Here is a 103,491-nt window from a genome sequence, read left to right as displayed (position 1 = left end):
TACACAAGATATTTTACGCTCTCTTTTGTTTACAAAATTCAACTATTTGAGTTTTTCTGTTGATTAGATCTATAATAAAGTTTAGATGGGGGTAAGTATAATATAGATTCTTTAGTTTCTGTATTGTCATATCAGTTCAACAACCATTTGGATAAGGTTATTGTACCTTTATTTTTTTATTATTTAAATAATGCCATTCTTATGTATCCAACTAGCCATAAGTAAACTATTTTCTTTGTTGATAAAATGAAAGCCGGGTGAATTTTAAAATCGAGTTCTGCATTTGTTTGAAACAAAATCACATACCTTAGCTGTCTGTACTTTTGTTACAACTGCATTATTGTGTTTTAAATTTTTTATAATTAACAAATGCGGTGTAACTATTTTTAGAATTTTTAAGTTAATTAACAATTACTGACTCACTAATACAACTTATTTAAGATTACATCAGATTAATGTTGGCTTCATAAAATGAAAGGATGAATTATCGTGAAAATAACATTAATAACACAGTATTTAGAGGGACATGGCGGTACCGAAAGAGTCATTTCGAACTTGGTCAACGAAGATTTAAAAAATGAATATCAGGTTTTGATCCCTAAAAGCGGAAAACCTGAATGGCTCCAATGGATTACACGTACTACCGGCTACCAACTTAAAATTTGCCATGCACAAGATACACAAGCACAAAAAGAGTTTATTGAAAAAAATGTTTTAGCAGCAGAACCAGATATCGTTTTGGGACTCGAAGGCAGAGCTTGTGTAACTGCCTATCAGATCAGGAAAAAATATGACCTTCATTATAAAATTGTTTCTTGGGGACATACCTCCATTGCTGAATCAAACATTTTTGATCGTCAAGAACTTGCTTTCTCAGAATATCATCTTGCAATTAGTACAGGGATAAAAAAACAGTTGATCAAACTCGGGGTCCCAGCCCAAAAAATCTTTCTGATCTATAACCCTATCCGCACTGTAAATAAGAAAACAATCAGCACACCTAAAGCTAACGCTCCTTTCCATGCAATTTTTATTGGAAGAATATTGTTGGATGATCAAAAAAATGTACGTATGCTTCTTGAATCAATGGCACAGCTTAATATTCCTTGGAAACTGGACATCTTTGGCAAGGGAGCTGATCTTCCAAAAGCAAAAACATTAGCAAATGATTTGCATATTTCACAAAACATTAACTGGCAAGGTTGGATGCCTAATCCTTGGGAAGCAATTAATGAAGCTGATTGCCTGCTGCTCTGTTCAAAATATGAGGGATTCCCAATGGTTGTTATTGAAGCTGCTTCTTATGGCTTGCCAATTGTTTCAACAAACTGTCCTACTGGACCGGCAGACATCATTAATTCCCACAATGGAATTTTAACTCCAATGAACGACCAAAAAGCTTTTATAGCTGCATGCCGGCAAATCTATCGTTTGCGTGGTAAATATAATCATACAGATATCAAAAAAACAGTTTTGAAATTTGATATTTCTCGCTATATTAAGCACATAGAAAACATCTATAACTTAATTGCTGCTGATAATAAAAACACAGATAAATCAGCCATTAAACTTTCTTCTTTATAATAGGTTCTTTATCAAGTGGTACTGATGAAATGAATTATTAAAAATAATAAGCAATTGGTCTACTTGGTCAAGCTGCTTGTTCCTGAATGGAATGAGCAGCTTTTTTAATGTGACTATGAAAATTCAAACTGACATAACTATTCTTTAATTCGATGAGAAGACGTAAACGGAAGTTTTCAAAGTTCCGGAAACCGTAAGCAGTCTTTTTAATGGCTTTGATCTTGTTGTTTGTTCCTTCCACGGGTCCATTAGAAAAGGTCGTCTGAAAGCTGTTCTTGATTTCTTGTAGATGTTTACGCAAGGTACGATTAGTTTTTTTGATGGGCTCAGGCATTCCTGCAGCTGAACGTGTTAGACTTTCTAAGAGCCTTGGATCTCGCTGCTGGACAGCTTGTAAAAGTGTTTGATAATAAACGTAAGCTTGTCGCAAAGCGGAGGACATGTTTAATAAACGCTCCACAATATCCTGTTCACATAACTGCATATTACGAAAGTTTCTGCTTTTACGATAGGTTTTAAAATCAAGTTTGGTCGAGTCTTTAGTTAACAATTTCCAATAATGTTTCAAAGCACGTGCGTTGTGCGAACCCTGTCCCGCCTGTTTCATGGTTTGTGTCCGAACTAAGTTTAAGGCCCGATAAGCTTGGGTTACGACATGGAAGCGGTCGGCAATGATCAGCGCTTGCGGAAAGATCTCATGGATCAAGGATCGATAAGGCGAGTACAGATCAACTGTGACCGTTTGGACTGCCCAGCGAGCTTGACGGTCATATTGTAAAAAGTAACTTCGTAAGTATGTATTATGCCGAGAACGCACGATATCTAACGTGCGGCGTGTCGCAATGTCCATGACAATGATACTCATGCCGCTACTAGAAAAGTTGCCCGCTTTAAAGTCGTCAAAAGCGATATTTTGCGGTAAGAAATGATGATTGGGCCTTAAGTAAGTTGAGAGCTCTTGCGCAAAGCGCATCACTGTCATTCCAGAGATCCCAAAATCAGCGGCAATATCTTTTTGTGAGATATTCTGGTCTAATTTAGAAATAGCCTGATATTTAACGGCTTGTGAGATTTGGTCGTTAGCCTTGACGTCCTTGATCTCCGCAAGTTTTGTAATAGTTTTAGGGCAGGCAGCTGAAGCCGGGCAGAGATATTTTTGTTTGCGGATCGAAAAAACATTTGTGATCCCACCCGAAGGCAAACCGAGCATCTCAACGGTTTTAAAACCGTTGTAGCGCATTTTTTGACCACAAACTGGGCAAGCACAAGGATAAGATTGCCGCAAATGGATCTTGCGGACTTTTTTATGTTGGTAAAATCCTGCAGCTATCACTTTATTCTTATATTTTGGATCAAATTCCAGGTGTGAGTCTTTAATTCCCAATAGATCCAGTGTACAATTCTTCATGTAGGACATTCCTTTCAGTGTAGGGATTGTTTCTTTGAGATGAAGTGTGTCTTCATCTCTATTTTTTTATCATAAAACAAAATTGGTACTGAGAGAAGATTTTTCTATCAGTACCAAATATTATAGAACCAATTATTGTAACTTTGAGTTTTTGGATAAATAATTTATCCGCATTAAATGGGGTCCCAGAATACTTAATGGATGCATCGAACAGACCTTATCAGATTTATCCAAAAATTTTTCAAATCTTCTTCATGTGGATAATCCCTTCATTATCTGCTACAAATTTGCCAGTTCTTTTAATGAAAGGGGGAGTGAAAGCTAGTTGGATGTTGGAAAACATACTTATATTAATAGTGTTGTCGTTATTTTCATACGTAGAGTGGAATTTAGGGTTAAAACACTATGTATCAGCTAATTAGTTTTTGAAAGGAGATCTTCTATTTGGGATCATGTCAAACAGGAATTCAAAATCACAAACTCTAGATTTTGCCTGTGAGACAAGAGTAAGGAAAATTTTATTCAATCATTGTCTCAGGCTAAAGAAAGATTGCAGAAGGCGATTCTTCAATCACTAAATAACATATTGGGTAGTCTAGTTATAGAGCTGTCTGGTAACGATAAGATCCCAAATTGGAAACCATATGAATTTATAGAAAAAGTTTAGGAAGGTGGTTTTTATGGAAAAAGCTTTAAATGATTTGATAAAAATTTCAAAAAAATATAAAAAGCAAAAAGATTTAGAACATCTTGAAGTTGAATATTTGTCGGTTTTTTACGAAGGTAAGGATTTTGGGAATTATTTGTATAAACATTTATCTCCATATTTTGTTTCAAACGGTTCAAGTATGGGAGAAAAAAATAAAGTTTATTGTTTTGTTTTGGAAAGTGTGGACGACTATGAAAAATATTTTGTTCATGCAAAAAAGATAAAACACTATTCTCCAAGCAAAAATCAAGTATTTCAAAAAGCAAAATATATCATTTCTACGGATGAAGACTTTGTTTATGATTCTCAAAATCATTGTATTATTTATACTAATCGAGATGAAACAATTATTTTTTCAAATCGGTTACATTACAATCAAGCCTGTAAAAGAGTGATCCGTGATGAACTGATTTATGGACTGGTACAATCCCAAGCTACACCATCCATAATGTTACATTCATCCTGTGCGGTAGATAATACTGGGAAAGCTATTTTAATTTGTGGAGATAAGGGAGCTGGCAAAACGACTACCTTAGTAAATCTTCTTGATCTTGGTTACGATTTGCTTAGTAATGATCTTACTTTTGTTAAGCAAGTTGATGGAAAAATATGGGTTAAGGGTACTCCAGAAAGCATAAATATTGGGTTAGGTACTGCTTCCAAATTTGAACAGTTACAGGATATTATACCTGAAAACATGAGAGAGTTGAGCGATCATGATCTGTGGAGTACGCATTTAAAACCAGAATTAAATTGGCAAAGTTTTGCTAACAAGTTTAACGTAAAATTAATCTCAGAGTGGACGGAATTAAGTACCATATTGTTCCCAAAAATAGGTGAAGGTTTAGTGCCTGAATGTAATAAAATTGAAAAAATACAACTAAAAAAGAACTTACAAAATAGTTTCCGCGGAATCAATGTCGGCCATAATATACCATGGTCAACATTAATTGAAAAACGGCACAAAGAAGTGCAGAGTAGCGAAATTAGTAAATTACTGGATGGATTACTAAATAAGTCGGCATATAAAATTCGGTATTCAGGTAAAAAAGATGAATTAAGTAGTCTAATTTATGAAAGTATTACAAAAAAGCTTTCGTAGTAAACTTGTTTTTTAAGGCGTTGAAAGTGGGTGTCAAAAATGACTAAGAAGTACCATCGAGCGTTTGGGGTATACGGAATTATTTTTATCGACGGAAAGTTAGTTGTTATTAAGAAAAATGGGGGACCATACATAAATCGGTTTGATTTACCTGGCGGCAGTTTAGAGGACGGTGAATCTTTGGATAAGGCAATTGTCCGCGAAATTGCGGAGGAAACTGGCCTTCAACCGTTGAAAATTAGGCAATTGGGGATAACGAGCTTTAAATATCCTTGGCACTACAAGAAATGGGAATATAACCAACACATCTGTGTATTTTATGATATTCAGCAGTGGCAGGGCGTTGCGGTCGATCATGTTGCTCAATTTATTGGACAAGATTCGCTGGGTGCAAAATTGGTGTCATTGGCAGATTTAAACGAAAAAAACACTTCTCCTTTAGTTTTAAAGGCAAAAGCGTTTTTGAAAAATAATGACAGGTTTGACTCTGCAGATCAAACATTTACAACTTGGAATGTTTTAAAAAAGCCAGTTTATTAGGAGATGTCTTGCCAATATTCTGGCTTTTTTGGCAACTCGTCATAAGTTTGAAATATATTTGGTTTGACATTTGTGTGTTTTAACTCAGAAAGAGATCGCCAAACTAGTGACCGTCCTTTATTTGTTTGTCAGTGACATTTAAGTAAATTCCTAACCCAACAATTCCTACCACGGCAATCCACAAAATCACCCACCAAAAAGTTAAAAATAGTGACATGACGGTGGCTAACAGTATCAACGGGGCCAGAAATTTTGTGAGGCCATATAATAGTTTTAACATGAAGAAAAACATCAGCATTGTTAGTAATACCAGCATATTCTACCACGACCTTTCTTACTGGATATTATAGTACACGAAATCGGATTGAGGTACTCTAGATATAAGAAACGAGTGATTAATCATGAGTAACTAAAAGAGCCTACCGTGTATCATTTTGCGGCAGGCTCTGTATTTAAACTTATTTGTGGTCTAATTTTTCACTAAGATAGTCTCCATCTTCATGAACACTATCTTGTGACTCATCATAAAGTAAGTGATCCAAATGGTTTTCTTCTAAGTCGTTGTTTTCATTGGGATTAGGGATAGAATCCGGCGTTTGCTTTGGTGATTTTTCACCAGGTTCCATAGGATTATCGTTTTGTTCATCATAACTCATATTACTGTCAGGGGCGCCATTGCGCTTCTTATCCTGTTTAAAAGTTTCTTTAATATGTTCATCATCCATATTGGCCACTTCCTTAGCTAATTTTTGGGGACAACTTCGCTATATAAGTTTGAAAATAATGTGAGCGAGTTGTACTAAACGACTTGTTTTTGTCGTTTTAACTCGCTATACGGAATAATAAAGCTGGTTTCAGCAACATCTGTCAGGAAAACTTGCCAAGTACTTTCTTCATCTAGTAAACGAGTATCTACTTTTTTGACATAAGCGATTTGATTCTCATTTACATACAGAACTTCATCATCGGTGGTTTGAACTCTGAGTAACATTAAATATCTCCTCTCAAATAACCTTGACTGTCAACTATACGCAAAGTTTAACATGTCTTGAGGGAGTTTATAATTTTCGTGCTTATTGAAAAACTTTTATTTACGATTAATCTAAAAATGGTATGCTAGTTTGAAAATTAGGCAAAACACTTCTATATTTAAATGAACGTTTGAATTATACTAGGATCATGGAGAAATTTGTAAAGAGGGGTACGTATGAAAATTTTAATGATTGAAGACAACAAATCGGTGTCCGAAATGATGGGCATGTTTTTTAAAAAAGAACAGTGGGATGCATCTTTTGCATATGATGGTAACGAAGCGGTTGAGATGTTTAAGAGTGCACCAAATGATTGGGACATGATTACACTTGATTTAAACTTACCTGGAAAAGACGGCATGGAAGTTAGTTCGGAGATTCGACAAATTTCAAAAACTGTGCCGATCATTATGCTGACGGCAAGGGATTCGGAAAGTGATCAAGTTCTTGGCCTTGAGATGGGCGCTGACGATTATGTCACTAAGCCGTTCAGTCCAATTACCTTAATTGCCAGAATCAAAGCTTTGCATCGGCGTGCACAAATGGGCACAACGAGCAGCACAGAAGAAACGGACAATCAACAAACCAATTACGATGTTGAGACAGGAAGCTTTAAGTTAAGTTCTTCAACTAGAGAGGCTTATTTAGATGATAAATTAATTCCTGATTTAACACCCAAAGAATTTGATTTGTTGAAAACCTTAGCGCAAAAGCCAAAACAAGTTTTTTCCCGGGAACAATTACTCCAATTAGTTTGGAATTATGAGTTTTATGGGGATGAAAGAACTGTTGATGCGCATATTAAAAAGTTACGGCAGAAAATTGAAAAAGTAGGACCACAGGTGATCCAAACAGTTTGGGGAGTCGGATATAAGTTCGATGATAGCAAAGCGGGGGATTAAACATGCGTTTGAAACTGCTATATCAACAGATGTTAGCTTTTTTTGCGGTAATTTTTACAACCGTAATTATATTTGGGTTGGCATTTATTCAGTTTTCCAATCGAATGGTTTATCAAGATACTTGGAAGCAGCTTGAAAGTTATGCCGATAGTGTTTTTCAACAATCAGTTGTGGTGAATTCTAGTGGCGAATTTGAAGGAATCCAACTGGGCGGCTTACAAAATAGTGAACGGTTGCTGGCAAACCAAGCAATTCATTTTTCAATTTATATCAAGAAAAATACGATTGCTTATCCGAAAAATGGTTTTTCCCCAGTTATCAATAAAAGCCAGTGGAAAAAGCTGAAAAGTGGTGAAACACTGACAACAAAATCTGCCCGGCGCTTTAATCGTACTGGAAAAAGCAAAACGCAATCGATGACGGACATCATCAAACCGTACAGAAATGAAAACGGTGAATTGATTGCGGTCGTTTTAGTGGGTTCGCCGGTTGCTAATATTCAGTCCAATATGCGAAAAATCCAACATAATTTATTAATAGCTTTTCTTATTTCTGGACTGGCAGCAATTTTTATTGCCTACGGGCTGGCCAAATATTCGGTTTCGCGGATTGACCGTATCCGAAAGGCGGCTCACAAAATTGGCGAAGGTAATTTTGATATTACGGTGCCAACAAAAGGTAATGATGAAATCGATGGTTTAGCATCAGACTTTAATCATATGACGAAATCACTTAAGGCGTCGAACGAAGAAATCAAGCGTCAGGAACAGCGACGGCGAGAATTTCTTGCGGACGCTGCGCATGAAATGCGAACCCCTCTGACGACAATTAATGGTCTTTTGGAAGGGTTAACCTATGATGCCATTCCAGAAGAAAGTCGTGAAGAGAGTCTACAATTGATGAGCAATGAAACCAAGCGCTTAATTCGATTGGTCAACGATAATTTGGATTACGAAAAAATTCGGACAAATCAAATCATTTTAAACCGTCATGAGATTCGGGTCCATGAGGTTGTGAATAATTTAGTTGAACAGTTACAAAAAAAGGCCCATGAGGCAAAAGATCAGTTTGTCACCCAGGTTGCTGACAATGTCACGGTTTATGCGGACTATGATAGATTTGTGCAAATAATGTTCAACATCATGCAAAACTCGATTCAGTTTACGAATGGCGGTATAATAACGATTACGGCTCATAATGATAAAGATAAAAATTGTGTCATTTCGATTAGCGATACGGGCATTGGCATGTCGGATGATCAAATGAAGAACATTTGGGAACGATATTACAAGGCTGATGCCTCTAGGAAAAACACCAAGTATGGGGAATCTGGTTTGGGCATGGCAATTGTGCATCAACTTGTTAAGGCTCATAAAGGGACAATCAATGTTTCTAGTGAATTAGGCAAAGGGACCACATTTACGCTTCAATTACCTTGTGAAGATAAAAAAACAGAAAGCTAAGAGGCTTAACTTTCTGTGACAAGCAATAAAAAAAGCAGGAATTCAATTGAATTCCTGCTTTTATATTAGCTAGATTATTTAGCAGCTGGAGTACCGAACCATTCGATACGGCTCTCAACTGTGTCTTTAATAGCTTTTGTACCAGGTGCAAGTAACTTACGAGGGTCATAACCTTTAATATCATTTTGGTCATGTCCTTCTTCAATATACTTACGAGTTGCAGCTGCGAAAGCCATCTGGCATTCAGTGTTAACGTTAACCTTTGCAACACCCATTGAAATAGCTTTTTGGATTTGTTCCTTAGGAATTCCTGAACCACCATGTAAAACAAGTGGAGTAGAAATTACGTCAGCTAATTCTTGGAGACGTTCGAATTTCAAGCCCTTCCAGTTTTCTGGATATTGGCCATGAATATTACCAATTCCACAAGCAAGGTAGTCAACACCAGTTGCGGCGATTTGTTTAGCTTCTTCAACATCAGCTAATTCACCTTCACCAATGATACCGTCTTCTTCTCCACCGATTGAACCAACTTCAGCTTCAACGGACATACCTTTAGCATGTGCCAACTTAACGATTTCCTTAGTTTTTTCTAAGTTTTCTGCAAATGGTAAATCATGGCCATCAAACATAACTGAGTTGTAACCAACTTCGATACATTCTTTAGCAGCTTCGTAGTTACCATGGTCTAAATGCATGATAACTGGAACTGTGATGTTCATTGATTTAATGGTTTGTTGAACTAAGTTTAAACAAAGTTCGTAACCACCCATGTACTTTGCAGCTCCCATAGAAGTTTGGATCAAAACTGGAGTGCCTTTTTCTTGAGCAGCGCCAAGAATTGCACGTGTCCATTCCAAGTTGTTAGTGTTAAAAGCACCAACAGCGTAGTGACCTTTGCGAGCTTCAGCAAAGATTTCGTTACCATTAACTAATGACATAAATAAAATCCTCCCAAAATATATTACAACGATGTGTAAAAAGGTTGCATTAAACGTACACATTTATTTTAACACATTTGATTATTAAAATGCAGACCAATTTTCAAGCGTTATTTATGGGAGAAACAGAAATGAAATAACGGTGATAATTACGAATAAAAGATAAACGAATAGACAAAATTGGCTAAATTGGGAGCATTTTTGGCCTATGCCAATATTTTAATGAACAAAAAATAAGTGCGTTGAAACCTGGTCGTATCAGCTGTTTATATATATCTAAACTGGTATACCAATTAAATTTAATAATTTATCACTTGTAAAAACGGTTACTTTCCTGTTAAAATGTTTCTTTGTCTTGGTATAGGCTTTAATTTAAAGAGAATAAGGAGAATTTATAATGGGTATCATAATTGCACTGATCCCAGCAATAGCTTGGGGTAGTATTGGACTAGTGTCAGGTCGTCTTGGCGGATCGGCACCTCAACAAACTTTAGGAATGACAATGGGTGCTGTGGTTTTTGCGGTATTTACTTGGTTTTTATACCAACCAACATTATCAGCTAAAGTTTGGATTGCAGGAATTATTTCTGGTTTATTCTGGGCAGTTGGACAAGGGATGCAGTTTACCTCAATGAAAAAAATTGGGGTTTCTAAAACTGTGCCTCTTTCAACTGGGTTGCAATTGGCCGGTAATGCTTTAGCAGGAGTGTTAATTTGGCACGAGTGGACTACTGGAAAAATGATTACCATGGGAACCGTTGCTGTGATCGCATTGATTGCAGGTGCCACGTTTACTTCTTTACGAGATAAAAGCGATCCAGAACATAATAAGGATGAAGATATGGCTGCTGGTATTCGGGCATTGGTGATTTCCACAATTGGTTACATTGGCTATACTGTGGTTGTACGCTTTGCTGATGTGAATGCCAAAGCAGTTATTTTGCCACAAGCGATCGGAATGCTTGCCGGAGCCGTTGTTTTTGTATTTGTTTCAAAAGCAGCCGTTACGGCATTCAAAGATAGTCATACTTGGAAAAATGTCATCACTGGTTTAGTTTGGGGAATTGGGAACATTTTCATGTTCTTAGCAATTCCAAGTGTCGGTTTGGCAATTAGTTATTCACTTGCTCAAGCCGGAATCGTTATTTCAACATTCGGTAGCATCTGGTTCTTAGGTGAACACAAAACGCATCGTGAAATGCAGTATGTTATTTTTGGATCAGTTTTGATTATTGTGGGGTCAACCTTGTTGGCAATTATGAAGTAAATTGATTAATGGTAAAAACAGTAGAAATACTGCTTTTTTTATACATTTTTTAGAAAGTAGCAATTTTGAGTTGAACAATTTTGGTCACGCTTCAAATTTTAGTAATCGGGTGTATAATAAATTGATGGAACATTAAAAATACAAAGTGAGGTAAGTAAACAATGGCACATATTTCGTTTGACGGTTCAGCTGTTTCAAAGTTTGTTCATTATAATGAACTTGCTGAAATGCAACCCCTAGTTACTGCAGCAGATAAAGAATTACGTGAAGGTACTGGTGCTGGAAATGATTTCCGTGGATTCATTGATTTACCAGTTGATTATGATAAAAATGAATTTGCACGTATCAAGGCAGCAGCAAAAAAAATTCAGAATAATTCTGAGGTTTTTGTTGCTATCGGTATTGGTGGCTCATATTTAGGTGCACGTGCAGCAATTGATTTTCTTGGAAATACTTTCTACAACTTGCTCCCTAAGGAACAACGTAACGGCATTCCCCAAGTATTCTTTGCTGGAAACTCAATTAGTTCAACTTACTTAACAGATTTAGTAAACTTGATTGGCGATCGTGACTTTTCGATCAATGTTATTTCAAAATCAGGTACAACTACTGAACCTTCAATTGCTTTCCGTGTACTGAAGGACAAGTTAATTGCTAAATACGGTAAAGATGGTGCTAAGGAACGAATCTTTGCGACAACTGATAAAGCTAAGGGTGCTTTGAAGACGGAATCTGATGCAGAAGGTTATGAAGAGTACGTTGTACCTGATGATATTGGTGGACGGTTCTCAGTTCTTTCTGCTGTCGGTTTATTACCAATTGCTGTTGCTGGTGGTGACATTGATCAATTAATGAAGGGTGCTGCTGACGCTCGCGACGCATATAAAGATCCCGACGTTACAAAGAATGACGCTTACAAGTATGCTGCATTACGTAACATCTTGTATCGTAAGGGTTACACAACTGAATTGTTAGAAAACTTCGAACCAACATTGCAATACTTTGGCGAGTGGTGGAAACAATTGATGGGTGAGTCAGAGGGAAAAGACCAAAAGGGTATCTATCCTTCATCAGCTAACTTCTCAACTGATTTACATTCACTTGGTCAGTATATTCAAGAAGGCCGTCGTAACCTTATGGAAACCGTTGTGAATGTTGACAAGCCTAACCATGATTTAAACATTCCTAAGGAAGATAAGAATCTTGACGGGCTTAAGTATCTTGAAGGTCGAACAATGGATGAAGTTAATAAGAAGGCTCATCAAGGTGTTACCTTAGCTCATAATGATGGTGGCGTTCCTGTTATGAATGTTAATATTCCTCAACAGGATGCTTACACATTGGGCTACTTGATCTACTTCTTTGAAGCAGCTGTTGGTATTTCTGGGTACTTGAATGGAATTAATCCATTCAACCAACCCGGTGTTGAAGCCTATAAAAATAATATGTTTGCTTTACTTGGCCGTCCCGGCTATGAAGCACAAACAAAAGAACTCAACGAACGCCTTGGTAAATAAGACTTTCTAGTAGTTTAACAAAATAAGTTCTGCAGAATTGATATGAGTTTCATGACTTGTCATTTTGCAGAGCTTTTTTATGATTTCAAACTAAAACTATTTTTGGTAATTTTTAATTGACTTTCGGAAGAAAAATCTTTACTATTATGGTGATATCAAGCTGATATTAAGTGAGGTGACCGGGATTGGCGAATGACCAAAAAGATAAGCGGTTTTTATTACGTTTGGATCAGTCTCTTTATGATCGGTTAGCAGAAGAAGCCAATCGAGCTAATCAAAGTGTGAATATGTATATTGTAAGTTTGTTGTCAGAAAATCACGGTACAAAAAGTTTTGAAAATTGCCAGATAATTGGCAAGACTGTTTCTGGTTCGGATGTCAATATGGAAAACGGTCTGGTTCTGGTAACGGGAATTTATTATCGTTATTTAATTAACGATAATTCTGATGTTGATGATAAGGCTAAATATGCTGTGATTGAGGCAAATGGAAATATCTTAACGTTACAAAAAATTTAGCCATTTGGGGGAGATAAGGAATGGCAAATCAACAAAAAAAGCCGTTTGGTGCACTGGGAGAAATTATGACCACTGCGATGAACGGTGATTACTCAGCGCAATACAATAAGGTACAACAGGCTGCTATAAAACGTAGACAACGTTCGACACAAAAACTCGCTAAGGAAGATGAACGTCATACGCAAAATAAGCCTGAGAGAACAGTTCATGCACGAATACCAAAAAATCGGAGGAGCTTTACTATGCCATTTGGACTTAGAATTGTACCACAAAATAATCGAGGATTAGTTGAAACATTAGGGAAATACAAACGCAGTGTTGATCCAGGATTCCATTTTTACTTTCCATTTTTCCAAAAGATCAGAAATGTGAGTTTGGCAATGGAACCCCTCGCACTGCCTAACTATTCTATTATCACAAAAGATAATGCAGACGTTTCAGCAAGCTTGACGCTAAATTTCCATATCACAGATCCGGTGAAATATCAGTATGAAAATACGGATTCTGTTGAATCAATGGCGCAATTAGTTCGGGGACATTTACGAGATATTATTGGCCGAATGGATTTGAATGAAGCATTAGGGTCAACTGCTAAAATCAACCAGGAGTTGACATTGGCAATTGGCGATTTGACCAATACGTACGGAATTAATGTGGATCGAATTAATATTGACGAATTGACACCTTCACGTGCAATCCAAGAAGCGATGGACAAACAATTGACGGCTGATCGTGAACGGGTTGCCACAATTGCAAAGGCCGAAGGAGAAGCCAAATCAATTGAGTTAACTACCAAGGCTAAGAATGATGCGTTGATGGCAACTGCTAAAGCCGAAGCGGATGCAACAAAAACGCGAGCTAATGCGGAGCGTTATCGAATTGATACAGTTCAGGCTGGATTGGCAGAGGCGACAGACAAGTATTTCCAAAACCAGTCAATCAATGCCTTTTCTGATTTGGCGAAATCAAATACCAATATGGTTGTGGTGCCTTCGGATAGTTCTGATGAATTTGGTAAAATTCCAGTTATTGGTAAACTATTAGGAACTAAAGATGACCAACCACATAATTTATAAATTTAAATATTAATTCATAAAGCTACTACGAGTTTGTTCGGGTGGCTTTTTGTACATATGAAAAAACGAATAGGGTGTGAGAATGTGCGAACACAAACAAAGATCAATTTTGTAGAAGGCCTGACCGGCGCTGTTTTATTAATTTTACTGTATATGCGAATTAATAATTATTATCAACTCACACATAGATGGGTTACGACGTATACCTCGCAGCTGCGTTTTTACATTCTTTCTTTGTGGATTCTGGTTGGATTGATGGTTATTTTTATGGTAATTTTCTTCGTCTATTCTGACCGTTCACAGCCTCAAAAAAATTGGGGATTAGCAGTGGCGCTGCTAATTGTGGGTGCCGGGGTTGTGTTTCAATTCTTGAATCAGCCAGATTATACGAAGCAGCATGTGACACCAATTCCACTTTCAGTTAATCAGGTTATGAAAAAGGTATATGCAAAAAAATATAGTTCCTATGAAGATGGGTTTTACTTTTATAATCCGGATAGCAAATATTATAAGCAAACTAGAAAAGAAGTTCGAAGATACTCTTTAAGTAGTCAGACAGATTTATATTGTGCGAATTTAAAATCTTTACGGCGCAAGCTTGGTTCAAAACGTTATCAAGCGTTAATCACCAAATTAAAGATTAAGAGTGGTAATGCGATTGTCTTTACCTATCGAGAGGACGGCAAGAATAAGGTCAAAGTATTTAACAGATTACAGGACCGACAAGTTTTATTGCGTTTTGTCCACTACTTAAATGGTGATGAAACCGTAAATTTCTTCGGATAAAAAAAGGCCTCAAGGCATTGAAAAACAACGCTTTGAGGTCTATTAATATTGGGCATACTGGGATCGAACCAGTAAATTACGGATTCAGAGTCCGTGGCCTTACCATTTGGCGAATGCCCACTAAATTTACCTATATAAGTTTACCGTTTTTCTGTAAAACTGTCAACATATGTTTACAACCATTCTTTATAAACTGACAAGCACTCAGCTTTTTGCTACAATAAGACTGTTATGAGGTGAAAATATGGCTACAAATTCTGATTCGATTTATAATGTTTTATCACAAATTCGTGAGTATCCAGAACGTGCTGAAGTGAATACCTTAGGATATACAAATGTTGTGCAATTAAAAATCAGTGATAGCATCCCAGTTGCTAATCCAGAAATATACTTTCCTGACGAAACTTTGCTAGTTGACCGACTTTCGGATGAGTTTGTTGATAAATATAACGTTTTGATGGACTACTTTAATGGTTTAACGAAGAAGCCAATGAAAAGCTATCATGAGGTTTGGGTAACGACTGCACACGTTGTTGGAAAGAAAGCATATATGCTTGAGCTGACCTATGAGTAACCGTGAGCTTAAGATTACTTTGGCAGATACAAAAGAAAAGTTAGTTATCTGGGCAGTCATTGCAATTTTGTGTGTGGTCAGTGAAAATCTGCTGAACTTTGCTTTTATCCCGTATATTCTGATCGCGATATTTATATACTGGATCTATCTTTTTGTTACTTTTGTTTATTTGACCATTTTAAAAATGAAAGGAAGCTAAGGTATTGACTTTGTGGCTCAAATAAGATAAATTAGAACAGTACTATTTTTGCCCGCTGGTCAAATTGGTTTAAGACGTCGCCCTCTCAAGGCGGAGCTACGGGTTCGAACCCCGTGCGGGCTATTATAAAACTGGAAAAGGGCTTCAAACCATTGCAATATCAGTGGTTTGAAGCCCTTTTTTATAGCTCTGTGTACTTTTTTTTGAAATGCAGGTCTAACTAATTTTTAAGAAGTTACCATATCTTGTCACTATTCAAAGGAGATCGTACATAACCAGAAAGAATACCCAAATTCCGTCTTGTTTGAAGATCTAATTTAGTTGCATCAGCATCGTCTGCGACAAAATCATAGATAGTTTTAAGAATTGTCGCGACTTTGTGCTGTGTTAAATAGAGATTTGTAATGCCCAGCGAAAGCTCAACTGCAATTTTTGTGTAATCTTCATGATTATGAAGTTGAGTTGCGGCGGTTGTGATAGTATTTTGAATTTTTGGATCAGATTTAAATTCTGGTTCAAAAAATGCTTTACCAATTAGTTCGGAAAGTTGCTGATATTTTTCGTTCATTGTAAATTCCCCCATAAGTGTATTTTGTCTTTTACAAATACATCTCTATGGTACACCATTTAGTGTGGCTATGCCAAAACTAAAATGATAACATGGCATTGTATCGCGGATTATGAAAGTTGTTATGTTGGTTACCACACCAATTGGCAGTATAGTATTTGTTAAATACACAAAATATATAATGCGAGGAATGAACGCCCATGTTAAAAAAGCCTCAAGTCTTAACCCCGAATAGTAAAATTGCGATTGTCAGTTTGTCTAGTGGAACGCTTGGCGAAAGCTTTGCCACCCATCAATTGCAATTAGGAATTAAACGGTTAAAAGAAATGCAATTGCAGCCAGTTTTTATGCCCAACGCACTGAAAGGAATCCAGTATTTAGCTGATCATCCGCAGGCGCGCGCTGATGATTTAAAAACTGCTTTTGCCGATCCAGAAATTAAGGGCATCGTTTGTGCAATTGGTGGCGACGATACTTATCGGCTATTACCTTATCTCTTAGAGGATGAAACATTTGTTCATAATGTCCATTCCCATCCTAAGTTGTTTACTGGCTTTTCAGATACAACAATTAATCATTTGATGTTCTATCAATTAGGAATGCAGAGCTTTTACGGTCCAAATTTTCTGAATGATTTGTCAGAGTTGGATCAAGAAATGCTCCCATACACCAAACACACCTTTATGAATTATTTTAGAAATGAGGCGACAACCTCAATTACATCCAGTGCTATTTGGTATGAGGAACGCGAGGATTTTTCATCTGCAGCTGTCGGAATGCATCGGAAACAGCATATGGAACAAAAAGGGTATGAGGTGTTGAGAGGATCAGGCCAAATTACGGGCCGACTATTGGGTGGTTGTCTCGATAGTTTGTATGATATTTTGTCAGGAACTCGCTATCCTGATGAAAAAGAAGTTACAGAAAAGTATCACTTATTTCCTAGCTTAAACGAGTGGCAAGACAAAATTATGTTTATTGAAACTAGTGAGGAAAAACCCAATCCAGAACTCTATCGCAAAATGTTACTTGCATTAGATGCTGAGGGCATTTTTTCAGCTATTTCAGCAATCCTTGTCGGCAAACCACAGGCAGAAGCCTTTTATGACGAATATAAGCAGATTTTACTGGAAATTACCGATTCATATCAGTTACCTATTTTAACAAATGTCAATTTTGGCCATGCTTATCCAAGGACGGCGCTCCCCTATGGTGGTGAGACACAAGTTGATTTTGACCGGAAAGCCATCACGCTTTTGGAGCCGATGTTTGCATAAAAGGATACTGAACAGTTAAATATTTGATGACAAAAAGTTGCTAGCTAACGATAAAATGTTACTAGCAGCTTTTTATTTAGTTAGTCAAATTTTGTTGCAACTTTTTGGCCCGAACTAACCACTAATAAGTGAAAGGGGGTAAGTCACGTGAATAAAGTAAAAATCAGAACAGTCAAACGGGCTATTCGGGGGGATCAGCAAGCATTTTCCCAACTTGTTTTAGGCCAGGCCGATTATTTAACGCGAACTGGACATCTTTATCTGTCACGCGATGTTGATGTTCAAGATGCTATTAGCGAGACGACACTGATCGCATTGCATTCAATCAGTCAACTGCAGAAACCCGCGCTATTTCGAACTTGGTTAACGCGAATCTTGATTCGTCAGTGTTACCGCAGATATTCAGAACAAGCCCATGAAGTTTGTGATTTGGCAGACCTTCCCGAAATGCCAACGAATTTAGCAAACGTTTCGGTTGATGAAAAATTAGATCTCTTGGGGGGATTAAAACGTTTAAATGACGGCTATCGGTAAGTATTATTAATGTTTTATTATAATGGATTATCCATTCACGAAATTAGCGATCTTATTGGGATGCCAGAAAACACTGTTAAATCGCATTTGAAGCGTGGTAAATCTCAACTGAAGACGTGGTTAGGAGGGGACTATTTTGAAAAATGAAAAATTTTCGCAATTGGTTGAGCAACTTAGTCAGGCACAAACTGTGAACCCAAAAGAAACCAAGACAACGATTACGCAAGCGTTATTAAAATCAGGTGTTAGACTAAAACGGCGCCATCACCATGTATTATGGGGATTTGTGACCCTTGCAGTCGCAATTTGCCTGCTAACGCTTAGCGGAATGTACGTAACACCGGTTAATCATGTGATGCCACAAACACCAATTATTGGGAATTTCTTTGCGAAATTTGATGATGATCTGGGAACGATTGTTGAAACTAATGGAAAAACGCAGAATTTGAATCAGACACGAACTTCCAACGGTATGAAGATGACACTAAAAACTGCATATGTACAGGGAAAGACAGTTGCAATTACTGGAACCATCAGTGGAGTTAACGGTGCATGGGATGATTGGTTTGACTTTTACATTGGCCGCGGTGGGGTGAAATTTTCTCAAAGTAGCGCGGATCTTCGGAAGATATCAACAGGACATTATCGTTTTTGGCTAGACGGGACCATTAAAGGCAAAATTTCAAAAAGTACGATTAAGTTTCCAATTGTTTTCACCAGGTTCAAGGGTCATGCTGGGCGTTGGGCATTTAATTTACGGTTAGCACCAAGTAAGGTAAGCACACAAAAGCTTACTGGAAACATTACTTTGGCAAACGGGGACGTCAAATTGAAATTACTTGGAATTGATGAGTATTCTGGAGGAACTGGTTTGTTAAAGGTACAGGAAACACAACGAGTTTCTAAAGATGACTTTCAGTTATTTAAAATTTTCGTTAATGGAAGTCACAAAGATTATATGCTCGCCAATCAAGATCCCATGGTTCTGAGCAAGAAAGGAAAACAACGCATAGTAGGTTATCGAGTAAAAGAGTTGCCAAAACGAATTACAAAAATAACTGTAGAACCAACATTATCCACATGGGAGGTTTCCGCACGAACGGCATTAAGTTCGTTACCAACGACGATCAAAGCAAAACGAACGACGGAAGTTTTCAGATTTAAAAAGCCAACGTTAAGAAATGGTAAATTGACTTTGCGTTATTATTTAACAGGATCCGGATTATCGTCTGATAGAGAACTTATGTGGGACAAAGGAAATCAGCTTAATGGTGCGCTTGCTATCATGGCCAAAACATATCACGATGATGGGAACGCTAGTGTTTATGGAAAAGATTACTTGTATGAAGGCCGTCAAAAATTGATTAATGGCAAAACCAATGAATTTGAAGCCACCTATAATTTAACAAAGAAATCAGGTTTGAAAAATCTCAATCTTAACCAGTTACAATTACAGATTGATTATGATGGTTTGCACAGTACACCAAGGATGAAAGAACAGACAATTTCGGTTAAACAAAATTAAAAGGTTCTGATTTTAAAAATTTGTGCGTTTGATTTAAATAAAAAATGATTTAAAGAATTTAAGTCAAATCAAACTTTAACTGCTGGATTTTGAAAGGAAGCACACGACAACTAAATTAGACAAAAAAGATATAAGAATTACGCAGTGATTATATTTTTAATCGTCTTTTAAAAAAATTTGAGTTAAGGGTTCGTTTTTATATTTATCGATAATTTCTATAAAATTATGGAAAAATAAGTTGTTTTTTAATGAAAGCGCTTTACAATTAAAACGTGATAGTAACCTTTCTCAATAAATAGGGAGTGCTGCCTATGAAAGAAAATAAAGACTATTTTTGAAGTGGCGTAGTAAAATTGCAGTTGCATACGAGGAATCTAAGGAGAGATGTATTATGAAAACGAAAAAATTACGTCTGCCTTGTTTGTTGCATGTTTAAGTTTTGGTTTTATTACTACTTCGGCTTTGGCTGGTAATGATGAACATGGTTATAGTATGCGTGTTTATGGTTTCAAGCAAAAGAGTCACTCGGCTGGTTGGTACAGACAAACAACTAATTATAAAAATAATTGGAAGGTTAAACTAACAAAATCCGGTGAAGGCCCGCATACCATTTCGATTTTTTGGTTGGAAAAAGCAGGCGGTGCAAATGTTAGCCCGATTATCAAAAAGATAGCGGGGAATCCTGAAGCGTACCAAAGGGTCAATCCTTCTTTCCATGGGAAGAAAACCGTGATGCTGACGGCTCAGAATAATAATATTTCAGGCTATTGGGATGAAGAGACTGGGAAAATTCAATAATTAAGTTTTATGGTGGTCATCTAATGCAAATTATGTAGATGACCATTATTCTTATTGGTAGGAGGGGTTCTGATGTTTAACTTTGAAATTAGTAAACTTTTAAAAAATTGGCGATTTATTTTCTTTGCTACCTTAATCATACTTGTTCCAGAAATAGATTTGTTAATTCAGCTCAAAAGTCAGATTGAGGCTGGATTTGACACAGCAAAGTTTATATTAAATCCAGCAGAAGTTAGTTTTTTGGCTTCTAATTCTATTGGCCATTATGGGCAAATGGTCCTTATTTGGTTGCTGCCTCTAATTTTATTGAATTTATATACGGATCACCAAGTGTCGGAAGTGAAAAATGGTTATCTTAATGCTACCCTGATTAGGAACAGCAGAAAAAAATTTTATCAAACTAAACTGGCTTTATCGGCCATCATTCCGGCTTTTTTAGTGCTGCTTTCATTAGTGATTAATTTTCTTATAGCGCTGCTTATTTGGCATGGAGGAAAAGATTTTTCTGGCATGGAGGATGAATTGCAACAACTTAAGGTTATTAAACCTTTCCAATTATTAGTATTACAAATGGAACATCCGTACAGTACTGTGGTGATCTATATTTTTATTTTTACGTTATCGGTTGCCATTTTTGGTATGGTTACGCAGGCCATTGTGTTTATGTTCCCCAATTATTACATTGCATATCCCTTTGCATTTCTGTTATGGATTATACAAGTTATGTCACCGTACAGCTCCACTTATTTTATGCAACCCTTCATTGAATACGGATTGAGGTCCATTATTCCGGCTGCAATTGTTTACTTATCTTCTAGTTTGATAGTAATTGGTATTGGGTACTTCAGGCAGGTGAGAGCTGATGTTCTTTGAGAGCAAGAAAAGACTTGGCGTAATTTATTTTTTCCTAATAGGGTTTCTTGGAATTTATTGGTTATCACTAAATAGATATGCACCGAGAATAATAACAAATTTTCGAGATTTTTACACAATTGAAGATACTGTTGCAAATTATCATTATGACGTAGGACAAGCTACCATTTTTTCGCTTATTTTTGCTACAATCATTTTAAAAAGTTATTTGAACATTTATATGAGTGAATTAATACGATCCGATACGCAAAAGTATTATTGGGCTTTTTTTAAATCTGTTTGTATCCAAGCAATTATCTTCACGATTGTTTTTGAAGGTGTGGATTTGATTATGCTATTCATTAGAGTGCAGCATACGTTTTTATTTGAACCCATAATACTGTTAGCATTAGGGGTCCGTTATCTTATTTTTCTGGGTTACTATATAATTCAAGGCTCATTATTATTTTTGGTCATGCAATATACAAAAAATGCTTTAGTAACGATCTTTATTGTTCCGTTTATTAATGTTATTACCCTTGAGTTTTGTCGAACCTTTGAGTTTACCCATCCTATTTCCAGTATGAATACAATTGATTGGCTATGGAAAGGACAATTTGGCTGGCTTACGATTCTAACAGCTTTGTTACAGGTCGTGATTATTATCACCTTGCTAGTTATTTGGAATATTCAAAAATTGAGGAGGGAGGATTTACTTGAAATCACAAAATAAATTAGCATTTTTAACTGTTGGCTTGTTAATTTTCTATTTAATACTGGCTAAAAATTATTTATTTGGTAAATTCACTATCCAAAATATCCTTCGTGGTGTTGATTTTAGTGCCACTACTATGCAAACTTTGGTGTTTATCTTCTTCTTTTTTACTATTGCGACACTGAATTTTGCACTTCTTCAATCTTGGTTTTCTGATTGGTTAGTTTTACAACTTATTCGTTACCAAAAAATGAGCTATGTCTTTAAAAACTTGAATATAACTATCTGTAAACTTAATATTTTGTTTCACATTATGTTTGTAGTTGTATTTTTTGTTTTTTCGGGATTATTCCATATTTTTTCGTCGGTTTCTTTTTCACTTTTATCAATGTTACTGACCAGCTTTTTAATCTGTAACTTATATATGTTAACTCAATTCTTATTAAATCTATATTTTTCAGATCGAGTGGGATATTTTCTTATACTTGTTTATGCAGGTCTTTCTTTAATGGTTGGCAAGAGTCTGTTTGTGAATGGCGGCTCAATAATTTTTCAGATACTGGTCTGGCCACAATTTATATGTCAACAACGATTAAGTATACTTCATGTGGATTTACTAATGTGGTATGTAATATTACTGATTTTTTTTGTGTTGATTGAAGGATTAATTTATTGGCGGCTAAGGCAAATTGATTGGTTACGGAGGGATTAAAATGAAAATTGAATTACGTCATTTTTCTAAAACTTTAAAAAAACGTTCTGTATTAACTGACGTTAACTATACTTTTAACGGGGGATCAATATACGGACTATACGGAATTAATGGGTCAGGTAAAACAATGTTATTAAGAGCGATGGCTGGTTTCATTCATGCAACTAGTGGTGAGGTATTGGTGAATGATAAAATTCTGCATAAAGACGTTGACTTTTCACCAGAAACGGGTATTCTTATCGAAAATATGAGTTTATTACCTCAATATTCAGCCTTTGAAAATTTGAAAATTTTAGGTAAAATTCAGCATGTCGCAAACGATGAAGATATTGAGAATGCTTTAAAGGCAGTTGGTTTAGAAGAGAACATTCACAAACCAATTGTGAAAGATTTTTCACTAGGAATGAGGCAAAAATTAAATATTGCACAAGCAGTTTTTGAAGATCAAAAAATTATTCTTTTAGATGAACCAACAAACGGCCTAGATACGGAGAGTGTTAGTAAATGTATTAAGTTGTTACGCAAACTGAGAGATGAAGGAAAACTTATTGTGGTTGCAACGCACGTGGCTGAAGATATGAAAAAACTTGCGGACACGCAGTTACACATTGTTGAAGGAAGGATTGAGTCAACTGAGCAAGTAACCGTTAAGTAAATTTATTTATAGAATTTTGTTTTTTATACAGAAAGACGCTACTAAGTATTTTTTAGTGGTGTTTTTTAATTTTGTGATTGAAAAGGTTAGGTTTTTGACAAAGAAATGACAAAAAAGTGAAAAATCGAGTCAATAAATTCGTCTTGCAAATGCATAGATTAAGCGTATAATCATCAATTATGACAGTGTGTCATTTTGAGGAGGAAGAAATGCCAAAAGCCACATTTTTTAATTTAAATGAAGCCAAAAGGGCTCGATTGATGCGGGCCGCGCAACATGAATTTTCACGTGCACCGTTACCTGAAGTATCGGTCAGTGCCATTGTTGCCGATGCCCAAATTCCACGCGGTAGCTTCTATCAGTACTTTGAAGATAAGGAAGATTTGTATTTCTATTATCTGGGTACATTAGTGAATAATATGGAACAGCATTTATTGAGCTTAATCAAAGAAACTAAGGGTGATCTGTTTGTTTCAATGACTCATTTCTTTGATTATGCGGTTGAAGAGGTTGTTGAAGGACCTAACGCTGATATTTTTAAAAACGATGTGGCAACCAATTTTCAACATGCACAGAACTCTAACCGATTTGGTAAAGATCGGGCCAATTATCCATTTTTCAAAGCAATGCGGGATACGGAGGATGAAATTAGCCGCTCCGTTGATCGAACCAGTTTGAAGGTTACTAGTGATGCAGATTTAAAGGCATTACAAAGGCTTATTTTTATGGTGTTGGTACATACAATTGGGCATTACTTTCACTCTCAAAAGACAAATTCACCAGAAAGTCTTGAGGATATCAAAGCAGAATTTTCAATGACATTGAACTGGATTGCAAACGGCGCACTAAAATCAAAAAAGGAGCTTGGTTAAATGTTTAAATTATCACGACGATACTTAGCCTGGTGGGCAGTTGGTATTGGTACCTTATTCTTAATCGTACAGGTGATGTGTGATTTATGGTTACCAAATATTACATCAGACATCATTAATAACGGAGTTGCCAAAAGTGATATTTCGTATATCTGGAATTCAGGATACAAAATGTTGGCAATTTCTTTACTTGGCGTGCTGGCGTCAGGCGTAAATGTGTATTTTGCTGCTACGCAATCTCAACGCATGGGGAGTAAAATCCGTGATGCACTTTTCAAAAAGGTTTCTTTTTTGTCTAATCATGAATTTGAACAGTTCGGGGATGCATCATTAATTACTCGAACTACTAATGACGTGATCCAAATCCAAAATGTGATGGTTATGATTTTACGGATGATGCTGCAATCACCAATTATGTTGATTGGCGCTGGTTTTATGGCTTATAGCAAACAACCAGAATTAACGGTTGTCTTTTTGGTTTCCTTGCCAGTTTTGGCAGTTTTTGTTGGGATCATTATGTTTTTTGCAGTCCCACTCTTTCAAGGAATGCAGAAAAAAATTGACCGAATTAACCTGGTTTTCCGAGAAGGATTAACCGGTGTGCGGGTTATTCGGGCGTTTAATCGGGATAAATTTGAACAGGATCGTTTTAGAGGGGCCAACAAAGATTACACGCAAACAGCGATTAAAGTTTTCACGATTGTTTCTTTTATGTTTCCAATTATGACTTTAATCATGAGTGGAACCAACATGGGAATCATCTGGTATGGTGCAAAATTGATTGCCAACCAAACGATGCAAGTTGGTAATTTGGTTGCCTTTATGACGTATGCTGCTCAGATCTTGATGAGTTTTATGATGCTTTCAATGGTTTTTGTTTTCATTCCTCGGGCTTCTGCTTCTGCAAAACGAATCAATGAAGTTATTGAAATGAAAAACAGCGTTAAAGATCCTGCTGAACCAGTTTCAGTTGATGCGACTGAAAAAACAGCTTCTTTAAAATTTGATCATGTCGATTTCCGTTATAAAGGGGCTGAAAAACTGGCTATTGATGGTGCAAATTTTGAAGCCCACGCTGGCCAGACAGTTGCCATTATTGGGGGAACTGGTTCAGGAAAGTCAACGTTGATTAGCTTAATTCCCCGGTTCTTTGATCCTGAAAAAGGAAAAGTTTTGATAAACGGAATTGATGTAAAAACCATGAGCCAAAAAGACGTGCATGCGCAGGTTTCACTTGCACAACAAAAATCAGTTTTGTTCCGGGGCACAATTCGTGAGAATATGAAATTTGGCAATCCGGACGCAACTGATGATCAAATTTGGCGTGCAATGGAAATTGCGCAAGCAACTGAATTTATTCATAAAGATGAAGATGGGTTAGACGCTTGGGTAGAACAAGGCGGGGACAACTTTTCAGGTGGTCAAAAACAACGATTAACCATTGCCCGAACTTTGGTCAAACAAGCACCAGTTTACGTTTTTGATGATTCATTTTCTGCACTAGATTTCAAAACGGATGCTGAATTACGGCATGCCTTACGTGAAGATGAACAAGTTCAAAAGAGTGTGGTTGTCATTGTGGCGCAACGAATTGCCACTGTTGCTGATGCCGATCTAATTTTAGTTATCGATGATGGCAAGCTTGTTGGTCAAGGTACGCATCAAGAATTAAAGGCCAATAATGAGACTTATCGGGAAATTATTGACTCACAAATCAAGAAGGGAGATCAAGTAAATGGCTAAAAATAGTGAAAAGCGACCACAACGAACTGGCGGTCATAGTGGTCATGGCATGGGTATGGGAATGCCTACTGAAAAGCCACAACATTTTTGGAAAACAACTTGGCGGTTATTACGATATCTCTCTCCTTGGATGGTGCTGGTTGTCCTGGTACTGATTTTAGCGGCGGCTTCGGTGATCTTACAAATCAGAGCACCTAAAATCTTAGGTGAAGCGACAACCCAAATTTTCGCTGGGGTAATGAAGGGTTCTGCGCAAATGAAAGCCGGTATCGGCCTTCATACGTTACCAATTAACTTCACAAAAATTGTGCATATTTTAACGACCGTCGGAATTTTGTATGGTTTGTCAGCTCTATTTAGTTTCGCGCAACAAGCCATCATGACTCAGGTTTCACAACGAGCCGTGTTCCAGATGCGAAAAGATTTCAAAGAAAAAATGCAACGGGTACCAGTTTCCTATTATGATACGCACTCAAACGGTGATGTTATGAGTCGGATGTCCAATGATATGGATAATATTTCTGGAACCTTACAACAAAGTTTGACGCAATTAGTGACTAGTGTCTTGCAGTTTGTTGGTGTTTTATACATGATGCTTACTATTAGTTGGAAACTAACTTTGATTGCTGTGTTGACCGTTCCTTTGAGCTTGATTGTGGTGGCGTTTGTTTCCCCAAAATCACAGAAGTTTTTTGCCGGTCAACAAAAACATTTAGGTTTATTGAATGATCAGATTGAAGAAACGTATTCGGGACATACAGTCATTAAGAGTTTTAATCATGAAGATAAAGCCATTCAAGATTTTAAAAAGGAAAATGACAAGTATTTAGGTTATGCATGGAAAGCCCAATTTGTATCAGGCTTGATTATGCCATTGATGAACTTTATCAAAAACTTGGGTTATGTCTTTGTGGCTGTTGTGGGTGGAATTGAAGTTGCCCATGGTCAAATTACTTTAGGTAACGTTCAGGCATTCCTTCAATATACTCAGCAATTTTCACAACCGATTACCCAAATTGCCAACTTGACGAACACAATTCAAATGACGATTGCCTCTGCCGAGCGGGTTTTCGCTGTTTTAGATGAACCTGAAATGGGAGAAACACATGTAGAAATTCCAGATGTGAAGAATCCAGCAGCAGAAGTTATGTTTGATCATTTGGACTTCCGTTATGTTGAAGACACACCATTAATTCAAGACTTCAATTTGAATGTTAATTCTGGTGAAATGGTCGCAATTGTTGGTCCTACTGGTGCCGGGAAAACCACGATCATTAACTTACTTGAACGTTTTTATGATATTAAAGATGGTTCCATTAAATTAGATGGGGTTGATACCCGTAATTTAAGTCGAGCAGAGTTACGTTCACAGTTTGCAATGGTGCTTCAGGATACTTGGCTGTTTACCGGAACCATCCGCGAGAACATCAAGTATGGTCGTGAAGATGCCACAGATGAAGATATGGTTGAAGCCGCTAAGGCAGCCCATGCAGATACCTTTGTTCGTCAGCTTCCTCAAGGTTATGACACAATTTTGAATGAATCTGCAAGTAATATTTCGCAAGGTCAACGACAGTTGTTAACCATTGCCCGGGCCTTCTTGGCAGATCCCAAAGTATTGATTTTGGATGAAGCGACAAGTTCTGTTGATACCCGGACCGAAGTTCTGATTCAACATGCGATGAATAAATTGTTGAAGAACCGAACTAGTTTTGTGGTTGCTCATCGACTTTCTACGATTCGCAATGCACAAAATATTGTGGTGGTCAACCACGGTCAAATCGTTGAAACTGGGAACCATGATAGCTTGATGGAACAAAATGGGTTTTACGCTGATTTGTATAATAGCCAATTCTCTGGCAATGAAGTTATTTAAACCTTAAATTTAAAGATAAAAATACCATTATTCGTAGTTCGTCTCAGTCTAAAAGTGAGACAATTATTGAATGATGGTATTTTTAGATTAATGACTGGAGATTTCAAAAATGAGCGAACCCTACCAAAATACAGAAAAACAAATTAAAAAATTAGTTTCACAAAGGATCGTGCCTGGGATTTCCTATGCCATTATTGATCATGAACAAGTTATCAAAAAGGTAATGGGGGATTCAGAAGTTAAACCGAAACATTTTCAGCTGCAAGATGGGATGACCTACGATGTGGCATCGTTAACTAAGATTGTTGGCACAGAAATTTTGATTAGTCAACTAGTTGAAGAAGGGCAACTTTCATATGATCAGCAAGTGGTCAAAATTCTGCCCAATTTCTTTGACGCCCACGTTACCATTCGGCACTTATTGACACACACTTCTGGGATCACGGGTTATATTCCACATCGCAATGAATTAAGCACAAGAGAGCTATTACAAGCGTTATTTACACTTGAAATTGGGCCGGATTTTAATCAGAAGGTGGTTTATTCTGACTTAAATTATATTTTTCTCGGGTTGATTATTGAACATGTTTTGCATACGCCTGTCCAAGTGGCGATTACTGAGCGGGTATTGACGCCGTTGAAATTAACGCATTCTACATTTGCGCCGGATCCGTTAATTTGTGTGCCCACAGAATGGACAGCCAAAACGGGTTTGATTCGAGGCACAGTTCATGATCCTAAAGCGCAAATTTTAGGTGCTCATTGTGGATCGGCAGGTCTTTTTTCAACGCTGGGTGATTTAACAAAGTATGTTATCTGGCTCCTTCATCCGGAAACTAACCCTTCAGTTTTGAAGAAGCAAACGGTAAACCAGTTATTTGAAAATCAAACCGCTAATCCTGATTTAATCCGTTCTTTTGGCTGGGGATTAATTAAGCAAACTGATAACGGTGAGGATCATTGGGTGTTAAAGCATAGTGGTTTTACAGGAACCATGTTATTAGTTGATACGACTCGGCAACAAGCGCTAGTTTTTCTCTCTAATCGGGTCCATCCTACCGCTGACAATCAAATTTACTTTACTTACCGACAGGCTGTGATTGAGGCGTTTTTGAAGGATGGTCAGGGTAGTGTAAAAGGTTAGTTAAACCGTGAGCTTGATTGGAAATGGACACAATTGAAAATTTGTATATACATTTCCAAAACATTACTGAAAGCGCTTCGGTTTTATGGTAAACTATTCTCTGTAGTAGCGAAAGGAGAGATCGTTTTGAGTGAACCATTATTTTTGGCTCCAGTATTTCATGAAAAAATCTGGGGTGGCAATAAATTAGCAACTGAATTTGGATATAAAATTTCTAGTGATCAAACTGGTGAGTGTTGGGCAATTTCGGCTCATCCACATGGTCCGGCAGAAGTGATTAATGGACCATACAAAGGCTTAACTTTGGATCAGGTTTGGGCACAACATCGTGAAGCGTTTGGCAATGCAAAGGGTGACGTTTTTCCTTTACTGACTAAAATCTTGGATGCTAACGATAATCTGTCCGTCCAAGTTCATCCAAATGATGCCTATGCAGCAGAACATGAACATGAATTGGGCAAAACAGAATGCTGGTACGTCATTTCTGCAGAACCTGGTGCCGAATTGTATTATGGGCATAATGCGAAGAATCATGAAGAATTAGTAGACTGGATTAATCATGGCGAATGGGATAAATTATTCCGCCGGGTTCCAGTTAAAGCAGGCGATTTCTATTATGTTCCAAGTGGCATGATTCATGCGTTAGGCAAGGGCATTATGGTACTTGAAACCCAACAGAGTAGTGATACCACTTATCGTTTGTACGATTTTGATCGTGTGGATAAAAAGACTGGCAAAAAGCGTGAACTACATTTGAAACAGTCAATTGACGTGATAACGGTCCCTCATGAAGATCCAAAACTCAACGTTGAAAAAACAACGGTTGGTGATGCAGAAGTTACAACTTATGTAAAGCCACCTGTTTCACCACATTTTTCTGTTTATCAATGGTTGCTAAAGAATGGTACCGCAACGTTTAAACGAGGAGCCGCTCCTTACACATTGGTTTCTGTTTTAAAAGGTGAAGGTCACATTGAAGTTGACGGAAAGAGTTATGATATCAAGAAGGGTGTTCATTTTATCTTGCCATATCAGGTTAAAGAGTGGACTTTAACTGGTGACTTACAGATCATTGCAAGCGAACCGGGCGAAGCATAAAACTAACTAAATAACGGCCAGCCATGAATTGTAAGAATTCGTGGTTGACCGTTATTTTGTTTAAAAAGTTTCTGGAATTTTTAAGGCTTTTTGTTGGCTTAAATCGGCATCTGGATATTTTCGTTCAAGGGCAGTGATTAACAGGTGTTTTGCTAAAGATCCGTTTCGCGTCAAGATTGGGCCATGGAAATAAGAACCATAGACGTTTTTGTAAATGACGCCTTCAGTTTTGTCTTTCCCATTATTTCCGTGACCACTTTCAACAACACCTAGTGGTTTTTCACCTTTTCCCAAGAAGGTCATGCCATTATGGTTTTCAAAACCATGATATTCTTCTTGCGTCTGTTTGTTTTTAATTAAAATGTTGCCAATGAAGCGGTTGTGATCCTGACTAAGGGTGTAATGATCTAAAGCCCCAATACCCGGAATCTTTTCGCCGTCCGCACCAATATAGTAATGGCCAAGGAGCTGATAACCGCCACAGATAGCTAACATTGGTCCACCATCGTTGATATATTTGGTTAGTTCTTCTTTTTTTGAAGGAATGTCTTTTGAAACGATTAATTGTTCGTAATCTTGACCGCCACCGAAAAAGACTAAATCAAAATTGGCTGCCTTAAAGTCGTCATCTAAACTGATGACTTTAACGGTTAGATCCGTGTCCATTTGTTTGGCGTAATATTTGAGTGCTAGTAAATTGCCATTATCACCATAGGTATTGAGGAGATTACCGTATAAGTGAGCAACGTTTAAGGAATATTTCAATTAAATTCCCTCCTTAATATAGCCATCGTCAGCTAGCTGTTTGCGTAATTGAAGCATAGCAGTGTAGGTTGCAAAAACATAAACCCGTTTTGTTGGCAAATCTTTTAATTGGTCGACCGCATCATGAAGATTAGGTTCAATCCATAAGTTATCGTCCGTTACACCGGCCACTTTCAAACGGAAGGTGATATCTTTGTACCGCTCGCCACCTGTCATGAATTGTTTAATATTCATCTTAGGAAGCTTTTCAAACTCGCCATCCCAAATCCAACTTGTGTCAATTCCGTCCGCATAATTGGCATTTAGTAACCCAACTAACGAAAAAGGTTGTGTTTCAGTGCCTACCATGTCGATCACTTGGTTTAACCCAACTGGATTTTTGACCAAGACGATGGTAATTTCTTTGTCGCCAACCTGAATTTGTTCTTGACGCCCAAAAACGCGTTCGTCTGGATCGTTTAATGCGGTGGCAATTTCATCATCTGTGACGCCCATGAATTTACCAACAGAATACGCAGCTAGTGCGTTATACACGTTGTAAAGGCCACCAATGTGTAAATTAAACGAAGTGCCATCGATAGTAAATGCTGAAGTTGCAGGGGTCAATTGATCAACACTAGTTAATTCGTATTTCAATGCGGGGCGTTTAAAGCCACAATTAGGACAGAAATATTTTCCTAAATTACTGTAAACGATAAAGTTATAGTGCAAGACATGCTGGCACACAGGGCACAAAATGCCGTCCGTATTTACATCAGCAGTAACGTCGTGGTCACTTTGATTGTTGAATCCATAATACTGAATGGGATTGGGCAGTTCTTTTGAATTAAAAATAGAAGCGTCGCCATTAGCAATGATCGTTGCTTCAGGTACCAGAGCAATGCCATCTAGAATTTTTTTATAAGTCGTGTAAATTTCACCGTAGCGATCCATCTGGTCACGGAAAATATTGGTCAACACAAACGCTACGGGCTTGATATACTTGGTCACCATAATGACGTTGGCTTCGTCAACCTCCAAAACGGCAATTTGACGGCCGTTTTTAGATCTTTTAGCGGTTAAAAATGTGGTCACAATGCCTTGTTCCATGTTGGAGCCACTTGGATTCGTTAAAACATGATCAAATTTTTGATTTAAAACTTTTACAGTAAGTGCCGTTGTTAAAGTTTTACCGTTAGTTCCGGTAATCACAATGACGTCGTAATTTTGTCCCAACACTTTTAAAATATCGGGATCAATTTTAGTTGTTAGTTTTCCGGGAAGCGAGCTTCCTCCGTTTCGAAATTTATGCAAAAACCAATAGGCTGATTTTCCAGTCGTAATGGCAAGTGAGCTTTTGAGTGACATAAGACTCCTCCATCAAATTGTTAAAAGGGTGTATTACCCTAAATCCTAAATGTTAATTTTAAGCCCTAGCGCGCAAAAAAGAAAGTTATCCGGAAAAAGAACCTTTCAAAGTGATTCTGGCTTATGATCAAAGATGAAATTTTTCTGGTTATCGGCTATACTAAATAGGAAGTAAATACAAAGGGAGAAACTACTTTGGCACAGTTATTCTTTCACTATGGCGCAATGAATAGTGGTAAATCGATTGAAATATTGAAGGTTGCTCATAATTATGAAGAGCAACATAAATCTGTTGTTTTGATGACCAGTGGAATTGATACACGAGAAAATGTTGGTGAAATTGCCAGCCGCATAGGTTTGCACCGCACTGCGGAACCAATTTTTGATGATACCGATGTTTATAAACGCGTTTTGGAGCTCAATCCAAACGCGGCTTGCGTATTAATTGACGAGGCTCAATTTTTAAAGAAGCATCACATTATTGAGCTTGCAAAAATCGTTGATGATTTAAATATCCCTGTAATGACATTTGGACTTAAAAATGATTTTCGTAATGAATTATTTGAAGGTTCAAAATACTTATTAATTTATGCGGATAAAATCGAAGAGATGAAAACCATTTGTTGGTTCTGCAAACATAAAGCAATTATGAATTTACGTTTTGCAAACGGCAAACCAGTATATGAAGGAGAACAAGTTCAGATCGGTGGCAACGAGGCCTACTATCCAGTTTGCCGACGTCACTATGTGAACCCTCCTTTGGATGAAATGAGGAAAGATAGTTAATGAATGATTTTATTGATAAACTTCAGGCAGTTGAGGATCGCTATGATGAGTTAAATGAACTTTTAGCGGATCCCGATGTAATTTCTGATTCTCAGAAATTTACTGAGTTGTCTAAGGAAGAAGCAAGTATTCGCGAAACAGTCGCAAAGTTCCGAGAGTATAAAAAAGTGATTGCTCAAATTGCTGATGATGAAGAAATGCAACGTGAAAAACTAGATCCAGAAATGGATGAGTTAGTTAAATCTGAATTAAGTAGTTTGAGAAGTCAACGCGATGATATTGAAGAACAAATTAAAGTACTGATGTTACCAACGGACCCTAATGATGACAAAAATATCATTATGGAAATTCATGGTGCTGCTGGTGGGGATGAAGCTAGTTTATTTGCGGCGGATCTTTTCAACATGTATTCACGATACGCTGAAAATCAAGGATGGAAAGTTCAAATTGTGGACGAGAACGCGACTGAAGTTGGTGGCTTTAAAGAAATTGTGTTGATGATTTCCGGTGATCGGGTCTATTCCAAACTCAAGTATGAAAATGGTGCTCATCGTGTCCAACGGGTGCCGGTGACAGAATCGGCGGGTCGAGTCCATACTTCAACTGCTACAGTGGGTGTTATGCCAGAAGCTGAAGATGTTGACATTGATATTGATCCAAAAGATATTCGAACCGATGTCTATCGGTCATCTGGTGCTGGTGGTCAGCATATTAACAAAACTTCATCAGCTGTGCGAATGACCCATTTACCAACTGGGATTGTGGTTGCCATGCAAGATGAACGTTCTCAGCAACAAAACCGAGTTAAAGCGATGCAAATTTTGAAAGCGCGGGTTTACGATTACTATCAAACGCGTGAACAAGATGCTTATGATGCTGAACGAAAGAGCGCGGTCGGAACGGGTGATCGTTCGGAACGAATTCGAACTTATAACTATCCACAAAACCGGGTCACAGATCACCGAATTGGGTTGAGTTTAAACAAACTGGATCGGATTATGAACGGTGAGTTAGATGAAATAATTGATGCTTTGATTTTAGATGATCAAGCAAAGAAGATGGAGCAACTTCGAAATGAGTAACCCCACCTATTTAGAGGCCCTTAAATGGGCTTTTTTGTATATCAAGCCCACTACTCAGGCTGGCATTGATGAAAGTGGGGCAAAGTTGCTCTTAGCCAACATGATGCATTGGAACAATACACAGTTAGTTTTACATTATCGAAATGTGATGACGCCGTCGACTTGGACTGCTTATCAAAAAAATGTGCGCCAGTATGCTGATGGAATTCCTGTTCAGTATCTGACGCAGCAAGCTACTTTTTACGGAAATAACTTATTTGTGGATTCTCGCGTCTTGATTCCCCGGTTTGAAACTGAAGAATTGGTTGAATGGGTATTAAATGACAATGATGAAACAAGGCATACGATTTTGGATATCGGCACCGGTTCAGGAGCCATTGCAATTGCACTAAAAAAACAGCGACCAAATTGGCAAGTGACGGGTTCTGATATTTCAGCGGATGCCATACAGGTGGCTCAGAAAAATGTAACCTTACAAAAGGTGGAAATCCCACTTATCCAAAGTGACTTGTTTGAAAATTTTGGTAACAAACGTTTTGACATCATTGTCTCTAATCCGCCGTATATTGCAGAGTCAGAAAAAAAGGCTATGGATCAAAGTGTGATTCAATACGAACCGCATCAAGCTTTGTTTGCAAAAGAACAGGGACTGGCCATTTACCGACAATTCAGTCAACAAGTCAGCGATCATCTAAATGAGAATGGCCGTTTATATTGCGAATTTGGATACCAACAAAAAGAAGAATTAGCGAATTTATTTACAGCGGCGGATCATAAGTATCAAGTGAATTTTAAAAAAGACGTTACAGGTCATGATCGAATGATGTGCGTAACGCTTGATGGTGAAGGGAAGTCATAATTTGGAAACGAAAATATATCATGCAGATACAATCAAGGAAGCAGCGAAAGAAATTCAGGCTGGGCAATTGGTGTCTTTTCCAACTGAAACCGTTTATGGCTTGGGGGCTGATGCGACGAATGAAGCAGCAGTCAAACAGGTGTATGTGGCAAAAGGACGACCGAGTGATAACCCGCTTATTGTTCATGTGGCGGATATTACGACCGTTGAAAAGTATGCGCAACCCTTGTCTGAAAAAACCCGTTTATTAATGAAGACATTTTGGCCAGGACCGTTGACCATTATTTTGAAACTCAAACCAGATGCGCTCTCAAAGAGTGTGACAGGCGGGTTGGAAACCGTGGCCTTCCGGAACCCACATAACGAAGCAACGCTCGACTTAATTCGTCAGGCTGGGGTGCCAATTGTGGGGCCTTCTGCAAATACTTCAGGAAAACCTAGTCCAACAGAGGCTAAACATGTGTATCATGATTTGCATGGCAAAATTGCGGGAATTCTGGATGATGGACCAACCCAAATTGGGGTGGAATCAACCGTTATTGATATGTCTGGTGAGGTGCCAAGTATTTTAAGACCTGGCGCGGTTAGTGAAGCGCAGTTAGCTAAAGTTATCGGTACTGTTCAATCTGATCATCATAAGGTCGGTAAAAATGAAGTTCCTAAAGCTCCAGGGATGAAATATAAACATTATGCGCCCAACGCACAAGTTTTGATTGTGGCTGATGACCAGTGGCCAGCCGCCATGAACTGGGCAGCCCAGCAAAATAGTCCGGTTGGGGTAATGACTACCGAACAGGTAAAAAAAGAGAATCTCATTCCAACAAATGCAGAATGGTTTTCATTAGGTGAAGATGTCCATTCAGCTAGTCACAATTTATTTGCTGGATTACGGCATTTTGATTTAGAAAGTTCGGTGACGTATATTTTGGCTCAAGAATTTGATAGAATAGGGCTAGGCGAGGCCTACATGAATCGTCTAGGAAAATCGGCAGGACAACAATACTTTCAAACACCTAATAAATAGGAGGCGTTTTAATGGATTACAAAAAAGAAGACCCTGAACTATGGGATGCAATTGCGGGTGAGCAAAATCGCCAACAGCATAATATTGAATTAATTGCATCTGAAAATATTGTATCGAAAGCAGTTCGTGAAGCACAGGGGACTGTTTTGACCAATAAGTACGCAGAAGGTTATCCGGGAAAACGTTACTATGGCGGTTGCCAATATATCAACCAAGTAGAGCAATTAGCAATTGATCGAGCCAAAAAATTATTCGGCGCTGAATATGCAAATGTGCAGCCGCACTCTGGTTCGCAGGCCAATGCGGCAGCGTATGCCGCATTTATCAAACCGGGAGACAAAATTCTGGGTATGGACTTAAACGCTGGTGGTCATTTGACTCACGGTGCGAAAGTTAGTTTTAGTGGAAAGTTTTATAAATCAGCTAGTTATGGTATTGATTTAAAAACAGAACGACTGAACTACGAAGACATTCGCAAGATTGCAATTGCCGAAAAACCACAGATTATTGTGGCGGGCGCTTCAGCGTATAGTCGTATTATTGATTGGCAAGCGTTTAGAGAAATTGCTGATGAAGTTGGTGCCTATTTAATGGTTGATATGGCACATATTGCCGGACTGGTGGCAACTGGCTTGCACCCATCACCAGTGGGCATTGCGGACGTGGTCACGACCACCACGCATAAAACGTTACGAGGCCCTCGTGGAGGAATGATTTTATCCCAAGAAAAGTATGCCAAAAAAATTAATTCTGCCGTCTTTCCAATGACGCAGGGCGGCCCATTAGAGCACGTGATCGCCGCTAAAGCAGTTGCCTTTGGCGAGGATTTACAACCAGAATTCAAAACGTACATGCAACAGGTCAAGGATAATGCCAATAAGATGGCAGAAACCTTTAACGAATCCGATTTGGTGCGCGTAGTTTCGGGTGGAACTGACAATCATTTGCTGACTCTTGATTTAACAAAAACCGAATTAAATGGTCAAGAAGTGCAAGATTTATTGGATTCCATTTTTATTACAACTAATAAGGAAGCAATTCCAAATGAAAAGCGAAGTCCGTTTAAAACGAGTGGGTTAAGAATTGGAACACCAGCAATTACGACTCGTGGATTCAGTGAAGATGATTGTGAACAAGTTGCTAAAATTATTTTATCAGCACTAGAAAATCATAATTCTGTTGAAAAATTAGCTGATTTAAAACAACAAGTCTTTGCATTAACAGCAAAACATCCAATTGATGTAAATTAATTGAATTACCCCTAGTTTTTTTGCGTCAAGTTAGCTACAATTGATAGAGATATTGAAGGGAGAGTGTGATTTATGGGTAAGTTCCAAGTTCTTGACCATCCGTTGATTCAGCACAAATTAACAATTATTAGAGATAAGAATTGTGGTACAAAGGTATTTAGAGAAGTTGTTAATGAAATCTCTGAGCTCATGGCTTACGAAGTTTCACGCGATATGCCATTAGAGGATGTTAAAGTTGAGACGCCAATTGGTTGGACAACCAAAAAAACACTTTCGGGTAAAAAAGTAGCTATCGTTCCGATTCTTCGGGCTGGATTAGGTATGGTTGATGGAATGCTTGAATTAATTCCTGCAGCTAAGGTTGGTCATATCGGTATGTACCGAGATGAAAAGACTTTAAAGCCAGTTGAATATTTTGTTAAATTACCAAGTGATATTAGCGAACGACAAATTTTTGTTGTCGATCCAATGTTAGCAACTGGTGGTTCAGCAATTATGGCAATGGATGCTTTGAAAAAGCGCGGCGCAAAAGATCTGCGATTAGTGTGTTTGGTAGCAGCTCCAGAGGGTGTAAAAGCCTTACAAGAAGCTCATCCTGATGTTGATATCTATACAGCAGCTTTGGATGAATCATTGAATGAAGATGGCTATATTGTTCCTGGACTAGGGGATGCTGGCGATCGTTTGTTTGGTACAAAGTAACTTGTAGGTTTAGCTAAATAGTTTTTCAAAAGAAGAGCAAAAAATGGGCATGTTGTTTTTATAAAACGGATGTCGATTTTTTTGCTTCTTTTTTAATATCTCCGATTATTTTTAAAAAGTGAAGGAGAACTGTTTAGGACTACCTAAACGGTAAGCGCTTTATTGAAAATGTTGATTTCACGGGCATGATGACTCCTTTTTAAAAGTGAAAAATATCCTCCTTTTTTTGTGTTTTTCCCAAATTGGTGGTATTATTTTATTTGTATTTTGAATAGGCATTACGCTCTATTTTTATATAATTGTTGACGTTTTAGGGTAGTTGACCTGCAAATCTTCAATAATTCACTAAGGCTATGAAAAGAGGTGATCTTCTGTGAGTGGAGACTCTGTTTCTACTTTCCAATTTTTGGGGCTTACTTTTAATACGACCAATATTATTTCAGGATTGCTTGCGGCAATTATCGTAGTTGTAATAGTTTTCGCGTTTTCAAGAAATCTAAAATTAAAACCAACTGGAAAACAAAATGTTTTAGAGTGGTTAATTGATTTTACGAATAATATTGTTCGAGGCTCAGTGACAAATGGTGATGCACCGAACTTTGGTTTATATGCATTTACTTTGTTCTTATTCATTTTTGTATCTAACCAACTTGGGTTATTCCTACAGATTGGTTGGAATGGTGTAACGTATGTGCGGAGTCCAACTTCAGATCCAATTGTGACGCTGACATTCTCGTTGATGACGTTGATGTTGGCACATTTTTCTGGAGTCAAAAAGCTCGGATTCAAAAAGTACTTTAAGGAATCATATTTGACGCCGTTTAAGTTCTGGCTACCAATTAGTGTTTTTACCGAATTGATTGACTTCCTTACGTTAGGTTTACGTATTTACGGGGTTATCTTTTCAGGAGAATTGTTGCTGAAAATTATCGGAGAAATGGCCTTTTCTGGTGGTGTTGGTATGACAATTGTTGCCGTACCAATTGCATTTATTTGGCAAGGATTTTCATTATTCTTAGGTAGTATTCAAGCGTATGTTTTCGTCACTTTGACTTCAGTTTACATTTCTCAACACATTCAGACTGAGGAATAATTAATATTTTAGGAGGATTTAAAACTATGGGAGCTATTGCAGCAGGAATTATTATGTCCGGAGCCGCTATCGGTGGTGGTATCGGTGATGCCCTTGTTATTGCAAAAACACTTGAAGGAATGGCACGCCAACCAGAATTATCTGGTCAATTAAGAACAACTATGTTTATTGGTGTTGGTCTTGTTGAAGCTATGCCTATTATCGCTTTCGTTGTGGCATTGTTAGTCATGAACAAGTAGTTTATTGTCACACAAGCAAACAAATAATAGGGTAGAAGGAGGTGTCAATAGATGCTCTCACATTTAATGTTGGGTGCTTCAAATTCGCTGTATCTTGGTGATATGTTGTTCTATGCCATCGTCTTTGTTATTCTCATGTGGGTAATTAAAGTTGTCGCATGGGGACCAGTTACTAAGATGATGAAGGAACGGGCAGATCGAATTTCTAACGATATCGATTCTGCAAAGAAATCACGCACAGATGCCGAAAAGTTAGCTGAACAACGAGAAGAAGCGTTGAAGAATTCTCATGCCGAAGCCTCCACGATTGTAAGCAACGCGAAGGATAATGGGACAAAACAGCGTGAACAAATCGTTGCAAGTGCCCAACAAGAAGCACAAACACTCAAGCAAAATGCTCAAAAGGACATTGAACAAGAGCGAAAAGATGCACTGAAGGGTGCTCAGAATGATGTGGCTAGTTTATCTATTGAAATTGCTTCTAAGATCATTCAAAAAGAATTGAACGCGCAGGATCAAAAACAGTTAATTGATTCTTACATTGAAGGGTTGGGGAAGCAAAATGAGTCTAGATAAGATGACAATTGCCAAACGATATTCAAAAGCCCTTTTTGATTTAGCTGTTGAAAAGAACCAACTTGAACCAGTTTATGAGGATTTACAACAGATTAAGCAAGTTTTTAGTGAAGTTTCGGATTTAGACCAAATTTTAGATGATGTTCGTTTAACTGATGAGCAAAAATCAACAATTATTGTGGATCTAAAGAAGGATGCGACTGTTTACGTCAAAAACTTGATTCAAATGGTTTATGATTATGGTCGGATAAGTAATATGGTGGACATTGTGGATCAGTTTACTGTTCTTTACAATGCTTACAACCACATTACTTATGCGGAATTGTCGACTGCGGTTGAAATCGATTCGGATCAAAAGAAACGATTAGCAGATGGATTTGCTAAAAGAATCGGAGCACAAAAAGTGATCATAAATAGCCGGCTTGATCCAAGTATTATTGGTGGGGCTGTGTTGAAATCAAATGGTTTAGTTTATGATGGCAGTATTAGTTCTAAGATGGCTAAGATCAAGCAAATGTTACTTAAATGAGATTTTGTAAAGAGGTGAAACTTTTATGAGCATTAAATCTGAGGAAATCAGTGCTCTAATTAAACAACAATTAGAAGGCTATCAAGACGAGCTTAATGTCGAAGAAACAGGTACCGTTACATATGTCGGTGATGGTATCGCCCGTGCTCATGGCTTAGATAATGCTCTTGCTGGTGAACTTCTAGAATTCTCTAACGGTGTTTACGGAATGGTTCAAAACCTTGAATCAAACGATGTCGGAATTGTTATTCTTGGTAACTATGATGATATTCGTGAAGGTGACACAGTTAAGAGAACTGGACGAATCATGGAAGTTCCAGTTGGAGAAGCCTTAATCGGACGGGTTGTCAATACACTTGGTCAACCAATCGATGGTAAAGGCGAAATTAAAACAGATCATACACGTCCAGTTGAACGTAAAGCTCCTGGCGTTATGGAACGACAATCAGTTAGCGAACCCCTTCAAACAGGGATTAAGGCGATTGATTCGTTGGTTCCAATTGGTCGTGGTCAACGTGAGTTAATCATTGGTGACCGTAAAACAGGTAAAACATCTTTAGCAATTGATACAATTTTGAATCAAAAGAATCAAAATATTATCTGTATCTATGTTGCAATTGGTCAAAAGGAATCAACTGTGCGTACCCAGGTTGATACGCTCGAAAAGTTTGGTGCAATGGACTACACAATTGTTTTGAGTGCCGGTCCATCAGAACCAGCTCCAATGCTCTACTTGGCACCATATGCTGGTGCAGCAATGGGTGAGGAATTTATGTTCAATGGTAAGCATGTTTTGATCGTGTATGATGATCTTTCAAAACAAGCTGATGCTTATCGTGAACTTTCCTTGATTTTGAGACGTCCGCCTGGTCGTGAAGCTTATCCTGGTGATATCTTCTACACACATTCACGTTTACTAGAACGAGCAGCAAAATTGAATGACAAACTGGGTGCAGGTTCAATGACGGCTTTGCCATTCGTTGAAACTAAAGCGGGCGATATTGCCGCTTATATTCCAACCAATGTTATTTCAATTACTGATGGTCAAATTTTCTTGGATAGTGACCTATTCTATTCTGGTACTCGTCCTGCAATTGATGCGGGTTCTTCTGTATCCCGTGTTGGTGGAGATGCACAGATCAAAGCTATGAAACGGGTAGCCGGGACATTGCGTTTGGACTTAGCATCTTATCGTGAATTGGAATCATTTGCGCAATTTGGTTCTGATTTGGATGATGCCACTAAGGCGAAGTTAGCACGTGGAAGTCGAACTGTTGAAGTTTTGAAACAACCATTGCACAAACCGCTTGCTGTTGAGCATCAAGTTTTAATTTTGTATGCGTTGACTCATGGTTTCTTAGATAAAATTGCTATTGATGATATTTTGCGTTTCCAAGATGAATTAATCGAATATGTCGATGGTTCACACGACGATTTGTTAGATGTTATCCGCAAAACGGGCGATTTACCAGATACCGACAAAATGGATGCTGCAATTCAAGAATTTGCAGATCAATTTCAACCAACAAAAGTAGAAGACGCAAGTGCTTCTAAATAAAACAATGCTTTAATTGACAGAAAGTGGTGAGAAAAAATGGCAGCTTCAGAACAAGACGTTCTCAGACGAATTGACTCCACTAAGAAGACCAGTCAAATTACCACTGCGATGCAAATGGTTTCGACCGCAAAACTGAATCAAATTCAAAAACATACTTTTGGGTATCGCGTTTATGCTGAAAAAGTTGAAAGTATTGTGGCTCACCTTGCAAAATCACATTTAATTAGTGAAAATGCAGCTGGAAGTGAAAAAAGCGATGACACTACGGAAAGTACCATTTCAGCAACAGATTTGCTAAAACAACGACCAGTCAAAAAAGTTGGGTTCTTGGTTATTACATCTGATCGTGGGTTAGTTGGTAGCTATAATAGCTCGGTCCTCAAACAAACTGAGGATTTCATTCAATCCACAGGTCATTCGGCCGAAGACAGTGTTATTTTGGCTGTCGGAGGAACTGGCGCAGACTTTTATAAAGCACGTGATATGAACGTGGCTTATGAATTTCGTGGTGTGAGTGATGTTCCTACTTTTAACGAAGTACGTGAAATCGTTCAAACTGCAACGTCAATGTACTCTAATCAAGTTTTTGATGAACTTTATGTTTGTTACAACCATTTTGTAAATCGCTTAACAAATAGATTTCATTCAATTAAAATGTTGCCAATTAGTGATGCTTTAGTGAAAAGTCAAGATGAGAAAAAAGAGCAGGGAAAAAAAGAATTAATGCCAGAATATGAGACAGAGCCTTCAGAAGCTGCGTTACTACAGGCTATTTTACCTCAGTATGCAGAAAGCCTTGTTTATGGTGCAATTCTGGATGCTAAGACCGCTGAGCATGCTTCAAGTTCGACAGCTATGCAAACTGCTTCTGACAATGCTAAAGATTTAATTTCATCGCTTCAATTGCAATATAACCGTGCACGACAAAGTGCGATTACCACTGAAATCACCGAAATTACCGGTGGTCAGGCTGCACAAGAATAAATTTAGATGGGAGGAATTAACTAATAATGAGTACTGGTAAAGTTGTCCAAGTTATCGGACCTGTTGTTGATGTTGAATTTCCTCTGGATGGTAATTTACCTGATATTAATAATGCTTTAAACGTCAAGAAACCAGACGGCAGTATTTTGGTTGCTGAAGTCGCTCTTGAACTTGGAGACGGCGTTGTGCGAACAATTGCTATGGATGGTACTGATGGTTTACAACGTGGATTGGAAGTTGAAGATACTGGTTCTTCAATCACAGTTCCAGTTGGTGATAAAACATTAGGTCGGGTTTTCAACGTCCTTGGAGAAACAATTGATAATGGTGAAAAATTTGGACCCGAAGTAAAACGTAATCCTATTCATCGGGATCCACCTAAGTATGATGACCTAAACCCTAGTATGGAAATTTTGGAAACAGGAATTAAAGTTATTGATTTGCTGGCTCCATATATCCGTGGTGGCAAGGTTGGACTATTCGGTGGTGCCGGTGTTGGTAAAACTGTTTTAATTCAGGAATTAATTCATAATATTGCACAAGAACACAATGGTATTTCTGTATTTACGGGTGTTGGTGAACGTACTCGTGAAGGAAATGACTTGTATTTTGAAATGAAGGCATCGGGTGTTCTTGAAAAGACTGCCATGGTGTATGGTCAGATGAACGAGCCGCCTGGTGCACGTATGCGGGTTGCTTTGACTGGTTTAACATTGGCGGAATATTTCCGTGATGTTGAAGGACAAGATGTGTTATTGTTTATCGATAACATTTTCCGATTCACACAGGCCGGTTCTGAAGTATCCGCATTGCTTGGCCGTATTCCTTCTGCCGTTGGTTATCAACCAACACTGGCCACTGAAATGGGTCAGTTGCAGGAACGAATTACTTCAACCAAGAAGGGATCAATTACTTCGATTCAGGCCGTTTATGTGCCTGCCGATGATTATACTGATCCCGCCCCTGCCGCAACCTTCGCCCATTTGGATGCCACAACTAACTTGGAACGTAGCTTAACGCAACAAGGAATCTATCCCGCTGTTGATCCGTTGGCTTCTACTTCAAGTGCGTTGGATCCATCTGTCGTTGGTGAGGAACATTACAAAGTGGCAACAGATGTTCAGCATGTGTTGCAACGCTATCGTGAGTTGCAAGATATCATTTCTATTTTAGGAATGGATGAATTATCTGACGAAGAAAAAACGATTGTCGCTCGTGCTCGTCGAATCCAATTCTTCCTATCACAAAACTTCTCAGTTGCGGAACAGTTTACTGGTCAACCAGGTTCTTATGTTCCTGTTGAAGAAACAGTAAAAGGTTTCAAAGAAATTCTTGAAGGTAAGTACGATGATTTACCTGAAGATGCTTTCCGTCAGGTCGGGAATATTGATGAAGTTGTTGAAAAGGCGAAGAAGTTAACTAGTGCTGCAAGTAAATAAGGGGGAATTCTAATTGGCTGATAAATCAGTATTAACCGTTAGTATCGTGACTCCTGATGGTCAAGTTTATGATGGAACTTCCAGCATGCTGGTAGTAAAGACACAAGCTGGCCAGCTTGGAATTATGCCTAACCATGTCCCTATTATTGCGTCACTATCGATTGATGAAGTGCGAATCAAACATGATGATTCTGGTAAAAGAGAAGATGCAGTTGCGGTCAATGGTGGCTTTGTAGAGTTTTCGGATAATACAGCCACAATCGTTGCTGATACTGCAGAAAATGAATCTGATATTGATGTAAATCGTGCTGAAAATGCGCGTCAACGAGCTCAAGAAACGATTCGAAAAGCTCATGATGCTCATGACAACTCTGAGTTACGTCGTGCACAGATTTCATTACGTCGTGCAATTAATCGAATTAATGTTGCAAAACATTAATTCACATTTAAAGAGTTTCATAACCGTTTGGTTGTGGAGCTCTTTTTTTATGATTATTAATTTATTAAAATGAGAGTTAAACGCGTATTTTTAGTATGGATATGATACTATTGTAATAAATAATAGATTGAAGAGGATTTTATGAATTTATTGGGAATTCAAGCTTTATTAACGTTAATTTGTTACTTCTTTTTTATTTTCATTTCTTTTTGGGCGATTCAAGGTATCCATCTGGAGCGTATTTTACATGTTTCTGATCCAAACCAATTTAAAACATTGATTGTTTTACTGTCAATTGGTCTAGGGTACATGGGTGGCTCATTCTTTCTCGAATTAATTAATAATATTAGAAATTTAAGTTACTTACTAAAATAGTGGAGGTTTCGTTCGTGGATAAGATTATTGTTAAGGGCGGCAATCGACTCAAAGGTGTAGTCAAGATTGAAGGCGCCAAAAATGCTGTTCTGCCGATTTTGGCAGCAGGAATTTTAGCTAGTGAAGGTCAAGTTGAGTTAAGTAATGTACCAATTTTATCTGATGTTTATACGATGAATAACGTGTTGCGTTTTTTGAATGTCGATGTTGAGTTTGATGAAGCCCAACATGAGATTCGGATGGACGCAACTAAGAAAGTCTCTACCGAAGCCCCATTTGAGTACGTGTCTAAAATGAGAGCTTCAATCGTTGTAATGGGTCCGTTACTAGCAAGAACTGGACATGCCAAGGTGGCAATGCCTGGTGGTTGTGCAATCGGTTCTCGACCAGTTGATTTACATTTAAAAGGACTGGCAGCATTGGGAGCTCATATTACGCAGCATGATGGATACATAGAAGCTAGTGCAAGAAAATTAATCGGGACTAACATCTATTTAGACTTTCCAAGTGTAGGCGCAACTCAAAATATTATGATGGCGGCAACATTGGCGCATGGAAACACAATCATTGAAAATGCCGCTTGCGAGCCAGAAATTGTTGACTTGGCCATGATCTTAAATAAAATGGGCGCCCATGTCACTGGAGCAGGAACGGAAACAATCCGAATTATTGGTGTGCATCAATTGCACGGAACAAGCCATGCTGTTGTTCAGGATCGGATTGAAGCCGGTACTTTCATGGTGGCGGCTGCTGCTACCCAGGGGGATGTCTTAATTCAAGATGCAATTTCAGAACACAACAAACCATTAATTTCTAAAATGCGTGAAATGGGTGTCCATATCTTTGAAAAAGATGAGGGGATTCGTATCGTTGGGCCTAAAAAACTATTGCCGGTTTCGATTAAAACATTACCGCATCCTGGGTTCCCAACGGATATGCAACCCCAAATGTCGGTATTGCAGTTATTGGCACAAGGCACAAGTACACTAACTGAAACTGTGTTTGAAAATCGGTTTATGCATTTAGAGGAATTACGTCGAATGAATGCCCAGTATAGAGTGGAAGGTTCTTCCGTCATTATGAATGGCCCAACTGATTTTAATGGTGCTGAAGTGGCTGCTACGGATTTGAGAGCTGGTGCGGCCTTGGTTATTGCAGGTTTAGTGGCAAAGGGGTATACACAGGTCACTAATTTGAAGTATTTAGATCGAGGTTACTATAACTTTCATGGTAAGTTGAGTGCTTTAGGTGCTCAAATTAAACGTGTCTCTGGTACGAATACAACTTTAACGGTCAAAAATTAATTTTTTGATAAAAAATAAAAAATCAATGACGGTCGATTAATAACGTGAGGTGGAAGGCGTTACTTAGTTGACCGTCGTTTCTATTCATTTTACAGGTTAATATCAGCTAGATTCGGGCTTTAGAGAGAATTTAGGGTGTGCTATAATAGGCTGTTAGATTGGATATTTTTGAGAGGTGGACACAATTGAAAAAATTCTTTTTGATGCTAGTACGTGGATATCAAAAGTTTATATCACCACTTTTTCCACCAAGTTGTCGGTATTATCCGACATGCTCTAATTATATGTTGGGAGCCCTTAAGAAGCACGGGGCATTGAAAGGTACCTTAATGGGGACTGCGCGTATTTTACGCTGTAATCCGTTTGTTAAGGGTGGTTATGATCCGGTGCCGGATTATTTTACTTTGAAACGTAATCCGCATCCTGATGAAAAAATATTAAATTAACCTGTATGGAGGAAATTATGTCTAAGAAACAGCAAAGTGTTAAGGTACAAATTGAAGAAAAAGAAGTTGATGGGCAAACGATTCAACAACTTTTTATTGCTAAAAATTTAATCGGCGAAATCACACCACAGGATAAAGAATTTGCGACTCATCTAATTGGGGGCGGAGACTTTACAGCTAAATCCACGGATAATGCTGTTGAATGGCTTTTGCAAGAATACAATCTTCATCAATAAAGCGCAGTTTAAGTTAAGGAAGGATCTTTAGTTTGAATAACGATTCACGAGTTAGAAGACGGGAAGGCGATTCTCGCATTGATTATGGAATAATTTTTTCGGTGTTAATGTTGGCCTTAATTGGACTTGCCTCGATTTATGTTGCTGCGGCACATGATACGGGCAGTGTAAGCGTGATCCATCAAGTAGCTTCGCAGTTAGTGTGGTATGTATTAGGGGTTGCTGCGGTTGTTGTCATCATGCAGTTCGATTCCGAACAACTTTGGAAGATAGCGCCGTATGCTTACTGGTTTGGTATTTTTCTACTAGTTGCAGTTTTGATATTTTACAGCAGAAGTTATGCAGCAAGTGGGGCTAAGAGTTGGTTTGCCTTTCGTGGATTCACTTTTCAGCCTTCAGAAGTTATGAAGCCGGCCTATATTTTGATGATGGCTAAAGTTTTGACGGATTTTAATGCCCAGCATAAGCGTCATACCATGCGATCTGATTGGCGTTTAATTGGCGAAATGATTTTATGGACGTTGCCAATTCCTGTTTTACTACTTTTGCAGAACGACTTCGGAACCATGTTAGTATTTATCGCTATTTTTGCTGGATTAGTCATTGTTTCAGGCGTAACTTGGCGAATTTTAGTACCTGCATTTGTCACGGCAACGGTTTTGGCTAGCAGTACATTGATGCTGGTAGTGAGTGATTGGGGACGTAGTCTTTTGTCTCACGTCGGATTTGAAAGCTATCAGTTTAGCCGAATTGATACCTGGCTACACCCATCTTCTGATACGACAAATTCAGGTTATCAATTATGGCAGAGTATTAAAGCAATTGGGTCAGGACAACTATTCGGAAAAGGTTTCAATGTTTCGAATGTCTATGTGCCAGTCCGAGAGTCAGATATGATTTTCTCTGTGATCGGTGAAAACTTTGGTTTTATCGGCAGTGTGGTTTTAGTTCTGTTATACATGCTTTTGATGTATCAAATGATTCGTGTCACTTTTGATACGAAGAACGCTTTTTATGCTTATATTGCTACAGGGACAATCATGATGATTTTATTTCATGTTCTCGAAAATATCGGAATGAACATTGGTTTGTTGCCTTTAACTGGAATTCCGCTCCCATTTGTGAGTCAAGGGGGATCAGCCCTTATTGGAAATATGATAGGAATTGGGTTGATTATGTCTATGCGGTTTCACCACGATTCATACAGTACACTTCAAAAAACAGATTTCTAATAAAAAACTCATATTTGTGGTTGACAGACACAATTTGAATGAGTATACTGCATTTAATAGCTAAACATTAAAACAAGATGAGTAAGTTGATTACTACTTTAAGAGAGTTCCTTTTGGTGAGATGGGACAGTAAGTGCAATCGAAGATGGTCTTGATAAAAGAGGTATTTGTGAGCGTTCTGCAAGCAAGTACTGGGTGCGCCCATTATAGCGTCCGAGTTGTTTGACTCGTTAAGGCTGACTTTGTGAAAAGTTAGTGAATTTGGGTGGTAACACGGAAGAGAAGTCTTTCGTCCTAGTTGATTTATTTCAACGGGATGAAAGACTTTTTTGTTTGGTTAAAAAGAAAGAGGAGGTTGATCGTTTGATAGAATTTAAGGATGTTTCGAAGACCTTCGCTACAGAAAAAGGTAACGTTACAGCAATTAAAGACGTGAACATGAAGATTGAAGACGGTGAAATATTTGGAATCGTTGGGTATTCTGGTGCTGGTAAGACGACTTTGATCAGAATGCTGAATGGTCTAGAAACTCCAACGACAGGTGTGGTTGAGGTGAATGGCACTAAGATCTCAGAGCTGGATCGCAATGCATTAAGAAAAAAGCGCCACAAAATTGGAATGATTTTTCAACATTTTAATCTATTGTGGTCTCGAACTGTTCGTAAGAATATTGAGTTTCCCCTTGAAATTGCCAAGATTTCAAAAGCCGATCGTCAAAAGAAGGCAGAAGAGTTAATCAAATTGGTTGGTTTGGAAGGTAAAGAAGATGCCTATCCCTCTGAATTATCCGGTGGTCAAAAACAACGAGTTGGTGTGGCGAGAGCCTTGGCAAACGATCCAGAAATTTTGCTTTCTGATGAGGCTACCAGTGCACTTGATCCACAAACTACCGATGAAGTATTGGACCTATTGATGGATATCAATAAGCGATTAGGAATTACGATTATTTTAATTACTCATGAAATGCATGTGATTCGAAAGATTTGCGAGCATGTTGCCGTTTTGGATGGTGGTAAGATCATTGAGTCTGGTCAAGTTTTGGACGTTTTTAAGCATCCACAACAACCAATTACAAAACGATTTGTTTACTCAGAGGCTGCTCCGTCGCCGGAAGATACCAATGTGGTTGTAGAACAGTTGCTAAAGGAATATCCAAATGGCAAAATTATTCAATTGACCTTTCATGGTAATCAAGCCAATTTACCAATTGTTTCGGAAATTATTCATAAATTTCCTAAGATCCGAATCAGCATTATTGAAGGAAATATCCATCAAACCCATGAGGGCGCAATTGGTTCACTTTTCTTACAGTTGATTGGTGATGAAGGGGATATTAACGGGGCTTTAGACTATCTGAAGACTATGCGTGTCGAAACGGAGGTGATCGAACATGGGAGGTAGTACAGGTTACTTTGAATTTAACACAGTTGACTGGAATCAAATGTGGAGCGCAACTTGGGAGACCATTTGGATGACCATCGTTTCGATTGTAGCCGTTGCGATCTTGGGATACTTTATTGGATTATTATTGTTTGAAACCAGTGGAAGTACTAATTTAGTTGTCCGCATTATTAACTGGATTGTTGCGCTTTTTGTCAATGTGTTTCGATCTATTCCATTTATCATTTTAATCGTTTTGTTGTTGCCATTTACTAAGAATGTCGTGGGAACGATCATTGGCCCAGTTGCGGCGTTACCATCCTTAATTATTTCCGCAGCTCCGTTTTATGGTCGAATGGTTGAATTAGCGTTTCATGAAATTGATCGGGGTGTGCTTGAGGCTTCAAACGCAATGGGAGCCAGTCAATGGCAGATTATTACGAAGGTTTTATTACCAGAAAGTTTGCCAGCGTTGATTTCGGGAATTACGGTTACAACGATTTCTTTGATTGGTTATACAGCTATGGCCGGTGCAATTGGTGCCGGTGGGCTGGGAAATTTGGCCTATCAAGAAGGATTTGAGAGTAGTAATAATACGGTGACTTTAGTTGCCACAGTCATTATTGTGATCATTGTTTTTGCTTTCCAATTTCTCGGGGATTTCGCAACCCGAAAAGTTGATAAACGAGTACTTTAATTTGAGGAGGAGTTTGAATATGAAGAAGAATAAAATTTTTGGCTTTTTAGCAGTCGCAGCAACAGCACTTTTATTGGTGTCTTGTGGTAAGAAATCAAGCACCAGTTCCAAAACAACAACCATTACAGTTGGGGCATCTGCAGTGCCACATGCTCAAATTTTAAAACATGTCCAACCTGAGTTGAAAAAAGAAGGGGTTAATTTAAAGATTAAAGTCTTTCAAGATTACGTTCTTCCTAATAAAGCTTTAGCTAACGGTGATATTGATGCGAACTACTTCCAACACATTCCATTTTTGAATCAATGGAATAAGAAAAACAAAGGTAATTTAATTGATGCCGGTGCCGTTCACTTGGAACCAATTTCTGTATTCTCTAAGAAGTATAAAAATCTCAAAAATTTACCAAAGAATGCGACTGTTTTGGTAAGTAATAATGCACCAGATTATGGTCGAATTTTGACGATCTTTAAGGATGCCGGTTTGATTACGATCAAAAAGGGTATGGATATCACAAGTGCAACGTTTAATGATATTGCAAGTAATCCAAAACATATTCAATTTAAACATAGTTATGAGCCGAAACTGATGCCTCAATTGTACAAAAACGGCGAAGGTGACGCGGTTGTGATTAATGCTAACTATGCGGTTCAATCTGGTTTGAATCCAATTACACAATCTGTGGCAATTGAAAAATCTAATTCACCATACAAAAATATCATTGCAATTCGTCCAAGTGAGAAGAACAACAAAGCCATCAAGAAATCGGTTAAAGCTCTTCAATCAAAGAGTACGCAATCTTGGATCAAGAAACATTACAAGGGTGCTATTTTACCTGTAAAACCAGTTAAATAATCGAATTTTGATATGTAAATGGCCGTTGAAGTTTTGAATTTCAATGGCTTTTTATGTATTGACCATCTTTCAGAAAATGGGTAGGATTAAGTTAATAACGAGAAAAGGGTGTTAAAATGAGAAAATTTGGAATTATTGGTTTAGGGAACGTTGGCCGTACAGTTGCATATACTTTGGTTACAAAGGGAATTGCTGATTCACTAGTACTTATTGATAAAGATCAGAAAAAGTCACGTGCTGAGCAGTTAGACCTGCAGGATGCCCAAGCACGATTGAATACAACTACCCAAATCACAACTCAAAATTACGACAATTTGAAGGATGTTGATATTTTATATATCTCAGCTGGAGATATCGCAGTTTCAACTAACAGTGGCGATCGTTTTGCAGAGTTCAAGATCACTTCAGCGGTTGTCAAAGAAATCGCCCCTAAAATTGTGGCATCTGGATTTAAGGGTGTGATTATCGACATTATGAATCCTTGTGATGCGGTTACCAGTTATTTGCAGAAGTTGACTGGGTTTTCAAAGCAAAGAGTGTTTGGAACGGGAACTTTCTTGGATACCGCGCGGATGCAACGTGTTGTTGGTGAAAAATTAAATGTAAATCCCCGCAGCGTAGAAGGTTATGTTTTGGGTGAGCATGGAAATAGCCAATTTGTGGCATGGTCAAGTGTTCGTGTAAAAGGTGAAGCTATTCAGGATTTACCTGAAGCTAAAGACTTCGATTTTGATCAATTAGCTGATGCCGCTAAACAAGGTGCTTGGGAAGTTGCTTCCGGTAAAGGATTTACTTCAGCTGCAATTGCGACTTGTGGTGTCAGTTTGGGACAAGCAGTTTTGTCGGATGCTCGTTTAGTTTGTCCGGTGTCTGGTTATAGTGAAAAATATAGTACTTACGTTGGTTTACCAGCGATTGTGGGCAAGAACGGAATTGAGTCTGTGGTTGACTTACCTTTGACAGACGAAGAAACTGTAAAGTTCGCTAAGTCTGCGGAAATGATTCATGATCGGGTAGCCAAGTTAAACTAATCTTTGAATTTTAAAGCTTTTAAACATTTACAGCCAAACAGGTTGAAAGTGTTTAAAAGCTTTTTTGTACTTGACAGAAAAATACTTTCCAAGTATAGTTAGTTACATAAGTAATTAACCAATTTACAGATATGGGGGAAGCAACTGTGAAAGAACAAACGGTTATTGATGTTCAAAGCGTGACAAAAGTGTATGGAAAGAAAAATGAAAAACAGTACACTGCTTTACAAAACGTCAATTTTAATGTAAAAAAAGGTGAATTCGTAGGCATTATGGGGGCTTCGGGTTCAGGAAAAACGACATTGCTGAATATTTTAGCAACGATGGATCAACCAACGGCAGGTAACGTCTTTATTGCAGGTCAAGATGTGACACAGTTGAAAGGAAATGCCGTTTCGGATTTTCGGGCTAAAAAGATTGGCTTTATTTTTCAGGATTTTAATCTCTTGGAAAGTTTATCGAATGCAGAAAATATTGGATTACCATTGACTTTGCAGGGCGTTAAAAAGCGGAAAACTAACGAACTTGTCCATCAAATTGCTAGTCAGTTGGGGATCAATCAGCTACTTGATAAATATCCGGTAGAAATATCTGGTGGTCAAAAGCAACGGATTGCGGCCGCGAGGGGATTAATCTCACGACCACAAATTTTATTTGCCGATGAACCAACCGGAGCTTTGGATTCCCAAAATGCCCGAGAACTTTTGGAAACTTTGAAACAAGTTAATGATGAAGAACAAGTTTCTATATTAATGGTAACCCATGATCCGTTTTCAGCTAGTTACTGTGAACGCATTTTGTTCATTAAGGATGGCCAAATTGGTGAACAACTTGAAGCTGGCAGTCAAACGCGAACTGAGTTTTACCAAACAATTTTGAATAAACTTGGCACCTTTAATGATCAGGGGGAAGATGTCGATGTTATTTAAATTAGCCTTTATAAGTGTTAAGGATCGTTGGCGGGACTATTTGGTGCTTTTTTCTGGATTGATTATTTCAAGCGCAATTTTTTATATGTTTGAAGCAATCGCCACTAATCAAGCCTTCATCAAGGGAAATATTTCACTTGGGTTAGCGACGTTTGTTTTTCAATTTGGTTCTGTGCTCCTTGGAATTATTACCCTCGTTTATATCGTGTATGCTAATTCATTCCTAATGAATATGAGAGAACATGATTATGGTTTGTTCATCATGTTAGGCGGGAAAAAATCACGACTTGGTTTCTTAATTTTTTTAGAAACGTTATTGATTGGGGCAATTTCCACAGTCTTGGGTGTTGTAGTCGGTGTTGGGCTTACAAAAGGATTATCTCAATTATTAATGCACGAGTTGGGCGTTGAAGTTGCCCATTTTACTGCCTGGAATACCATGGCTTTGCTTGTGACTTTTGCGTTCTTTATTGTGATCTTTTTTATGGCTTCGTTAATTAATCAGCACAAGTTGCTACATCGACCGGTGTTAAAATTGCTCCATGCTGATACGGTGGCAGATAAACCAATCAAGTTAACGGCCTGGCGTTACGCTGAAGGTGGATTAGGTTTAGTTTTAATAGCCGGTGGTTACTGGGCAATGGCGGCTATTGAGACTTTGCAACTTCTCTCAATTCCAATTGCACTGGTCACAATCGTATTGGGCACGTATTTTTTGTATCATGCACTTTTTCAAATTTTGATTACGGGATTGAAACGCTCACGCTTGGCAGGTAAGGGCTTAAATAGCTTTACATTAGGCCAGTTAAACTTTCGCATTCGAGATTATACCAGAATTCTAGCCGTCGTAAGTATCCTTTTTGCCTTAGCCTTAGGAGCAATTACGGTTGGAATGGGCTATCATCGTTTAATCCCAAGTATGGCAAGCGGTAGTTCAGCTTATGACTTGGTTGTTTATAAGCAAACTGCGAAAACTAAACAATTAATTCAAAAATTAGATTTAATAAAGCAAGTGACTTATAAGCGAAAAATTGTTGGCACAACTGCCTATTTTGACCAAATGGAGTTTCAAGAAACACCTTTTCAAGTGAGTCGCGTTAAGGCTGATGCCGTTGTCTTCAAACTAGCTACTAGTGAGCAACTGAGGTCTAGTTCACGGGTGCAAGAGCAATTTTTGAGTCTGCAAGCAAATTACACTTTAAGACAGATCAGAGTTGTGTCTCACCGTAATTTTCTGAAAATTCAGGGTAAGCCATCACAATTAACTTTACTGAAGACAACCGGATTAGCTAAAAATGCAGGTGTTTTGAAACAAATTGCAGAAAATCAAACCAATCAATTTCCTGGCCACATGTCGATTCAACAGTTAGGCGGGGCTTATCCACTGTACCAAGTGGCCAATGTCATGTTTGGTGGATTAGAATTTGTGGGCTTCTTCTTAGGATTGGCGTTTTTGACAATGTTGGCAAGCTGTTTAATGTTTAAAATTTTATCGGGTGTCCAACCGGATAGACAGCGCTATTATATGTTAAACCGATTAGGAACGCGACAAAATTTAATTCGGCGTTCAATTCGCCGTGAATTAGGCGCACTGTTTTTGTTGCCGGGGATATTAGGAATTATTCACGTCCTGTTTGGCTTGAAGATGTTTGTTCCGTTGATGGGTGATCCGTATGTTCATTTACAGACCCCCTTTGTGATTTTCTTACTGTTGTATTTGGGGTATTATTTAATTACATTGTTTATTTATGAAAAATTAGTGGTTCCAAGTATAAACATGCAGTCTTGAGGTGGTGATCATATGCAATTTGATTTTAGTGGGCAAGAACCCATTTATTTACAGGTAGCTAATCAAATTGAAGAAGGAATTTTTACAGGTGCTTTTAAAGAAGAAACGCAGGTCCCCTCAACAACCGAAATGTCTCGTGAATTTCATATTAACCCCGCGACAGTTTTGAAGGGCATGAATATCCTTGTCACTGAAAAATTGGTGGAAAAACGGCGTGGTTTAGGAATGTTTGTGAAAAAAGGGGCCTATCAGTTAATACTGGAAAAACGGCAAAATGACTTTTTTGAGGATTATGTAAAAAAAATTGTGGCAGAAGCTAAAAATTTAAAGTTATCAGAAACGGAATTGATTCAACTTATCAAAAGGGGGTTTCAAACAAATGGGGATTAAGGTTACGGAAGTTGCCAAAAAATTTGGTCGGAAGCAAATTTTGCAAAATATCAGTCTGGAGATTGAGCCAAATCGAATATACGGTCTGCTGGGCAGAAACGGTGCTGGCAAAAGTACATTATTAAATATTATTACCGACCGCATTTTTGCAAATGGTGGTTCGGTGACCATTGATGGTATTCCAACACACGAGCATGATGAATTGTTAGGCAATATCTATTTGATGAGTGAGGTTAATCTTTATCCAAAAAGGGCTCGTTTACAAGATTTATTTAAATCTTCAAAGAATATGTATGGCGGTTTCAATGAGGCATACGCAAAACACTTGTGTGAGGCATTTGAGTTAAATCCGAAACAAAGATTTGGTCAACTTTCAACAGGTTATCGCACGATCTTTAAATTAATTATTGCCCTTTGTTTACCTGTTGATTACGTTTTTTTAGATGAACCTATTCTTGGTCTTGACGCTAATCATCGTGAGTTGTTTTATAAAGAACTTTTGGATACGTATAGTAGTCATCCCCGAACTTTTGTGATTTCTACTCATATGATTGAAGAGATTGCTAATATGATTGAGCATGTTTTTGTGATAGAAAACGGCAAAATCTTAGTTGATGATGATGTGGACCATATGTTGTCACAGGCATATGTGATCACTGGTCCTGGAGAAACCGTTGATCAGTATACAGAGGGATTAAACGTGATTGGAACGGAATCACTTGGAAATCTCAAAGGTAACTATGTGTTTGGCAACCTAAATGATGATCGAGAGATTCCGGATACAATTCAAATTTCACGAATGGATCTGCAAAAACTCTTCATTCATTTAACAAGTGGCGAGGGGGTATCTAAATGAAAACTAAAATGATTTTTAAGAATAAATTTGGATACTATTTAAAGGGTCTGGGGTACACTTATATTCTAACCTTTTTGTTTATTTTCCTGTTACCGATTGTTTTTGCGTTGCTATTCACGGGAAGCCTTGATGGTATTTCAATTCATAATTTATTGAAAAATAATTTATTACCATTTATTTCGATTCTGTTTTTAGTAATCTCATCATATCGAGTTTATGGACCATTTAAGTTTTATATCCAAAATGGTATTTCTCGTCGAACAGTTTGGAAAGCAACCATTTGGGTGACCGCGCTGCTTAGTTTATTGATGAGCGTAATCAATTATTGTTATTATTATGCGGTGATTTTACCAAACGTTGGAAATGTTGATAATACTTTTTATAACCAACTTTTTGGTCAGTTCCTGGGTTTTCATAGTTTTTGGAATATTCCAGCTCAAATTCTTTATGAATGGTTATTACTTTGGAGTTTTGCTGTTTTGGGTATGTTTTTTGGAAGTTTATCGGCACTCCTGAAGAAGCGAACCCGGCGCATGTTGTGGATTGCCATCCCCATTGGGCTTGTCGTGTTAGTTCGTTTTTTAATGCAGTTCCATACTGGCATGAATTTAGATTGGACGATGAATTTTATCAAATTTGTGGTCGGTTATACAGAAACAACTAACGAAGGGGAATGGAATCCATTCCACCCGGTTGGATTTATGGCGATTATGATTATTTTGGGTACGATCATTAATTACTGGATTCAACAACATATTGTCTTAAAAAATCAGTAAAAAATGAGACCGCAACAAAAACACAGTTTTTGTTGCGGTCTCATTTTTGTTTATTGAATAGCAACGAGATGTTTATAAAATGCGGCATAGATCGCTTGAGAATATGGAACGTACCAGATAAATCCAATTCCGAAACTAAATAAGCAAAGAACATACCAGCCAATCATGCTTAATTTTAATAAGAAAAATTCAAATTTATGCCCCTGCATTAATTGGCGACTCATTGTGATACAGTCATTGTATTCAATGCGACCCGCATTGCCAGCGGCTAATTGATCTTTGTAAATCAGGTATGATTGGGAGTAGGCATAGTACTTAATAATTCCAGGAACAATGAGTAATAAAGTCCAAAAAAACAAATAAATGAACTGGAGTACAAAGATTGCCAAAGTTGGAATGAAATAGCGTTTGGTAAAAACTTGAAAAGCACTTTTCACAGGTGAAAAATCGCGATTAGGTTCGCGTAACCAGTCTAGGAATGTGTAACTAACCCCAACACTGATAAATGTAACTATGGCAGTTCGTAAAAAGCTCCAAACATTGGATGAACCGGAATTTGGTGACTCCTCATTAGCATAGCTTGTAACTTCATTATTGAGAAGGTGAGGATTCTTAATGAGCAAGTACAGTCCAAACAAAATACCTAGGGAAATGATAAATCCCACAATTGCTCTAAGGACAATTGGAACTACTGCGGTCATGGAAGCTTGACCCCAATGACCCTTAAAAACTTGTTTGACTTCTTTTTTTAATTCGCGACGGATTTGGTGATATGACATGACAGACTCCTCCTCTTTTTTTCTATTTTACCATGAACCTATGAATTGACAATGTGATGAAGTAATTTGAAATGAGGAGACTGGTTATTAGTACCTTAGGTTTGGAGACGTGGTAAAATTAAACTATTAATTACGAGGAGAAAAAGTTATGAAAGAAGTTGAAGAAGTACGCAGTAGACTACAAAATTTACGGATTAAATTACAAGGTGGTCAGATTTATCAGTCGTTACTTCCGGAAATTGATAAGATTATTATGTCGACAGATGTGTCGGCGCCAACAGAAGTTCACTTGCCTGATGATGACGATGGTATTCGGGATCTTATTCAGTCGCTTCGTGATCAGTTGAATGAGCACGAACTGGAAGAAGTTTCCGATAAGGATTTAATGCAGTTATTTCAACATATTGGCTCGCCTGATTTGATGATTCGTGATAAAGGCGTATATTTTCTATTTAGTGATATTTTGCAGCAACAAATCACCTCGAAAAAACAATTAAAAATGATTTTTGACCATTTGATTCAGGATGAAAGTTTGTTTGATCACATTCTGGAACCTCAAAATGACGGTGTGTTTAAGAGATCATTTAGTTTAATGTTTTTATCAACCTTGTTGTATATAGATAGGGCTGGATCACACTTTATAGATGATGAGAGTAAAAATACCCTTGTTGATCAATTGGTTACTTACATAGCCTTAGAAACAGATACACGGGGTTATTCTGGTAAGAAGGGCTGGGCACATGCCTATACGCATATTGGCAATGTTTTGGATGAATTAGCAGTTGATAATAGCTTGGTTAGAGCGGATAAATTACTCATGTTAGCTGTTTTATTAGCTCGGTACAAACGGCTTTCAACGCCACTAATTTTTGGTGAGCCAGAGCGCATAGGTGGCTACATTGCGGATTTAACTAATCAAAACAAACTTTACACCGACTTTTTGTTGTTAGCACTAAAAAATTGGCGTCATGAGTTAGTGTCGATTCAAACGACAGAAGATGAACAGATGTGGACGCGCCTGTACAACCGCCAGCGATTATTGCAAGCATTAGTCTTAAATCCAGAAATGCCAAAAGAAGTTAGTTCATATTTAAATGAGGAAAATGATTTTCGTTTTTAAGGAGATATTTTAATGAGTGAACAAATAAATGCAATCGGTTTTTACAAAGGTTTACCAATTGAAGATTCAAACAGTTTAATTAATTTAAAAATTGATCGTCCTAAGGCAAATGATTTTGATCTTTTGATTGAAGTTAAGTCCGTTTCCGTAAATCCGGTCGATACTAAGATTCGTCAAGGCCATCCTGAAACAAGTGTTCCAACTGTGCTTGGATTTGATGCCTATGGAACTGTTGTTGAATTGGGGCAGAAAGTGACTAACTTTAAAGTGGGGGATCATGTTTTTTATGCAGGAACCAATAATCGTTCTGGGAGTGACCAAGCTTTGCAGTTAGTGGATGCGCGAATTGTGGCCCATGCACCGCAAAATATTAGTGTGGAAGAAGCGGCAGCCATGCCTTTGACTAGTTTAACGGCTTGGGAATCTCTTTTTGAACGAATGCCATTAATTCCAAAAAAGGATGCTAATTTGGGAAAGCAGATTTTGATTATTAATGGTGCTGGGGGCGTTGGTTCAGTGGCAATTCAGCTGGCAAAGTGGGCAGGTTTAAAAGTTTTAACAACGGCCTCACGACCAGAGACGATTGAATGGGTTAAAAAAATGGGTGCGGATGTCGTTTTGGATTATCACAAATCGTTAGCTGACCAACTTAAAGCAGTTGGCATTCAGTCTGTAGGGTTTGCCTTGATTTTTCACTCAACTGATAATTATTTGCCAATTTTGGCAAAACTCGTGGCACCAGAAGGATTTATCACTTCCATTGTGGAAAATGAACGTCCTTTACCAATGGGACTTTTAAAATCTAAGAGTATTACTTTTGCTTGGGAGTTTATGTTTACAAAAAGTATTTATCAGACTGCAGATATGGCAACACAAGGAACAATCCTCGAAAAGATTGCCACACTTTTGGATGAAAAAGAGATTCGATCAACTTTAACTGTGACGCTTCCGGGAATTAACGCAGCGACTCTAAGACATGCTCATGAACTTGTTGAAACTAATAAAATGATTGGTAAAGTCGTGTTAACTGGCGATTTTGATGCCAAATAGTTTGGATATTAAAGTTTTTTTCTCTGCAAATTCATGGTACAATTTAGGTTCAATACAAAATCTAAGTGATAGGATGAGATTTTAAATGAGTACGGAAAAAAAGATTCACGTTGGTTTGCTATTTGGTGGTAATTCATCTGAACATGATGTTTCAAAGCGTTCTGCACATAATATTTTCGATGCAATGGATAAAGAGCGTTACGAAGTCAGTCTGTTCATGGTTACAAAAGATGGCTATTTGTTGAGTGATGCTTCATCAAGAAGAATTTTTGATGGCGAATCAGAAGATAAAGTTGTGGCAGATGCCATGAAATCGGTTGATAAGGGTAATCCATTGTCACCAATTTTGAACTTGAGTGAACAAAAAGATATCGATGTTTATTTCCCAATTATTCACGGTAATTTGGGTGAAGATGGGACGATTCAAGGCTTGCTACGGCTACTACAAAAGCCTTATGTCGGCAGTGGTATTCTTGCTTCAGCTGTTTCGTTTGACAAGGATACAACTAAACAGTTATTAACACATAATGGGATTCGTAACACAAAGTATGTGGTTGTGACACCCGAAAATCGTGGCGACTATTCCTATGATGTTTGTCGCGAATTACTAGGTGAGCTGATGTTCTTAAAACCCGCTAATCAAGGATCATCAGTGGGTATTCATAAAGCGACAAATGCTCAAGAGTTTGAAACTGGGCTGGATGATGCCTTTCGATATGATTTTAAAGTGTTGGTTGAACAATCAATTGAACAACCAGAAGAAGTGGAAGTTTCTATTTTAGGTAATCGAAATCCCAAGGCTTCTAAAGTAGGACGAATTATCGTACCGAAATCTGATACATTCTATGATTATAATAATAAGTTTGTCGATGCCAGTGGGGTTCAATTTGAACTACCAGCTAGCATTTCTAGTGAGCTTTCTGATGAAGTTCAACAAATGGCACTGGATGCTTTCCGAGTACTTGGTTGCTGTGGCTTAGCTAGAATCGACTTTTTGGTTGATCATAACAAAGTTCCCTACCTAAGCGAAATTAATACGCTGCCTGGTTTTACAAACATTAGTTTGTATCCCCAACTTTGGGAAGTGTCTGGGATTAGCTATGAAAGGTTAATTGATCAACTCATTGATTTGGCATTTGAGGAATTTAATCGACGTTCTAAAATTCATTATGATTTCACACCGCTTGATGCAGAGTAACAATTTAAAGAAGTCAGAGAAAACTTTTTCTCTGGCTTTTTTAGTTAATGAAAATTGATAGCTAAAACGTAAAGGAAAAGACAAATTCTTCACTAACAAGATGAAGGAACGCGCGTTTTTCTTTTTCAGAGCATTTAGTTCATTTCTTGATAATGTTAAGATTAAAGCGAAAGCAATTTTCCAGCAACGGGGGTAGTGACTGTTATGAAACGCTTCATATTTCGCGATTTTTATCAACTTAAAAATTTAATTAATTACATGATTAAATCAGATGAAAATTTGTATTATGCCAGTTTGACGCTATTAGTTGGTGTTGTAACTAGCATCCTATTGGAGCATGCACTTTTTCTTTCAGAAAATCCGTTATTAATCCCATTAAAATTTATTTTTGCGGTTCTTATTATTTGGGGGATGTTTGTTGGCTTAATGGCAGCATCCCTAATGATTAGTGGGTTTCAGCAACGTAAGCCGGTTAACTTCGATCATTTGAAGGATTTGTTACAAAAGTTGTTTGAAAGAAATTGGATTATTAGTATTGCATATTTCTTTTTTTATGTGGTAATTACGATTCCACTAGGTGGATTTGGATTTGCAACCGTCATTCTGGCTCATATTCCAACAAGCGTTTCAATTCAAAACTTTGTTTTTGCTAATCGCTGGACGGTCGCACCTGTTTTTATTCTTTTGTATCTTATTTTTTGTTACATAGCTCTGCGAATGCTTTTAGCACTTCCAGCAATGATTAGTTATCAATGTTCACTGACTGAAGGAATTCGACTGAGTTGGCGCCTAACAAAAGGGCAGACAGGCAGGATGCTTATCCAGATTTTGATCATTGTTGTTCGTGTTTCCGTACCGTTTCTGCTAATTGGGAGCCTTATTCTAGAAGGTATATTTGCCTGGAACAGCTGGATGCATTCAGACTTACCATCAACTATTTTGATGGTTTTAGCGATTACATTTATTGAACTGTTGTTTGTTGGTTGGTTTTTAGTTTTTATGACTGGTTTTTTGTCACGATTGGGTGAGTGGGTTAGAGTCGTAAACATGCCACTAGCGAAAACATCGGTATTCAAAACAAGAGGATTAAATTATCATCAATGGGATTTGAAACAAATCAAGAAAATTGGGATTGCTTTATTGGGTCTGTTATTTTTGAGCACACCCACGTATGCCTTTTTTTCAATTCGGATGAATGAGAATCATTCAACTGACGTGCTAGTTATCTCACACCGTGGCGTAAGTGATCATAATGGTGTGCAAAATACGATTATGGCACTTAGAAAAACGGCTAAACTAAAACCCGATTATGTGGAAATGGATATTCGAGAAACTAAAGATCATCAGTTTGTGGTCATGCATGATAGTAATCTGTATCATTTGGGCAGAAAAAATAGGTCAGTTTCTGATCTAACCCTAAAAGAATTAACACATTTAACCATTCGAGAAAATGGCTATCAAACTAAAATTAGCAGTTTTTCCGATTACCTTAAAACTGCCCATCAGTTAAAACAGCCTTTGATTGTTGAGATCAAGGCAAGTAAAAATGACACAGCTAATCTGGTGACCCTATTTAATAAAAAGTATGGCCATAGCTTAGAAACACATCACGATATGGTTCATTCTTTGAATGCCACCTTTATGACCCAACTAAAAAAGCAACGGCCAAATTTAGTGACAGGGATTATTACGCCGTTTAACATTGCGCTAATGCCTAAAAATTCAACTGATTTTTATTCCCTTGAATTTCATACACTGAATCGCCAGTTTATTCAGCAGGCTTGGGCACAGCATAAAAAAGTCTATGCTTGGCCAGTGGACGGCATTGAACCGATGAAGCGAATGTTAGCGTTGCGAGTTGATGGGATGATTACAAATCATGTGCAGAGATTACAGAAAGTCATTCGCGAAAGAAATGCGGCGGATTTAAGTCGCTATGAAGTGATCAATAATTTAATTGAACTTTGGTAAAAATGCGAATCTTATTCTTGTTGCAGAAAGGAATGAGAATATGAATCGTTGTATGTGGGGAAATAAAAATGAATTGTTGAAACAGTATCATGATCTAGAGTGGGGTGTTCCAATTTTGGATACGCAAAGTTTATTTGAATGTTTTGCGTTGGAAATCTTTCAAGCGGGGTTGAATTGGGTAACTGTCCTGAAAAGAAGAGAAGCTTTTAGAAATGTCTTTGCGCAATTTGATCCACAAATATTAAGCCTGTTTACTGACTATGATATTAGCCAGATTTTGACAGATGCAACGATTATTCGTAATGAGCGAAAAATTAAAGCGGTAGTTCAAAACGCACAAGTTGTAGCCAATCTACCAATGAATTTTTCAGACTATATTTGGCAGTTTGTAGATTTTGAACCCATTAGGAATTCGCAAGTAGTTTTGGATGATTCACAATCGCGAACTTGTTTAACAAATAGGATTGCAAGTCAAATGAAAGCAGATGGCTTCATTTTTGTGGGTCCAAAAATGATTAATGCCTTTTTACAAGCAGCGGGTCTTATCAATGACCATGAAGTGAGTTGCTTTCGATATCATAATCTAGCTGTTCAATAGAAAGCATGTGGCAAAATAAAAGATGTCCGAAGAAAAATGGTTATTTTCTCGGGCATCTTTTATTTTAAAAAAACAAGTTCTTATTTAATCTTAACTGGTTGATTAGCAAGATCAGTGCGGACAACTAAAACATCACAAACTGCTGTTCTTGTAACGTACTCGGTCACTGAACCAATTAGGAGACGTTCAACGGCATTCAAACCAGTCGCTCCAATCATAATAAGATCGGTATGTAACTGTTTTGGCATGTCATTTGCGATCACAACTTTTGGTGCACCATATTCAATTGAATAATCAACGTTTTCCAAACCTTTATCTTTTGCTTCATCCACATATTTATCAAGGGTTGTTTTTGCAGTTTCAGTAACCTGCTCAACCATTGCTGTATCAAAGCTTGAGATGTTTTGAAATGCGCGGGTATCAACAACGTGTACCAAATGTAATTCGGAACCTTTATTTCGTCTAGCAACTGCAACAGCTTTTTCGAAAGCTAATTCAGCTTCTTTTGAGCCATCAACAGGAACCAGTATATGTTTATATTGTTGTGTCATATAAATCACCTCTCCAACTTTCTAACTCCATTTTACGTTAAATTACCCAAAATAAAAAGAAAAAAGAGCGTTTTCTTTTTGATTAAACGGCTACAATGGGAGACAATCGGCATTTGCAGGTAGTTATTTTGGTAAAAAACTTAATAGTCCAATTAGAATTGCAGTGGTAGATAGACAGCCCAAAAGAAGAATCAGACAAATTAGAATGATCACATGTGTCCAAGCGATGACAAAAGCAATAATAGCCATTAAAATGAGGGCAAGACCGCCAATTCGTAAAAGTTCTTGTAGAGCTGGATTCTCAGTTGGATTGAATAGGAGAAAAGGTTGCTGCTGGTGCCGATATAAGTAAGTTCCAATTACGGCAAGAATAATAGAAAAAAGAACCATAAGAGCTGAAATCAGCATAGTATTCCTCCTTGAAATTTATTTGATAAATCGATAGTAAAACGGCTAAATAAACAAAAAGGGATTAGCACGTAATGTCCTAATCCCATCAAAGCATAATGCTTTGGAAATACTTTGTGGTGCCGTTAATCGTTTCTCAGTGAAAGCCCGCAAGTATGTTAGCGGTGGGACCAATTGGTTTGACTTTAAGTTTCCTAATTAAAGGCCTACATGCCACCAAACACCCTTAGTCCCTATACAAATTATTTGAACGGCAGTACATAAATGAAACAACGCGTACACCAAAGAAATTTCATACCTATCTTAGCATGGATATTATAAAATTTCAATTTCAGTCCCTCTGAAGATTAATCACGTTGAGCACGTAGCAAGCGTTTGTATTGTTCTGCTAAAGCAGTCTCAAATTTACCATTTTCTTTTGGTTCATAGTAGGTGGCATTCTTGATTCTGTCTGGCAGGTATTGCTGCTTTACCCAATCGTTGGGGTAATTATGCGCATATTTATAATTGTTTCCGTGACCAAGCTTAGCAGCGCCTTTATAGTGCGCGTCCTTTAAGTCAGCCGGGATGTCTCCATAGTTGCCAGATTCAACTTCGGTTAATGCCGCGTCCATTGCGGAAATGCCGGAATTTGATTTAGGCGATAAACAGAGTTCAATAACCGCATCGGCCAATGGAATTCGTGCTTCAGGAAACCCAAGTTTTTCGGTGGCCTGAATGGCAGAAACAGTTCTTGCACAGGCAGGCGGATTTGCCAGGCCGATGTCTTCATACGCAATAACCATTAATCGGCGCGATATACTTGGCAAATCACCAGCCTCTACTAAACGCGCCATATAATGGAGTGCTGCATTGACGTCGCTACCTCGAATCGATTTTTGAAAGGCTGAAATCACATCATAGTGAGCGTCCCCATTTTTATCTTGAGTGAGCGCCTTTTTTTGCAGACATTCTTCAATGATTTCTAAAGAAATATGAACTTCTTGATTTTTGTCTGGTTCAGTCGACATTACAGCGAGTTCCAAGCCATTTAAGGCACTACGCAGATCGCCGTTTGTGGAATGAATCAAAAAATCCATTGCTGGTTTAGCCACTTTAACATTCATTGAACCCAGGCCATTTTCGGTGTCTGTTAAGGCGCGATTGATGGCAGAATGGATATCTTCCGGTGCTAAGGGATGGACTTCAAAGATCTGGGTCCGACTTCGAATGGCTGGATTGATTGAAATATAAGGATTTTCGGTGGTGGCACCAATTAAAATAATTCGTCCACTTTCAAGGTGGGGGAGCAAGAAATCCTGTTTAGTTTTATCTAAACGGTGAATTTCATCAAGGAGTAAAATAACCGTACCACTCATTTTTGCTTCTTCAGCCACAATTTGAAGATCCTTTTTGGAATCAGTTGCAGCGTTTAATTTGCGGAAAGCATACTTCGTAGAGCCAGCAATGGCACTCGCAATACTGGTCTTTCCAGTACCCGGTGGACCATATAAAATCATGGACGATAGTAATTTAGCTTTGACCATTCGGGCAATAATTTTTCCTGGGCCAACTAGGTGTTGTTGACCAACAACTTCTTCAATTTTTTTAGGGCGCATACGATACGCCAATGGTTGTTGCATGATAAAACTCCTAATTTCGAAAACTATTTTTAAGTTTATCCAGAAGTGATTCTGGTTTTTTTTCTTCTTTAATAGGTGCCTGACCTTGGAAACTGGCCACATCAATGTCAGCAACATTAATTGAATCTGGCGCTGCTAAAACAAGGGCCAAGTCCTGATCGTTGGTTGTATAAATGCTGTCAGTTTTAATTGTGAATTTTAAGGATTCCTGACTGGCTGCTTTTAAATAAGGACCAATCAAGTGTTGATCAATGTTACCATTGATCAACAGCTGATAATCAGGGTGTTTTTTTAATTGTGCCACAAATGGAACCTCGTATTGGTGCGTTTTTATTTGAGAAACAGTCATTGAAATAGCCACGCGTTCGCGAAAAGTACCAAGATACCTTCGTTGTTCATCTGGATTGAGTTTAGGGGTGCCATGAATGGCATTCTGTAACCGCGAGTCAACGTTATTGGAATTATTAGCCATTGCGCTCACAACCTTTCTAGATAGTATAATAAGTATAGCATTTTCCGCCAAGGGTATCCTGTTTGGCGACTAAGGAGGTAACTATTTATGTTTAGAGAGCACATATTTTCTGTATTTAATGAACCTGATGTTGAGGAAAGATTAAAGTTAGTTCGTACTCAAATTGATCCTTTTTTTGAGGAAGCTATTCAAGAAGTGCTGCCAATATTAAATGGGAACGGTGAAACTTACCGAGCGTTTATTGCAAAACATGCGCGCCGTCATTCTAATCCACCACCAAATACGTGGGTCGCATTTGCTCAAAACAAGCGGGGCTATAAAATGGTGCCTCATTATGAAATTGGGGTTTGGGATGACCGGTTGTTTGTGTGGTTGGCCTTTGAAACAAATATGCAGGAGCGCCAATCCGCGATTGATAAACTCAAGTCAAAACAAGCTGGTTTTTTAAATTTAGGTGCCCAGTTTAAGCTTTCAAACAATCACATGGCAAAATCGTTTATTTCATTGACGAAAGGAAATTTTGAGAAGAGCGTCAAGGAGTACAGATTTCAGAAAAAGGCGGAGGTTCTAATTGGTCGTGTTTTACAAAAGGATAATAGGAACTTAGATAGCAAAGCGGCAGTACTAGAAATGATCGAGCAAACGATTAGCGTGTTATCCAAAATTTGGGACAACTAAAAAAGCGATTGGAATTTCTTCCAAACGCTTTTTTTGAACAAACAATAAAAAATTAAAGTTTGTTGTAGTATTCAACTATTAGTGATTCGTCGATATCAGCCTCTAATTCGTCACGTTCTGGGAGACGAGTTAAGGAACCTTCCAACTTATCAGCATCAAATTGAACAAATTGAGGACGACCAACGACAGCTTCAACAGCTTCGCCAATGATCTTCAAATCTTTTGATTTTTCACGAACACTGACAACCTGGCCAACTTCTACTTCATAAGAAGGGATGTCGACACGTTTGCCATCCACGGTAATGTGACCATGGTTAACAAGTTGACGTGCTTGACGACGAGTGGTTGCTAAACCTAAACGGTAAACAACATTATCTAAACGACGTTCGAGTAAGATCATGAAGTTAACACCATGCTTACCTTCATTGATTTTACCAGCGCGTTTGAATAAGTTTGAGAATTGACGCTCTGTCAAACCGTACATCATACGCAACTTTTGTTTTTCGCGGAGTTGTTGACCATATTCTGAAATGTTACGACGGTTGTTTTGACCGTGATCACCAGGTGCATATGGGCGACGAGCTAATTCTTTACCAGTACCGCTTAAAGAAATTCCTAAACGGCGAGAAATTTTCCAACTTGGACCTGTATAACGAGACATAAAGTAAATCCTCCAATAATTTTGTTGGAGTAAAATAATCCGATTGCGAGTTTAGTATTCGTGCAGACTGTTTTGCAATCCTCACCTTTGCAGCCGCAAGGTTACTAATTGAACCAATTAAAAGGCACCAGTCTGTTGACGAGCTTACCACTCGCCGCTGCATTATTTTACACAATGAACAGTTTACAACAAGTTAAGCAACAGTGTCAATGTGCTGCAAGAAAACAGCGGCAAAGTCCTCAAGTTCTTGTTGATTTTCTTCAGTAAACCGATCAAGTAAAGGCGAGTCAATATCTAAAACACCAATTTTATGCTCATTTTTAATGAGAGGAAGCACAATTTCTGAATTGCTGGCAGTATCGCAAGCAATGTGGCCAGCAAACTCATGCACGTTAGCAATTCGCTGAACTTTTTTTGCTTTAAAAGCTGTGCCACAAACGCCGGTACCATTGGCAATATGCATGCAAGCGACGTTACCTTGAAAAGGCCCAAGAACGAGTTCATCACCTTTTTGATCATAGAGATAAAAACCGGCCCAGTTCACATCAGCGTAACTTGATTTTAAAAGTGCTGAAGCATTAGCCATATTTGCAATTAAATTAGTTTCGCCAGTTAAAAGGGCATCTAATTGTTGATTCATTAGTGAAAGTGTTTTCTGTGTCATAAAAATTCCTCCAAATTGGACTAGAAATATAAAAATCACATAGTGAAACTCTAAAATCCTATGCTATAATTTAAGTTGAGTCTTATTTTATATTGAAAAAAACAAGAAAGCAACAAAATTCATTTAATGAAAATGACGTAGACAAAGGATGGGGTTCTCATGTTGGGTGTATTAATTGGTATAATCGTGGTGGCAATTCTTATTTATGTAGGGATCGTGCTGTATCAGCGATATTTATTGAAGCAAATTACAGATCTTCAAAATAAGAAATCTGATTTGATGGATCTGCCCGTCGCCAGCGAGCTTGATGAGGTTGGTAACTTAAATTTGGCAGGTTCTTCTTTGGAAGAATACCAAAATCTTCAAGATGATTATCGGAACGTCAAAAACAACAAATTTCCTGAAATTGACGAACTTGCAGAAACCGGTCAGCAGAACGTGAATGACATGAAAATTTTTGATGCCCGTTCTGATGTTTCTGGTATTAAAGACGCTGTCCAGGTGATTCAATCGGAATCTGATCGCATTCAAGCAGCACTAGATCAAATTAAGCAGGAAAGCGAAGACCAACAAAACGAAGTTAAAGTTCTGCGTCACAAGTATCAAGACCTACGTAAGACCCTGTTAGCTAAGAACATGACTTATGGTCCTAGCATTGATATGTTAAACGACAGTTTAGAGCGACTGGAGAATGCTTTCGAGAATTTTGCTAAAACTGTGGAAAGCGGCGATCATAAGAAAGCCGAAGGACAGTTACAACAGTTACAGACCAGTACAAAAGGTTTGGAAGAACAGCTTGAGGCAATCCCAGAACTTTACATCCAATTAAATGAAGATTTTCCTGGTCAATTAGATGAAATTAAAAATGGCTATACGCAATTGATCAATCATAATTATGCATTTGCGGACGATGAAATTCCTAATGACATTGAAGATATTGGTTCAAAAATTAACGAAAATTTGGATACTTTGAGTAATCTAAGACTTGACGCTGTAAAGGGCAATAACGAGACAATTGCAAACCGCATAGATAATCTTTATGATTTAATGCAAACTGAAATTGATGCTCGAACCGATGTTGATGGTGGTTTTCAAACAATTGCCGAATACATTGAACACGCCGAAAAGCAAAGTCATACTTTGCTGATTGAAATCGACCGATTAGGGCAAAGTTATGTTTTGAATGGTAACGAAGATAGTCAAGCTCATGACTTAGAAGCAAAACTTCAAGATATTCGTAGTGAACATGATCAAGATGCAGAAGCAATTACAAATCAACCTGTTGTTTATTCAGAAATCTTGCAACGGATGCATGAAGAAAATGATCAACTTGATGATATTGAATCTCAACAAACTGCAATTAACGAAAGTATTCAAAAGTTGATTGAAGAAGAAAAAGATTCTCGTCGAACATTACACCAATTTGATTTGGAAATTCATGAGATCAAACGCCACATTGAAAACTTAAACTTACCAGGAATCCCTGCAAGTTATATGGATTACTTCTTTGTTGTGAGTGATGAAATTGAAAAGCTTTCTTCCAATATGAATCAAGTCAAAATCGATATGAAACAAATTGATCAACAATTGGGTATGATTGATAAAGATATGCAGTCTCTTGCCAAGAAAACAACTGAACTTACCGATAATGCCGCGTTAAGTGAAGAAATCATTCAGTATACCAACCGTTATCGTCACAGTAATGAGACGGTTGATAATGCCAGCAAACGGGCACAAAAGTTGTTTGATGAAGACCATGATTATGCACAAAGTTTAAGTGTTATTAGTCGGGCATTGGAAAGTGTTGAGCCAGGAATGGTGGATCAGTTAACTGAGAGTTATCAAAAGCAAAAAAGTACGCAGTATTAATCTTTAATTTTTTAAGTTAAAGCAACGAAAACTGATAGTTTAGTTTTCGTTGCTTTTTAATTTTGAAAGATCAATTTGTTATGGAAAAGACTGATTTTGTGATTCGGATTACAATTCTTTGTTTTTATTGATGATTTTGAGTATCATAGGTGGAGTTTGTTAATAACCTTGTTGACTATTCATAAGGTTGTTATAATTAGTAAGGAATTTTCAAGTGAAGTCCTAAGGATAGTAGGAGAATTAATAGAATGATTTATTTTGATAATAGTGCCACAACTAAAGTTGCCCCGGAGGTTTTAAAAACCTACCAAACGGTTAGTGAAAAAATTTGGGGAAATCCGTCTAGTTTGCATGCAATGGGTGAAACTGCGTTTAATTTATTGGAGCAGTCACGAAAACAGATTGCCGATTTGTTGAATGTCAAACCCCACGAAATTTTTTTCACCAGTGGTGGAACTGAAGGCGATAATTGGGTTGTTAAAGGAACAGCAATTGAGAAACGGACCTTTGGTAAACATTTAATTACAACCGCGGTTGAACATCCTGCAATTACAAATAGTATGGAACAGTTGCGACGCTTGGGTTACGATATCACTTACTTGCCCGTCGATAAAGAGGGACGGATTTCGATCAAAGATTTAGAAGCTGCTATTCGTCCGGACACAATTTTAGTATCAATTATGGCCGTAAATAATGAAATTGGAACACTGCAACCGATTAAAGAGGCGGCAGATGTTCTTAAAAAATATCCAAAGATTCATTTTCATATAGATGCGGTTCAAGGAATTGGTAAAGGTATCCAGTCCGCAATTTTTAATGATCGGGTTGATTTTGTTACTTTCTCTGGGCACAAGTTTCATGCACCACGTGGAATCGGGTTTATTTATGCTCGGGAAGGTCGCCGCATTGCACCTCTAATGACTGGTGGCGGTCAAGAAAAGAACCAACGCAGCGGTACTGAAAATTTACCTGCAATTGCAGGGATGGCGAAAGCATTACGTCTTCTTCTAAAAGACGAGCCAGCAAATGTTAAACAGCAACAAACGGTCAAAGAAACAATTTTTGATCATGTTAGCAAGTTTAAAAATGTCACCATGTTTACCCAACGCAATGATGGGTTTGCCCCCCATATTCTGTGTTTTGCGATTAATGGGGTCCGCGGTGAAACAGTTGTCCATGCGTTTGAGCGCTACAATATTTTTATTTCCACTACGAGTGCCTGTTCCTCCAAGAAACAAGTTGAATCAAGTACGCTGGCCGCAATGAAAACACCAGATGATATTGCAACAAGTGCAATTCGAGTGAGTTTAGACGCTGACAATACAGTTGCCGAAGCAGAAGAGTTTAACAAAGTGTTTGATAAACTCTATGCGGAATTTTCTAAATTAAATTAAGACAAGGAGTTACTGATATGCAGTATACGGAAATTATGGTCCGCTATGGGGAACTTTCCACAAAAGGGAAGAACCAGCGAGACTTCGTTAATCGATTAGGTGGAAACATTCGTAAAAGTCTTCATGCATTTCCAAAACTTGAAGTGCATCCAAAGCGAGACCGCACTCATGTCACTCTAAATGGGGAAGATTCTGATGCCGTTATTGAACGGTTAAAACAAGTTTTTGGTATTCAAAATTTCTCGCCATCGCTTAAGGTTGACCGGACCCTTGATGCGATTCATCAAGGTGTTTTAGAGATGATGACTGAACAATTGAAACCTGGGATGACCTTCAAGATCAATACGCGCCGGTCAGATCATAACTTTGAAATGGATACCAACGAGCTCAACGAAGAGTTGGGTGGATTTGTCCTTGATAATTTTCCTAAGGCAGTTGTCAAAATGCGAAAACCTGATTTGATTTTACGAGTTGAGGTTCGCAACAATGGCGTCTTTCTTTCAAGCGAAACTATTCAGGGTGCTGGTGGGTTACCAGTCGGCACAGCTGGTAAAGGTATGATGATGTTATCTGGTGGGATTGACTCACCAGTTGCGAGCTATTTAGGAATGAAGCGTGGCGTTGATATGGAGATGGTACATTTCTTTAGTCCACCATACACCAGTGAACAAGCGTTAGCGAAGGCTAAAGAACTTACTTCTAAGTTGGCTGCTTTTGGTGGGAGTTTACAGTTTATTCAAGTGCCGTTTACAAAAATTCAAGAAGAAATCAAAGAAAAGGTTCCTGAAGGATACTTGATGACAGTGCAACGCCGGATGATGTTAAGAATTGCCGTTGCACTTGCCAAAAAACGAGGCGGGAAGGCTATTTTTAATGGCGAGTCACTGGGCCAAGTTGCTTCTCAGACCATGGAAAGCATGGAAGCTATTAATGACGTAACTAACATGCCGATTTTGCGACCTGTAATTTCTTTAGATAAAACAGAGATTATCAAGCAAGCCGAGCAAATTGGGACATATGATCTTTCTATTTTACCTTTTGAGGACTGTTGTACTATTTTTGCACCACCAGCTCCAAAAACTCGTCCGGACACAGAGCGAACCCGTTATTATGAAAAACGAATTGATGTCGAGGGCCTAATGCAAGAAGCTTTGGATGGCATTGAAATTTCCGAAATTAAACCTGATCAAAATTTCTTGAATCAAAATGAGGATGTTTTTGCAGAATTGCTATAAATCATCAATTTTTCATTTGATTGTTGGCTTAGAATGGGTTATCTTTAGGTTAATCTTTTGATAGGTAAGTTACTGAATTTGAGGAGTGATGAATGTGGATGTTTTAAATAATGGCGAAAAGGTTTCCCTTTCTGGTAATCCCCCTGAAGTGGGTGAGCAATTACCAAAGTTCAAGTTGTTTAATGCTGAGAACCAGAAAATTAAGACCAGAGATTTAATTGGGAAACCAACATTAATCAGTACTGTTCCAGATTTAAATACCCGGGTCTGCAAGATTGAAACCAAAAAGTTTAATCAGCAAGCAGACCATTATCCATCCGTTCGTTTTGTGACTGTTTCTAACAATACAATTTCTGAACAGAAGGCATGGTGTGCGGCAGAGGGTGTTTCAAATCTTGAAGTTCTTTCTGACGAAGAGTTATCAATGGGATATGAAATGAATTTATACATTCCAAATGATGGCTTCTTAGCACGCACAATCTTCATTATTGATGCTGAGGGTAAAATTGTGTATCGCCAAATTGTGCCAGAAATTCATGATGAACCAAATTATATTGAAGCATTGGATGCTATTAAAAAATACGCAACTGAAGTTGACTAATCACTGAATGTTGGCTAAAATGCTTATATAGGCTATGAACAAGAAAAAAACATCTTAAAAAAGAGAGAAAATAAATGCTGAAAGTTTTCGCAAGATGTTTAGTAGATTGTGAGCCGTTGTTCTGAACTAACAGTAAGAATGACCGGAAATTTTTAATTCCGTTAAAAAAGAAGTAAGTGGGGTTAAAAACCCAAATTAGGTGGTACCGCGAAGCATATTCGTCCTTTTGAAGGATGGATATGCTTTTTTGTTTTATATAGAAAGGAATACTCATATGACAGAAAAAAAGGAAATGTCAACAAAATACGATCCTCATGCAGTTGAGCAGGGTCGTTATCAACAATGGTTAGATCAAGGCCTTTTTAAACCAAGTGGCGATAAAAAAGCAAAACCTTATTCAATCGTTATTCCACCGCCAAATGTAACTGGAAAATTACATTTAGGGCATGCTTGGGATACGACATTGCAAGACATATTAATTCGTCAAAAACGCATGCAAGGTTATGATACCCTATGGTTACCAGGAATGGATCATGCCGGAATTGCCACTCAGGCGAAAGTTGAAGCTAAGTTACGTGAAAAAGGAATCTCACGTTATGATTTAGGCCGTGAAAAATTTGTTAAACAAGTTTGGGAATGGAAAGATGAATATGCCGATGTTATTCATAAACAGTGGGCTAAATTGGGATTGTCATTAGACTATGCTCGAGAACGTTTCACGTTGGATGATGGTCTTTCAAAAGCGGTAAAAAAGGTCTTTGTGACCTTATATAACAAAGGCTTAATTTATCGTGGTGAATACATTATCAATTGGGATCCACAAGCTCAAACAGCACTTTCCGATATTGAAGTGATTCATAAGGATGACAAAGGTGCCTTTTACCATGTCAAGTATCCATTCGTTAATGAAGAAGACACTTTCAATGGTAATCATTACATTGAGATTGCCACAACGCGTCCAGAAACCATGATGGGTGATACTGCAGTTGCGGTTAATCCAAGTGACGAACGCTACAAAGAATTAGTTGGTAAAGAGCTTGTGTTGCCACTACAAGGGCGTCATATTCCCATTATTGCAGATCAGTATGTTGATCCTGAGTTTGGAACTGGGATGGTCAAAATCACGCCAGCACATGATCCTAATGATTTTAATGTTGGTAATCGGCATAATCTGGCCAGAATCAATACGATGAATAAAGATGCCACGATGAATGAAAATGCCGGTAAGTACGAAGGAATGGACCGGTTTGTTGCCCGTAAAGCCATGGTTAAGGATTTACAGGATCAAGGTTATTTGATCTCAATTGATCCAATCGTGCATAGTGTTGGCCATTCAGAACGAACAGGTGTCCAAGTTGAAGCTCGTTTGTCCACCCAATGGTTTGTTAAAATGAAAGATTTGGCAAACTTAGCCCTTGAAAATCAGAAATCAGATCAAAAGGTTAATTTTATTCCTGAACGATTTGAGCATACCTTTACACAGTGGATGGAAAATGCACATGATTGGGTAATCTCGCGTCAATTATGGTGGGGACATCAAATTCCAGCTTGGTACAATAAACAAACTGGAGAAACCTATGTTGGTGAAACTGCACCGAAGGATATTGAAAATTGGGAACAGGATCCCGATGTTTTGGATACTTGGTTCTCCAGTGCCTTATGGCCGTTTTCAACGATGGGCTGGCCAGATGAAGATGCACCTGACTTTAAACGCTATTTCCCGACCAGTACATTGGTAACTGGTTATGATATCATCTTCTTCTGGGTTTCACGAATGATTTTCCAGAGCCTTGAGTTTACCGGGAAACCACCATTTAAGGATGTTTTGCTTCATGGCCTGATTCGTGACGAGCAAGGACGTAAGATGAGTAAGTCCTTGGGTAACGGAATTGATCCAATGGATGTCATTAATAAATATGGAGCTGATGCGTTGCGATGGTTCTTATCACAAGGTTCAACTGCAGGTCAAGATATTCGTTTCAGCTATGACAAAATGGATGCTGCTTGGAACTTTATTAATAAGATTTGGAATGCTAGCCGTTATGTAATCATGAACCTTGGTGAAATGACACAACCAGTGCTTCCAGATCAAAGCAAATGGAATCTGACTGACAAGTGGATTTTAAGTCGATTAAACGAAACTGTGAAACAGGTTACCCACTTCTTTGATACTTATGATTTTGGAGAAGCTGGTCGTGCCCTTTACACCTTCATTTGGGATGACTTCTGTGACTGGTATATTGAAATGAGTAAGGAAATCCTGACAGGTGATGATGAAGAAGCCAAGGCCAATACGCGCAATATTTTGGCTTATGTTTTGGATCAGACCTTACGTCTTCTTCAACCGATCATGCCATTTGTCACTGAAGAACTCTGGCAAGCAATGCCCCACGAGGGTGCTTCCATTGTGACCGCAGCCTACCCAGTGGAACATGCACAACTAGCTGATAGGCAGGCTGAAAATGATATGGCACACTTGATTGATTTAATTAAGGCAGTGCGTAACATTCGGGCGGACGCTAATGCACCAATGTCAAGTTCTGTAGACCTTCTTGTGAAGACCGATAATGCAGACCTAAAGACGCTTTTTGAAACCAATCATGAGTATATTGAACGTTTCTGTCATCCAGCTAAATTTGAGATAGGTGCTGATCTTGAAATTCCCAAGTTAGCAATGTCAGCAGTTATTACAGATGCCGAAGTTTATATTCCATTAGCGGAATTAGTTGATCTAAACGACGAAGCTGATCGCCTCCAAAAGGAAGTTGATAAGTATACTGGTGAAGTTAATCGTTCGATTAAGAAGCTTGGCAACGAACGATTTGTGGCCAATGCTCCTGCTGAAGTGGTTGATAGTGAGCGTCAAAAGCAGACCGATTATGAGGCTAAATTGACAGCAACAAAACAACGACTTGAATCACTAAAAAATGCACAGTAACTAAACAAGTTTTTATGAAAAGAGACTAAACTAAAACGAGATGTTTGTTTAGTCTTTTTTCGATTTGAGGAGATGGTATTTTGACTGAAGTAAAGACCTATGAGCAAGCAGTTGCCTTTATTCATGGTCGCACCAAATTTAAAAAAATTCCCACGTTGGCTCGGATGACCAAGTTTATGGCGGCATTGGATAATCCCCAAAATAAGATTCAGGCTATCCACATCGCAGGAACGAACGGAAAAGGCTCAACCCTGACTTTTTTAAGGAGTATGTTACAAGAAACGGGTTACAAAGTCGGATCATTTACTTCACCATTTTTAACACGTTTTAACGAACGCATTAGTGTAAACGGTGAGCCTATTTCGGATGCAGAAATTCTGAGGCTGGTTCAGAAAGTATTACCAGTCATTGACGAACTAGATAAGACTTTACCTGAAGGCGGGCCAACCGAATTTGAAATCATTACTGCTATGATGTATAGCTATTTTGCTGAAGGACATGCTGACGTTGTGTTAGTTGAAGTGGGTATTGGTGGCTTATTCGATTCCACAAATGTGGTTTTGCCTGCAGTCTCGGTAATTGTGAATATTGGTTTTGATCACATGAAATTATTGGGTAATACCCTAGGTAAAATCGCGACACAAAAAGCAGGAATTATTAAAGAAAATGTGCCGACCGTTATTGGGCAATTAGGTGATGAGGCATTAGAAGTTATTATTAAAACTGCTCGCCAGCATCATAGTAGCTATTTTTGTTTTGATGAGACATATAAAGTTAATAATCGTCGTTATCAGGATTTATGGACGCAAAAATTTGACTTTGCGACGACTGATTATCATTTTAAAGATTTAAAAATTTCAATGCTAGGTAATTACCAAATCAATAATGCCAGTACCGCGTTGCAAGCTTATCTGATATTTTTAAAGCAACAAAATGTACCAGTTCTTGAGAAGAATATCAGAAGTGGGCTAGTAAAAGCTTTTTGGGCTGGTAGATTTGAAAAGGTAAATGAACAACCACTTGTGGTGTTGGATGGTGCACATAACGAACCAGCATTTGAAGAAATCACAAAGTTACTTGGGACTCATTTTAAACAGTACGATATTTATGTTGTGATTGCGATTCTTGAAGATAAGCAATATCACAAAATGATTCAGACATTGGGTGCTTTGAACAACGTGCATATTATCGCAACCACTTTTGCTGGACCTGTCAAACGCCAAGCTGCCAATTTAACAGAATTAACAACTAGTGTTGAAACGGCCAATCCAATTCAAACTGAAGAAAACTGGCAGCTAGCCATTGCTAAGGCCAGTCGCATCATGTCTAGTGACGATTTACTCCTAATTACGGGATCTTTATATTTTATTTCAGATGTTCGTAAGTTATTCGTAGAATCGTAATAGTTGTGCGTATTTTTGTTATTAGGAGAGTGAAAAGCTAATGAAAAATGATATGCAGACGACACAAATAGAAGTTGCGCGGAAACCTTTTGATGAAATGGCTCAGTATACGAATGAGGAACTTTTACAAGTTTTTTTGACTGATAAGTTACCAATCAATGAGCAACGTCAAGTACTAGCAGATTTTTGGAAATTGATTCCAGATTTATCTTTGTTTTCACTGTTATATAATCCAGAAAAAAAGCAAATATTTGCTGATTATCCTGAACTAAATCGTCAATTTTTGGCGTGTGTAGAATTAGGTCGCCGTATTGAGTTAGCACCACAAAAAATTATTGGTGAAATTTTTGGGAGTCGTCAAATTGGAGAACGGCTGATTCACATGCAAAGACGATACCGGCAGGAGAGACTAACGTTGCTTTGTTTAAACACAAAAAATAAAATTGTGTTTGAAAAAATGATTTTTAAAGGCAGTTTGAATTCTGCAACCGTGCATCCACGGGAAATCTTTTTTGAAGCATTGCGGGTGGGTGCTAATAAAATTATGGTGACTCACAATCATCCAAGCGGGGATGTCAGTCCCTCTCAGCAGGATATTCAGTTTACCAAACGGTTAAAAGATTGTGGTATTTTGATGGGTATTGAGGTGTTAGATCATATTATTACAGGAAGCATGACATACTATAGTTTTGCGGAGCAGCATCTCATTTGATTAAACTAAAGGTTGAAAGTATCAAAATTACTTCAATAACTAGTATTAAATGACTTGGTTCAAAATCAGCAATTCACTTGCCGTCTTGAACGTTTTCGTATTAAGTAACAAGATAAGTTTTTGTAGTTTCAACCTTTAGTGATTAAATATTAAGGTGCGTTTAATGGTGGCCAACAAGCATGTAATGGCATTTTTTTCTGTGGTATAATACAAACTGTGTCTGAGCAAGAATAGATATTGTTGTGATATAAAAAATTTCCGGAGGGTCTACCATGCAAAAGTTTTTTTCAAATCGAAAGTTAGTGATTGCTGTAATCTGTGTGATTATCGCAGTTGGATTAGTGACCCTATCGGTAACGACCCGGAAAAAGTCTACCACCCCAGTCATACAAAAGGTTGGTAATGATGCTGTTGGTGTGGTTGATCGCGTAGTGGCTTATCCGATGAATGCAATTCGAAATACTTCACAAGCGTTGAATTCAATTATCAATACGTATCAAGAAAATGAACGCTTAAAGAGCAAAGTCGATAATTTGGAATCTGTTCGTGCACGGGATCAGGCCCTAAAACAAGAAAATAAACAGTTAAAACAACAAGTTAGTTTAAAAAAGAGCATGACCGATTATAATTTAGTCACCGCAACCGTAATTTCTCGTGCACCTTCTTCTTGGCAAAACATTGTGGTTATCAATAAAGGAACTGCTTCAGGTATCAAAAAAAATGAGTCGGTAGTTGCTGGTCAAGGGCTTATCGGACGTGTCATTGAAGCTAGTTATACCATAAGTAAGGTCGAATTAATTAGTGATAGTAGTGATTCCGCCAATCGGTTCGCCATTCAAGTACAGGATGAAAATGGGACAACAATTAATGGGATTGTCACTAGTTTTGATCGTAGTAACAATGAAATTGTAATGGGACAGGTAACATCTAAGTCAAAAATCACGAAGGGGTCATTAGTGACAACTTCTGGGCTTGGTGGTGTCACGCCTAAGGGGCTGTATGTAGGAAAAGTTGTAGCTACTAAAGAAGACTCCAGTGGCTTAGCTACAGAAGTGTACATCAAGCCAGCAGCGGATATGAGCAGTATTAATGTGGTTTCAGTTGCTGCACTTAAATAGTCAGTTTGGGAGGATGTTATAAATGTTACAAAGTGCTAAATTAAAATTTATTTTCCCAATTGGCTTTTTCCTCGCATTGTTCTTAGACGGTTCAATCAATTTAATTTTTTCAGGTTCGTTATTTGCATATCCCTATTCAATGGTGAGCAATCTGACAATCTTATGGATGATTTTGGCCATTTTTTTCGAAGGTGAGACGAAATTGCCAATTGCTACTTGGGCAGCTGGCGTTGGCCTTGTGTTTGACTGGTTTTACACCGGTGTTTTCGGGGTCAATATGTTTATTCTGCCAGTAATTGTGATTATTACACAGTGGGTCAAAGTTTTCTTTAAACCGACGTTTTTATCAATCTTACTAACGTTTTTCTTAGCCTTAACGCTATATGAGAGTGCGTTTTATATCGTTTTTGAAATCGTACATTATACAAGCATTACGTCACCAGAATTTGTTGCCTATAATCTGGCACCAACATTAGCCTTAAATTTATGTTTCTTTGTCATTTTATATTTGCCGATCAAAAGTCTTTTCCGGCATACGCGGGGAGCAAACTTTAGAAGTATTGATTAAAAAGTACTTGACGTTGATTAGAAAATGAACTATATTCAATACAATATTTAAAAACAATGAACGGAAGAGTAGAACTAGGAATCAGTTCAGAGAGCTTTAAATGGTGAGATTAAGGCATGTACCTAGTTCGAAACACATCTGCGAGTTTACTTCTTGAGAAAACTAGAGAAGTACGGGTGATCGTTATCTCATAGAGTTGTAACTTATAACTTGTTGAGCTGATAATTGTGAGATTATCAGAAACATGAGGTGGAACCACGTTGATGCGTCCTCTTGGGTATTTTTACCCAAGGGGATTTTTTTGTTATAAGCACAACTCACTGAGGTAATTGTTGTGAAGCAATTACAAACAGGGGTGGAACCGCGCTTACTCGTCCTCTTGAATTATTTTTTATAGTTCAAGAGGACTTTTTTTATAAATTATTGGAGGGGATCACAATGTTGTCATTAAATTATATATCGCAAATTTTGCCATCTTTATTGGCTGGTACCACGATGACGTTAAAAATATTTTGTTGGACGTTGATTGGCGCGTTGCCACTAGGAATGATTTTTGGTTTAGGCTTGGTATCTAAAATTAAATTGGTAAAATATATTTTAAATTTTTTTGTTTGGCTGATGCGAGGAACGCCACTGTTATTGCAATTAATCTTCGTTTTTTATGGTTTGCCAATTGTAGGAATTGTCTTTCAAAGGTACGACGCGGCATTGTTTGCCTTTATTCTTAATTACTCCGCATATTTTGCCGAAATATTTCGTGGGGGGCTTCAATCGGTTGATCGTGGACAATACGAAGCCGCGAAGGTCCTACGGTTATCTTATTGGCAAACCATCCGCAAAATTGTGATCCCACAAGTAGCCAAAATTGTGTTGCCATCGATTGGAAATGAAGTTATCAACTTAGTTAAGGATTCTTCATTAGTTTATGTTATCGGAATTGGTGACCTCCTTCGGGCCGGAAATGTGGCTTCTGCGCGTGACGTTACCTTAATTCCGTTACTCTTAGTAGGTGTTATCTATTTACTTTTGACGGCGGTTTGTACTTATGTATTACGGCAAGTTGAAAAGCACTACGCATATTGGCGTTAGGGGGTAGAACAATGTTAAAAATTAATAATTTAACAAAAAAATTTAATGACAGAACTATTATTGATAACCTTTCATTTGAAGTTGAAGACAGCGAAATCTTAACAATTGTTGGCCCCTCTGGAGCTGGTAAAACAACTTTACTTCGTTGTATCAGCGGATTGGAACCAGTTGATAAAGGTGAATTTTATTTAAACAATAAAAAATTTAGTCCATACGAAGATACGGGTAGCGAAAGTGTGATTGGTGTTGTTTTTCAGGATTATCAATTATTTCCCAATTTGACTGTACTAGACAACGTTACGTTGGCTCCGCAAATGGTACTAAAGCAAAGTGGTGCAATTGCCAAACAGAAGGCACTGGAACGCCTATCGCGTTTGCAACTGAATGGAAAAGAAAATTTATATCCGTATCAACTTTCCGGGGGTCAAAAACAGCGAGTTGCTATTGCAAGGGCGCTTGCTATGCAGCCAAAAATTCTTTGTTATGACGAACCAACATCAGCCCTTGATCCGGAACTACGGGGAGAAGTAAGTAATATCATTAAAGGATTAAAGCAAGACGGCATGACCCAGATCGTGGTTACGCATGATATGGATTTTGCAAATGAAGTTGCCGATAAACAGCTTCACGTTGTGCCAGTTAAGTAAATTGGGGAGGTACAAGCAATGAAAAAAAAGTTAAAAATAATATGTTTGACATTAGCAATTTGTTTGTTAATTCTTCCCAGCTTAAGTGGCTGTGAAAATGAAACGAAGCGGGCAAATACGACCGATTATTGGTCAACAATTAAAAAACGGGGAAAAGTTATTGTGGGATTGGACGATAGTTTTGTACCCATGGGATTTCGTAAGAAAAATGGACAATTAACAGGTTATGATATTGACCTTGCCAAAGCGGTATTTAAGTTATACGGCATCAAAGTAGATTTTCAAAGCATTGATTGGTCAATGAATACTACTGAATTACGAAATAGAACCATTGACCTAATTTGGAACGGTTTTACGATAACGCCAGAACGAGAAAAAGTAGTTAGTTTTAGTCACACTTACTTAGCTAATGAGCAAGTTTTGGTAAGTAAAAAATCACAAAATGTAACGAGCTTTAAAAAAATGACTGGGAAAACGTTGGGCGTGCAAAGTGGTTCGTCTGGGGCTCAGGACGTAGATCGTCAACCCAATTTGTTAAAAAATCAAATTAAAGATAAAACACCTGTTTTATATGACTCATTTAATGATGCTTTCATTGATTTGAACGCAAATCGAATTCAAGGGTTATTGATTGATAGTGTGTACGCTGGCTATTATATTAAACATGAAAGCGATCCTCAGTCTTATCGTGAAATCCAAGGCAAATTCCCTAAAGAGCAATTTGCAGTAGGAATGCGAAAGGGCGATAAAACATTACAAAAGAAAATTAATCATGGATTGTATGTGTTATATAAGAATGGAACTTTGAAAAAAATTAATGAAAAATGGTTTGGTAATACAGCAAAGGTTGTTGCTCAGCCAAAAAGTTAACTTTTCTAAAATAATATTGATTTGCATTGAAAAGATAGAAACGCTATTCTAATGTGGATTGGTATTATTTTTTATGTATCAAAATACGTTAAATGATGAGGTTATTTCGTGCAAATTCAAATTAAACCAGGAGTCACTTTAACAGTGATTCCTGTTTCACAGTTCAAAAATACGCAAGTTTCCGTTCATTTTTTAGAAAACGCATCAAAAAAAGAAACAAGCTATCGGTCATTATTAGCCAATATTTTAGAAACAAGTTCGCAAAAATATAGAAATCAAATTTTAGTTTCACAAAAATTGTCGCAGTTATATGGCGCAGGTTTTGGCACCAGTTTGATGCGTAAACAAAATGTGCATGATCTTATGTTTTCACTCGCGTTACCCAATGATCACTATTTGGCTAGCTCCGAACATGTGCTGGATCAAGGACTGGCCTTTTTACAAGAGATGATTTTTAATCCACTGACAGAAAATCGTCAGTTTCATGGGCAAACTTACCAACGTCAGCAAAGAAATTTAGTGGCTTACATTGATGCTTTAAAAGATGATAAGCAATCATATGCGGCATTGCAACTGCAACAATTATATTTTGGGGCGGAGGATATTCAGAGTGTGCCAACATTTGGAGATGCAAAACAAATTGCTGAAATTCCAAATCAGGCTCTTTTTGAGTATTATCAAAAAGTATTAGCCCAGGATCGAGTAGAAATTTTTGTGGTTGGCGATGTGGTTGCCACTCAAGTTCAAGAAATCATTCAAAAGTGGCCTTTAAGTGAACGTACCAATAATCATACTGACATTACACGGTTAAATTTAGCAAGAAAAGAAATTCAGCAAAAAACTGAAGAACAAATGATTGTACAATCAAAATTAGATTTGGCGTATCAATTTCCAACGAATTTTCGGGATGAAACTTACTATGCTGGGATTGTTTTCAACGCTCTTTTTGGCGGGTCACCGCTGTCCAAATTATTTTTAAATGTGCGTGAAAAGGCTAGTTTGGCCTACTATGCAACAAGCAATGTGGATGTTTTTAATGGTCTAATGGTGGTGCAAACTGGGATTAATGCACAAGATAAGGATCGTGTCTTAACCATTATCGATCAGCAATTAAAGGACATTCAAAATAATGATTTTTCAGATGATCATCTCGCCCAGATTAAAACGGGATTAATCTCAAATTATATTGGGTCCTTAGATGCTGAAAGATCATACACGAGCCGCGCACTGACTAATCGATTAGTTGGTAGCCAGACAACGACTAACGAATGGGTTAAAGCAATTCAAAATGTTTCACGTTTGGAAATCGTTACGGTGGCCAATCAAGTTCAGTTACAAGCCATTTATTTCTTGAGTTCGGGGGCCAAAAAACATGCATAAGCGACTATATCAACAATTTAACGAAACATTATATTCAGAAACTTTAACAAACGGGTTACAAGTTAATATTTTGCCAAAAAAAGATTTCCACAAAACTTATGCTACTTTTTCAACCAATTTTGGTTCAATCGATCGGACTTTTATTCCGCAAGGACAAAGAGAGTATGTGGCTCAGCCGGCCGGGATTGCCCATTTCTTAGAACATAAAATGTTTGATAAGAAAGGATATGATGCTTTTGATTTGTTTGGTGAATACGGTGCAGATTCTAATGCTTTTACCAGTTTTACTAAGACCAGCTATTTATTTTCTGCCACCCAAAATATTCACGAAAATATAGATATTCTTCTTGATTTTGTTCAAGAACCTTATTTCACAGAGGCATCTGTTGAAAAAGAAAAAGGCATTATTGGACAAGAAATTCAAATGTATAATGATGATCCTGATTGGAAACTCTATATGGGTATTTTAGGAAATTTATATCCCCATCATCCCGTGCATTTGGATATTGCGGGCACTGTTAATTCAATTGCCCAAATTACTGCCGATGACTTGTATGCGGCCTACAATACTTTTTATAATCCAGCCAATATGGACCTCTTTGTGGTTGGTAATGTTGACCCGGATAAGACGCTAGGCTGGATTAAAGAAAATCAAAATAAAAAGAATTTCGAAAAGTTTACTGAACCCCAAGTAAAATTACCTAATCAAGAAGCCGATTTTGACGATATAATAAAACATCAGGTTGTGAGCATGGATATTAATCGGCCAAAAAGTATTGTGGGACTAAAAGGGTTAGATGATGTTCCGGTGGGACGAGCAGGATTAGCCTATCGTTTGAAAGCTAATTTATTGCTCTACTTATTGTTTGGTGAATCTTCTGAGCAATATCTGAAACTGTATGATCAGGGTGTGATTGATGATACGTTTTCATATGACTTTGATATGGAACGGTCTTTCCATTATGCAAGCTTTAGTGGTGATACTGATCAACCAGAAAAGTTCCAGGAGGCGATTAAAGCCGTTTTGAGCCATACCGAACAGATACTACCTCAACTGGGATCTCAATTTCAACTGGCCAAAAAAGAAATGATGGGTCGCTTACTACAGAGGATGGATTCGGTAGAAGCAATTGCCAACAGTTATGAGGCCCAATTTGATCAAGCAACTGTATTTGATCAGGCGGCAATTTATGAAACGATGACTTTAGATGATTTGCTGTTGCTTTCCCATAACTTTCTTGACTTAAAAGGCTTTAGCACCTTTCAAATTCAACCATCGAAAGGGACTCAATTATGAAGCATGCATTAATTCTTGGCGCATCAGGTGATATTGGTAGTGCGATTGCTAAACAATTGGCTGCAAAGGGGTGGTCACTATATTTACACTACAATCAAAATAAAGTCGTTGTTCAGCAACTAATTCACCAGTTTATTAAGGCATACCCTCATCAAGAATTTTTTGGCGTTGCGTTTGATATGCAGACAAAAGAAAACTTGCCTGTTTTTTTGCAATCTATTTTTGAACTAGATGCTTTGATTTTTGCACAGGGCACCACCGACTATCATCTATTAACTGAAACTTCGGTGGAAGACCTTCAGAAAATGTGGATGATGCAAGTTGCGTTACCTATTGAAATGATAAAAGCTTTCCAATCTAAATTAGCCCATTCAAATAACGGCAGAATTATTTTTATCGGTTCCGTTTATGGTGGCTTCGGAAGCGCAATGGAAGTTGCATACAGCACGGTGAAGGGAGCTCAAACAGCTTTTGCTAATGCCTATGCAAAAGAAGTTGGAACTCTGGGTATCACAGTTAATGTTGTGGCTCCGGGTGCTGTAGATACCCAAATGAATCGTGTTTTTTCTAAAGAGGATCATCAAAAGATTGCAGCTGAGATTCCTGTTGGCAGATTTGCTAAAGCTGATGAAATTGCTTATTGGGCAGTTCAGTTGGCAGACGACCAGGCTGGCTATATGACGGGTCAAACAATTTATGTTGATGGTGGCTGGTTAAAATAATTTGTGATGCCGGAAAACGATTCTTAATATGCTATACTAGTAGCGGACTAATTTAATAGTGGGTGAAAAGCGATGAGTGAAAGACAAAATAAGGAGATTGGTAAGCAACTCCAAGATGCACGATTAGATCAAGGCTTAACGATCGATTATATTCAAGAAAAAACAAAAATTCAAAAGCGATATTTAATGGCAATTGAAGCGGGACAAATGAATGATTTGCCCGGTGACTACTATGTAAAATCGTTTGTGAGTCAATATGCGGCGGTGGTTGGTCTAGATGCTCATAAGCTATTAGCAGGTGGTTTGCAAGCATCTAAAGAAGCTGAAACACGTGCCAAAAGCTTTGCAACCGGTCCGTTACCTTCTAGAACAACGCAACATAAACAAGTGGAAAAAGAAAGTGAATTTTCTAGACGATATGGTAAGTACATGGCATATGTGCCAACCGTTGTGGTCGTTGTGATTGTGGTTGTTGTTCTTGGCACTATTTGGGGAATGAGCCACGCAAATAATTCTAGTCAGCCCCATTTAAATAGCAGTAGAGTTAGTGTGACGAATGAGGCAAGTAGTACAAAGAAGAAAAAAGATTCCAGTTCAAGCGAATCTTCAAGCTCCTCTTCCAAGGCTGAATCACAAAAGATTAGTCAAGTTGGCAGTTCAACTACAGAATACACCCTTAAAAATGCGCCTAAAAGTGGTTCCAAGTTAACCTTCAAGGCAGGCACAAGTAATGCTTGGATTTCAGTATCAAGTGATGGGACACAGAGCTGGTCTTCCACCTTACAAACAGGAACTTCACATACTGAAAAGATTGCTAAAGGAGTATCAAAAGTGACTATCACAATGGGAAATGCACCTCAAACAACGATTACTGTAAATGGTAAGAGTTTTGATTTTAACCCTCAAAAAGATACGACCCAAACAAAGACAATCACTTTAACTATTGATGACTAATTAGGAGGGAAATCCTTGAACTTACCAAATAAATTAACGGTATTCCGCATTATTTTGATTCCAATTTTTATTATTATTATGGTCATTCCTTATACGTGGGGAACGGTGACCTGGTTAGGCACCTCGATTGCTGTCACTAAAGTTTTGGCAGCAATTATCTTTGCTATCGCTTCCCTTACGGATTTGGCGGATGGAAAAATTGCCCGTCATAATCATTTAGTGACCAATTTTGGTAAATTTGCTGATCCACTGGCCGATAAAATGTTAGTTATGTCGGCTTTCATTATTTTGGTTTCATTAGGCAAGGCCCCAGCTTGGGTCATTGCAATTATTGTTTGTCGTGAACTGGCAGTTACAGGATTACGGTTACTAATTGTGGAGAACAATGGTCAGGTTATGGCGGCGGCAATGCCTGGAAAAATAAAGACAACATCACAGATGCTAGCCATTATTTTATTAATTTTAAACAATGTATTGTTTGCAGCTATCCATATTCCAATGGCTGCCATCATGTTATATATTTGCCTGTTCTTTACAATTTATTCAGGAATTGATTATTTTGTTCAAAATAGGGATGTTTTTGCAGATGGATTTAAGTAGGAAAGCGAAGTGAGTTTGGTTCTTATACTAACCAAGCTCTTTTTTAATTTAAAAAAATATTTTGAAAGAAAAGCGTATTTGAAAGTGGGAGGTAAACTTTGAAGGCAGAATTAATTGCAGTTGGAACAGAAATTTTACTTGGTGAAATTACGGACACAAATACACCATTTATAGCACGTGAGTTGGCGAATCTTGGCATTGATGTGTATTTTCAATCCACAGTTGGCGATAATCCTGAACGGTTAAAAGAAACGCTAAAACTGGCTGCCAGACGAAGTGATTTAATTATTCTGTCAGGTGGCTTGGGACCTACAGAAGATGATCTTACCAAACAAACAGTTGCTAAGTTTTTGAATCGTGAACTGATTTTTGACAAATCTGCGATGACAAAAATTGAACAGTACTTTGCTGAAACAAAACGAACAATGACAGAAAACAATCGTTTACAGGCGATGTATCTCAAGGGGGCACTACCATTAAGTAATCGAACCGGTTTTGCGGTCGGTATTTTTGATCAAGAAAAAACGGGACCAGACTTTTTATTGTTGCCAGGTCCACCAAGTGAGTTAGAGCCCATGGTATCGGAACAAGTCATCCCGCTCCTTAAAGAAACATACCTTAGTGACCATGTTCTCCGATCACGAATGTTGCGATTCTTTGGTATCGGTGAATCTCAGTTAACAACTCAGTTAGCAAATCTAATCGCAACTCAATCCAATCCCACAATTGCCCCCTATGCAAAGCAAAATGAAGTGACTTTACGTTTAACTGCTTGGTCTAAAACGAATTCTGAGGCTCAGCAGGGGCTTGATGAATGTGAGAAACAGATTCAAGCACAGGTTGGTGAGTATTTTTATGGATATGGGGAGCATAACTCTTTAGCCCAAGTTTTGGCAACCAAATTAAGTTCAATGAACCAAAATATTGCGATCGTTGAAGGCTACACTGGTGGTTTATTTTTATCAACTCTTAATGCGGTCAAGGCCGATCATAACATAGTGAGTGGTGGAATTGTACTTGGTACTAACGAACGTCAAATCCAACAATTTGTTGATATAAAAGGCGATTTTAAATCACGAGTGGTCACGGAACAATTGGCTACTCAAGTCAAGCATGAAACTGGCAGTGATCTTGGCATCGCAATTTCGCAGCCACATATCGAATCGACATCAACTGATGACCACAAGGGTAACGTTTGGATAGTGATTGTTGATCGCACCAACACGATAACAACAAAAAGGTATGAATTTTCAACAATTCGTCCGTTCGTTAAACAAAGAGTTGTGATGAGCGCTTTGCAAGCCATTAATAAAATTTTAAAATAATGCGAACTTTTGTTCGTTTTTGCTTGCTTTTTTAGAAAATAATCAGTATCATTATGACTGTTAGATATTCCCGTTAAGGAGGAAACAATTTGGCTGATGAACAACGAAAAGCAGCTTTAAATGCTGCATTAAAAAAAATTGAGAAAAATTTTGGAAAAGGTTCCATTATGCGAATGGGTGATGCTGCCCAAACTCAAATTTCAACGATTTCTACTGGATCCTTAGCACTAGATGATGCATTGGGTGTTGGTGGTTATCCGCGTGGACGAATCGTAGAAGTTTATGGACCTGAAAGCTCTGGTAAAACTACGGTTGCGCTTCACGCTGTTGCTCAAGTTCAAAAAGAAGGCGGCACAGCAGCTTATATTGATGCAGAAAATGCATTAGACCCTGTCTATGCTGAACACTTAGGGGTTAACATTGATGATTTATTGCTATCTCAACCAGATACTGGTGAAGAAGGTTTGGAAATTACAGATGCATTAGTTTCTAGTGGTGCAGTTGATTTAGTGGTTGTTGACTCAGTTGCGGCTTTGGTTCCTCGTGCCGAAATTGAAGGCGAGATGGGGGATGCCCACGTTGGATTGCAGGCGCGTTTGATGTCACAAGCATTACGTAAACTATCCGGATCAATTAATAAAACCAAAACGATTGCAATTTTTATTAATCAAATTCGGGAAAAAGTTGGAGTTATGTTTGGTAATCCTGAAACAACACCTGGTGGTCGTGCATTGAAGTTTTATGCAACTATTCGATTAGAAGTACGACGGGCGGAACAGATTAAGGATGGTACCGATATTATTGGGAACCGTGTTCGAATTAAAGTAGTCAAGAACAAGGTAGCACCACCATTTAAACGTGCAGAAGTTGATATTATGTATGGACATGGTATTTCTCAGACTGGTGAAATTATTGATATGGCTGTCGAGAAAGACATTGTTAATAAGAGTGGTTCTTGGTATTCATACGGTGATGAACGCATTGGTCAGGGCCGTGAGAATGCAAAGCAATATTTGGAAGACAATCCAGAAAAACGCGAAGAAATTTACAAGAAGGTTCGTGCAGCCTACAATATGGATCCAGAAGCAGAGGCTGTAAAGGATAAGGATAAAGAAAAAAAGGATCCTTCCGAGTTGGATTTGGAAGTTTCAGATAAAAAATAGAGATGATGGCTGGAAAGATAACTTTTCCGGCTATTTTTCTGTCCACTGTTATGACACAGAAAAAGATAAGGAGAAATTAGTTTTAAAAAATGCGGTTAATGAATGGTCTAGCACTAAAAGTGTGCGTTATTCTAAATTGTGTGTGGAATTTAAACATTTTTTTTGACTTTTCAACTTAAAAATTTCTTAAATTTCAATAAACTCTCTAGCAATATGAAAATATAAATTTTGAGATAGCTTGATTAAACAGTATTGAGAATGCTAAACTAGGTATTGTGTGAATAATCAAAATAACATCATAAAAATCGGTTAGAAATTAACCAACTATTGATGATTCGGAGGTGGAAACATGCCTGTTTTCAATATAATCCTCGCAATCATCGCTATTGTTGTTGGCTATATCATTGGGTATTACGCGCATAAACTCATTCAGGAGAAAAATGTACGTGATGCTAAAGATACAGCTAGTGGTATTTTAGAAAATGCTAAGAAACAAGCGGCAACCGAAAAAAGGGAAGCTCTTTTAGAGGCTAAAGACGAAAGTCATCGCTACCGAACTCAAGTAGAAAACGAGCTTAAGCAAAGAAGAGCTGAGGCTCAAAAGCAAGAAGAACGTTTGCTACAACGAGAAGAAGCATTGGACCACAAAGATAATGCTTTCGAAAAACGTGAAGATAGTTTAGAACGCAAAGAAGAAAAGTTAAGTTCTGAACAAAAACGGATTGACGAACAACAACAAGAGGCATCCTCATTAGTTACAAAACGAACGGAAGAATTAGAACGAGTTGCGGCTATGTCGCAAGAAGACGCACAGACTTTGATTTTGAACGAGGTTCGGGATGGTTTGGCAGATGAACGTGCTAAAATGATTCGCGAAAGTGAAGAAAAAGCACAAGTTGATGCCAATAAAGTTGCTAAGGATTTAATTGCCCAAGCAATTGAACGAAGTGCTGCAGATGTGGCTACGGAGTCAACAGTGACCGTTGTGAACTTACCGAGTGACGACATGAAGGGTCGAATTATTGGCCGTGAAGGAAGAAATATTCGAACCTTGGAAACACTGACTGGTATTGATTTAATTATCGATGATACACCAGAGGCAGTTGTTCTAAGTGGATTTGATCCAATTCGTCGTGAAATTGCCAAAATGGCATTAGAGCGATTGATACAAGACGGTCGAATCCATCCGGCTCGCATTGAAGAAATGGTTGAAAAGGCTCGCAAGGACATGGATGATAAGATCCGTGAAGTTGGTGAGCAAACTATTTTTGATCTTGGAATTCATTCCATGAATCCTGAATTGATTAAATTAGTCGGTAGATTGAAGTTCAGAACAAGTTATGGGCAGAATGTTTTGGATCATTCCGTTGAGGTTGCTAAATTAACTGGTATATTAGCGGCTGAATTAGGTGAGGATGTTACGTTAGCTAAACGCGCAGGATTATTACACGATATTGGTAAAGCGGTTGATCATGAGGTTGAGGGTTCTCATGTGGCAATCGGTGTTGAATTTGCAAAGAAGTATAAAGAGAGCCCAGTAGTTATCAACGCAATTGCTTCTCATCATGGTGATGTGGGAGCAGAATACGTAACTTCAGTATTGGTTGCAGCTGCAGATTCTATTTCCGCAGCACGACCAGGTGCACGAAGTGATTCTCTTGAGAATTATATTCATCGACTTGAAAAATTGGAAAATCTGGCTAATAGTTTTAAAGGGGTCAAGAAGAGTTATGCAATTCAAGCAGGTCGAGAGATTCGCGTGATTGTAAAGCCTTCTAAGGTTTCTGACTTACAAGCAACTACTTTGACACATGATATTCGCAGTGCCATTGAAAAACAGCTAGAATATTCAGGAAAAGTTAAGGTCACCGTAATTCGAGAAGTACGCGCAGTGAACTATGCAAAATAAATTTAATTTTAAAAAGTTTGGAACGCAAAAGTTTCCAGACTTTTTTGTTTTCGTTTTCAAAAATTAATCACCTGAACTTGCGAGAATGAGAAAAGTCCGTTTTGAAGAGTAGGAACTCTAAAATTAAAATGTTAAAATGGAACATAAAGTTTTCTAATTTAAATGTGAAATGATCGTGAAGTAGAAAGTAGGAGAGAGTTTGCCACAAAAAACTAGTGATACGCCAATGATGCAACAATATATGGCGATTAAAAAAGATTATCCGGATGCCTTTCTGTTTTACAGGATTGGCGATTTTTATGAACTCTTCTATGATGATGCGATTAAAGGGGCCCAAATTTTGGAACTCACGCTGACTTCGAGAAGTCATAATGCTACTGATCCCATTCCGATGTGTGGAATGCCACACCATGCTGTTCAAAATTACGTGGATATTTTAATTGAAAAGGGCTATAAGGTTGCTATTTGCGAGCAGATGGAAGATCCTCGTTTAGCAAAAGGTATGGTCAAGCGAGAAGTGATTCAATTGATCACACCTGGAACAGTTACGGACTCCAATGTGAACGAAGCCAAATCCAATAACTATTTGACCGCTCTGACCACTGATGATACCAAACTGTTTGGTTTTGCTTATACTGATTTATCGACGGGTGAATTAAAAACAAGTCATTTGGATTCCCTCGAAGCAGTTATAAACGAAGTAGTAAATCTGCGATCTAAAGAAATTGTGGTAGACCAGTCAATTGATGAACGTATTCAAGATTCATTTAAAAAACTGAATATTATGGTATCGCATCAAAATAAAATTGAAGTTAAAGCTGAACTTAGTTATTTGACGCAAAGTCTGACTGAAAAGCTTGAGAAAAGTACCGTTGAAACGTTGCTCACGTATATTACAGTGACGCAGAAGCGGAGCCTGGCGCATTTACAAAAGGCGGTCGCCTATGAGCCTTCTTATTATTTGAGAATGGATCACTATTCTAAATATAATTTGGAATTGACCCGTTCAATTCGTTCCGGTAAAAAACAAGGTACGCTTTTATGGCTACTGGATGAAACACGAACGGCGATGGGAGGTAGGCTTTTAAAGCAGTGGCTTGATCGACCTTTGATTCAAAAAAAGCAAATTGAGGATCGTCAAATCAAAGTGGCTGAATTGTTAGACCATTACTTTGAAAGAAGCAACCTTCAAGATGAATTGGTTAAGGTCTATGATTTAGAGCGACTTGCTGGTCGGGTGGCGTTTGGCAGTGTTAATGGTCGGGATTTAATTCAGTTGAAGACGTCGTTGCGACAAATCCCTAAAATTCAACATGTATTATCCGACTTAGATGACAAAGTATTTGGAGAAATGCTTGCTAAATTAGATCCAGTGGATGACATTGCCGATTTGATTGAACGCTCAATTGTGGACGAACCGCCCATTTCAGTTACTGAAGGTAACGTCATTAAAGATGGCTATAACGCGCAATTGGACAAGTATCGAGATGCCATGACCAATGGTAAAAAGTGGATGGCTGAATTAGAAGCTTCCGAACGAAAAGCCACAGGAATCCGAAATCTGAAAGTCGGGTATAACAAGGTATTCGGCTATTATATTGAAATCACAAAGACTAATTTAGGTAACGTTCCAGAGGGGCGCTATGAACGCAAACAGACTTTAACAAATGCCGAACGGTTTATCACCCCAGCGCTAAAAGAAAAAGAAAGTCTAATTCTAGAAGCAGAAGACAAATCAACAACGCTTGAATATGAATTGTTTACCAAAATTCGTGAACAAATTAAACAAGTGATTGACCGGCTACAAAAATTGGCCAAACAGGTTGCCACATTGGATGTGCTCCAGAGTTTTGCGGTGGTTAGTGAAAACTATCACTTTATTAAACCAACCTTAACCAAAAACCATAGTATTGATATTGTTGGTGGTCGGCATCCTGTTGTTGAAAAAGTAATGGGTCGGCAAAGTTATGTGCCTAATGATGTTAAAATGGCAGACAATGTTGATATTTTATTGATTACAGGACCAAATATGTCCGGGAAAAGTACGTATATGCGTCAATTAGCTTTGACAGTCGTTTTAGCACAAATGGGATGTTTTGTTCCAGCAGAATCAGCGACATTACCAATTTTTGATCAAATCTTTACGCGAATCGGGGCTGCCGATGACTTAATTGCGGGTCAAAGTACCTTTATGGTGGAAATGCAAGAGGCTAATCGAGCCATCCAAAACGCAACTCCACAGAGTTTGATTTTGTTTGATGAAATTGGCCGTGGAACAGCGACCTATGATGGAATGGCGTTGGCACAGGCTATTATTGAATTTGTGCATAATCATGTGCATGCTAAAACACTTTTTTCAACGCATTATCATGAACTAACCGTTTTGGATCAGACTTTAACCAAGCTCAAAAATGTCCATGTTGGCGCTGTTGAAAAGGACGGGGACTTAGTTTTTTTGCATAAAATGGAAGACGGTCCTGCCGACAAGTCTTACGGAATCCATGTGGCTAAACTGGCAGGGATGCCTGAAGAATTGTTAGGACGCGCCGATAAGATTTTGAAACGCTTAGAGATTAAAAATAAAGATACGGATCAAACACTTGTTAATGCAGAAATTAAGTCAAAAAAAGTAGAAGAACCTGCAGAAGATGTTCAAGAAAAGCAGAATCATAAGACTAGTGAAGTCGATGAACAGTTAGCATTATTTCAAACGGAACCAGCTAATCCGCAAGGTGAGGAAGTTCTCGCCCAAATTCGAAATTCTAATTTGATGTCTATGACACCAATGGATGTAATGAACCAGTTATATAAATGGCAAAAGAAATTAGGTAACAAATAGAAAGCTGAGATAAAATGGCAAAAATTCATGAACTTTCTGATGTTCTTGCTGATCAAATCGCCGCTGGAGAGGTAGTTGAACGTCCTGCTTCAGTAGTTAAAGAATTAGTTGAAAATGCAATTGATGCAAACAGTACCCAGATCGATATACTTGTAGAGCAAGCTGGATTAAAATCAATTGAAATTGTGGATAATGGGGATGGCATTGCATCTGATGACGTGTCGATGGCGTTTGAACGACATGCTACCAGTAAAATTAGTACCCGTGAGGATCTATTCAAAGTGCGTTCACTCGGATTTCGGGGCGAAGCCTTACCTAGTATCGCTTCAGTTGCTGATGTCATTTTACAGACGTCAACCGGGCACGATACTGGTACCCAGATTCATATTAAAGGTGGCAAGCTCGTTGATAAGACATTGTCGGCATTGAGGAAAGGAACTGATATTAGTGTTCAGGACTTGTTTTTCAATACACCGGCGCGCTTGAAGTATATGAAGTCTCCTCAAACTGAGCTTGCAAACATTACTGATATCGTGAATCGTTTAGCGTTAAGTTATCCACAAATCGCTTTTACCTTAAACCATGATGGTCGAGAATTATTACGGACATCAGGGCGGGGTAATTTACAGCAAGTCATTGCCGGAATTTATGGTGTCCAAAATGCCCGCAAAATGGTGAAATTTAGTGCGGAAGATGTGGACTTTGAGATTTCAGGGTATACAAGTTTGCCTGAGTTTACACGGGCCTCTCGGCAATATATATCCGTGCTGATTAACGGGCGCTATGTGAAAAATTTTCAGGTAAATAAAGCAATAATTGAGGGTTACGGATCTAAATTGATGGTTGGCAGGTATCCAGTTGCTGTGTTAAACATTAAAATGGATCCATTGTTGGTTGATGTGAATGTGCATCCAGCAAAACAAGAAGTACGGATTAGTGAAGAAAAGCAGCTCCAAAAACTAATCTCCAAAACGATCTATGGTGTGCTTGCAAAGGAAAATTTGATTCCTTCAGCAGTTCAAAATTTAAAAACCAAACAAAAAATTAACACGGATCAGTTGCAGTTTAATTTGAACGAAGCATCGGTAAGCTATATAGACAATTCTAAACCTGCTTTAAATTCTGATAATTTAAAACAAGCTCAATCGAGTTCAAGTGACAAATTATTTACTGCGCTTCCTGAAAATGGAAAAAAACCAATTGTGATAAAACACGAGACGGAATTGCATACACCATCTTTGCAACAGTTTCAAAAAAAATATGGCGAAGAACCACAACCATTGCCATTCGGACAGCCTAAAAATGCAGATAAAAGCGACCCAACGATGGGAATGGATAAACCACAAAAAGAAGCTAAGCGGTTTCCGGCACTTCGATACGTGGGACAAATGCACGGCACATTTTTATTTGCTGAATCTGAGGACGGACTTTATATTTTGGATCAGCATGCTGCCCAGGAACGTATCAATTATGAATACTATCGTCAACAAATTGGAGAAGTTTCGGACGATGCGCAAAACTTACTGGTGCCGATTGTTTTAGATTATTCCACAAGTGACATGTTGAGAATTCAACAAAAAGAAGATGTGCTTGCTAGTTGTGGCATCCATTTGGAATCATTTGGGCCAAATAGTTTTGTTGTCCATCAACATCCAACGTGGTTTAAAGAAGGACAGGAAGAAGATACTATCCGAGAAATGATTGATTATGTTCTTAATGACAGTCGGATGACAGTTGCCAAGTTTCGTGAGAAAACAGCTATCATGATGAGCTGTAAACGAGCAATTAAAGCAAATCACCATTTAGATGATCAACAAGCTCGCCAATTATTGAAAGATTTATCAAAGGCTGAAAATCCATTTAATTGCCCGCACGGTCGCCCAGTTTTAGTACATTTTTCCAATGAAGATATGAAAAAAATGTTTAAACGCATTCAAGATCCACATCAACCATTAGAAGAACAAGAATAAAGTTGATTTATGGTACAATGATTAAAAAGCAAACATATGTTTAGTTTGGATAATGGGGAGAATTTGAATGTATGAATATTTGATTGGCTATGTGACTGAAGTGACACCTGAATTTGTGGTTTTGGAAGTTCAAGGCGTTGGATATAAACTTTTTGTTGGCAACCCTTATCGTTATGAAGTTAGTCACGAAAAACAAGTGAAAATCTATGTGCATGAAGCCGTTTCGGATACAGGAATTAGCCTTTATGGTTTATTTGACGCAGAAGATAAAGAACTTTTTGAAAAATTATTGTTAGTGAAGGGCATTGGTCCTAAAAGTGCCTTAGCGATTTTGGCAAATGAAGATCATTCTGGATTAGTTGCTGCAATTAATAATGATGATGTGGCCTATCTTAAGAAGTTTCCTAAGATCGGACCTAAAGCAGCACAACAAATTATTTTAGATTTAAAGGGCAAGATGACATTAAATTCAGTCGATCCTGTGCAAACTGTAGCTAAGCCTATTGGTAATCATCAATTGGCAGATGCGTTAGATGCGTTGACGGCTTTAGGATATGCAACAAGAGATATTGCAAAAATTAAACCTGATTTAGAAGCAGATCCAGCGATGACAACGGATCAATATTTAAGTAGTGGACTTAAGTTACTGATGAAAAAATAATGGAGGAAGGTGAATTGGATGAGTGATGCAGATGACGACCGTCTTGTTTCTGGAGAAAATGAGAATTCAGAAGAAGCCTCAATTGAAAAATCGTTACGTCCAGCAACTTTAGATCAGTATATTGGTCAAGACCGAATCAAACATGAATTATCAGTTTACATCCAGGCCACTAAACAACGTGAAGAGTCGCTTGACCATGTGTTGCTATATGGACCACCCGGTTTAGGGAAAACGACACTTGCTATGGTCATCGCCAACGAAATGGCTGTACATATTCGAACGACAAGTGGTCCGGCAATTGAAAAACCCGGAGATCTAGTGGCATTACTGAACGAATTACAGCCTGGTGATATTTTATTTATTGATGAAATCCATCGGTTACCCAAGATTGTTGAAGAAATGCTGTATTCTGCAATGGAAGATTTTTTTGTCGATATTGTGGTGGGCCAGGGTCCAACGGCTCATCCAATTCATTTTCCATTGCCACCGTTTACGTTAATTGGGGCAACTACGCGTGCTGGGTTGTTGTCGGCACCTTTGCGTGATCGGTTTGGTATTGTTGCTCACATGAATTACTACACAGTAGAGGATTTAACTGAAATTGTGAAACGCTCTGCTGACATTTTTAACACTAAAATTACGGACCAAGGTTCACATGAAATTGCGAGTCGTTCACGAGGGACGCCAAGAATTGCGAATCGCCTTTTGAAACGAGTGCGAGATTTTATGGAAGTTTCTGATAAAACGGCAATTGATGAGCAAATTGTCACGAAATCGTTGCAGTTTTTGCGAGTAGACGAAGAAGGCCTTGATGAAATTGACAATAAGATATTAAAAACAATGATTGACTTTTATCATGGCGGTCCAGTTGGCCTTGGCACCATTGCAGCAAACATTGGTGAAGAAGCGGATACAATTGCCGAAATGTATGAACCTTATCTTATGCAAATTGGTTATTTGAATCGGACGCCGCGTGGTCGTGTAGTGACAGAAAAGGGTTATGCACACTTGGGAATAGCTCAAAATAAAACTAATTAAGGAGAATCACCATGACATTAACAGTTGATGATTTTGATTATAATTTACCACACGAATTAATTGCGCAAACGCCAATTAAGGAGCGGGATGAGTCGCGCTTATTAGTGTTAGACCACAAAACAGGTATCTTAGAAGATAAACATTTTTATGATATTTTAGATCAACTACATGCTGGGGATGCTGTTGTCATGAATGATTCGCGGGTGATGCCTGCACGAATTTATGGTATAAAGCCAGAGACAGGTGCCCACATGGAAGTGTTGCTTCTACACAATGATGTAGGAGACCAGTGGGAAACTTTGGTTAAACCGGCTAAACGCGCTAAAGTTGGTACAATTATTGAATTTGGTTATGGGTTGCTGAAGGCAACGGTAGTAAAAGAGCTGGAACATGGTGGCCGTGAAATTGAATTTCATTATGATGGTATTTTTATGGAGATTTTGGAAAAGCTTGGAGAAACACCATTGCCACCTTATATTAAGGAAAAACTAGATGATCCAGAGCGTTATCAAACCGTTTATGCACGTGAAAGTGGTAGTGCCGCAGCACCAACTGCTGGCTTACATTGGACCAAAGAATTACTCAAAAAAGTTGAGGATAAAGGGGTTAAATTAGTTTATTTAACCTTACACGTTGGGTTGGGAACTTTTCGTCCGGTTGATGAAGCTAACATTGAAGATCACAAAATGCATAGTGAATTTTATCGGTTGAGTGAAGAGTCAGCTGCAACTTTAAATGAAGTCCGTAAAAATGGAGGTCGAATTGTTGCGACAGGGACAACTTCGATTCGAACTTTAGAAACAATTGGAACCAAATTTAATGGCGAGATTAAAGCAGATAGTGGCTGGACAGACATTTTTATAAAACCTGGGTACAAGTGGCAAGTTGTGGATGCCTTCATCACAAATTTTCATTTGCCAAAATCTACATTAGTTATGTTAGTGGCGGCCTTTACAGGTCGTGACATGATTTTAAATGCTTATCAACACGCCATTGAAGAAAAATATCGGTTCTTTAGTTTCGGGGATGCGATGTTTATCAAATAAAGAGAAGAATGGAGAATTTCTGTGGAACCTGCAATTAAGTATCATTTGATAAAAACTGAGAAACATACTGGCGCGCGGTTAGGCGAAATTGAGACCCCCCATGGGACTTTTCCGACGCCGATTTTTATGCCAGTCGGCACACAGGCGACAGTTAAGGCCATGTCTCCAGAAGAATTGGAAGACATCGGTGCTGATATTATTCTTTCTAATACCTACCATCTTTGGGTGCGTCCTGGTGAAGATATTGTCAAAGAAGCTGGTGGCCTGCATAAGTTTATGAATTGGAAAAAAGGAATTTTAACAGATTCTGGTGGTTTCCAAGTGTTTTCATTAGCTAAACTGCGTGATATCTCTGAAGAAGGGGTGCATTTTCGGAATGAAATTAGTGGCGCAAAAATGTTTTTAAGTCCCGAAAAAGCGATTCAAATCGAGAATGATTTGGGACCAGACATTATGATGAGTTTTGATGAATGTCCGCCATTTTTTGAAAGTTACGAGTATGTTAAACATTCAGTTGAAAGAACGAGTCGGTGGGCAGAACGGGGCTTGAAAGCTCACCAGAATCCGGATTGGCAAGCGTTGTTTGGAATTGTGCAGGGAGCTGGATTTAAGGCTTTGCGTGAACAAAGTGCCAAAGATCTCGTTAGTTTAGATTTCCCTGGTTATTCAATTGGTGGATTGTCAGTTGGAGAATCAAAAGATGAAATGAACCGAGTTTTAGAGTTCACGACGCCAATGCTTCCAGAAAACAAACCACGTTACCTCATGGGCGTCGGTTCACCGGATTCACTGATTGATGGTGTAATGCGGGGGATTGATATGTTTGATTGTGTTTTGCCAACGCGAATTGCGCGAAACGGAACCTGCATGACATCGCACGGGCGCTTGGTTGTGAAGAACGCGAAGTATGCGCGTGACTTTACACCAATTGATGATAATTGCCAATGTTATACTTGTCGCAATTTTACTAGAGCATATGTCCGTCATTTGATGAAAACAGAAGAAACATTTGGCTTGCGATTAACTAGTATTCATAATACGTATTTTTTAGTTCATCTGATGAAACAAGTCCGTCAGGCTATTCAGGATGATAATTTATTGGAATTTAAAGAAGCGTTTTTTGAAGAATATGGGTATAATCAAGCGCATCCAAAGAATTTCTAAAATTACTGGAACTAAAGGGTATTTTTTGATACAGTTAGGATAAAGAAAATGAGGTGTTTATATTGTTATTAGGAGCAAATTCAGGTTTTAGTGGTATGGGAAGCATTATTTTCATTGTTTTAATTTTTGGATTAATGTATTTCATGATGATTCGGCCACAAAAGAAGCAACAACAAAAGCATCAAGAAATGATGAGTAAACTTCAAGTTGGCGATAAAGTTGTGACAATTGGTCGTTTACATGGTGTTGTGGATAAGGTTGATACTGATGCTAAAACGGTGACATTAGATTGTGACGGTATTTACTTAGTATTTGATCGTACTGCAATTATGCGTGTCGACCATGTTGAAGCTGTTCAACCAGCAGCAACTGCAGATACAGATGTTGCTTCAGCAACAGATGACAAAACTGCTGATGTTGAAGAGCCAAAGGAACCAACTGATGATTCAGTTAAAGATGACTCAGATAAATAATTAGATATTTTATAAAAATTTGAAACTTTTTTAGTTTCAAATTTTTTTTGGAGTTTTATAAGTTGTGTATTTTGTACAAAAGTTTCATAATTAAAAAGAATAGATATTGTGAAAGTGGGGCAAATAGAATGACACAGCAAGCGTTATTTATTATTTTTGGAGGAACAGGCGATTTAGCGTATCGAAAATTGTATCCTTCATTATTTCGTTTGTATGAAAAAGGGTATTTAAAAGACAATTTCGCTGTTATTGGAACGGCTCGACGGCCATGGACGGATGATCACTACCATGAAGTTGTGATGAATGCTGTCGCAGATGATGGTCATGAGTCAGATCGGACGAACAGTGAATTGGCCCGAAAATTTGCCAGTCATTTTTATTATCAATCACACAATGTGAATGATACAGAGCATTATGTGGCTTTGAGAAATTTGGCCGATAAGTTAGATGAAAAATATGATTTACAAGGAAATAGAATTTATTATTTGGCAATGGCACCTCGGTTCTTTGGGACAATTGCTGCACATCTTAAGTCCGAAAAGCTAATAACTGATCATGGTTATAATCGCCTAATCATTGAAAAGCCCTTTGGCCGAGATCTTAAAACGGCAAAAGAGCTTAATGACGATATTTCAGCGGCGTTTTCTGAGGATCAGATTTACCGAATTGATCACTATTTAGGAAAAGAAGCCATTGAAAGTATTGCTGCGCTTCGTTTTGGTAATCAAATCGTTTCATCACTTTGGAATAAAGAACATATCGATAATATTCAAATTACTTTAGCTGAATCCTTAGGAGTTGAAGAACGGGCTGGCTATTATGAAACGGCCGGAGCGTTACGGGATATGGTGCAAAATCATATTTTGCAAATTATTTCTTTGTTAACGATGGAAAAACCAAGTAAATACACAGCTTCTGAATTACGTGATCGAAAAGTAGAGGCACTTCAAAATATCAAGGTTTATTCGAAAGAAGAGGCTTTGCAAAACTTTGTCCGAGGGCAATATGGTGAGGATGCGGATCACACACAATCAGATTATCGCCATGAAGAGGGTACTGATGAACAGTCACAAATCGAAACCTTTGTTTCCGGGAAACTAGAAACAGAAAATAAGACTTTAGCTGGTGTACCAATTTATGTTCGAACTGGGAAACGGCTCGCACGTAAATCGACACAAATCAATGTGGTATTTAAAAATGTGGATACCAATATTTTTGACTCAACAGATGCGGATAGCAATTTGCTAGATCAAAACGTTTTGACGCTGTATATTGAACCGGATCAAGGGTATCGGCTTGATTTGAATGTCAAAGATGGTGGGCAAACGTATGGTATTATGCCAATTCATCTTGACTATCATAAAACAGCAGCTGAAAAGGCTAAGATTCCAGAGGCTTATGAGAAACTGATCCATGATGCACTTGATGGCAATCGGACCAACTTTGCGCACTGGCATGAAGTTGCACAGGCTTGGCGAATTGTGGATGTCATCCGTGAAGCATGGGATAGTGAAAAAGCAGATTTTCCAAATTATGTAAGTGGGTCAATGGGACCTCAAGCTTCGCAAGATTTGTTGAAACGTGATCACAGAAATTGGATTTTTGATGCGACAAACTAATCTTAGATTGTTTATATTTTCTGAATATTATTTCTAAAACCTGAAGAAAAGGCAGGTGCTTCCGCTTAGCTACGATTAACAAACGATCCAAAGTACGGATCGTTCGGTAGTTTAGCTATGCGAAGCAGCTGCCTTTTTTGGGGTCTCTGTCAAATCGTATTGG

General features: G+C 38.1%; 104 protein-coding genes, 2 tRNA genes, 1 other RNA gene and 2 other annotated features. Of the genes, 90 read left to right on the top strand and 17 right to left on the bottom strand.

Annotation, left to right across the window (positions count from 1 at the left end; all coding sequences use genetic code 11):
- Positions 1-489: 489 nt before the first annotated feature.
- Positions 490-1,584 carry a glycosyltransferase gene (locus DD627_RS09160; RefSeq protein ID WP_057785069.1) on the top strand — a complete coding sequence of 365 codons (1,095 nt, stop codon included), beginning with the start codon at positions 490-492 and terminating at the stop codon, positions 1,582-1,584.
- Between the two features lie 67 nt (positions 1,585-1,651).
- On the opposite strand, the gene DD627_RS09155 is transcribed toward DD627_RS09160, so the two are convergent.
- Entirely contained in the window at positions 1,652-2,992 is a 1,341-nt protein-coding gene (locus tag DD627_RS09155; RefSeq protein ID WP_003691194.1) for an ISL3 family transposase, read from the bottom strand.
- 98 nt (positions 2,993-3,090) lie between these two features.
- Here DD627_RS09155 and DD627_RS09210 point away from each other — a divergent pair, with 98 nt between their 5' ends.
- The 3 genes from DD627_RS09210 to DD627_RS09145 all read left to right on the top strand — a co-directional run bounded on the left by DD627_RS09210 (position 3,091) and on the right by DD627_RS09145 (position 5,343).
- Complete coding sequence (locus DD627_RS09210) at positions 3,091-3,414, top strand: ABC-2 family transporter protein (RefSeq protein ID WP_147206814.1); 324 nt, start codon at positions 3,091-3,093, stop codon at positions 3,412-3,414.
- 258 nt (positions 3,415-3,672) lie between these two features.
- The gene (locus DD627_RS09150; RefSeq protein WP_260274985.1) at positions 3,673-4,803 is read left to right on the top strand and encodes a phosphoenolpyruvate carboxykinase (ATP); all 1,131 of its coding nucleotides are present in this window, start codon (positions 3,673-3,675) and stop codon (positions 4,801-4,803) included.
- A gap of 39 nt (positions 4,804-4,842) precedes the next feature.
- Positions 4,843-5,343: an NUDIX hydrolase gene (locus tag DD627_RS09145; RefSeq protein ID WP_068808149.1), complete on the top strand. Its 501-nt coding sequence runs from the start codon at positions 4,843-4,845 to the stop codon at positions 5,341-5,343.
- A gap of 103 nt (positions 5,344-5,446) precedes the next feature.
- Here DD627_RS09145 and DD627_RS09140 read toward each other — a convergent pair whose 3' ends face one another.
- The 3 genes from DD627_RS09140 to DD627_RS09130 form a co-directional block, all read right to left on the bottom strand.
- Positions 5,447-5,659 (bottom strand): hypothetical protein, encoded by a 213-nt coding sequence (locus tag DD627_RS09140; protein WP_057784664.1) that lies wholly within the window; start codon positions 5,657-5,659, stop codon positions 5,447-5,449.
- Between the two features lie 142 nt (positions 5,660-5,801).
- Entirely contained in the window at positions 5,802-6,068 is a 267-nt protein-coding gene (locus DD627_RS09135) for a hypothetical protein (protein ID WP_068808146.1), read from the bottom strand.
- Between the two features lie 74 nt (positions 6,069-6,142).
- A complete protein-coding gene (locus DD627_RS09130; protein ID WP_057784666.1) occupies positions 6,143-6,334 on the bottom strand; it encodes a hypothetical protein in 192 nt (63 codons plus the stop codon).
- Between the two features lie 216 nt (positions 6,335-6,550).
- On the opposite strand from DD627_RS09130, the gene DD627_RS09125 reads away from it, so the two are divergent.
- Positions 6,551-7,276: a winged helix-turn-helix domain-containing protein gene (locus tag DD627_RS09125; protein ID WP_057784667.1), complete on the top strand. Its 726-nt coding sequence runs from the start codon at positions 6,551-6,553 to the stop codon at positions 7,274-7,276.
- Between the two features lie 8 nt (positions 7,277-7,284).
- The gene (locus DD627_RS09120) at positions 7,285-8,739 is read left to right on the top strand and encodes an ATP-binding protein (RefSeq protein ID WP_057784684.1); all 1,455 of its coding nucleotides are present in this window, start codon (positions 7,285-7,287) and stop codon (positions 8,737-8,739) included.
- Between the two features lie 74 nt (positions 8,740-8,813).
- On the opposite strand, the gene DD627_RS09115 is transcribed toward DD627_RS09120, so the two are convergent.
- Positions 8,814-9,680, bottom strand: coding sequence for a class II fructose-bisphosphate aldolase (locus tag DD627_RS09115; protein WP_057784668.1), 867 nt, complete (start codon positions 9,678-9,680; stop codon positions 8,814-8,816).
- Positions 9,681-10,077: 397 nt separating this feature from the next.
- On the opposite strand from DD627_RS09115, the gene DD627_RS09110 reads away from it, so the two are divergent.
- The 5 genes from DD627_RS09110 to DD627_RS09090 all read left to right on the top strand — a co-directional run bounded on the left by DD627_RS09110 (position 10,078) and on the right by DD627_RS09090 (position 14,844).
- Complete coding sequence (locus tag DD627_RS09110; protein ID WP_057784669.1) at positions 10,078-10,947, top strand: GRP family sugar transporter; 870 nt, start codon at positions 10,078-10,080, stop codon at positions 10,945-10,947.
- 161 nt (positions 10,948-11,108) lie between these two features.
- Positions 11,109-12,464 carry a glucose-6-phosphate isomerase gene (locus DD627_RS09105; protein ID WP_057784670.1) on the top strand — a complete coding sequence of 452 codons (1,356 nt, stop codon included), beginning with the start codon at positions 11,109-11,111 and terminating at the stop codon, positions 12,462-12,464.
- A 185-nt stretch (positions 12,465-12,649) separates the two neighbouring features.
- Positions 12,650-12,982 carry a toxin-antitoxin system HicB family antitoxin gene (locus DD627_RS09100; protein WP_260266863.1) on the top strand — a complete coding sequence of 111 codons (333 nt, stop codon included), beginning with the start codon at positions 12,650-12,652 and terminating at the stop codon, positions 12,980-12,982.
- Between the two features lie 242 nt (positions 12,983-13,224).
- Entirely contained in the window at positions 13,225-14,058 is an 834-nt protein-coding gene (locus DD627_RS09095; RefSeq protein ID WP_057784685.1) for an SPFH domain-containing protein, read from the top strand.
- Between the two features lie 57 nt (positions 14,059-14,115).
- Positions 14,116-14,844 carry a hypothetical protein gene (locus tag DD627_RS09090; protein WP_157077616.1) on the top strand — a complete coding sequence of 243 codons (729 nt, stop codon included), beginning with the start codon at positions 14,116-14,118 and terminating at the stop codon, positions 14,842-14,844.
- Positions 14,845-14,892: 48 nt separating this feature from the next.
- Here DD627_RS09090 and DD627_RS09085 read toward each other — a convergent pair.
- Positions 14,893-14,964, bottom strand: a tRNA-Gln gene (locus DD627_RS09085).
- A 124-nt stretch (positions 14,965-15,088) separates the two neighbouring features.
- On the opposite strand from DD627_RS09085, the gene DD627_RS09080 reads away from it, so the two are divergent.
- The 3 genes from DD627_RS09080 to DD627_RS09070 all read left to right on the top strand — a co-directional run bounded on the left by DD627_RS09080 (position 15,089) and on the right by DD627_RS09070 (position 15,740).
- Entirely contained in the window at positions 15,089-15,418 is a 330-nt protein-coding gene (locus DD627_RS09080; protein ID WP_057784673.1) for a hypothetical protein, read from the top strand.
- The gene (locus DD627_RS09075) at positions 15,411-15,617 is read left to right on the top strand and encodes a hypothetical protein (protein ID WP_260274984.1); all 207 of its coding nucleotides are present in this window, start codon (positions 15,411-15,413) and stop codon (positions 15,615-15,617) included. Before DD627_RS09080 ends, DD627_RS09075 begins: the two co-directional genes overlap by 8 nt.
- 50 nt (positions 15,618-15,667) lie before the next feature.
- Positions 15,668-15,740, top strand: a tRNA-Glu gene (locus DD627_RS09070).
- A gap of 112 nt (positions 15,741-15,852) precedes the next feature.
- On the opposite strand, the gene DD627_RS09065 is transcribed toward DD627_RS09070, so the two are convergent.
- Complete coding sequence (locus DD627_RS09065; RefSeq protein WP_057784675.1) at positions 15,853-16,185, bottom strand: bacteriocin immunity family protein; 333 nt, start codon at positions 16,183-16,185, stop codon at positions 15,853-15,855.
- A gap of 200 nt (positions 16,186-16,385) precedes the next feature.
- Between DD627_RS09065 and DD627_RS09060 the strand changes: the two genes are divergently transcribed.
- From DD627_RS09060 to manA, 14 genes are all read left to right on the top strand, one after another.
- A complete protein-coding gene (locus DD627_RS09060) occupies positions 16,386-17,462 on the top strand; it encodes a S66 family peptidase (RefSeq protein ID WP_260274983.1) in 1,077 nt (358 codons plus the stop codon).
- A gap of 147 nt (positions 17,463-17,609) precedes the next feature.
- Positions 17,610-17,996, top strand: coding sequence for a sigma factor (locus DD627_RS09055; RefSeq protein WP_260274982.1), 387 nt, complete (start codon positions 17,610-17,612; stop codon positions 17,994-17,996).
- A 9-nt stretch (positions 17,997-18,005) separates the two neighbouring features.
- A complete protein-coding gene (locus DD627_RS09205) occupies positions 18,006-18,143 on the top strand; it encodes a sigma factor-like helix-turn-helix DNA-binding protein (RefSeq protein WP_353744035.1) in 138 nt (45 codons plus the stop codon).
- A complete protein-coding gene (locus DD627_RS09050; protein WP_260274981.1) occupies positions 18,133-19,521 on the top strand; it encodes a DUF4179 domain-containing protein in 1,389 nt (462 codons plus the stop codon). The genes DD627_RS09205 and DD627_RS09050 overlap by 11 nt, the downstream gene beginning before the upstream one ends.
- A 384-nt stretch (positions 19,522-19,905) precedes the next feature.
- Entirely contained in the window at positions 19,906-20,319 is a 414-nt protein-coding gene (locus DD627_RS09045; RefSeq protein ID WP_260266860.1) for a DUF2712 domain-containing protein, read from the top strand.
- Between the two features lie 72 nt (positions 20,320-20,391).
- A complete protein-coding gene (locus tag DD627_RS09040; RefSeq protein WP_057784681.1) occupies positions 20,392-21,192 on the top strand; it encodes a DUF2705 family protein in 801 nt (266 codons plus the stop codon).
- Positions 21,182-21,904 carry a hypothetical protein gene (locus DD627_RS09035; protein ID WP_260274980.1) on the top strand — a complete coding sequence of 241 codons (723 nt, stop codon included), beginning with the start codon at positions 21,182-21,184 and terminating at the stop codon, positions 21,902-21,904. Before DD627_RS09040 ends, DD627_RS09035 begins: the two co-directional genes overlap by 11 nt.
- Positions 21,888-22,598 carry a hypothetical protein gene (locus tag DD627_RS09030; RefSeq protein ID WP_260274979.1) on the top strand — a complete coding sequence of 237 codons (711 nt, stop codon included), beginning with the start codon at positions 21,888-21,890 and terminating at the stop codon, positions 22,596-22,598. The genes DD627_RS09035 and DD627_RS09030 overlap by 17 nt, the downstream gene beginning before the upstream one ends.
- A gap of 1 nt (position 22,599) precedes the next feature.
- On the top strand, positions 22,600-23,253 hold the full coding sequence (locus DD627_RS09025; protein ID WP_068808127.1) for an ABC transporter ATP-binding protein: 654 nt from the start codon (positions 22,600-22,602) through the stop codon (positions 23,251-23,253).
- Positions 23,254-23,462: 209 nt separating this feature from the next.
- Positions 23,463-24,125 (top strand): TetR/AcrR family transcriptional regulator, encoded by a 663-nt coding sequence (locus DD627_RS09020; protein ID WP_057783756.1) that lies wholly within the window; start codon positions 23,463-23,465, stop codon positions 24,123-24,125.
- Positions 24,126-25,868 carry an ABC transporter ATP-binding protein gene (locus DD627_RS09015; RefSeq protein ID WP_057783758.1) on the top strand — a complete coding sequence of 581 codons (1,743 nt, stop codon included), beginning with the start codon at positions 24,126-24,128 and terminating at the stop codon, positions 25,866-25,868. It begins immediately after the preceding gene.
- Positions 25,861-27,744, top strand: a complete 1,884-nt coding sequence (locus DD627_RS09010) for an ABC transporter ATP-binding protein (RefSeq protein ID WP_375710198.1) — start codon at positions 25,861-25,863, stop codon at positions 27,742-27,744. The genes DD627_RS09015 and DD627_RS09010 overlap by 8 nt, the downstream gene beginning before the upstream one ends.
- Positions 27,745-27,853: 109 nt before the next feature.
- Positions 27,854-28,888 carry a serine hydrolase domain-containing protein gene (locus tag DD627_RS09005; RefSeq protein WP_057783762.1) on the top strand — a complete coding sequence of 345 codons (1,035 nt, stop codon included), beginning with the start codon at positions 27,854-27,856 and terminating at the stop codon, positions 28,886-28,888.
- Positions 28,889-29,014: 126 nt separating this feature from the next.
- Positions 29,015-29,986 carry a mannose-6-phosphate isomerase, class I gene (gene manA / locus DD627_RS09000; RefSeq protein WP_260274978.1) on the top strand — a complete coding sequence of 324 codons (972 nt, stop codon included), beginning with the start codon at positions 29,015-29,017 and terminating at the stop codon, positions 29,984-29,986.
- A gap of 60 nt (positions 29,987-30,046) precedes the next feature.
- On the opposite strand, the gene DD627_RS08995 is transcribed toward manA, so the two are convergent.
- Together DD627_RS08995 and DD627_RS08990 are read right to left on the bottom strand one after the other, a co-directional pair.
- On the bottom strand, positions 30,047-30,751 hold the full coding sequence (locus DD627_RS08995) for a type 1 glutamine amidotransferase (RefSeq protein ID WP_057783766.1): 705 nt from the start codon (positions 30,749-30,751) through the stop codon (positions 30,047-30,049).
- Entirely contained in the window at positions 30,752-32,098 is a 1,347-nt protein-coding gene (locus DD627_RS08990; protein ID WP_260274977.1) for a Mur ligase family protein, read from the bottom strand. It abuts the gene before it with no gap.
- A gap of 195 nt (positions 32,099-32,293) precedes the next feature.
- On the opposite strand from DD627_RS08990, the gene DD627_RS08985 reads away from it, so the two are divergent.
- The 28 genes from DD627_RS08985 (at position 32,294) to DD627_RS08850 (ending at position 56,952) form a co-directional block, all read left to right on the top strand.
- Positions 32,294-32,884 (top strand): thymidine kinase, encoded by a 591-nt coding sequence (locus DD627_RS08985; protein ID WP_057783770.1) that lies wholly within the window; start codon positions 32,294-32,296, stop codon positions 32,882-32,884.
- The gene (prfA, locus tag DD627_RS08980; RefSeq protein WP_057783772.1) at positions 32,884-33,966 is read left to right on the top strand and encodes a peptide chain release factor 1; all 1,083 of its coding nucleotides are present in this window, start codon (positions 32,884-32,886) and stop codon (positions 33,964-33,966) included. Before DD627_RS08985 ends, prfA begins: the two co-directional genes overlap by 1 nt.
- Positions 33,959-34,825: a peptide chain release factor N(5)-glutamine methyltransferase gene (gene prmC / locus DD627_RS08975; RefSeq protein ID WP_057783774.1), complete on the top strand. Its 867-nt coding sequence runs from the start codon at positions 33,959-33,961 to the stop codon at positions 34,823-34,825. The genes prfA and prmC overlap by 8 nt, the downstream gene beginning before the upstream one ends.
- Position 34,826: 1 nt before the next feature.
- Positions 34,827-35,849, top strand: coding sequence for an L-threonylcarbamoyladenylate synthase (locus DD627_RS08970; protein WP_260274976.1), 1,023 nt, complete (start codon positions 34,827-34,829; stop codon positions 35,847-35,849).
- 11 nt (positions 35,850-35,860) lie between these two features.
- Positions 35,861-37,099: a serine hydroxymethyltransferase gene (gene glyA, locus DD627_RS08965; protein ID WP_260274975.1), complete on the top strand. Its 1,239-nt coding sequence runs from the start codon at positions 35,861-35,863 to the stop codon at positions 37,097-37,099.
- A gap of 72 nt (positions 37,100-37,171) precedes the next feature.
- Positions 37,172-37,801 (top strand): uracil phosphoribosyltransferase, encoded by a 630-nt coding sequence (gene upp, locus DD627_RS08960; protein ID WP_057783779.1) that lies wholly within the window; start codon positions 37,172-37,174, stop codon positions 37,799-37,801.
- A gap of 373 nt (positions 37,802-38,174) precedes the next feature.
- Positions 38,175-38,894 carry a F0F1 ATP synthase subunit A gene (gene atpB / locus DD627_RS08955; RefSeq protein ID WP_260274974.1) on the top strand — a complete coding sequence of 240 codons (720 nt, stop codon included), beginning with the start codon at positions 38,175-38,177 and terminating at the stop codon, positions 38,892-38,894.
- Between the two features lie 26 nt (positions 38,895-38,920).
- Positions 38,921-39,133 carry a F0F1 ATP synthase subunit C gene (gene atpE / locus DD627_RS08950; RefSeq protein WP_260266851.1) on the top strand — a complete coding sequence of 71 codons (213 nt, stop codon included), beginning with the start codon at positions 38,921-38,923 and terminating at the stop codon, positions 39,131-39,133.
- 51 nt (positions 39,134-39,184) lie between these two features.
- Positions 39,185-39,709: a F0F1 ATP synthase subunit B gene (gene atpF / locus DD627_RS08945; protein WP_068808110.1), complete on the top strand. Its 525-nt coding sequence runs from the start codon at positions 39,185-39,187 to the stop codon at positions 39,707-39,709.
- Complete coding sequence (gene atpH / locus DD627_RS08940; RefSeq protein ID WP_057783787.1) at positions 39,696-40,238, top strand: ATP synthase F1 subunit delta; 543 nt, start codon at positions 39,696-39,698, stop codon at positions 40,236-40,238. Before atpF ends, atpH begins: the two co-directional genes overlap by 14 nt.
- Before the next feature lie 25 nt (positions 40,239-40,263).
- Complete coding sequence (gene atpA / locus DD627_RS08935) at positions 40,264-41,796, top strand: F0F1 ATP synthase subunit alpha (protein ID WP_260274973.1); 1,533 nt, start codon at positions 40,264-40,266, stop codon at positions 41,794-41,796.
- Between the two features lie 36 nt (positions 41,797-41,832).
- Entirely contained in the window at positions 41,833-42,780 is a 948-nt protein-coding gene (locus DD627_RS08930) for a F0F1 ATP synthase subunit gamma (protein ID WP_260274972.1), read from the top strand.
- Between the two features lie 26 nt (positions 42,781-42,806).
- Positions 42,807-44,219 (top strand): F0F1 ATP synthase subunit beta, encoded by a 1,413-nt coding sequence (gene atpD / locus DD627_RS08925; protein ID WP_260266848.1) that lies wholly within the window; start codon positions 42,807-42,809, stop codon positions 44,217-44,219.
- A gap of 13 nt (positions 44,220-44,232) precedes the next feature.
- The gene (locus tag DD627_RS08920; protein ID WP_260266847.1) at positions 44,233-44,658 is read left to right on the top strand and encodes a F0F1 ATP synthase subunit epsilon; all 426 of its coding nucleotides are present in this window, start codon (positions 44,233-44,235) and stop codon (positions 44,656-44,658) included.
- A gap of 141 nt (positions 44,659-44,799) precedes the next feature.
- Positions 44,800-45,033 (top strand): DUF1146 family protein, encoded by a 234-nt coding sequence (locus DD627_RS08915; protein ID WP_068808102.1) that lies wholly within the window; start codon positions 44,800-44,802, stop codon positions 45,031-45,033.
- 14 nt (positions 45,034-45,047) lie between these two features.
- A complete protein-coding gene (gene murA, locus DD627_RS08910; protein ID WP_068808101.1) occupies positions 45,048-46,337 on the top strand; it encodes a UDP-N-acetylglucosamine 1-carboxyvinyltransferase in 1,290 nt (429 codons plus the stop codon).
- A gap of 185 nt (positions 46,338-46,522) precedes the next feature.
- Positions 46,523-46,783: a membrane protein insertion efficiency factor YidD gene (gene yidD / locus DD627_RS08905; RefSeq protein ID WP_057783834.1), complete on the top strand. Its 261-nt coding sequence runs from the start codon at positions 46,523-46,525 to the stop codon at positions 46,781-46,783.
- 17 nt (positions 46,784-46,800) lie between these two features.
- The gene (locus DD627_RS08900) at positions 46,801-47,019 is read left to right on the top strand and encodes a DUF2969 domain-containing protein (protein ID WP_260274971.1); all 219 of its coding nucleotides are present in this window, start codon (positions 46,801-46,803) and stop codon (positions 47,017-47,019) included.
- A gap of 32 nt (positions 47,020-47,051) precedes the next feature.
- Positions 47,052-48,251 carry an FtsW/RodA/SpoVE family cell cycle protein gene (locus tag DD627_RS08895; RefSeq protein WP_260266846.1) on the top strand — a complete coding sequence of 400 codons (1,200 nt, stop codon included), beginning with the start codon at positions 47,052-47,054 and terminating at the stop codon, positions 48,249-48,251.
- A 363-nt stretch (positions 48,252-48,614) separates the two neighbouring features.
- Complete coding sequence (locus tag DD627_RS08890; RefSeq protein ID WP_260274970.1) at positions 48,615-49,652, top strand: methionine ABC transporter ATP-binding protein; 1,038 nt, start codon at positions 48,615-48,617, stop codon at positions 49,650-49,652.
- The gene (locus DD627_RS08885) at positions 49,642-50,328 is read left to right on the top strand and encodes a methionine ABC transporter permease (protein WP_057783842.1); all 687 of its coding nucleotides are present in this window, start codon (positions 49,642-49,644) and stop codon (positions 50,326-50,328) included. The genes DD627_RS08890 and DD627_RS08885 overlap by 11 nt, the downstream gene beginning before the upstream one ends.
- Positions 50,329-50,347: 19 nt before the next feature.
- Positions 50,348-51,181 (top strand): MetQ/NlpA family ABC transporter substrate-binding protein, encoded by an 834-nt coding sequence (locus tag DD627_RS08880; protein ID WP_260274969.1) that lies wholly within the window; start codon positions 50,348-50,350, stop codon positions 51,179-51,181.
- A gap of 116 nt (positions 51,182-51,297) precedes the next feature.
- Positions 51,298-52,212: an L-lactate dehydrogenase gene (locus tag DD627_RS08875; RefSeq protein ID WP_057783846.1), complete on the top strand. Its 915-nt coding sequence runs from the start codon at positions 51,298-51,300 to the stop codon at positions 52,210-52,212.
- Between the two features lie 146 nt (positions 52,213-52,358).
- Complete coding sequence (locus DD627_RS08870; protein ID WP_260266844.1) at positions 52,359-53,141, top strand: ABC transporter ATP-binding protein; 783 nt, start codon at positions 52,359-52,361, stop codon at positions 53,139-53,141.
- Positions 53,131-54,930, top strand: a complete 1,800-nt coding sequence (locus tag DD627_RS08865) for an FtsX-like permease family protein (protein ID WP_057783850.1) — start codon at positions 53,131-53,133, stop codon at positions 54,928-54,930. Before DD627_RS08870 ends, DD627_RS08865 begins: the two co-directional genes overlap by 11 nt.
- A gap of 12 nt (positions 54,931-54,942) precedes the next feature.
- Positions 54,943-55,320 (top strand): GntR family transcriptional regulator, encoded by a 378-nt coding sequence (locus tag DD627_RS08860; protein ID WP_057783852.1) that lies wholly within the window; start codon positions 54,943-54,945, stop codon positions 55,318-55,320.
- Entirely contained in the window at positions 55,310-56,176 is an 867-nt protein-coding gene (locus DD627_RS08855) for an ATP-binding cassette domain-containing protein (protein WP_260274968.1), read from the top strand. Before DD627_RS08860 ends, DD627_RS08855 begins: the two co-directional genes overlap by 11 nt.
- Positions 56,173-56,952: a hypothetical protein gene (locus DD627_RS08850; protein ID WP_057783856.1), complete on the top strand. Its 780-nt coding sequence runs from the start codon at positions 56,173-56,175 to the stop codon at positions 56,950-56,952. Before DD627_RS08855 ends, DD627_RS08850 begins: the two co-directional genes overlap by 4 nt.
- Before the next feature lie 50 nt (positions 56,953-57,002).
- Here DD627_RS08850 and DD627_RS08845 read toward each other — a convergent pair whose 3' ends face one another.
- Positions 57,003-57,731 carry a DUF975 family protein gene (locus tag DD627_RS08845; RefSeq protein ID WP_260274967.1) on the bottom strand — a complete coding sequence of 243 codons (729 nt, stop codon included), beginning with the start codon at positions 57,729-57,731 and terminating at the stop codon, positions 57,003-57,005.
- Between the two features lie 148 nt (positions 57,732-57,879).
- Between DD627_RS08845 and DD627_RS08840 the strand changes: the two genes are divergently transcribed.
- The 5 genes from DD627_RS08840 to DD627_RS08820 all read left to right on the top strand — a co-directional run bounded on the left by DD627_RS08840 (position 57,880) and on the right by DD627_RS08820 (position 63,668).
- The gene (locus DD627_RS08840; protein WP_057783861.1) at positions 57,880-58,851 is read left to right on the top strand and encodes a DUF2785 domain-containing protein; all 972 of its coding nucleotides are present in this window, start codon (positions 57,880-57,882) and stop codon (positions 58,849-58,851) included.
- Between the two features lie 12 nt (positions 58,852-58,863).
- Entirely contained in the window at positions 58,864-59,901 is a 1,038-nt protein-coding gene (locus tag DD627_RS08835; protein ID WP_198145847.1) for a zinc-binding alcohol dehydrogenase family protein, read from the top strand.
- An 85-nt stretch (positions 59,902-59,986) separates the two neighbouring features.
- On the top strand, positions 59,987-61,099 hold the full coding sequence (locus DD627_RS08830; protein ID WP_260274966.1) for a D-alanine--D-alanine ligase family protein: 1,113 nt from the start codon (positions 59,987-59,989) through the stop codon (positions 61,097-61,099).
- A 204-nt stretch (positions 61,100-61,303) separates the two neighbouring features.
- On the top strand, positions 61,304-63,070 hold the full coding sequence (locus DD627_RS08825; RefSeq protein ID WP_260274965.1) for a glycerophosphodiester phosphodiesterase: 1,767 nt from the start codon (positions 61,304-61,306) through the stop codon (positions 63,068-63,070).
- A gap of 40 nt (positions 63,071-63,110) precedes the next feature.
- Positions 63,111-63,668 (top strand): DNA-3-methyladenine glycosylase I, encoded by a 558-nt coding sequence (locus DD627_RS08820; RefSeq protein ID WP_068808083.1) that lies wholly within the window; start codon positions 63,111-63,113, stop codon positions 63,666-63,668.
- A gap of 80 nt (positions 63,669-63,748) precedes the next feature.
- On the opposite strand, the gene DD627_RS08815 is transcribed toward DD627_RS08820, so the two are convergent.
- The 5 genes from DD627_RS08815 to DD627_RS08795 form a co-directional block, all read right to left on the bottom strand.
- Entirely contained in the window at positions 63,749-64,219 is a 471-nt protein-coding gene (locus DD627_RS08815; protein ID WP_057784705.1) for a universal stress protein, read from the bottom strand.
- A 123-nt stretch (positions 64,220-64,342) separates the two neighbouring features.
- Positions 64,343-64,627 (bottom strand): hypothetical protein, encoded by a 285-nt coding sequence (locus DD627_RS08810; RefSeq protein WP_057784706.1) that lies wholly within the window; start codon positions 64,625-64,627, stop codon positions 64,343-64,345.
- A 105-nt stretch (positions 64,628-64,732) separates the two neighbouring features.
- Positions 64,733-64,920: non-coding RNA, 6S RNA (ssrS, locus tag DD627_RS08805), on the bottom strand.
- A gap of 54 nt (positions 64,921-64,974) precedes the next feature.
- Positions 64,975-66,249: a replication-associated recombination protein A gene (locus DD627_RS08800; protein WP_260274964.1), complete on the bottom strand. Its 1,275-nt coding sequence runs from the start codon at positions 66,247-66,249 to the stop codon at positions 64,975-64,977.
- A 10-nt stretch (positions 66,250-66,259) separates the two neighbouring features.
- Entirely contained in the window at positions 66,260-66,721 is a 462-nt protein-coding gene (locus DD627_RS08795) for a YueI family protein (RefSeq protein ID WP_057784708.1), read from the bottom strand.
- 87 nt (positions 66,722-66,808) lie between these two features.
- Here DD627_RS08795 and DD627_RS08790 point away from each other — a divergent pair, with 87 nt between their 5' ends.
- Positions 66,809-67,399 (top strand): DUF1054 family protein, encoded by a 591-nt coding sequence (locus DD627_RS08790; protein ID WP_057784709.1) that lies wholly within the window; start codon positions 66,809-66,811, stop codon positions 67,397-67,399.
- Positions 67,400-67,451: 52 nt separating this feature from the next.
- Here the strand turns inward: DD627_RS08790 and rpsD are convergent, their stop codons facing one another.
- Positions 67,452-68,060 carry a 30S ribosomal protein S4 gene (gene rpsD, locus DD627_RS08785; RefSeq protein ID WP_057784710.1) on the bottom strand — a complete coding sequence of 203 codons (609 nt, stop codon included), beginning with the start codon at positions 68,058-68,060 and terminating at the stop codon, positions 67,452-67,454.
- Between the two features lie 193 nt (positions 68,061-68,253).
- Complete coding sequence (gene msrC / locus DD627_RS08780; protein ID WP_057784711.1) at positions 68,254-68,724, bottom strand: free L-methionine (R)-S-oxide reductase MsrC; 471 nt, start codon at positions 68,722-68,724, stop codon at positions 68,254-68,256.
- Positions 68,725-68,883: 159 nt separating this feature from the next.
- Here msrC and ezrA point away from each other — a divergent pair, with 159 nt between their 5' ends.
- The 28 genes from ezrA to zwf all read left to right on the top strand — a co-directional run bounded on the left by ezrA (position 68,884) and on the right by zwf (position 103,328).
- A complete protein-coding gene (ezrA, locus tag DD627_RS08775; protein ID WP_260266837.1) occupies positions 68,884-70,593 on the top strand; it encodes a septation ring formation regulator EzrA in 1,710 nt (569 codons plus the stop codon).
- A 248-nt stretch (positions 70,594-70,841) separates the two neighbouring features.
- A complete protein-coding gene (locus DD627_RS08770) occupies positions 70,842-71,987 on the top strand; it encodes a cysteine desulfurase family protein (protein ID WP_260274963.1) in 1,146 nt (381 codons plus the stop codon).
- A gap of 17 nt (positions 71,988-72,004) precedes the next feature.
- On the top strand, positions 72,005-73,222 hold the full coding sequence (thiI, locus tag DD627_RS08765) for a tRNA uracil 4-sulfurtransferase ThiI (protein ID WP_057784714.1): 1,218 nt from the start codon (positions 72,005-72,007) through the stop codon (positions 73,220-73,222).
- 88 nt (positions 73,223-73,310) lie between these two features.
- Positions 73,311-73,823, top strand: coding sequence for a peroxiredoxin (locus DD627_RS08760; protein ID WP_373295138.1), 513 nt, complete (start codon positions 73,311-73,313; stop codon positions 73,821-73,823).
- Positions 73,824-73,848: 25 nt separating this feature from the next.
- Positions 73,849-74,052: a binding site (T-box leader), on the top strand.
- Between the two features lie 45 nt (positions 74,053-74,097).
- The gene (locus DD627_RS08755) at positions 74,098-76,761 is read left to right on the top strand and encodes a valine--tRNA ligase (protein ID WP_260266836.1); all 2,664 of its coding nucleotides are present in this window, start codon (positions 74,098-74,100) and stop codon (positions 76,759-76,761) included.
- An 80-nt stretch (positions 76,762-76,841) separates the two neighbouring features.
- Complete coding sequence (locus DD627_RS08750; RefSeq protein WP_260266835.1) at positions 76,842-78,164, top strand: bifunctional folylpolyglutamate synthase/dihydrofolate synthase; 1,323 nt, start codon at positions 76,842-76,844, stop codon at positions 78,162-78,164.
- Between the two features lie 40 nt (positions 78,165-78,204).
- Positions 78,205-78,876 carry a JAB domain-containing protein gene (locus DD627_RS08745; protein WP_057784718.1) on the top strand — a complete coding sequence of 224 codons (672 nt, stop codon included), beginning with the start codon at positions 78,205-78,207 and terminating at the stop codon, positions 78,874-78,876.
- Positions 78,877-79,148: 272 nt separating this feature from the next.
- Complete coding sequence (gene mreC / locus DD627_RS08740; protein WP_260266834.1) at positions 79,149-79,994, top strand: rod shape-determining protein MreC; 846 nt, start codon at positions 79,149-79,151, stop codon at positions 79,992-79,994.
- A 22-nt stretch (positions 79,995-80,016) separates the two neighbouring features.
- Entirely contained in the window at positions 80,017-80,562 is a 546-nt protein-coding gene (gene mreD, locus DD627_RS08735; protein WP_057784720.1) for a rod shape-determining protein MreD, read from the top strand.
- 47 nt (positions 80,563-80,609) lie between these two features.
- Positions 80,610-80,838: a binding site (T-box leader), on the top strand.
- Positions 80,839-81,000: 162 nt separating this feature from the next.
- Positions 81,001-81,651, top strand: a complete 651-nt coding sequence (locus DD627_RS08730; protein ID WP_260266833.1) for an amino acid ABC transporter permease — start codon at positions 81,001-81,003, stop codon at positions 81,649-81,651.
- Between the two features lie 11 nt (positions 81,652-81,662).
- On the top strand, positions 81,663-82,298 hold the full coding sequence (locus DD627_RS08725; RefSeq protein ID WP_057784722.1) for an amino acid ABC transporter ATP-binding protein: 636 nt from the start codon (positions 81,663-81,665) through the stop codon (positions 82,296-82,298).
- Positions 82,299-82,316: 18 nt separating this feature from the next.
- Positions 82,317-83,168, top strand: a complete 852-nt coding sequence (locus tag DD627_RS08720; protein ID WP_057784723.1) for an amino acid ABC transporter substrate-binding protein — start codon at positions 82,317-82,319, stop codon at positions 83,166-83,168.
- Between the two features lie 108 nt (positions 83,169-83,276).
- The gene (gene yfmF, locus DD627_RS08715; RefSeq protein WP_260266832.1) at positions 83,277-84,548 is read left to right on the top strand and encodes an EF-P 5-aminopentanol modification-associated protein YfmF; all 1,272 of its coding nucleotides are present in this window, start codon (positions 83,277-83,279) and stop codon (positions 84,546-84,548) included.
- Entirely contained in the window at positions 84,541-85,845 is a 1,305-nt protein-coding gene (yfmH, locus tag DD627_RS08710; RefSeq protein WP_260266831.1) for an EF-P 5-aminopentanol modification-associated protein YfmH, read from the top strand. The genes yfmF and yfmH overlap by 8 nt, the downstream gene beginning before the upstream one ends.
- Positions 85,842-86,567 (top strand): elongation factor P 5-aminopentanone reductase, encoded by a 726-nt coding sequence (gene ymfI / locus DD627_RS08705; RefSeq protein WP_057783743.1) that lies wholly within the window; start codon positions 85,842-85,844, stop codon positions 86,565-86,567. The genes yfmH and ymfI overlap by 4 nt, the downstream gene beginning before the upstream one ends.
- A 72-nt stretch (positions 86,568-86,639) precedes the next feature.
- Positions 86,640-87,521 (top strand): helix-turn-helix domain-containing protein, encoded by an 882-nt coding sequence (locus tag DD627_RS08700; RefSeq protein WP_057783740.1) that lies wholly within the window; start codon positions 86,640-86,642, stop codon positions 87,519-87,521.
- A gap of 15 nt (positions 87,522-87,536) precedes the next feature.
- Positions 87,537-88,121 (top strand): CDP-diacylglycerol--glycerol-3-phosphate 3-phosphatidyltransferase, encoded by a 585-nt coding sequence (gene pgsA, locus DD627_RS08695; protein WP_057783738.1) that lies wholly within the window; start codon positions 87,537-87,539, stop codon positions 88,119-88,121.
- A gap of 98 nt (positions 88,122-88,219) precedes the next feature.
- A complete protein-coding gene (locus DD627_RS08690) occupies positions 88,220-89,446 on the top strand; it encodes a competence/damage-inducible protein A (RefSeq protein ID WP_068808050.1) in 1,227 nt (408 codons plus the stop codon).
- Between the two features lie 89 nt (positions 89,447-89,535).
- Positions 89,536-90,609 (top strand): recombinase RecA, encoded by a 1,074-nt coding sequence (gene recA, locus DD627_RS08685; RefSeq protein WP_057783733.1) that lies wholly within the window; start codon positions 89,536-89,538, stop codon positions 90,607-90,609.
- A gap of 349 nt (positions 90,610-90,958) precedes the next feature.
- Positions 90,959-92,518, top strand: a complete 1,560-nt coding sequence (rny, locus tag DD627_RS08680; protein ID WP_057783731.1) for a ribonuclease Y — start codon at positions 90,959-90,961, stop codon at positions 92,516-92,518.
- A 199-nt stretch (positions 92,519-92,717) separates the two neighbouring features.
- Positions 92,718-95,357: a DNA mismatch repair protein MutS gene (mutS, locus tag DD627_RS08675; RefSeq protein ID WP_260266830.1), complete on the top strand. Its 2,640-nt coding sequence runs from the start codon at positions 92,718-92,720 to the stop codon at positions 95,355-95,357.
- 14 nt (positions 95,358-95,371) lie between these two features.
- The gene (gene mutL, locus DD627_RS08670) at positions 95,372-97,327 is read left to right on the top strand and encodes a DNA mismatch repair endonuclease MutL (protein ID WP_057783727.1); all 1,956 of its coding nucleotides are present in this window, start codon (positions 95,372-95,374) and stop codon (positions 97,325-97,327) included.
- A 67-nt stretch (positions 97,328-97,394) separates the two neighbouring features.
- Complete coding sequence (ruvA, locus tag DD627_RS08665; protein WP_057783725.1) at positions 97,395-97,988, top strand: Holliday junction branch migration protein RuvA; 594 nt, start codon at positions 97,395-97,397, stop codon at positions 97,986-97,988.
- Between the two features lie 18 nt (positions 97,989-98,006).
- Positions 98,007-99,026 carry a Holliday junction branch migration DNA helicase RuvB gene (gene ruvB / locus DD627_RS08660; RefSeq protein ID WP_057783723.1) on the top strand — a complete coding sequence of 340 codons (1,020 nt, stop codon included), beginning with the start codon at positions 98,007-98,009 and terminating at the stop codon, positions 99,024-99,026.
- 11 nt (positions 99,027-99,037) lie between these two features.
- Positions 99,038-100,072, top strand: a complete 1,035-nt coding sequence (queA, locus tag DD627_RS08655; RefSeq protein ID WP_260274962.1) for a tRNA preQ1(34) S-adenosylmethionine ribosyltransferase-isomerase QueA — start codon at positions 99,038-99,040, stop codon at positions 100,070-100,072.
- Between the two features lie 21 nt (positions 100,073-100,093).
- Positions 100,094-101,236: a tRNA guanosine(34) transglycosylase Tgt gene (tgt, locus tag DD627_RS08650; RefSeq protein ID WP_057783719.1), complete on the top strand. Its 1,143-nt coding sequence runs from the start codon at positions 100,094-100,096 to the stop codon at positions 101,234-101,236.
- A gap of 95 nt (positions 101,237-101,331) precedes the next feature.
- Complete coding sequence (yajC, locus tag DD627_RS08645; RefSeq protein ID WP_198145849.1) at positions 101,332-101,709, top strand: preprotein translocase subunit YajC; 378 nt, start codon at positions 101,332-101,334, stop codon at positions 101,707-101,709.
- 128 nt (positions 101,710-101,837) lie between these two features.
- Positions 101,838-103,328 carry a glucose-6-phosphate dehydrogenase gene (gene zwf / locus DD627_RS08640; RefSeq protein WP_260266829.1) on the top strand — a complete coding sequence of 497 codons (1,491 nt, stop codon included), beginning with the start codon at positions 101,838-101,840 and terminating at the stop codon, positions 103,326-103,328.
- Positions 103,329-103,491: the final 163 nt, after the last annotated feature.

This window comes from Pediococcus sp. (assembly GCF_003533255.1).
Taxonomy (GTDB): domain Bacteria; phylum Bacillota; class Bacilli; order Lactobacillales; family Lactobacillaceae; genus Pediococcus; species Pediococcus parvulus.
Note: the sequence above shows the minus strand (reverse complement) of the source record. Positions and strands in the feature narration are given on the sequence as shown.

Coding starts and splice junctions, on each gene's coding strand:
- DD627_RS09155 (WP_003691194.1), bottom strand. CDS start 2,992: ATGAAGAATTGTACACTGGATCTATTGGGAATTAAAGACTCACACCTG.
- DD627_RS09150 (WP_260274985.1), top strand. CDS start 3,673: ATGGAAAAAGCTTTAAATGATTTGATAAAAATTTCAAAAAAATATAAA.
- DD627_RS09145 (WP_068808149.1), top strand. CDS start 4,843: ATGACTAAGAAGTACCATCGAGCGTTTGGGGTATACGGAATTATTTTT.
- DD627_RS09140 (WP_057784664.1), bottom strand. CDS start 5,659: ATGCTGGTATTACTAACAATGCTGATGTTTTTCTTCATGTTAAAACTA.
- DD627_RS09135 (WP_068808146.1), bottom strand. CDS start 6,068: ATGGATGATGAACATATTAAAGAAACTTTTAAACAGGATAAGAAGCGC.
- DD627_RS09130 (WP_057784666.1), bottom strand. CDS start 6,334: ATGTTACTCAGAGTTCAAACCACCGATGATGAAGTTCTGTATGTAAAT.
- DD627_RS09125 (WP_057784667.1), top strand. CDS start 6,551: ATGAAAATTTTAATGATTGAAGACAACAAATCGGTGTCCGAAATGATG.
- DD627_RS09115 (WP_057784668.1), bottom strand. CDS start 9,680: ATGTCATTAGTTAATGGTAACGAAATCTTTGCTGAAGCTCGCAAAGGT.
- DD627_RS09110 (WP_057784669.1), top strand. CDS start 10,078: ATGGGTATCATAATTGCACTGATCCCAGCAATAGCTTGGGGTAGTATT.
- DD627_RS09105 (WP_057784670.1), top strand. CDS start 11,109: ATGGCACATATTTCGTTTGACGGTTCAGCTGTTTCAAAGTTTGTTCAT.
- DD627_RS09095 (WP_057784685.1), top strand. CDS start 13,225: ATGCCATTTGGACTTAGAATTGTACCACAAAATAATCGAGGATTAGTT.
- DD627_RS09090 (WP_157077616.1), top strand. CDS start 14,116: ATGAAAAAACGAATAGGGTGTGAGAATGTGCGAACACAAACAAAGATC.
- DD627_RS09080 (WP_057784673.1), top strand. CDS start 15,089: ATGGCTACAAATTCTGATTCGATTTATAATGTTTTATCACAAATTCGT.
- DD627_RS09075 (WP_260274984.1), top strand. CDS start 15,411: ATGAGTAACCGTGAGCTTAAGATTACTTTGGCAGATACAAAAGAAAAG.
- DD627_RS09065 (WP_057784675.1), bottom strand. CDS start 16,185: ATGAACGAAAAATATCAGCAACTTTCCGAACTAATTGGTAAAGCATTT.
- DD627_RS09060 (WP_260274983.1), top strand. CDS start 16,386: ATGTTAAAAAAGCCTCAAGTCTTAACCCCGAATAGTAAAATTGCGATT.
- DD627_RS09205 (WP_353744035.1), top strand. CDS start 18,006: ATGTTTTATTATAATGGATTATCCATTCACGAAATTAGCGATCTTATT.
- DD627_RS09045 (WP_260266860.1), top strand. CDS start 19,906: ATGTATTATGAAAACGAAAAAATTACGTCTGCCTTGTTTGTTGCATGT.
- DD627_RS09040 (WP_057784681.1), top strand. CDS start 20,392: ATGTTTAACTTTGAAATTAGTAAACTTTTAAAAAATTGGCGATTTATT.
- DD627_RS09035 (WP_260274980.1), top strand. CDS start 21,182: ATGTTCTTTGAGAGCAAGAAAAGACTTGGCGTAATTTATTTTTTCCTA.
- DD627_RS09025 (WP_068808127.1), top strand. CDS start 22,600: ATGAAAATTGAATTACGTCATTTTTCTAAAACTTTAAAAAAACGTTCT.
- DD627_RS09020 (WP_057783756.1), top strand. CDS start 23,463: ATGCCAAAAGCCACATTTTTTAATTTAAATGAAGCCAAAAGGGCTCGA.
- DD627_RS09015 (WP_057783758.1), top strand. CDS start 24,126: ATGTTTAAATTATCACGACGATACTTAGCCTGGTGGGCAGTTGGTATT.
- DD627_RS09010 (WP_375710198.1), top strand. CDS start 25,861: ATGGCTAAAAATAGTGAAAAGCGACCACAACGAACTGGCGGTCATAGT.
- DD627_RS09005 (WP_057783762.1), top strand. CDS start 27,854: ATGAGCGAACCCTACCAAAATACAGAAAAACAAATTAAAAAATTAGTT.
- DD627_RS08990 (WP_260274977.1), bottom strand. CDS start 32,098: ATGTCACTCAAAAGCTCACTTGCCATTACGACTGGAAAATCAGCCTAT.
- prfA (WP_057783772.1), top strand. CDS start 32,884: ATGAATGATTTTATTGATAAACTTCAGGCAGTTGAGGATCGCTATGAT.
- prmC (WP_057783774.1), top strand. CDS start 33,959: ATGAGTAACCCCACCTATTTAGAGGCCCTTAAATGGGCTTTTTTGTAT.
- glyA (WP_260274975.1), top strand. CDS start 35,861: ATGGATTACAAAAAAGAAGACCCTGAACTATGGGATGCAATTGCGGGT.
- upp (WP_057783779.1), top strand. CDS start 37,172: ATGGGTAAGTTCCAAGTTCTTGACCATCCGTTGATTCAGCACAAATTA.
- atpE (WP_260266851.1), top strand. CDS start 38,921: ATGGGAGCTATTGCAGCAGGAATTATTATGTCCGGAGCCGCTATCGGT.
- atpF (WP_068808110.1), top strand. CDS start 39,185: ATGCTCTCACATTTAATGTTGGGTGCTTCAAATTCGCTGTATCTTGGT.
- atpH (WP_057783787.1), top strand. CDS start 39,696: ATGAGTCTAGATAAGATGACAATTGCCAAACGATATTCAAAAGCCCTT.
- atpA (WP_260274973.1), top strand. CDS start 40,264: ATGAGCATTAAATCTGAGGAAATCAGTGCTCTAATTAAACAACAATTA.
- DD627_RS08930 (WP_260274972.1), top strand. CDS start 41,833: ATGGCAGCTTCAGAACAAGACGTTCTCAGACGAATTGACTCCACTAAG.
- atpD (WP_260266848.1), top strand. CDS start 42,807: ATGAGTACTGGTAAAGTTGTCCAAGTTATCGGACCTGTTGTTGATGTT.
- DD627_RS08915 (WP_068808102.1), top strand. CDS start 44,800: ATGAATTTATTGGGAATTCAAGCTTTATTAACGTTAATTTGTTACTTC.
- DD627_RS08900 (WP_260274971.1), top strand. CDS start 46,801: ATGTCTAAGAAACAGCAAAGTGTTAAGGTACAAATTGAAGAAAAAGAA.
- DD627_RS08885 (WP_057783842.1), top strand. CDS start 49,642: ATGGGAGGTAGTACAGGTTACTTTGAATTTAACACAGTTGACTGGAAT.
- DD627_RS08880 (WP_260274969.1), top strand. CDS start 50,348: ATGAAGAAGAATAAAATTTTTGGCTTTTTAGCAGTCGCAGCAACAGCA.
- DD627_RS08875 (WP_057783846.1), top strand. CDS start 51,298: ATGAGAAAATTTGGAATTATTGGTTTAGGGAACGTTGGCCGTACAGTT.
- DD627_RS08865 (WP_057783850.1), top strand. CDS start 53,131: ATGTTATTTAAATTAGCCTTTATAAGTGTTAAGGATCGTTGGCGGGAC.
- DD627_RS08860 (WP_057783852.1), top strand. CDS start 54,943: ATGCAATTTGATTTTAGTGGGCAAGAACCCATTTATTTACAGGTAGCT.
- DD627_RS08855 (WP_260274968.1), top strand. CDS start 55,310: ATGGGGATTAAGGTTACGGAAGTTGCCAAAAAATTTGGTCGGAAGCAA.
- DD627_RS08850 (WP_057783856.1), top strand. CDS start 56,173: ATGAAAACTAAAATGATTTTTAAGAATAAATTTGGATACTATTTAAAG.
- DD627_RS08845 (WP_260274967.1), bottom strand. CDS start 57,731: ATGTCATATCACCAAATCCGTCGCGAATTAAAAAAAGAAGTCAAACAA.
- DD627_RS08840 (WP_057783861.1), top strand. CDS start 57,880: ATGAAAGAAGTTGAAGAAGTACGCAGTAGACTACAAAATTTACGGATT.
- DD627_RS08835 (WP_198145847.1), top strand. CDS start 58,864: ATGAGTGAACAAATAAATGCAATCGGTTTTTACAAAGGTTTACCAATT.
- DD627_RS08830 (WP_260274966.1), top strand. CDS start 59,987: ATGAGTACGGAAAAAAAGATTCACGTTGGTTTGCTATTTGGTGGTAAT.
- DD627_RS08825 (WP_260274965.1), top strand. CDS start 61,304: ATGAAACGCTTCATATTTCGCGATTTTTATCAACTTAAAAATTTAATT.
- DD627_RS08820 (WP_068808083.1), top strand. CDS start 63,111: ATGAATCGTTGTATGTGGGGAAATAAAAATGAATTGTTGAAACAGTAT.
- DD627_RS08815 (WP_057784705.1), bottom strand. CDS start 64,219: ATGACACAACAATATAAACATATACTGGTTCCTGTTGATGGCTCAAAA.
- DD627_RS08810 (WP_057784706.1), bottom strand. CDS start 64,627: ATGCTGATTTCAGCTCTTATGGTTCTTTTTTCTATTATTCTTGCCGTA.
- DD627_RS08800 (WP_260274964.1), bottom strand. CDS start 66,249: ATGCAACAACCATTGGCGTATCGTATGCGCCCTAAAAAAATTGAAGAA.
- DD627_RS08795 (WP_057784708.1), bottom strand. CDS start 66,721: ATGGCTAATAATTCCAATAACGTTGACTCGCGGTTACAGAATGCCATT.
- DD627_RS08790 (WP_057784709.1), top strand. CDS start 66,809: ATGTTTAGAGAGCACATATTTTCTGTATTTAATGAACCTGATGTTGAG.
- rpsD (WP_057784710.1), bottom strand. CDS start 68,060: ATGTCTCGTTATACAGGTCCAAGTTGGAAAATTTCTCGCCGTTTAGGA.
- msrC (WP_057784711.1), bottom strand. CDS start 68,724: ATGACACAGAAAACACTTTCACTAATGAATCAACAATTAGATGCCCTT.
- ezrA (WP_260266837.1), top strand. CDS start 68,884: ATGTTGGGTGTATTAATTGGTATAATCGTGGTGGCAATTCTTATTTAT.
- DD627_RS08770 (WP_260274963.1), top strand. CDS start 70,842: ATGATTTATTTTGATAATAGTGCCACAACTAAAGTTGCCCCGGAGGTT.
- thiI (WP_057784714.1), top strand. CDS start 72,005: ATGCAGTATACGGAAATTATGGTCCGCTATGGGGAACTTTCCACAAAA.
- DD627_RS08760 (WP_373295138.1), top strand. CDS start 73,311: ATGAATGTGGATGTTTTAAATAATGGCGAAAAGGTTTCCCTTTCTGGT.
- DD627_RS08755 (WP_260266836.1), top strand. CDS start 74,098: ATGACAGAAAAAAAGGAAATGTCAACAAAATACGATCCTCATGCAGTT.
- DD627_RS08745 (WP_057784718.1), top strand. CDS start 78,205: ATGAAAAATGATATGCAGACGACACAAATAGAAGTTGCGCGGAAACCT.
- mreC (WP_260266834.1), top strand. CDS start 79,149: ATGCAAAAGTTTTTTTCAAATCGAAAGTTAGTGATTGCTGTAATCTGT.
- mreD (WP_057784720.1), top strand. CDS start 80,017: ATGTTACAAAGTGCTAAATTAAAATTTATTTTCCCAATTGGCTTTTTC.
- DD627_RS08730 (WP_260266833.1), top strand. CDS start 81,001: ATGTTGTCATTAAATTATATATCGCAAATTTTGCCATCTTTATTGGCT.
- DD627_RS08725 (WP_057784722.1), top strand. CDS start 81,663: ATGTTAAAAATTAATAATTTAACAAAAAAATTTAATGACAGAACTATT.
- DD627_RS08720 (WP_057784723.1), top strand. CDS start 82,317: ATGAAAAAAAAGTTAAAAATAATATGTTTGACATTAGCAATTTGTTTG.
- yfmH (WP_260266831.1), top strand. CDS start 84,541: ATGCATAAGCGACTATATCAACAATTTAACGAAACATTATATTCAGAA.
- ymfI (WP_057783743.1), top strand. CDS start 85,842: ATGAAGCATGCATTAATTCTTGGCGCATCAGGTGATATTGGTAGTGCG.
- DD627_RS08700 (WP_057783740.1), top strand. CDS start 86,640: ATGAGTGAAAGACAAAATAAGGAGATTGGTAAGCAACTCCAAGATGCA.
- rny (WP_057783731.1), top strand. CDS start 90,959: ATGCCTGTTTTCAATATAATCCTCGCAATCATCGCTATTGTTGTTGGC.
- mutL (WP_057783727.1), top strand. CDS start 95,372: ATGGCAAAAATTCATGAACTTTCTGATGTTCTTGCTGATCAAATCGCC.
- ruvA (WP_057783725.1), top strand. CDS start 97,395: ATGTATGAATATTTGATTGGCTATGTGACTGAAGTGACACCTGAATTT.
- ruvB (WP_057783723.1), top strand. CDS start 98,007: ATGAGTGATGCAGATGACGACCGTCTTGTTTCTGGAGAAAATGAGAAT.
- queA (WP_260274962.1), top strand. CDS start 99,038: ATGACATTAACAGTTGATGATTTTGATTATAATTTACCACACGAATTA.
- yajC (WP_198145849.1), top strand. CDS start 101,332: ATGGGAAGCATTATTTTCATTGTTTTAATTTTTGGATTAATGTATTTC.
- zwf (WP_260266829.1), top strand. CDS start 101,838: ATGACACAGCAAGCGTTATTTATTATTTTTGGAGGAACAGGCGATTTA.